The sequence below is a fragment of the Citrobacter sp. Ce119 genome (genome assembly GCF_030334525.1).
GTDB classification, from domain to species: domain Bacteria; phylum Pseudomonadota; class Gammaproteobacteria; order Enterobacterales; family Enterobacteriaceae; genus Citrobacter; species Citrobacter europaeus.
This window is the reverse complement of record NZ_JAOWDR010000060.1, coordinates 750,291-856,400: the sequence shown is the minus strand read 5'-3', so window position 1 is coordinate 856,400 and position 106,110 is coordinate 750,291. Positions and strand designations below refer to the sequence as shown.

Sequence of the window (106,110 nt, the reverse complement as noted above, 5' to 3'; positions counted from 1 at the left end):
TTGGTGATTGCCGCACACCCTTTGTGTCGGCATGGGCGTTTAGCACGTGCTGGCATCGGCATAGTCCTGTTTGTTGGATACAAATTGTGTAATAGGCGGAAAGTAAAAATGAACCAGTAGTTGATTGAAAGTTCTCATAAATAGCGAGAATCTGCGCGGTTCTTGCCCCGTAACATCAAGGATTATCAGAAAGAAATAAAAATGAGAATTATTATCAAAGCATTCAAGTGAGATCGCTGGAATAACAAACTCTTAATCTCTCAACAAAAATAAGGATTTGTTAAGCTTCATGATTTATGGTCGATGTAATACACCGTTTGAGGCAAGAATAATGGTCAAATTCTCAAAACTTCAGATTCGCTTACACTGGCTAACCCTGATATTAATAGCGATAACCTATGCAGCTATGGAGCTTCGTGGCTGGTTTCCCAAGGCAGTAACACCTACCTTCTCATGAAAGAAACACATTACAATGTTGGGGTGTTTGTCTGGTTTTTAATGATAATGCGATTAATTATTAAACAAAAGTATCATGATCCAGCTATCACTCCCCCCCCCCACCAGCCTGGCAGATGATGGCTGCTAAAATAATGCATATCCTGCTGTACATTTCTTTTTTGGCTCTACCATTATTAGGTATTGCAATTATGGCTTACGGTGGAAAGGACTGGAGTTTCTTAGGTTTTAACGTTGCATCGTTCGTTACTCCTGACGGGGAAACAAAATCACTTATCAAAGATACTCACGAAACACTGGCAAACATCGGATATTTTTTAATCGCAGCGCATGCTGGTGCAGCGTTATTCCATCACTACGTCCAGAAAGATAACACTCTTTTGAGGATGATCCCTGATTGTAACGATAAGAAATAAATACAAATTTTAATGTTTAACATTACAGCAGGCACTCAGTGAGTGTCTGCTGTAATGCCTGCTCAGTCAAGTTGAAGCACACCGTGTTCTTTTGAATCAGAGAATGCAACCAACCCAGTGTATTCGGGGATAGTGTTCCGTCATCAGCATCAAATGCTGAAATGGTTGCGTGAAGAATCAAAAATGCTCCAAATCCCGCGCCGCTGCTGCCCCTCGATGGTCAGAATCGTCAAGGAGGACCCGTTAAAAGGTAAGCAGAAAATCTATGGTTAGAAGTGAAGGCTTTGACAACGTTCTAAATTTTATGACAGAAATAAAAAAGCATTACCTTTCAAGATAATGCTTTTTCACTCGAACTGAGTCTTATAACAATTAGATTAATGTGATTTTAATATCATAGCTTTCAAGCCCAGTCATTTTTTCACGAGCATTAAACTGGATATCGGAAACTTCTTTTCCTGTCTTTTTTTTGAGTTCAATAATTTTTTTTGTGATGAATTCAGAAATATCCGCTTCAGTTTTTCTTTTTAAATCTTCGACGTTCATTGTTTACCTCTCTTGATCTCTAACGTATCAACGCCAAGCATGCTACATTCCCCGTAGAGCACTTGTATAAGCGCTGATATGTTTAAAAGATAGAATAGAAAGACTCAATTATCAATAGTTTGCAGTACAATCTTCATATAAAGGAGCTCGCGACCACACAAACCACTGTACTAAAATCCGGGTCGGTCACGAAACAACCAGATCTCATTTCAAAAGCTTCGATGCTGCCTCGAGGATCTCTTCTGAACTGACATCACGATCAGAGGCTACATAAACTATTTTATGGTCTCCTGTCAGAGATGGAAATCCCGCTGACATCACGGGTAGGTGTGCTTTTTCCCCATTGGGAAACTCGCGCATTATCGTAGTAATACCTTTCATTACGGTTACAACAACTGCAGGTTCTGCATTAAAAAAAACGATGACTTTTTTCATAATTTTACCGTGATGTCTCTTACAGAGATTGTCGGTTCAGCATACAAAAAAGGCTCCATAAGGAGCCTGAAATTTATTTTCTGAATTCTAAAGAAGACTGACCAGAACGAATGTACAGTGCAATATTATCAAATGTAATCATTGTTGATTTGCAAAAAATACATTTTGCTCCGAAAGGATTTTTTTCAGTAACATCAAAGTTTGACGTTCGGTACTGAGATCCGTGGCAACACGGACATCTGAAGTGAATATTATTAGTAATAACAGTTACCTTATACAGCCACGACATTAACTGCCGTGGGGCCTTTAGGTCCCTGTTCAACACTAAATTCAACTTCCTGATTCTCATTCAGCGTCTTGAAATCATTACTCTGGATAGCAGAGAAGTGAACAAACACATCTTTACTGCCATCTTTTGGAGTGATAAAACCAAAACCTTTTTCAGGATTAAACCATTTAACTAAACCAGTCATTTTATTAGACATAAACATTACCTTTATTGAGTAAGCCCTTGGGCAGAATGGTCCGAAAAAAATTATCAGAGAGAAAAGCTAACAAGGAAATCTCAACAGGAACAAGGAATAAAATTATTACAGCGACTGCTTCAGATAAATTCGTTACAAACCAGACATTCATTAACGCATGATTAACCAAACATAGCAAGGTTTAGTTTTGTAAGTAAATCTCAGTGGGTTTTGACCATAAAAATTAATTTAAATAGCTTAAATCGAAAATTATGTCATGCTGCGTAAGACCTTTATCTATCACCCTAAGTTGTCAGGGATTTTGACTCAAGGAAGAGTCGTATTTCTTTCATAGTAAAAATTTACAAATTTATCCACGAAAACCGTCAACATCTTAATTTATAGATCTATTATTTTTTCTCTACGATTCATTGTTAGTATTTTTACGGACTCATAAATCCGCTCACATGTCATTCCTGCCCGGTAGTTTTCATCAGCGCGCTCAGCATTGTATCGAGCTTCTTCTGCCAGGCTTCCTGGCATGTCTACGAGCATTGCAGTGTCATGACGGATGGAAAGTTTTGTTGATTCGTTAGTTATCGAGCTGTAGAACGCTATGCTCTAGCTACTCGGAATAGGCAATCAGCCCGGTGTACTCAGGGATAACCTTGCCATCATCCGCTTCGAACTCAGGGATTGTTCCGGTAGTGATGGTGTATTGTGGCTGGCCATCTTCTTTTGCGAAGGCCGCCAGGTCTTCAATCTGCTTAGCTGTAAGAACTACTGTATTGCTCATTCCTCAGTTGTTAAAAAGCCCCGCTACTGCGAGGCTTGATTGATTATCGCTAACGATTACATCGTAACGGTTATAAAAGAAGCTATTAGCCAACATGTGGTGTATGGTTGTTAACCGCCCACCAGGACAATCAACATGTCGATACTCAAAGATATCAAGATGCGTACTTTACGCCATGTGAAAAGTACTTGTCCTCATTGCTCCCGCCAGTCAATGCACAGTCTGTCGAGAATAAAAAACAATATAACGTTAATTTGCCCCTTCTGTGGAAACATCTATCTTCCATCTGAAAGCAAACCAATAAAGTAACTGATTGAATACCAAATAAAACCCATACTCTCAAAATGTGGCAAAGCAGACATAACCTTTTATTGTTGTTCTCATTTAAGAGAGTGTAACACCCAGAGTGGAGAGGGATTTTTTCTTCTCCACAATACGGCGGTCAAGTTCAGTCACTGCATGCGGGCGTATGGCATCAAGAAAGGCGTTATCCTGATAGGTAGACTGGATTGTCACACCAAGTCCGGCACCACTTTCCAGTATGCTTTTCTGACGCTGTAGTTCTTTTATATCGTTATTGAGGTAATACGCTTCACTTAGGTTTTCTGCGTTCATCGTCTAACCCTGTTGTTGTTTGACTGCCTCACTGAGTCGTAAATGCGCTCACACGTCATTCCTGCCCGGTAGCGTTCGTCAGATCGTTCAGCATAATATCGAGCTTCTTCTGCAAGGCGTCCAAGCATGTCGGCGAGCATTGCGGCGTCGGCTCCGGCTGTTTTGCTTCTGACGGCAGTGGCAAGATTTGCGGTATGCTTTGCGGCGTCCAGGAGGGTGGCAAGCTTTGTTGCTTCGGTACGCAGCTGGTTAACAGTGGCAGACAGGCCAGCAGCAGTGGCAGCAGATTTAGCGGCTTGCGCTTGTGCATCTTTTACAGCCTCATCACGGGCAATTATGCGCCCTTGCTCAATCATGCGGGCGGCGGTCTGCGCGTTCGCAACCTGCGAAGACTTAGCACTATCACGTTCCGCCCATTTCTTTTGCCAGCCCCGGTCGCTCCAGACATTTCCGGCAATAAACGCACCAGCCAGCAGTAGAAACACAGCAAATGTTTTACTCACTGGCCTATCCCCCAGCATGTCAGAGCGCTTTCCTGGTCTCTTCGATCAACCTGTCCGTAGCAGCCGCTTTTCTGGCCTTTGGTCAGACGACAGTCGCGGCCACCGTCTTTAATCCACCAGCGGATCGCTTCACAGGCACCTCTACGGTCGCCCGCATTAATTCGCTTATAGAACGTAGATGGGAAACATTTTCCGGGGCCGATGTTATATGGGCAGAAGGACGCGATCCCGGCTTTCTGTGGTTCGGTCAGTGGTACCTTGATATTTCGCTCAACCCACGCCAGCGCCTTGTCGCGTTCTATGGCGTTCACCCGGGCGCATTTCTCAGCAGACACCTTCATACCATGCTCTACTGGCTTACCATCAACCATTGTGGCGCCACGGCAAATAGTCCAGATTCCGCCGCCGTCGCGATATGCTTTCAGGCTGTTACCCTCTTTCTCATCCAGAAACTGATCGAGAATTACGGACGCGGAAGCCCCCGCAAGAATCAAACCAACGACCGCTGCGCTCAGTTTATTCTTCAGCTTTGGTGACATTGCCATTAAGCCGGTCCTCCCTTTCCTTTTTCCTGTAGTACCAGTTCACTGCACAGGTGATAACAGTACATGCGATACCAACAATAATTGCCCAGTCGCTCAGGCTTAACCCTGCAATTCTGTCGGCCAACATCCAGGACACCTCTTTTGCTGTTTTTGCTGTTTCGGCATATGCCTTCGCTGATACACCGCAGCCGGTCAGCGTGGTTCCTGTTCCATATGAAAGTCTGCTGTAAATGGTGCTCATTCTGGTCATAGCCCTACCTCCGATTTTTCGGATGGTGTTGTGTGTGTTTGAAAAGGGTCAGGCTTCACGGGCTGGATTTATTAACAAAGCACGTAGTGGATGCTTCCCGTGAGCCTGAAATAAAAGAGGCCACCATGCGGGAGCCTCAAAGTAAGTCCGATTGTCTAGTTTGGTGGAGTGAGTGGCCCTTCTAGGACCTCTGCCTCACCGTTATGGCAAGTATCATCACCTCTGGTCAGATGCCATACCCCTGTAACGACTTTCCCCGTATCCAGGTCATCTACAGTGTCGTTCGTCTAATAGGCCACCTGTACAACACCTAAATGGTGAATCCAGTAATACCCTTCCTTCATATCGCCCCCAATAACTAAAAATTATACTGTAAAGGAAAGCTCATATGCTGTTTGTGCAAGAAAACACAGCGGCCAAGAGTGAGACGTCCCATTAGTTCACTGTCAGTTTTCTCAGAGAGAGGCATTCTCATACTCACGTTTTTTACGAGACTTTTTCTAGTGCTATTCACCGCTCAACACTATCTTCTCAGTGACTCATCACAATCAATCTATACGCGTTATCTTACTAATGGCTATATCAATTCAGTCACCGATATTTTTATCAGCCCACATATTTTCACAAAATTAAGATTTCCTGGGCAAATTAAGGTAAAGTTGAAGTCCATCCATCAAGGAAAAGCCTATGTCAGAACGTAAAGACTCTAAATCACGCCGTAACTATCTTGTCAAATGCACCTGCCCAAACTGTACCCAGCAATCTGAACACAGTTTTTCAAGAGTACAAAAAGGTTCCCTTTTAATCTGCCCTCATTGCAATAAAGTATTCCAGACAAATCAAAAAGAAGCAGCCTGAATCTGTTTGAGATACCGTTTCTCGCACAGAGTCACTACCATCTGTATTTTAAGATTGATCAAGCTACAGATAATAAAAAACCCGCTGGCTGCGGGTTTAGTATTTTCATATTTAATGAATAGCAATTATGGTGATATCTGGGAAAACCATCCCCTTGCGTACTTTATCGTGTAAAGCAAGCAGTCAGTCTCTACCGTTATACTTTTCGTGCAGTGAACCTACACTCAACGACAATGGTCAGCATACTTTCTCATTCGAGATTGAGATGAAATATGCTTACCGTTACCTTTAATGCCGGATCAGTAACATTTTAACTCTACTGATCCAACAATACTTCCATTACTTCTGTCAGTATGTCTACTCAGGTCTAAACCGTCTTCGTTATCGCATATTAGTTTAAGTTCAGAAAAAATCAGGCTGCAACAACGTTTTCGGCTGAAGGCCCTTTTGCACCAGCAGTAATACTGAACTCAACTTTTTGGCCTTCATTCAGTGTTTTAAAACCACCACTTTGAATGGCAGAGAAGTGAACAAACACATCTTTGCTACCATTATCAGGAGTAATAAAGCCAAAACCTTTAGACTCATTAAACCATTTTACTAAACCAGTCATTTTATTAGACACAGATCATTCCTTAAATTCTATGTAGCCTTACGGCGAAAAGGTTTTCGCACACAATCTAATTAGTAACGATAAGAAGGCTCAAAAGGAAGGATTATCAGTGGATAACGCTTGAGATGAGAACTGCTTTACTAAACCGCTTTAATGGGTCTGTGTACCAAAACAACCACTCATTAATCACACAACCCACAAACAATAGCAAGTTATTTTTTATTAAATTGTTCAGAACATCTTAGAAATGGATGCTGTGACAGCATAATCAGTGATTTTTTTGACCTCGATAACATATGAGTGATTGTCCCCTTTATGAACAGAAACAGAATACATCATTTTTATCAAGCACCTATAAAGAACTTTCAATCACTCTGAAAAAATCCAGTAACGAGGTTTTGTTCTATGTTTTCGTAGTCCAGGGAATTGGTGGTAACAAAGGAAATTATTTAATCCAACCAAAAAAATATTTACAAAACTATGCAACTTTTATTTCATACATGTGTATTATTAGGTAAAGGAAATCAGAACTTTCAAAGGAGAAAAAATGCAACGACAGAAAATGATATCATCAAAAATAAAATTTGTTGGTTACTACCCATTAGAAAAAATCCTCGAGATAGGATTCGTTAACTCTTCAACCTTCCAGTACGTTGGTGTCCCACAAAGCATCTATAATTCTTTTCTAGCAGTACAATCTAAAGGTCGTTTCTTTGATGGCGTTATTAAAGGTAAATTCTTGTGTCGTAAAACCGGATGATTCAAGAAAACTACTCTTACTTAATTCCTGAAAGTCGTTTTTATTGCTTCCGGTTGTTGGTGTCCATTTGCACAGGAGGTTGATATCCCACAGAACACTATTCTCATCAACTTCATACCCGTCATTAAAATGAATCTTTGCAATACGGGAATGCTTACAATTTTCGAGTTCTTAGAAAATAAAACCCCGCCCAGGCAGGGTTTCAATGATTAATTTCGTGCAGGCGCTATACCCCACGATTCAAATCGTACAGGACAGAAGTATGCAAAGTCAACACTATCATGCGAAAACTTGTCGGCATCTGTTCCGATCGTATTAATTACTGGTTACTTTCTCAAATTCTGATGATGCGTGACGCTCTCCCTTGTGCAATACATCAACAAGCATTTCATAGAATGGTTTCCAGTTACGCGACCATGAGGACTGATGGAGATCCGGGAGGCGTTTCAGAATGGTTCGGTGTACCGTCGCAGAGGAGATAGCAGAGAATCCATTACCAGAGCAACGTTCACACGTTTTGAAAACCGGTGCGCCCCGCTCTTTAGTCGCTTTACGGTCGAGTACCTCCCCCTTTCCACCACAGCGGCATCGGGCGCTTATAGCTCCCTTCCCTTCGCAAACGTCACAAACAGCGGGCACAATCTCTGTAACCTCTGTCCACTGCTCCCAGTCTGACGGACGAACGGCTCGCGAACGGCTGGCCCAATACGGCGCTTTACCCCACGGGTAAGATACTTTGCGCGTGGTCTCTGTGCGATATGTTCTCCCGCTACCGCTGCAACTGTGACACATCACGCTGGCTGCAGCCGAACGGGAGTATTCAGCAAAGGCAAATTGCGCCAGCATCAGCATGCACCATTCGAACTCACCACCGGCTGCTTTGCGCACGTTCTTTGGTGCTGTCTTCATCGCATGGCGCGCCAGCGCCTGTACAGCCAGTTGTTCATCCGATTTACTGATACCCGCCTTACCAAAGAACGCCGCCAGACCGAACCGCGCGCGGCTGCTGGTCGTACCGATGGCTACCATAACATCGGTCCCGGTAATCCGATCGGGAGAAGTATCTCTCACACTATCTGAGATGTGCATACTCTGTGGGCTGAAGTGTTTAAGCGAAGATTCCAGTTTCATTATTCGCCCCTCTCAATTGATTAAATTAAAATCTGTCTGGTTTAGCCCCATGCTTTTGATGCCCGAACATCCCATATATGAGCATCATTTTCGTAAATGGCGTCCATCAGGGCTTTTATCATGTTGTCAAAATCAGGTTTTACCTGGTGTGGTTTACCGTTGAACTCAGCCTGTTTCTTTTTGCTCCAGCTCGCTGGCATCGGAAGAATGAAGGTGACATGCGAACCGCTTTCCGGCAGTTCAACCCGCTTCAGACGAACCTCATCACAGAAAGCACGGTAACGCAGAACCTCGGGGCGATTTTTCCATGTGTCAGCGCGCGTCATTCTGGGCTTGTCGACAGGCGTGATTTTATATTCAGGCATGAGTCGATTCCCCCAGTTCATAGAGAACCTGCACCAACAACTCTGTTTCAGTACCGTAACTGTCTTCCCATAACTGGCGGCCAGCATGAATGGCTACGCCGTGTCCGCCCTGGCGGTGATGGATTGGGCAAAGAGGAATAACTTTGAAATAGTCAGCGCGCTGGCCAATTCCCTGACCAGTTCGGATGTGATGTATCTCTGCTGGGGTTTCACCCAGTTTCAGGTTTTTGCAGACAATACAGCCCAGCCCGGCTACGCGGGAAAGGTGGAGTTTTTCAGATTTATTTTTTGATCTACTCATGCTGAACCACCAGCACGAACAAAGACACCGCTCACGGAGAAACGGTGTGATTGGGATATTTCAGCTTTATACGCCATCGCTATTTTCCGGTTGGCGCAGTGTGACTCAGTGGGCTGTTCAGACCCGTTTTTGAGTATAACCCAACATATCAGGCATCTGAAACAGGAAGACCAGCTTTCTTTCTTGCTTCATCCAGTGCCCGCAACGACGTAACAAATTCATCTTTGCGCAGCGCGAATCCCCTTTCTACCCTGCCCTTTACGATATAAATCAGAACCGGGCCAGTATGCTCCGGCAGTCCGGGAATTAAATCATCCGGAATTTGCATGAGATGCCCCTTGCGGTGATATCCACACCGTTAAGCCAACGGAAATTGCTTCTTAGCAGCAGCGCGGCGTGCAACGAGAAATTTAGCAATCAGGCGTAACAAATGGCGGCCAAGGCTGCCTTCGAGGGGTGATCAGTTAAAAAACCATTCATCCGCACTTTCCCACGTTTCCTGCAGGATTTCTTCAATACGTTTTTTATCGCTCTTATCGCCTCCGATGACACTTAATCCATCAGAACCGGTTCGACGTATCGTTAATTTACAGGCTGAATAGTCTTGGCTGATTCGACGCAAAAGTTCCTTTTCAAGCGCTGGCACAGCTCCTTTCGGAAGCTCCTTAGTGCGATCAATTGTAATTTCAACTTTCATGATTCCCTCCGCCTTGAGCCACTGTACATTCATACAGTATACCTATTGAACCTCATATTCAAGTGGTTAATAGCACTTTTCGCCAAAGCCATGCCGTTGTATACACTAAGTTTTTCCGAATATTCAGAACTTATTAATTAAGAAGGTTGAAGCGGAATGAGCAAGAAAAAACCCGCCGAAGCGGGTTGTTAGTATGAGTGCGTTGAGGATAGCCGTTTGTTTTTGGCAGCAAAACGGGATTAGCTAACTTTGCCTCCAGTTCTGCTATGCGCTTCTCTGCGGCTTCCAACTTGGTCTCTGCCCGGTTCGCACGCTCGCCCTCAGATTCTGCTAACTGGTGGTAATGCCACTTTTCCCCTTCGTATGCGCTGGCGTAGCCTTTTTCTTTCTCCAGCTCATCCAGCAAGCCTTTAAGCTCATCAGTCGAAAGGTGCAAAAGCTTTACCCCGGATTTAAGAGCCGTATCGAGATAGTTGCGCATACGCAGTACCTGTTTGTTGAGTGCTGTCATTGGGCCTCCTGGCTAACTTTTTCGACAAGTTCAATCCATTGCGGCTCCAGCCGTTCTTCGGCCCGCTCCCGGCTACCAGCCGGACAATCCAGCTGTACGCGGTGGCAGTTGTAGGGGCATTTCAGTCCGCCGCGGTGCCAGCCGAACTGGTCTTTTTTAAATGCGTATTCCGGCGAGTTTCCACAGGTCGGGCAGCGTGGTAATTCAGACCGTTTCATTGCGCCAACTCCTGCATCAGCGCCCCGTGCTTGCGAATGCTACGAACGGCTTCACGAAGTTTTTCCAAGTTGGCCAGCTTCGCTTTCGTGCGGCGAATCTCACTTGAGATACCGCGTACCGTTGGGATCAGCAGATCGTCAGGACGGCTGACGAAAGCGGGGATTTCCCCAACAATTTCAGTGACAGATTTTTCTGGTACCGGTGGAGTTGATATCTCCGGTTCCCGCTGTGCAGAGCTTTTGTTTTTCACTGGCCCAGCGGCCGGCACCGAATAAACAAACTTACTGCCCACTTTTTCGCGGATGATCCGCCCTTTTGTCATGTGGTGGGTCAGCATTGGCGCCACACGTTTTGACTCAATACCTGCCAGTGTTGCCAGCTCAAGGGATGTCTGTGGTCCATGTTTCGCCAGTAATGCGATGACGTCGCTGACTGATACACTTGCCGGCGCTTTGCTGACAGAACTGATCACTTCAGGCTGTGATTTAACTTCCCCGGTAGCAACTCTCCAGTACCCGTTAGCCTGAACAACCTCGTTACGTTCTTCGTGTTCACGCAGCATCCCGATCACCGCCGCAGGCTCAATTTTCATGCGCGCCGCAATTTCACGGGCAGTCGCTTTTTCCATCGCTTTCAGTACGTCTAAAATGGTTTCCATAAAATTCTCCTGGTTAAATTAAGCCAGCCGCTTTACGGCGTTTGTATTCTTCAAGCAGCTGCTGCGCGGGTGTCGGTCCTGCCGGATGAAGTGGCGCCGCAATCTGTTTTCTTACCGGAGGGATCTGTTTGCCGTCCTCCAGGTGTTTTTCCCACTTCGCCAGTTGGTCCGCTGCCAGTCTCTCCAGCTCGGGTTGCGTCATTTGTCGCTCAACCCCAGTTCGGCGAAGTTCAGTGCAAATCTGGTACAGGACCGGATTACATTCGCGGGCAATGAAATATTCCTCAGTGCTGGCGTAACGGTAAGATTCGTTGCGCCAGTTCCTGTATTCCGCCATAACGTCCGAAACCTTCAGTCCAAGCTTCCCACCGTCACAGTCAGCCACCAGCGTCACGAACTCAGCCAGGTCAGGTGGCCATGAATTACCCGCTGCACAGCGAGCAACCACCGCGTTACAGACGCTCGTCATCCGGTCGCTGGTCAAATTCCCAATCTGAGCAATCCATAGGTCCGACGGAGCCGATCCGTTTTTGGTTTCCCATCGACTGGAGTAAATTTCCAGCATGAGAACCCAGAACTTCCAGGCCTTCTCCTCGAGCGCGGAGTTGTGCAGCGCGTGCTGCGCGTGCTCGCTGTACAGCTGCGTTTGCTGTGGAGTTTGGATCCAGTCCTGCATGTGAGTTACCTCGCGGTTTAGTGGGTTTGGCCTGTTGCAGGTGGCGGGCAAATTTCTGCTCCCACTGCGACTGGTAAAAAACTTTGTTCTCTGGTTGCCAGTAGGCAATGAAGCTGTTCAGCTCGGCTCTGAGGTTCAGTCCATCCGGGATCGTTATGCCCCAGAATCCAACGCGCTGGCGGAAGTCAGCCGACGGTTTCCAGTCAATGGTCATTGGGACCTTCCCAAATGACTCTCCGGCGGGAAAATTCATACCAGGTTGTCCAGGGTATTCAGGAACCGGGTTGTTATTAACTGGTTCGACCTCTTCCCCTCGCGTGTTATGTGTGGGGTTTAATGACGGATCAGGTTTTAATGACGGATCGGGGTCAATTTTTGGGGGGGTTAAATCGCTGTTTTCACCAATTTTTGACCCCTCAATTTTTGACGGGTCAAAATCTGCCCCCTTACTATCCTCTTTTAAGGGGCCATTATTTGACGGGTCAAAAATTGACGCCTTATCTTCCTTCCCTGCTGGCAGGCAACGGGAACCTTTCTTTTGGGCTCTCTCTTCCCGTATTTTTTTACGCCCCTCTGCTGCCGCTTCTTCAAGTTTTGCGATATCAATCTGATAAACATTTGTCAGATTTCTGCCGCCCAGCTTGCGTTCTGTTTTTTTAATCCAGCCGCCCTTAACAAGCTCAGCTAAAGCAGTTTTTATTGTCGTATCGCTTTTAGCGCCGATCTCAATCCTGAGCGTCTCAATCGCTGGCCACGATATGCCGTCAGCATTGCTGTAATCAGCCAGGCGGGCCATAAGCGCAACGCGGGAAATTCCCAATCCAGCAGGAGCGCATCCTTCCCAAACAAGACCGTGTAATTTGCTGCTCACGACTGCACCTTTCTAAATTTCAAATCAAACTCTCTCCGGCCTGTCTCGCAGATGTCCTGATAACCTTCGTATCGGTACATAACCCGAAGATGAGAAACTCTCATTACCGTCACCATGCGTCCGCGTTCGTTGCGGTATTTCGTCCCCGGAATCAGTTCAGCGCTGCGATCGACTGTCTCCGCCGGTACTCTGTGCTTCATCGCTTTTTTCATGCGGTTTACTAATTCCAGGGCAAGCATGGGAGCCTCCTGTTACACCACGTGCGGGCTGATATGTTTAAACTGGATGCTGACGCCGGGAATGAGATCGGCCAGCGCCTGAATTGCCTCTGCCGTTTCTTTGCGGATTATCTGCATTGGCTTACCAGTCAGCACCGCGCTGGTCGCCTCGATGCACTCACGGTTCGCAATGGCCACCAGGTTATGTAAGTCATGCTGACCAGCCAGCTCTGCATCCATCGCAGCTCTGATTGCTGGCGCCAGCGCAGCTGCCTGACCACGATAATTCGGCGTGTCATTTCGAAATGCCCGCTGGATGATCTGCGTGTTGTTATGCAGGCGGCGCGCATACTCTGACGGGTCGACGATATCCGCTAGGCTGTCCAGCAAATCACCGTAGTGATGCGCTGTAATCTGCGGGACTATCTTTTTCCAGCCCCCTTTCCTGCCATCCTTCATCGCCCACTCTTCCAGCTCAATGGCCAGCAATTTGATCTCATTGATTTTCATCGTTCAATTTTCTCCCTTTCTTTGCTTTATCCTGGTTTTCATAAAACAACGGGTCATATTTCAGAACTCCACCTGTTAGACGCTCTAACCTAACTGCTCGCTTTTCAGGAATGGCGCTCCCCCATCGGGTGACCGCGACCTGAGAAATGCCAAGCGCTCGCGCAACGGCAGCTTTGGAGCCAAAAAACTTAATCACTGTCTCTGTGAACATGCGTCCTCCGCATAACTAATGTTAGCAAAATAAATACTAACAAAAGTTATGTCAAGTTAACTTATATTAGGCTTATGAAAATTGAAACTTTGAGTGATCGCATTGCCGCCCGGCGCAAAGAGCTTGGACTAACGCAGCAGCAGCTTGCTGATCTGGTTAAGAAGTCCAGCGTTAGCGTATTCAAATGGGAAAGCGGCCAAACTGAGCCAAAGGGGAAAAGTCTCTTTGCTTTAAGTACTGCGCTGCGCTGTTCTCCGACCTGGTTACTTTTCGGTGATGAAGAACAAATCCCCACTCCAGTGGAGTCACTTCCTACGGCGTTAGATGAACGGCAGCAGCGTCTTTTAGATTTGTTTGATTCTCTTCCTGAGTCAGAAAAAGAGTCCTACCTCAATGAGTTAGAAGCAAGAGTTGATAATTTTAACCGCCTCTTTGAAGAACTTCTAAAAGTTAGAAAATCCCAAACAAATAAAAAATAGCAAGTCAGTCAATGACTTGCGTTTTTTTACACTCCGCAACTTAACTTTTGTTATTTTACCCTTGCCATTTAAATTACCTTTAGTTAACCTCATGTCATCAAGTAACCACACGCAGTGATTACTCAGAATCAAAATGTTCCGCTTACCCTGGCGATACAGGGGAAAACAGATTTGAAGATTTAACGCAGCACAGGTGTCTTCGGGAGGGGGTATGGGCTGGAGTGACTACCAGCATCGACAGCTCTATCCGACGAAACGGAACCGTCTAACCCGCAGTTGTCGGCGAAAAGTACCGTAGGGGTACCAGCTGGTCACTGGTCCCCGCCCGAAGATACCTACCACCGCGCCTGATGTGGTTAAAAGCAGGCCAAAGCAATAAGAAGTAGAACCCTGTTCTGGCGGCCCGGTGTTTTCCCGTATGAGTCCGATAACCGCCAGCTTTTTCAGGGAACAACATGCAAGCGCACTCCTTCATTTACCAGTTATGGGTGACAGGTGTGAAACAAGCGGAGTGCACTTGCAGATGTGATTAGTTGCTGTGTGTGCCGCGTGGTCTTTGCCCATCTCCCACGATGGGCACCTTTTTTACCGGAGGGTTTATGAAAAATTCACAGCCAGTTATACCGGACGGGGATCCCGATGTGGAAAGCTCAGTAAGTAATTTTATTCATCAGTTAACCGTTCCTGCATTTCGCGACCGCCTTACAGCTGAACTTGAGGCACTGTACGAACAACAGAAGGCAGCTCTCGATCACACAGAATCTTTACTCAGGATGGTGCGTGCCAATGGTTAAATTTACCAGCGAAGATATTGCCCAACGTACAGCTGAAGCTGAATATAAAAAGGCTGTGGCTGATATAACTGGAGTTCAGAAATACAAAGATGAAGCGGTGCTGGATATGTGCTTCATCAAAGTAATGACCAAAATAGTTAACGACCAGAGGGTTAATATTAGCGAGTTTCTACGCTGACCTTTTATTTACCCCCTTCGATAACTTCAAGCAATTAAGAGATTTTTCATTTATGCCTTAACTGGCAGGGCTAACTACATCCATCAATGATGGCCCTGTCATAATCAGCCATGCAGGGAGGGTAAGTGACACTTGAGTGCTGTCCGTATTGTAAAAAATGGAGTTCTGTTGACTCCATGTATAAATCAACAAAAAGAATGCATAAGAGAGTTGTGACTGCTTATTTCTGTAACCTTGAGCATGCTATCTCCTACAAAAAAATTCATGAACCGCGGCGCTGTAATTTAAGCAGAAGCAATGCGCGCCATTCACATAAACATTATTGAGGCTAATATGACAACTGGATTAAAAAAGTTTGGTGGGAGATTCGAACCGAAAAAAAGTGCGCTTGAAAAAGATAGTACGCTTCCGGTTTATGTTGCTTTTAAACAAACCAAGAATAAAACAATAGCAAAAACATTACTGCATGCGGATTTTATACAGTTCGCGCCAGATTATGCTGATGATTATTTTGCTCCCAAGGTATGGGAAGCAGCGGAAGGAATGTTCTGCACTGTTGAAGGGCAATTCTATACCGACCTCTTCACCGGTGACATTATCTGGAATGCTGAAAAAGGCGAACCAGAGCTCATTATGATTGAACCAGAGCTTGCTGGCGATAATGAACAACTTAATGCTGGCGCGCCGGAAGAGAAAATGAAGTCGGTGAAAGAACTTGATGTACTGGCCCGTGCATACTGCCTCGCGGTGTTTGGTGCCATTGATGAAATCACCCCTTCTCAGTATGGTCAGTTAATCGACATGCTGAATGATGATGAATATAACTCTTTACGTGAACAGGCGGAGGCTATCGCCAAAGAATCCCGCGTTCTTGCCCTGCTTCCTGAGAAACAGACCGAATGCCTGGCCTGGGTACGTCAGAAGGCCCGCAACAATGCGAAATGGCCAGACTATAAAAACCTGTTTTCCAAATGGCTGGACACACCAGCGGATAAACGTGAGCCAGTAAAACTTAAAGCTGGCGAACCTGAAACCGGAGACGAGACTCACACCGAATCTGGCTGCACGCTCGGCGGCGGTAACGTAACCGATCGTGTCCTTCCACATACGCTGGCAACCCTGCGCCGCGAGGTCTGCATTGGTATTCTGGGTATTGCTATGGATTTCGATATCTACGAGCTGCCACATGCCGTTCATGATCGCGCAAAAAAAATGGAAGAAACCGGTACTGATGAGCGATTTACCGCGTGGTGGAAACAGTTACGCCGCACGCCCGGTATTCTGGATTTTTCCCGCGCAGCTATTATTGCCCTCATTAAATCCTCTCCGGAGGATATCTACCGCGATCCGGTAAAACTGCGCGAATACATCAATAAAAACCTGACTGAGTCAGATCACGCCAATCCGGGTCCACTGATTGTTGATATCGCCTGCGGCCGTACATCCGCCCCCCTGCCACAAAAAAATAATGAGGTGGTCCTCAATGATCAATCCGAACAGACGTTACCGAACGAAACTGAAATACCAGCAGTCTGCCCGTCTCGCGCTGCGGAACTCGACAGGGAACTGGATGCAGCATTTGCTAATAGCGCCTCAAATGAGGGCGAAAAAACGGAAGTGACCGAACAGGAAGATGACCGGCCACTTCTGGATGATCATGAAATTGAGATTGCCCACGCTCTGAATGACCTGCTTTCCGGACGTACTGACATTATGGGCAAAGAAGAAGCAGAAGGCGTTGTGGCATGCACTGGTCATATTATCGCTGACGTTCTTCCTCTGCTAATCATCGATATCGCCACCACTGAATTTTGTCTGTCGCCCAATTTCAGCGACGAAGAAGTTCACGATGTGGCAACGACAATTCTTGATGGCTGGTCTGATGATGCCGCCGTACGTCAGAAAATCGCCCTCGACGCGATCGTGGAATATCGTCGCCCGGAACCGCCAAAACCGGTGGTGATGGATCCTCCCGTGGTTACCGTTAAGCCGAAAAAGGAACCAGAAACAGTATTTGCGCCAAAACCAGCCCCGATGGCCCTCACCTACCGCCAGCAACTGACGCTCGCAGCTCTGCAGGGGATGTGTGCTAACCCGGCATACCGCGGCGATTTTGACGAATTGCCGCACATGGCCGCAGCGTTGGCCGCTGGGGTTATAAGTGCGGAGGCGGAGCAGTGACAGAGAACTTAACCGGCGATGAAGCCCTGACTCGCTCTCTGCACGTCTGTGATGAAGGGCGAGACTGGACAGCAAGACTCGTGTGGATGATGGGGGATCGTAAGCGTATCAGCGAACATGCCCATTCTTTACCGCCAGCACTACCACAAATCGTAAAGCCAACGATAAAGCCGAAAGCCAGGAAAAAGCAGCGCCGGGTTAAACCAGCGGTAAACCTGACTGATTTTTGACAATCAACCTGCGCCTGCTGCGTCACGTATGATCGCAGCTGGCTATCGAGGTGCATATGAAACTTTTATCACTCGAGCGCTGGGCGGAAGAACGCTATGAAGAGCCTCCGCAGATAGGAACCCTCAGAAAATGGGCGCGTAACGGTAATATTTACCCGCCTCCGGAAAAAGAGGGAACAGAGTACAAAGTCAGGCCCGATGCCATTTTTATCAGGCCAAACAAATACTGTAAGACTGTTAACACAAATCAGAGCAGATACCCGTTAAAAGGGCGATTGATAGAGAGGATTATCGATGGCGAGGCCGGACAAGTATGACGCTAATTTGCCTAAGAATCTGACCTACCGTAAAGCCAGGAAGTCATATTCCTGGCGCAATCCCGTCGACGGAAAAGAGATATCTCTGGGTAAAATTTCGCGCAGGGAAGCGATCGCCCAGGCCATCGAAGCAAATCACTACATCGATAAAAATTACACTCCAATCGCCCTACTCGAACAGCTGAAAGGTACTAATGAATACACCATGGCCAACTGGCTCGATCGGTACGAAATTATCCTACAGCGACGCAAGCTGGCGGCCAATACTTACAAAGTTCGCGCCGGGCAGCTGGCTACCATTAGAGAATACTTTGGCGTAATGATACTGGCCAGCATAACCACCCGCGATGTGGCCGAGTTTATTGAGCGCTGGACGGAGTGCGGCAAAACAACAATGGCAGGAACCATGCGATCAGTACTATCTGATGTTTTCCGTGAGGCCGTTGTGGAAGGGCGTGTTGATTCCAATCCTGTTGACCCCACTCGAGCACCGAAAATTAAAGTGCTGCGCGAGCGCCTGGAATATGAAATGTTTATGACCGTTCGTGCTGGTGCAGAGCGAATGCCAGCATGGTTCGGCCTTGCGATGGATCTCGCCCTGGTCACCGGTCAGCGACGTGAGGACGTCGCCCGGATGCGCTTCAGTGACATTAAAGATGACCGACTGTACATCGAACAACAAAAAACCGGGTCTTGCCTGGCTATCCCACTTTCACTGACATTGAAAGCATCCGGCCTTAGACTGTCGACCGTCATCGATCGCTGCCGGCTTGTCAGTCGATGCGATTTCTTGATAAGCCCTGGGATCAGAAAAAACAGTGAAGATGGAAGCATAAACCTGGACAGTCTGACAAAAGGTTTTGTGAAAGCACGAAATTTTTCTGGTTTAAAGTTTTCAGAAAACCCACCTTCATTTCATGAAATTAGGAGTCTTGCGGGAAGGATGTATGAGAAGGAATTTGGGAAAGATTTTGCGCAAAAACTACTGGGGCACAAGTCAGAAAAAATGACTGAGAAGTATCTTGATACGAGAAAAAAAGAGTATGTGCTGATCTAATTTTTCTTCGTAAATGAATTGTGAATGTTAAAAATGGTGTGGTATAACGAATAAAGACCGAATATTGGAATTCGGACAAATTTCGGACATTTTCGGACATGGAGTCCTAAGTAACTGAAATTAAAGCCAGATAAAAAGAGACCGAATACGATTCCTGTATTCGGTCCAGGGAAATGGCTCTTGGGAGAGAGCCGTGCGCTAAAAGTTGGCATTAATGCAGGCTAAGTTACCCTGCCATTTAAGAATAGATGACAGCGCCAGGTTTTCCAGTCCGCGACTAAAGTGGCCTGAAAAAAAGGACGATTGTCACGCACCCAAACGTAAAAACCGCAAGTTCTCCTGAGAGATCCTTGCGGTTTTTTATTGGAAATCAGAGTGCTACATCTGACAATTAGCAGAGCTTTTCTGCACGCTCCACAAACGGCGCCAGGCTCATTTTTTCGCCCGGTTTCGCCGGATCATCAATCTGGATAATCTCGATCGGCTTTGCCGTGGTTTTCCCGCTCTCCACCTGCTGTCTGGCGACATCATTTAACGGGTATTGCACCAGCGTACTGGGATTGATGACATACAGCGCGTTACCCGGACGGCAGGTCAGCATCACCTCTTCCCGATTAAACGCCCACTTATCTTTACCAACCTCAAAACGGCTGACGGTGATGACCTGTGGCGCAGCCAGTGCGGCCCCGGAGCTTGCCAGTAGTACTAACGAGATAATGATTTTTTTCATGCGTTTTGCCAGTCCATCAATCAGAAAGGTTCGAGAGTTGCAAACAGGCTGACAATCGCCAGCACAACGGCCCCAATTCCCCATTCCAGCTTAGTCATCCAAATAAAATAGAGTGTCATACTGCGGTTATCCTGCCGCATGCGTGGTACCAGAACATACCGATTCACCAGCGCAATCGCCACCATTAGCATTACCAGAGCACCTTTTAACAAAAGCAGTTGCCCGTAAGCCATGTGCCAGGGAACAGAAAAACCGACAATAAACAGCGCATTCATAATACCGGTAAGTAAAACACCGATAACGAAAAGATGCCCGTAGCGGGAGAAACGCATCATGGTGCTGATGGCCTGTTCTCGCCAGCGGCCATGCGCCATTCGCATACAGTAAAGTACGGGTAGCAGGCCACCGAACCAGGCGGCAGCGCATATCAGATGCAAGGCATGGTTAACCTGCTGGAATGCCCCAGTAATGCCACTGTGCAGCGTCGCATGCCCGACGCCAGCCAGCAAAATAAACTGCGCAATCGTCAACATTAACAGCCGTCGCGGCATGCTACGCGGTACGATAATAACCACCACCAGCGTGACCAGCGCGAGGATAATCTGCCATAACCAGACGCCGCCAAACTGCGTTTGCAACACCGCGCCCCATACATCTGTAGAGATAACATCCCGCCAGCCTGAGCCCATTAGCCCACCCTGGATCGCCAGCATCAGCGTCGCGCTGATAAAACTCCACGTTGCGGCATGCCGTTGCAGACGTAAAAAACGACGCATCATTAAACGACGAACCGAAACGGGAGCCAGCCATGCGCCGTAAAGCGCACAGCCAAACACCAGCATCAAAGTGGTAAAATGGATGAACCGTAGTGCAACCCAGGTAAATGCCAGCATCGGTTATTTCACGCTAAAGGTATATTGCCCCTTCGTTTTATGACCATCTACGGAGACGACATGCCAGTCGACCGTATATTTTCCAGCTTCCAGCGTCTGAGCAAGCGGAACAATCAGTTGCGTTTTGTCCTGCTCACTGCGCGACGCTTTGCCCGTTTTGATCTGTTCTTTGTTTGGACCGGTCAACGTTGCACCGCTGAATCCTGGCTCTACGCCTTCAGAGAAATTCAGCGTCAACGCCTGAGGAGATGCCGCAACCTCGGCATTAGCCGCCGGGCTTTGTTTCGTCAGGTGAGCATGAGCCAGGGCGGCAGGCGTGACCAGAACGCTGGCCAGTACGATGAGAGCGTTGCGAAGCATAGATGCAGATGAAGCCATTTCAACTATTCCTTTTTGTTATGTCTAATCTATAGAGAATAACCTTCTACAATGATCGAGTCGAGAATCATCATTTCGGTCTTGCCATTAATGCACACTCTTAGTAACTTTGCGCGCCGAAAGACAGAGAAAAGGAGAAGCCCATGAACATCAATCTGGCCAAACTTGAACAAGCTGAAATGGATAAGGTCAATGTTGACCTGGCCGCGGCGGGTGTCGCATTTAAGGAGCGATACAATATGCCGGTTGTTGCCGAAGTAGTTGAACGTGAACAACCCGAACATTTGCGCGACTGGTTTCGGGAAAGACTCATCGCGCACCGTTTGGCATCCGTTTCCCTTTCGCGTTTACCCTACGAGCCTAAAGTTAAATAAAACTTATATAACGTTACGATTCCTTACATGATGCCTGCTACAGTATAAGTATATCCTTAATCTATAATTTAAGGATGGTTGTAGACACTATGAAAAGGAAATCATTATGTCACACTGGAAAATCGCAGCAGCGCAGTACGAACCTCTTCATACCTCAGTTACCGAACATGTCGCGCATCACCTGCAATTCATTCAGGCAGCAGCTCAATGCCAATGTGAATTGCTGGTTTTCCCCTCCCTTTCGCTATTGGGTTGTGTTGATGAGCATGACGCGCTCCCAGCCCCACCCGATTTATCGTTGTTAGAACCTCTCGCGCATGCCGCCGCGACTTATCGCATGACGATTATTGCGGGACTGCCGGTAGAGCATAACAATCGGTTCGTAAAAGGGATCGCACTTTTCTCTCCCTGGATGACCTCGCCCTTAACGTTTCATCAGAGTCACGGGGCCTGTATCGCCAGACAGCGAAATGCCATTAGCGTTGTGGATAGCCAACCGGAAGGTATCGATATCGACCCGGCTTATTCCCTGTTCACCAGCAGTCAGTCCGTTAGCGAACCCGAATTGCTCTCCTCCACATCTCGTCTACAGAGTTTCTCGCATAAGTTTGCCATTGCGGTATTAATGGCTAATGCGCGTGGCAGCAGCGCATTATGGGATGAGCGCGGTCGATTGATTGTTCGTGCAGACAGCGGTTCCTTACTCTTAACGGGTCAACGCACGCCACGGGGTTGGCAAGGTGATATCATTCCATTACGCTAATCGTTTTGGGTCAGGAGCATGGCATGTTGCGCATAATAGATACAGAAACCTGTGGTCTGCAGGGAGGCATTGTTGAGATTGCTTCTGTCGATGTGGTTGACGGAAAAATAGTCAATCCAATGAGCCACCTGGTGCGTCCTGACCGCCCTATAAGCCCTCAGGCGATGGCTATCCATCGTATTACTGAAGCGATGGTAGCCGATAAGCCGTGGATTGAAGATGTCATCCCGCAATACTACGGCAGCGAGTGGTACGTGGCGCACAATGCCAGCTTTGACCGCCGCGTGTTACCCGACATGCCCGGGGAGTGGATTTGCACCATGAAGCTCTCCCGTCGTTTGTGGCCGGGGATCAAATACAGCAATATGGCGCTGTATAAATCACGTAAGCTGAGCGTCCAGACGCCGTCAGGTCTGCATCATCACCGCGCCCTGTATGACTGCTACATCACTGCGGCACTGCTGATCGACATCATGCAGACGTCAGGCTGGTCAGCAGAACAGATGGTCGATATTACCGGTCGCCCTGCGTTACTCACTACGTTCACTTTTGGTAAGTACCGCGGAAAACCGGTATCAGAAGTGGCTGAACGCGATCCGGGCTACTTGCGCTGGTTATTTAATAACCTCGACAGTATGAGCCCGGAGCTGCGCTTAACGCTGAAACACTATCTGGATAACGCCTGAGTTTACGCCTGTCCAGGCAGTGTTCCCTGCGCCAGTCCTACCAAAAATGCGTATTCCAGGGCCACGCCTTCGTAAGATTTAAAACGCCCGGATTTACCGCCGTGCCCGGAATCCATATCCGTGCAGAGCAACAGCAGACGATCGTCCGTTTTCAGCTCACGCAGTTTTGCCACCCATTTTGCCGGTTCCCAGTATTGCACCTGGGAGTCGTGTAATCCCGTCGTAACCAGCAGATGCGGATAATCCTGTGCTGTAACATTGTCATACGGGCTGTAGCTTTTCATGTAGGTGTAATACTCTTCGTCCTGCGGATTACCCCACTCTTCAAACTCACCGGTCGTCAGGGGAATTGACTCATCCAGCATCGTAGTTACCACATCGACAAATGGCACCTGCGCAATGACGCCATGGAAGAGTTCCGGGCGCTCATTAATGGCGACGCCCATTAACATTCCTCCGGCACTCCCCCCCATGCCATAACAGAGTGAAGGCGCACCGTAGCCCATTTTTAGCAGCGCATCGCAGACGTCAAGGTAATCATTGAAGGTATTTTTCTTGAGCAGAAACTTACCGTCTTCATACCACTGCTGTCCTAACTCACCACCGCCACGCACATGGGCAATGGCATAGACAAAGCCGCGATCCAGTAGGCTCAAGCGACTACTGCTGAAATCGGCGTCCATGCTGGCGCCATACGAACCATAGCCGTAAACCAGTAACGGATTTTTTCCTTTCAGGAAATACTTTTGATGATAAACCAGTGAAACCGGAACCTCGGTGCCATCACGCGCGGTGATCCATACGTGTTCGCTGCGGTAATTCGCCGCATCAAATCCGGGGACCTCCGTCTGCTTAAGTACGCGACGTTCCCCGGTGTCCATATCCAGTTCAAACAACGTGTCCGGGGTGGTCATGGAGGAATAGCCATAGCGCAGCCGCGATGTCTCCGGCTCTGGATTATAGGCAAGCCAGGTCACATACGCTGGATCGTCAAAAGCGATGCCGACTACTTCGCGCGTTTTACGATTAATCTGTCGCAGGCTGGTTAAGCCTCGCTGGCGCTCCTCCACCACCAGCCAGTCTGTGAACAGCGTAAAACCCTCCAGCATGACGCTATCGCGCGGCGGGATCAGCGTCTCCCAGGCTTGTTCATCTCGCACACGGGTACGGTACAAACCAAAATTTTTACCCTGACGGTTAGAGCGCAGATAAAACGTATGCTGATAGTGATCGAGGCTGTATTCGTGGTCTTTGCGCCGGGCTAAAAAGACTAACGGCTCGGCATCCGCCAGTTCTGCATCAAGCAGCAAAACCTCACTGGTGGTCGCACTGGCGATATGAATAACCACATAGTGAAGCGAGGTGGTTTTATGCAGGCTGACATAAAACATATCATCGGCTTCTTCATACACCAGCTCATCCAGTGACGATGGCGAGCCGACGATATGCCGCCAAACCTGATACGGAAGCAGCGTGGTTGCATGTTTGCGCACGTAATAGAAGGTCTGCGAGTCATTTGCCCAGACCAGGTCTGCTTCAACGTTGTCCAGCACTTCAGGATACCAGTTGCCGCTTTGCAGATTGCGAAAACGCACGCCATATTGCCGACGAGAGAGATAATCTTCGGCCAGTGCCATGATAGTGTTATCCGGCGATATCGCCAGCCCTCCCAGCGTATAAAACTCACTGTGAGCTGCTCGCTGGTTACCATCCAGCAGGGGGTCCCATCCATCCCACTCTTCACTGAAGGCAGACTGACGCTGGTAAATGGCATACTCGCACCCCGGTTCATAAATATGCCGGTAGCGATAACCATTCTTCACATAAGGGGCGGATGCATCCTGGGGCGGGATTCGGTCGATAATCTCTTTCAGGATGCGATCCTGCAAGGCCTGTTGCGAGGCCATAATCTGGCGGCCATACGCATTTTCTTGTTGCAGATAATCCAGTACTTCCGGCTGCGAGCGGGTGTCATCTCGCAACCAGTAATAATTATCAACACGAGTATCGCCATGCTGCGTCATGGCGTGGGGAATACGAGAAGCTTTTGGTAGCATGTCATTGTTCTTTTGCTTAATCATCCTATAAGGGTGGCAAAAGACAGCAATGATGCAAGCGAAACATGCGCCTTAGCGGTAAGTAATTAACCCGGTAAAGCCTGTTTTTGTTCTTTGAGATCCTGTTCAATGCCTTCACGAACATCCTGCGGGATCTTCAGCGCATCGCCCAGCGCGTTCAGATAGCTACGCTCCATAAAGTGGTCGATATCAATCGCCGCACAGCTCAGGAAGTAAATTTCCAGCGCTTCTTCTTCGTTGCGGATACCTTGTGCCAGGCGTTGAGGATCTAGCGGTTGTTCGATGGCGCGCTCAATCAGAACGCGACCCTGCTCTTCAACGCCCGCTTCGCGGAGTTGCTGCTCAATGGCGGTACGTTCTTTAGCATCAATATGACCATCGCTTTTCGCCGCAAAAACCAGCGCCAGGATCAGACGTTCAGTTCGCTCATCCAGCGGTGAGCTTTGTGCGCCGAACTGCGGTTCATCCTGATGCGCAGCGCGAACCTTATCCTTGTATTTGTTCCATAACACGGTACCGGCAACTGCCCCACCACCAACTAAAAGCGCGCTGGTGCCGTATTTACTCAGTAATTTACGTGAAGATTTATTGGCAACCAGTAATCCTGCCAGACCGCCTAACGCGCCCGGAACCAGAAGTTTACTCAGCCCTTGCTCGCCAGAAGATGACGCGGAGGATCCTTTTTGCCCAAGAAGAGATTGTAGTTGATTTAGCCAGTTAGCCATTTTGCCCCTCAAGTACAGACGAATAATCATCAAAGCGTACCCGAGGGGATGTCAGGAAGTGTTCAGGTCATCAAAAGATGTGCAAATACCTTCGTTATTGCGGCTTATACTCCGCCGTTCCGGCCTTGCAGTCGACTTTTACCTGATAGTGAATATCCGCGCTTTTACCGCGAACCGTCAGGGGAACTGACCATTTCCCGTCTTTGCCCGTAATATCGGGCGTGTTGACCCAGGCGACAGGGTCGGCCTGACCAACGCGTTTTTGATCGTCAGCCCAGCGGGAGATGCGATTTTGCTGATAATCACGTTTCACGCTCGCCGCAATGCCGTTTGCATCCAGTCCTTCACACTTGGGGAACTGAACATTCTTGCTTTCCGTATTTGCCGCAAACACAGATACGCTGGCGGACAACAACAGCAGGCTCAGTAACGCTCTTTTTTTATACATTCTTTTCTCCTTAATCTCCCCTTCGCCATTCATGTTGCCTGTAGCAACGTGAAATGACGTCAGGGATTGCACAATGATTCAGGGAAAAGCATGGTACAAAACGTCAGGAGCGCAAGTCGTTTCAGGCAGCCTGAGTATCATCCTCAGTGTGCGCGTCGTTTTCGACCGCCTGCGGCGATGGCAGTTTGCCATTTTTCAGAATGGCGCTCAGCACATCCTTTTGCTCAGCCAGCCACAGGGAAAGTGCTTCACGCTGCTCGTCTTCGAGCGCTACCGGCGATTGTTCCAGCCATGTGTCGAGCAAATCCGCTGTGTCCAGCATTTTGTCATACGCATCGGCTTCCTTTTTGCTGGTAAACGACATTTTTTCCTCACCTTCCCGAATGACTACGTATTTAACTTCAACCGCCATTTTTGCAGCCTCTCAAATTACCTGTATTTATGTACAGTATATTCTTTTTGCGCCTCGAAATCAACCTGGTAATAAAGACAGACGCAAACGTTTTCGTATATACTGCGCCCAGATAAAACAGGGGATTAATTTATGACGTTATTAGGCACAGCGCTGCGTCCCGCAGCAACGCGAGTGATGTTATTAGGTTCAGGTGAACTGGGTAAAGAGGTGGCTATTGAATGCCAACGCCTGGGCGTGGAAGTCATTGCCGTGGATCGTTACCCCGACGCGCCAGCTATGCATGTTGCCCATCGTTCATACGTAATCAACATGCTGGATGGCGATGCATTACGCCAGCTCGTGGAGCGTGAAAAACCAGATTATATCGTGCCCGAAATAGAGGCGATTGCCACAGATATGCTGGTAACACTGGAACAGGAAGGCCAACGCGTCGTGCCGTGTGCCAGGGCGACGCAACTGACCATGAACCGCGAGGGGATCCGTCGACTGGCCGCCGAAGAATTGTCTTTGCCGACCTCTTCTTACCGCTTTGCTGACAGCGAAGCCCGCTTTCGTGAGGCCGTCGCCGAAATCGGCTACCCCTGCATTGTGAAGCCGGTAATGAGTTCCTCCGGGAAGGGACAGAGCTTTATTCGTTCCGCCGATCGGCTCACCGAGGCCTGGGACTATGCCCAGCAGGGAGGCCGGGCAGGCGCCGGACGCGTTATCGTCGAAGGCGTAGTGAATTTTGATTTTGAAATCACCCTGCTTACCGTCAGCGCCGTTGATGGCGTCCATTTCTGCGCGCCGGTAGGACATCGTCAGGAAGATGGCGATTATCGTGAATCCTGGCAGCCGCAGCAGATGAGTGACCTGGCACTGATGCGCGCGCAGGAGATTGCCCGTAAGGTGGTGCTGGCACTGGGCGGCCATGGACTGTTTGGCGTGGAGCTGTTTGTCTGCGGTGATGAGGTGATTTTCAGCGAAGTTTCCCCTCGCCCTCACGACACGGGTATGGTGACCTTGATTTCGCAGGATCTGTCCGAGTTTGCCCTACACGTACGCGCATTTCTCGGTCTGCCCGTTGGCGCAATCCGCCAGTATGGACCTTCTGCTTCCGCCGTTATCCTGCCGCAACTTACCAGCCAGAATATCACGTTTGATAACGTGCAGGCCGCTGTAGGTGCGGGTATGCAAGTGCGTTTCTTTGGCAAGCCGGAAATCGACGGGAGCCGTCGTCTGGGCGTTGTGCTGGCCACAGCACAGAGCATTGAAGATGCGGTGATACGCGCGACAGACGCAGCCGCACAGGTGAAAGTCGCAGGATAAAAACCAGACCCGTAGGTCGGATAAAGCATTGCTGCCGTATCTGACCTACGGTTTACGCATTAACGGATTACTGCTTCGCGCCTTCTACTGCTTCACGAGCCAGCTTAGTAATGCGATCGTAATCCCCCGCTTCCAGCGCATCTGCAGGAACCAGCCAGGAACCGCCGATGCACAGCACGCTTTTCAGTGCCAGGTAATCGCGGTAGTTAGACGGGGAAATACCACCAGTTGGGCAGAAACGGACCTGAGAGAACGGACCCGCAATCGCCTGCAGTGCTTTAGTACCACCGTTCGCTTCCGCCGGGAAGAATTTGAATTCTTTCAAACCGTAGTCCATACCCAGCATCAGTTCAGAAACGGTGCTGATACCAGGAATTAGCGGAATAGTGCCTTCGGTTGCAGCCTTCAGCAGCGGCTCAGTCAGGCCCGGGCTGATAGCAAACTGCGCACCGGCTTCGGTCACTTCAGCCAGCTGTTGTGGGTTCAGTACGGTACCCGCGCCAACGATAGCGTCTGGAACTTCTTTGGCGATCGCGCGAATGGCATCCATCGCACATGCGGTACGTAAGGTCACTTCCAGAACGCGCACGCCCCCTGCAACCAGCGCTTTTGCCATCGGCACCGCGTGTTCCAGTTTATTAACCACAATAACCGGTACAACCGGGCCAGTGGTCAGGATTGCTTCTGCACTTGTCTTCCAGTTTTTCATCAGAGTTTTCTCTCGCCTGATTACAAAATAAGTCTTAAAAAGTGATACAGGTTGCGCCCTGCTCCGCACCGGACAGCTTTTCACGCAACGCGCTGAACATTTCACGGCCTGTACCCACGCGCGATGCGCTGAGGTCAGGAATGTGAGGCTGACGAGAGGCAAGTTCCTCTTCATCAACCAGCAGCGTCAATTCACCTGTCTGTCCATTCACACGAATGATGTCGCCATCGCGTACTTTTGCCAGCAACCCGCCATCATAGGCTTCCGGGGTTACATGGATTGCTGAAGGCACTTTACCTGAAGCACCTGAAAGTCGTCCATCTGTAACTAACGCAATTTTGAAACAACGGTCCAATAATACACCAAGTGGCGGCATGAGTTTATGTAATTCTGGCATTCCGTTCGCTTTTGGTCCCTGATGGCGCACAACCACCACGCAATCCCGATCAAGCAGACCCGCATCGAAGGCCGGTAACACATCATGCTGACTTTCAAAAACGACTGCCGGTGCTTCAATTACCTGATTTTCTACCGGGACCGCCGACGTCTTCATCACTGCTCGACCAAGGTTTCCGCTCAGCACTTTGGTGCCGCCATGGTGGGAGAACGGTTGGTCAAAGGTGGCAATCACATTGCTGTCCAACGACTTCGCCGCCCCTTCACGCCAGTCCAGTTCACCCTCGTTGAGCCAGGGTTCCATGGTGTAACGTGATAAACCGAACCCGGCAACGGTGTTCACATCTTCATGCAGCAGACCCGCGTTAAGCAGTTCTCGCATTAACACCGGCACACCACCCGCGGCCTGGAAGTGGTTAATATCTGCCGGACCATTCGGGTACAAACGCGCCATCAGCGGCACGATATCGGACAGATCGGAGAAGTCGTCCCAGTTAATCAGTATCCCGGCCGCACGCGCCATCGCTACCAGGTGCATCGTATGGTTAGTTGAGCCCCCGGTCGCCAGCAGCGCGACAATACCGTTCACCACAACTTTTTCATCAATCATTTTACCGATCGGCATCCATTCATTGCCGTTTCCAGTCAGGCGCGTTACCTGACGGGCTGCCGCCGCGGTCAGTGCTTCGCGTAATGGCGCATCCGGGTGCACGAATGAGGAGCCTGGCAGTTGCATCCCCATAAACTCCACCACCATCTGGTTGGTGTTCGCGGTGCCATAGAACGTACAGGTACCCGGTGCGTGATAAGACGCCGCTTCGGATTCAAGAAGCGCCATACGATCGACTTTACCTTCAGCATACAGCTGACGGATACGCACTTTTTCTTTATTCGCCAGACCGCTCGCCATCGGACCGGAAGGAATAAAGATTGAAGGCAGATGACCAAATGACAGCGCCGCCATCACGAGGCCCGGGACAATTTTGTCACACACGCCGAGGAACAGCGCACCGTCGAACATATTGTGGGAAAGGCCTACTGCAGCCGACATCGCAATCACTTCACGACTCAGCAGGGAAAGCTCCATCCCATCCTGGCCCTGGGTCACACCGTCGCACATGGCAGGCACACCGCCCGCAACCTGGCCTACAGCATTGGCTTCATGTAGCGCTTTACGAATGATGGTCGGATAGTGTTCATACGGCTGATGCGCGGAGAGCATGTCGTTATAGGAGGTAATGATCGCGATATTGTTACGCAGCATGCTTTTCAGCGAAGCCTTGTCGTCCGGCTGACACGCAGCAAAACCATGCGCCAGGTTACCGCATGCCAGCTGTGAGCGATGAACGGTAGTTGATTTCGCTTGTTCAATACGGGCGAGGTAGGCGGAACGTGTGTCACGAGAACGTTCGACGATACGTTGTGTTACGCGTAACAAATTCGGATTCATAGAGGCTCCTAAAATTTATCTGTCAGAGCGTTGGATCAACAATGTGTTTCAGTTGGGTTAAAAATGGCTGAATCGCTTGTTAGCCGCAGCTCAGGGGCAAAATCGTTTCAGGCAGTGTAATAAAAAAAGCCCCGCGGGTGAATCCACGCGGAGCTTAAAAGTGCAAAAATTATTCTACAATCTGTGTTAGATCATGTTACCGGTAAAATAACACCTATGGGCTAGATGATATTTTACTCAAACTCGTTCCAGGAACGACCATCACGGGTGATCATGGCCACAGAAGCAACCGGTCCCCAGGTGCCTGCCTGATACGGCTTCGGCGCGTCGTTGTCCATCGCCCATGCTTCGGTAATGGAGTCGACCCACTTCCATGCTTCTTCAACTTCATCACGGCGCACAAACAGCGCCTGAATGCCGCGCATCGTTTCAAGCAGCAGGCGCTCGTAGGCGTCGGCAAGGTGCGTCTGGTTGAAGGTTTCGGAATAGCTCAGATCAAGCTTGGTAATTTGCAGATTATGCTTGTGATCCAGACCCGGTACTTTGTTCAGTACCTGGATATCGACACCTTCATCAGGCTGCAAACGGATGGTCAGCTTGTTCTGCGGTAGATCCTGCCAGGACTCTCTGAACAGGTTCAGCTCAGGCGTTTTGAAGTAAACCACGACTTCAGAGCACTTCGTCGGCAAACGTTTACCGGTACGCAGGTAGAAAGGAACACCCGCCCAGCGCCAGTTATCGATATCCACACGGATCGCCACAAACGTTTCCGTGTTGCTGCTCTTGTTCGCGCCTTCTTCTTCCAGATATCCCGGAACTTTTTTGCCCTGGGCAAAACCGGCGGTGTACTGGCCGCGAACCGTTTTTTCACGTACGTTCGAACGATCGATGCGACGTAGTGATTTCAGTACTTTCACTTTTTCATCACGGATGCTGTCAGCGCTCAGATCGGACGGTGGAGACATCGCGATCATGCACAGAATTTGCAGCAGGTGGTTCTGGATCATATCGCGCATTTGACCGGCCTGGTCAAAATAGCCCCAGCGCCCTTCAATACCTACCTCTTCCGCCACGGTAATTTCTACGTGATCAATAGTGCGGTTATCCCAGTTGTTCACAAACAGGGAGTTGGCAAAACGCAGTGCCAGCAGGTTCAGGACCGTCTCTTTGCCGAGATAGTGGTCGATGCGGTAAACCTGACACTCTTCGAAATACTCGCCAACCTGATCGTTGATTTCACGGGATGTTGCCAGTGACGTACCCAGTGGTTTTTCCATCACGACGCGGGCTGGTTTAGCATTCAGCTTTGCTTCACCCAGACCTTTGCAGATCGCGCCGAAGGTACTCGGCGGCATCGCAAAATAGTTGATGGTGGTCCGCGATTTTTGATCCAGCATTTTGCCCAGACGTTTAAACGCGGCTGTGTCATTGACGTCCAGATTACAAAACTCCAGACGACCGCTGAGGGTCTCCCATAAACCTTCATCGATTTTTTCTTTCATGAAGGTTTCGAGCGCTTCGCGCACAACCTTGGTATAGGCTGCTTTGTCCCAGTCGGCACGCCCAACCCCAATGATGCGGGTTTCAGGGTTAATCTGTCCGGCCTTTTCCAGTTGATACAGGGAAGGCAGCAATTTTCGCCGCGCCAGGTCGCCCTTTGCGCCGAAAATGACCAGATCACATGCCTGGGCTGTTTGCGTTACCGCCATGTCATTCTCCTCAATTAAGTGCCTGGTGCTTTTGCCAGACACTGGTTGTAATTTTATTACACTGCACTGTACTGCTTTTACGTGAATCCGGAAACCGTAAACGCTTATCCAGCCGTGCTGTTACCGTGAACAGCCGCTTTATTACCATTTCCCGTCGCAAAATGGACAAAAAAGTCGTCTTTTTTTGTACCCATGAAGAAGTAAGAAAACCAGACTCTGATCATGTAATGAAAAAAAACAACAACTATTCTGTCCATTTTGCCCCGTTGCTGCATCAGCGGGGGTACTATCTATACACTGAATCAAGCCTCGGTTTCCCCATATCGCTGAAATCGTTTTTGCCCATGACCCATGAGTCTACCTACATCATGAATATGCTGGAAAAAATCCAGTTAAAACTGGAACAGTTGAGCAAGTCAGAGCGTAAAGTCGCTGACATTATTCTTGTCTCTCCCGAGCGAGCAATCCATTCAAGCATCGCCGCACTAGCTGTAGAAGCCAACGTCAGCGAGCCGACGGTGAACCGTTTCTGTCGCAGCATGGATACCCGTGGCTTTCCTGATTTTAAACTGCATTTGGCGCAAAGTCTGGCAAATGGCACCCCTTATGTTAATCGTAATGTGGATGAGGATGACAGCGTTGAATCTTACACAGGGAAAATCTTCGAATCAGCGATGGCAAGCCTCGATCACGTTCGCCAGTCGCTGGATAACGCGGCGGTAAACCGGGCGGTAGATTTATTAACCCAGGCGAAGAAAATTGCTTTCTTTGGCCTGGGTTCTTCGGCCGCGGTAGCGCATGACGCGATGAATAAATTTTTCCGCTTTAACGTACCGGTCATCTATTCCGACGATATTGTTCTGCAACGCATGAGTTGTATGAATTGTAGCGACGACGACGTCATTGTGCTTATTTCCCATACTGGAAGGACCAAAAGCCTGGTTGAACTGGCGCAGTTGGCGCGGGAAAACGACGCCATGGTTATCGCCCTCACCTCTCCCGGCACGCCACTGGCGCGTGAAGCAACGCTGGCAATTACCCTTGATGTACCGGAAGATACTGACATTTATATGCCCATGGTCTCTCGACTTGCTCAACTGACCGTGATAGATGTGCTGGCTACAGGATTTACTTTGCGCCGTGGGGCAAAATTTAGAGATAACTTGAAGCGTGTCAAGGAAGCGCTCAAGGAATCGCGTTTTGATAAAGAATTACTCATCAAGAGTGATGACCGCTAAAAGCAATAACAATGTTCTACCCTTTTATCATCCGGGTCGTTCATTTACCGTTAATGTTTGAGAACGGCCGGATTAATGTTCACGCAACACCAAGTTGTTTCAGTCAACGGAGTATTACATGTCCAGAAGGCTTCGCAGAACCAAAATCGTAACCACGTTAGGCCCGGCAACTGACCGCGATAACAACCTTGAAAAGATTATCGCCGCGGGTGCAAACGTCGTACGTATGAACTTTTCTCACGGCTCTCCAGAAGATCACAAACTGCGGGCGGATAAGGTCCGTGAAATTGCCGCAAAACTGGGACGTCATGTCGCTATTTTGGGTGACCTGCAGGGACCTAAAATCCGCGTATCTACCTTTAAAGAAGGTAAAGTATTTCTTAACGTTGGCGACAAGTTCCTGTTAGACGCCAATCTCGGTAAAGGCGAAGGCGACAAAGAAAAAGTCGGTATTGATTATAAAGGTCTCCCTGCTGACGTCGTGCCAGGCGATATCCTGCTGCTCGATGATGGTCGCGTACAGCTTAAAGTGCTGGAAGTTCAGGGTATGAAGGTCTTCACCGAAGTCACCGTCGGTGGCCCGCTGTCTAACAATAAAGGCATAAACAAACTGGGCGGCGGTCTCTCTGCTGAAGCCCTGACCGAAAAAGACAAAGCTGACATCATCACCGCTGCGCAAATCAGCGTTGACTATCTGGCCGTCTCCTTCCCGCGCTGCGGCGAAGACCTGAACTATGCCCGCCGTCTGGCGCGCGACGCAGGTTGCGATGCGAAAATTGTCGCCAAGGTAGAGCGTGCTGAAGCCGTCTGCGACCAGAATGCGATGGATGACATCATTCTGGCTTCCGACGTGGTGATGGTCGCACGTGGCGACCTGGGCGTTGAAATTGGCGATCCTGAGCTGGTAGGTATTCAGAAAGCGTTGATTCGTCGCGCACGTCAGCTGAACCGTGCGGTTATTACCGCTACGCAGATGATGGAATCGATGATCACCAACCCAATGCCAACCCGTGCGGAAGTGATGGACGTGGCTAACGCCGTTCTCGACGGTACCGATGCCGTCATGCTCTCTGCAGAAACAGCAGCAGGTCAGTACCCGGCGGAAACCGTCTCGGCCATGGCGCGCGTCTGTCTGGGCGCCGAGAAAATCCCGAGCATCAACGTTTCTAAACACCGCCTTGACGTGCAGTTTGATAACGTTGAAGAAGCGATTGCCATGTCAGCGATGTATGCCGCTAACCACCTGAAAGGAGTGACCGCTATCATCGCAATGACAGAGTCCGGTCGTACTGCGCTGATGACGTCTCGTATCAGTTCCGGCCTGCCAATTTTCGCGATGTCTCGTCATGAACGTACGCTGAATCTGACCTCTCTGTATCGCGGCGTCACCCCGGTTCACTTTGACAGCGAAACAGATGGCGTCGTTGCCGCCAATGAAGCAGTGAACCTGCTGCGAGATAAAGGCTATCTGGTTTCCGGCGACCTGGTGATTGTGACCCAGGGCGATGTGATGAGCACCGTTGGCTCAACCAACACCACGCGTATTCTGACCGTCGAGTAACGCCAACGTTTGATGTAAAAAAGCCTCTCGTTTGAGAGGCTTTTTTTTATTTCTTCGGATAGAGATCTTTACGCTTATAGGGCTCAATTTCACCAGGCTTACGCGTCTTAAGCAGTTTCAGAATCCAGGTGTATTGCTCAAGGTGCGGCGTCACAAAGATTTCCACCTCTTCGTTCATTCGTCTGGCAATGGTGTGGTCATCCGCCGTCAGGATGTCATCCATCGGAGGACGGACCTGAATCGTCAGACGGTGCGTTTTCCCATCATAGACCGGGAACAGCGGTACCACGCGGGCGTGACAGACCTTCATCAGACGACCTATCGCCGGTAACGTTGCTTTATAGGTAGCAAAAAAATCGACAAACTCACTGTGCTCAGGACCATGGTCCTGATCCGGCAGGTAGTATCCCCAATATCCCTGACGGACAGACTGAATAAACGGTTTGATGCCGTCATTACGCGCATGTAATCGACCACCGAAACGACGGCGCACCGTGTTCCACACATAATCGAATACCGGGTTCCCCTGATTGTGGAACATCGCTGCCATTTTCTGTCCCTGGGAAGCCATCAACATCGCCGGGATATCTACGCCCCAGCCATGAGGAACGAGAAAAATCACTTTTTCATCGTTGCGACGCATCTCTTCGATGATTTCCAGACCCTGCCAGTCAACCCGGTTCTGAATTTTTTCCGGACCACGTATGGCGAGTTCCGCCATCATCACCATTGCCTGAGGCGCAGTCGCAAACATGTCATCGACAATGGCTTCGCGCTCAGCTTCGCTACGTTCAGGAAAACACAGGGATAAATTGATCAGCGCTCTGCGACGTGAGCTTTTGCCCAATCGTCCGGCCAGGCGTCCGAGCTTTGCCAGAACAGGATCGCGAAATGATGCCGGCGTTAACGCAATCCCTGCTATCGCCGCCACGCCCAGCCAGGCGCCCCAGTAGCGCGGATAGCGAAATGATTTATCAAACTCAGGGATATACTCAATATTCTTTTTTTTCGTTTCCATGCTCTTCCAGTGTCTGGTGCGGCGAAAAGTAGATCTGCTGATAGTGTAGCGGCGCACGATGCGCCGTACAAAATAAAAAAGCCGGCACGCATAGCGTACCGGCTTTATCAGTGTACTAATTAATCAAAACGTAGCTGAGGCATAACTTCTTTCACCTGCGCCAGGTAATCGGTGCGATCCGAGCCGGTCAGACCTTCTGTGCGCGGCAGTTTCGCCGTCAGAGGGTTAACAGCCTGCTGGTTGATCCATACTTCGTAATGTAAATGCGGCCCCGTTGAACGACCGGTATTGCCTGAAAGCGCGATACGATCGCCACGTTTCACTTTTTGTCCTGGTTTGACCAACAGCTTACGCAGGTGCATATAACGCGTGGTGTAGGTGCGACCATGACGTACCGCAACATAGTATCCGGCTGCGCCGCTGCGCTTCGCTACCACTACTTCGCCATCCCCCACCGACAACACCGGCGTGCCTTGCGGCATCGCAAAGTCGACACCTTTGTGCGGCGCAACGCGTCCGGTCACCGGGTTCAGGCGACGCGGATTAAAGTTTGAGGAGATACGGAACTGCTTCGCCGTCGGGAAACGCATAAAGCCTTTCGCCAGCCCGGTACCGTTACGGTCATAGAACTTACCATCTTCAGCACGGATGGCGTAATAGTCTTTGCCCTCAGAGCGCAAACGTACGCCCAGCAGTTGGCTTTGCTCACGCTTGCCGTCCAGCATTTCGCGAGACATCAGCACCGAGAACTCATCGCCCTTCTTCAGTTTGCGGAAATCCATCTGCCACTGCATGGCCTTAATCACCGCGCTGATTTCAGAGCTGGTGAGTCCGGCTTCTTTGGCGCTGGCGACGAAGCTTCCGCCCACGGTGCCTTTGATTCGGCTGTTAACCCAATCGCCCTGCTGCATTTCGCTGCTCATCTTGAAACCCGTCGCGGTGCGATCGTAAGTACGGGTTTCACGGCGAGACACTTCCCAGGTCAGGCGCTGCAGGTCACCTTCCGCGCTTAACGTCCAGGAAAGTTGCTGACCAATTTTCAGGTTACGCAGTTCCTTATCGGAAGCAGCGAGCTGGCTGATATCGCCCATATCGATGCCGTACTGATTGAGAATACTGCTCAGCGTATCGCCCGTGGAGACGACATATTCATGCACGCCAGCCTCACCAGACGTTTTGTCATCCAGTTCATCCTGTGGGATAGCTTCGTCTTCCTGAGCGGCCTGATCGATAGGTTCGCTGGCCTCTGGCAACAGTGAACGAATCTCGCTTTTTTCCAGCTCGATAGTTTTAACGATAGGTGCGGAATCGGGATGGTAAACATAAGGCCGCCAGACGGCGACGGCCAATGTCAGTACGGTAAGCGACCCCAACATAACGCGATGGGGTCGCGGCAGATTATTAAATGCCAGAGCGACAGAGCGGGCTATCTGTTGCACGTATTCACTTCCTCATTAATCTCCTTTCAGGCAGCTCGCATACTGGTTGGCTAATTGGTTTAAAAACGCTGAATAGCTTGTTTTACCCAGTTTGATATTCGTACCGAGCGGATCCAACGTTCCCATTCGAACGGATGTCCCTCTCGCGACGGCTTCAACGACCGCTGGCCTGAACTGTGGCTCAGCAAAAACGCAGGTTGCTTTTTGCTCAACCAACTGTGTTCTTATTTCATGTAAACGCTGCGCACCAGGTTGAATCTCAGGGTTCACGGTAAAGTGACCAAGCGGTGTTAGTCCGTAGTGTTTCTCGTAGTAGCCATAGGCGTCATGAAAAACGAAATAACCTTTTCCCTTGAGCGGTGCGAGCTCGTTACCTACCTGCTTATCGGTTGCGGCTAATTGTGCCTCAAAATCCTTCAGGTTGGCGTCAAGTTTGGCTCGACTTTGCGGCATAAGTTCCACTAATTTTTCATGGATTGCAACCGCTGAGGCCCGCGCTATCTCTGGGGAAAGCCAAAGATGCATGTTGTAATCGCCGTGATGGTGATGCTCGTCACTTTTTTCACTGCCAGCATCATTGTGTCCATGATCGTCGTCGTCGTCATCCGCACCTTTCATGAGTAACGGTTTCACGTCATTGAGCTGCGCAATCGTTACCTGTTTCGCGTTAGGAATATTCTTGACTGATTTTTCCATAAACGCTTCCATCTCAGGTCCGATCCAAACGACTAAGTCCGCGCCCTGTAAGCGTTTTACGTCTGAAGGACGCAATGAGTAATCGTGTTCGGAAGCCCCGTCGGGCAGCAGAACCTGGGTGTCAGTGACCCCGTCAGCAATGGCTGAAGCAATAAACCCCAGCGGCTTAAGAGAAGCAACGACAGCGGCATTTGCTGCCTGTGTTGCACTACCCCAAAGAGCAGCGGATAATGCTGCGAAAAGAAGCGTATTTTTATGTAACATAATGCGACCAATCATCGTAATGAATGTAAGAAATGTGATATTATAACATTCTATAACTTCTGCAAGACTAAAATTGATATGACGACTTTGGTTTCACTGGAAAATGTCTCGGTCTCTTATGGTCAACGCCGCGTCCTCTCTGACGTTTCGCTTGAACTTCGACCCGGTAAAATATTAACGCTACTCGGCCCAAACGGTGCCGGGAAATCTACGCTGGTGCGCGTTGTATTAGGCCTGGTAGCGGCTGATGAGGGAGTTATCAAGCGTAATGGTCAATTGCGGATCGGCTATGTGCCGCAAAAACTGTACCTCGATACTACGCTTCCGCTGACGGTAAGCCGGTTTATGCGTTTACGTCCCGGCACCAAAAAAGAGGATATCCTCCCGGCACTGAAACGCGTTCAGGCCGGACATCTGATGAATGCGCCGATGCAAAAACTCTCCGGCGGAGAAACGCAACGCGTGCTGTTGGCCCGTGCTTTATTGAATAAACCTCAGCTACTGGTACTTGATGAGCCAACCCAGGGTGTGGATGTCAATGGGCAGGTTGCACTGTACGATCTTATCGACCAGTTGCGACGTGAACTGGATTGCGCCGTACTGATGGTTTCCCATGACCTGCATCTGGTGATGGCAAAAACCGATGAAGTACTGTGTCTGAACCATCATATTTGTTGTTCTGGCGCGCCGGAAGTGGTTTCCATGCACCCGGAATTCATCTCAATGTTCGGGCAACGCGGTGCCGAACAACTCGGAATTTACCGTCATAATCATAATCACCGCCACGATTTACAGGGTCGTATCGTCTTACGCCGGGGAAATGGTCACTCATGATTGAATTGTTATTACCCGGTTGGTTAGCCGGGATCATGCTGGCCTGTGCCGCTGGCCCACTCGGCTCGTTTGTGGTCTGGCGTCGAATGTCTTACTTCGGTGATACGCTGGCTCACGCTTCGCTGCTGGGCGTCGCCTTCGGCCTGCTGTTGGATGTAAACCCCTTCTATGCGGTCATCGCCGTCACTTTGTTGCTGGCTGGCGGTCTGGTATGGCTGGAGAAGCGCCCTCACCTCGCGATCGATACCTTACTGGGCATTATGGCCCACAGTGCGCTGTCATTGGGGTTGGTTGTCGTTAGCCTGATGTCTAACATCCGTGTGGATCTGATGGCCTACCTGTTTGGTGATTTGCTCGCCGTGACGCCAGAAGATCTTATCTCTATCGCCATTGGCGTGGTTATCGTTCTGGCGATTTTGTTCTGGCAGTGGCGCAACCTGCTGTCGATGACCATCAGCCCGGATCTGGCATTTGTCGATGGCGTGAAACTGCAACGCGTCAAGCTACTGCTGATGCTGGTTACGGCGTTAACTATTGGCGTGGCGATGAAGTTTGTCGGGGCGCTGATCATCACCTCGCTGCTGATCATCCCCGCGGCGACCGCCCGCCGCTTTGCCCGTACGCCGGAGCAAATGGCAGGGGTTGCCGTTGGTGTGGGAATGATAGCGGTTACAGGCGGACTGACCTTCTCGGCCTTCTATGACACCCCGGCAGGTCCTTCCGTAGTGCTGTGTGCTGCGCTGTTGTTTATCTTCAGCATGATGAAAAAGCAGGCAAGCTAAACGTGGGTTGCCCGGTGGCGCTGCGCTTACCGGGCATACAAAATCGCCCAGGCCTGATGAGCGTAGCGACATCAGGCACTAAGGCATCTCTGGCGGCGTAATGCCAAAATGGTTCCATGCGCGCACCGTTGCCATTCTTCCGCGCGGCGTACGCTGCAAAAAACCTTGCTGAATCAGATACGGCTCCAGCACGTCCTCAATGGTTTCACGCTCTTCCCCAATCGCCGCCGCCAGGTTATCCAGGCCAACCGGTCCGCCGAAGAATTTATCGATAACCGCCAGTAGTAGCTTACGGTCCATATAATCGAATCCTTCCGCATCCACATTGAGCATATCCAGTGCCTGAGCGGCGATGTCTGCTGAAATTGTGCCGTCATGCTTCACTTCGGCGAAATCGCGTACCCGGCGTAACAAACGGTTGGCAATACGCGGCGTACCGCGGGCCCGACGCGCCACTTCCAGCGCGCCTTCATCGCTCATTTCCAGCCCCATATAGCGTGCGCTGCGCCCAACAATATGCTGCAGGTCAGCCACCTGATAGAACTCCAGGCGCTGCACAATACCGAAGCGGTCACGCAGCGGAGAGGTTAACGACCCGGCACGCGTGGTCGCCCCAATGAGCGTAAACGGTGGCAGATCGATCTTGATCGAACGTGCAGCCGGCCCTTCGCCAATCATGATATCCAGCTGATAATCCTCCATCGCCGGATACAGCACCTCTTCCACCACCGGTGACAGGCGATGGATTTCATCGATAAACAGCACATCGTGGGGTTCAAGGTTGGTCAGCATTGCCGCCAGATCGCCCGCTTTTTCCAGTACCGGACCGGAAGTGGTGCGCAGATTAACGCCCATTTCATTGGCCACAATATTGGCAAGCGTGGTTTTACCCAGACCTGGAGGACCGAAAATCAGCAGGTGATCGAGAGCGTCACCGCGCAGCTTCGCCGCCTGGATAAAAATCTCCATCTGCGAACGTACCTGAGGCTGGCCAATATACTCTTCCAGTAATTTAGGACGGATCGCACGATCCACCAAATCTTCAGGGGTAGTGCTGACAGCCGAAATCAGGCGATCTGCTTCAATCATCCTTTACCTCACAATGCCGCGCGAAGCGCTTCACGAATCAGGGTTTCACTGCTGGCATCAGGGCGGGCAATCTTACTCACCATGCGGCTGGCTTCCTGTGGTTTATAGCCCAACGCCACCAGCGCAGCAACCGCTTCCTGCTCGGCGTCGTCCGTTGTCGGACTAGCCGGAGAGGTCAGGACCAGATCCGCTGCCGGGGTAAAGAGGTCGCCATGCAGACCTTTAAAGCGGTCTTTCATTTCAACAATCAAACGTTCTGCGGTTTTCTTACCAATGCCCGGTAATTTCACCAGCGCGCCAAGTTCTTCACGCTCAACGGCATTAACGAACTGCTGTGCAGACATACCAGAGAGGATTGCCAGCGCCAGCTTCGGCCCCACGCCGTTGGTTTTAATTAACTCTTTAAACAGCGTACGTTCTTGCTTGTTGTTAAAGCCATACAACAACTGAGCGTCTTCACGCACCACAAAATGGGTGAAGATAATCGCTTCCTGCCCGGCTTCCGGCAACTCGTAGAAACAGGTCATCGGCATATGCACTTCATAGCCTACCCCGCCCGTCTCCAGAAGAACCAGCGGGGGTTGTTTTTCAAGAATGATGCCTCTGAGTCTGCCTATCACATGACGCTCCTGCGTTAAGGGCTAAAAGGTAATGCGCTATCATAAAAAAAGGCTGGATAGATATCCAGCCTCATTTGTCACTAACGTAACCGACCTCGCGCCAGATTCAGCCTCGACTCGCTCATTTGCATGGCGTTCTGGCTGACGTGACAGTGGGTAATGGCAATCGCCAGCGCATCCGCGGCATCTGCCTGCGGGTTTGCCGGAAGTTTTAGCAGCGTGCGCACCATATGCTGAACCTGGCTTTTTTCCGCGCTACCGATACCCACCACGGTCTGTTTTACCTGGCGGGCCGCGTATTCAAAGACCGGAAGATCCTGATTGGTCGCCGCAACGATTGCCACGCCGCGCGCCTGCCCCAGCTTTAGCGCCGAGTCGGCGTTCTTCGCCATAAAGACCTGCTCAATGGCAAAATAGTCCGGTTGAAACTGGGTGATGATTTCCGTCACGCCCGCATAAATCAACTTCAGACGGGACGGAAGATCGTCGACTTTGGTACGAATACAACCGCTGCCGAGGTAGGTCAGCTGTCTGCCGACCTGACGGATTACGCCATAACCGGTGATGCGCGACCCCGGGTCAATGCCGAGAATAATAGACATCACGCACCTCCAGTCAGGTTACGGCACAGCCACCTCATTCTAAGGTCGCTGCCACCTCGTCAGAGATTTCACCGTTGTGGTAAACTTCCTGCACGTCGTCGCAGTCTTCCAGCATATCGATCAGACGCATCAGCTTCGGCGCTGTTTCTGCGTCCATATCCGCTTTGGTGGATGGAATCATCGACACTTCAGCCGCGTCCGCTTTCAGACCTGCCGCTTCCAGCGCATCACGCACTTTGCCCATCTCTTCCCACGCGGTGTAAACATCAATCGCGCCGTCGTCGAAGGTCACAACGTCTTCAGCGCCTGCTTCCAGCGCAGCTTCCATGATGGCGTCTTCGTCGCCTTGTTCAAAGGAGATCACGCCTTTTTTGCTGAACAGGTAAGCTACGGAACCGTCAGTACCGAGGTTACCGCCCGTTTTCGTGAATGCGTGACGCACTTCCGCAACGGTACGGTTACGGTTGTCAGACAGACATTCAATCATAACGGCTGTACCGCCAGGACCGTAACCTTCATAGATGATGGTTTCCATGTTGGAATCTTCATCACCGCCCACGCCGCGCGCGATTGCACGGTTCAGGGTGTCACGGGTCATGTTGTTAGCCAGCGCTTTATCAACCGCTGCACGCAGACGCGGGTTAGCATCCGGATCGCCGCCGCCGAGTTTAGCCGCCGTCACCAGCTCACGAATGATTTTGGTGAAAATTTTACCGCGTTTAGCATCCTGCGCTGCTTTACGGTGTCTGGTGTTGGCCCATTTACTATGACCTGCCATAAATAATATCTCCAAAAAGCGCGCCTTTTCAGGCGACGTTAATTACAAACTCTTCAATCGCCTGCCGGTTACTCCACGACTTGGTTAACTGAGCGGCTTCAGCCGCATTAACCCAACGATAGGTCAGATGTTCGGTGAACACGATCTCTCGTTCTGAGGGAAGTGCCAGGCAAAACCAGGATTCAGTATTACGCTCAACTCCCGGCGCATAGCGATGACGTAAATGGCTAAAAATCTCGAACTCCACCGTGCGCTGACAGTCAATTAAGGTCAGTTGCTCAGACGCAACATCAATGGCGACCTCTTCCTTTACTTCGCGCATCGCGGCTTGCGACGCGGTTTCACCCTCTTCAAGGCTGCCGGTGACCGACTGCCAGAAATCAGGATCGTCGCGTCGCTGTAACATCAGCACTCTCCCGGTGTCCTTTGCATAAATCACGACTAACACCGAGACAGGCTGTTTGTATGTCATATCAGTTATTCTCGGCCTTCTTAACAACCTGAATACTCAGTTCCGCCAGCGCTGCTTCGTTGGCAAAGCTCGGCGCTTCAGTCATCAGACACGCTGCAGCCGTGGTTTTCGGGAAAGCAATAACGTCACGAATGTTGTCAGTACCGGTCAGCAGCATAGTCAGACGATCCAGACCAAACGCCAGGCCCGCATGCGGCGGTGTACCGTATTTTAGCGCATCCAGCAGGAAGCCGAATTTCTCGCGCTGCTCTTGCTCGTTAATGCCCAGAATACCGAATACGGTCTGCTGCATATCACCGTTGTGAATACGCACGGAACCACCGCCCACTTCATAGCCGTTGATGACCATATCGTACGCGTTGGCAACCGCCTCTTCCGGCGCAGCTTTCAGCTCAGCGGCAGTCATATCTTTCGGCGCGGTGAACGGGTGGTGCATTGCGGTCAGGCCGCCTTCACCATCGTCTTCAAACATCGGGAAGTCGATAACCCAAAGTGGCGCCCATTTGGCTTCGTCAGTAATGCTCAGGTCTTTACCCAGTTTCAGACGCAGCGCACCCATCGCGTCGGCAACGACTTTCTTGTTGTCGGCACCGAAGAAAATCATGTCGCCGTCTTGCGCACCGGTACGCGCCAGAATCGCTTCCACGATTTCTGCGTTCAGGAACTTAGCAACCGGGCTGGTGATACCTTCCAGGCCTTTCGCACGCTCGGTGACTTTGATGTAAGCCAGACCTTTCGCGCCGTAAATCTTGATAAAGTTACCGTAATCGTCAATTTGCTTACGGCTCAGTGCAGCACCGCCCGGTACACGCAGGGCAGCCACGCGGCCTTTCGGATCGTTCGCCGGACCAGAGAACACCGCGAACTCAACGCCTTTAACCAGATCGGCAACGTCAACCAGCTCCATCGGGTTACGCAGGTCTGGTTTATCGGAACCGTAACGACGCTCGGCTTCGGCAAAAGTCATGATCGGGAAATCACCCAGATCCACACCTTTAACTTCCAGCCACAGATTGCGTACCAGCGCTTCCATCACTTCACGCACCTGCGGTGCGGTCATGAAGGAAGTCTCAACGTCGATCTGGGTAAATTCAGGCTGACGGTCAGCACGTAAGTCTTCATCACGGAAGCATTTTACGATCTGATAATAGCGGTCAAAACCCGACATCATCAGCAGCTGTTTAAACAGCTGAGGAGACTGCGGCAGCGCGTAAAACTTACCTTTATGTACGCGAGAAGGTACCAGGTAATCGCGTGCGCCTTCCGGCGTCGCTTTGGTCAGCATCGGCGTTTCGATGTCGAGGAAGCCGTGGTCGTCCATAAAACGACGCACCAGGCTGGTAATTTTGGCACGCGTTTTCAGGCGTTGCGCCATTTCAGGACGACGCAGATCCAAATAGCGATACTTCAGGCGCGCTTCTTCGGTGTTGACGTGGTTTGAGTCAAGCGGCAGCGAGTCTGAACGGTTGATGATGGTCAGATCGGAGGCCAGTACTTCAATTTCGCCCGTCGCCATATCGGCGTTGACGTTTTTCGCGTCACGCGCACGCACGGTGCCCGTAACCTGGATGCAGAACTCATTACGCAGTTCGGAGGCCAGCTTTAACGCGTCCGCACGGTCCGGATCGAAAAATACCTGCACGATACCTTCGCGGTCGCGCATATCGATAAAGATCAGGCTACCAAGATCACGACGACGGTTGACCCAACCACACAGAGTCACCTGCTGCCCCTCGTGGGACAGACGTAGCTGTCCGCAATATTCTGTACGCATGAGATATCCCTTAACTTTGCCGCAGGCGGATTGTCACCTGTCTCGCAGGTGACGAAGTCGCAGCTTTAGCTGAATGTCACAACTGAATGAAAAAAGGCGGCTATTATACTGGAAATTCTGCCGCACGATAAGAGCCTACTGGGATAGACTCTCAGTCCGGTACTGACTGTACGCCTGTTTCCTGGACGGGCATTGCGTAATCTCACAAAAAATAACAAAAATTGTCGCCCCTTTCACACTGATTCGCGATTAAGGTGTAACGGAAATCTATTTTTTACTGGAGTGACCATGCTGGAACTGAACGCAAAAACAACCGCCCTTGTCGTGATTGACTTACAGGAAGGGATCCTGTCTTTCGCTGGCGGGCCTCATACGGCACACGATGTGGTTACCCGCGCCGCGCAGTTGGCGGAAAAATTCCGTGCCCACGGTTCCCCGGTAGTAATGGTGCGCGTCGGCTGGTCTGACGATTACGCCGAAGCGCTGAAACAACCGGTAGATGCTCAGACTCCGGCAAAAGCGTTGCCCGAAAACTGGTGGGATTACCCGACGGCTCTGGGAAAATGCGCCAGCGATCTCGAAGTCACCAAACGCCAGTGGGGCGCGTTTTACGGTACCGATCTGGAACTACAGCTGCGTCGTCGGGGCATTGATACTATCGTCTTGTGCGGCATCTCCACAAACATTGGCGTAGAGTCGACGGCGCGAAATGCGTGGGAGTTGGGTTTTAATCTGATTGTTGCAGAAGACGCCTGTAGCGCCGCCAGCGCCGATCAGCACCGGGGCAGCATGACGCATATTTTCCCGCGTATCGCACGCGTACGCAGCGTGGACGAGATCCTGCAAGCGCTATGATTTATATCGGTTTACCCCAGTGGTCGCATCCTAAATGGGTGCGTCTGGGGATCTCAAACCTTGAAGAGTATGCCCGCCACTTTAATTGTGTGGAGGGCAACACCACGCTGTACGCGCTGCCAAAAGCGGACATTGTTGCCCGCTGGCATGCACAGACCACCGATGCATTTCGATTTTGCTTTAAGTTTCCGGCCACCATTTCGCATCAGGCCGCGCTGCGTAATTGCGATGACCTGGTACAGGAGTTTTTCACGCGCATGTCGCCGCTGGAATCGCGCATTGGACAATACTGGCTGCAATTACCCGCGACTTTTGGTCCGCGTGACCTGCCTGCCCTGTGGCAGTTTCTCGATGCGCTCCCCAAAGCCTTTACCTACGGTGTGGAAGTTCGCCATCCAGACTTCTTTGCCAAGGGCGAAGCCGAGCTGCTATTTAATCGGGGCTTACACGAGCGTGGCGTAAACCGGGTAATTCTGGACAGCCGCCCGGTGCATGCCGCAATCCCGCATACTGAAGCGATACGTGACGCCCAGCGCAAGAAGCCAAAGGTGCCGGTACATGCAGTAGTGACGGCAAACCATCCGATGGTACGCTTTATCGGCAGCGATGATATGGCACAAAATAGCGAGCTTTTTGCCGTCTGGCTGACCAAGCTGTCGCGATGGCAACACACCACGACGCCGTATCTTTTTTTGCATACGCCGGACATCGCACAGGCCCCGGAGCTTGTAGACACGCTATGGGCAGATTTACGTAACGTCCTGCCAGAGATCGGATCAGCACCGTCTATTCCACAGCAATCTTCTCTTTTCTGAAATTGCCACCTATCATAGACAGTGCCATCTGCCATTTTAAAGGGAGTTTGTATGGTAAGCGCGCTTTATGCCGTATTGGGTGCGTTATTGTTAATAAAGTTCTCCTTTGACGTCGTTCGCCTGCGCATGCAATACCGCGTTGCCTATGGCGACGGAGGTTTTAGCGAACTGCAAAGCGCTATCCGCATTCACGGTAATGCGGTGGAGTATATTCCCGTCGCGTTAGTGCTGCTGTTATTTATGGAAATGAACGGCGCAGAGACGTGGATGGTGCATATTTGCGGGCTGATGTTGATTGCCGGACGACTGATGCATTATTACGGATTTCACCACCGACTCTTCCGCTGGCGCCGTTCAGGCATGAGCGCAACCTGGTGTTCGCTGTTGCTAATGGTGCTGGCGAATCTTTGGTATATGCCCTGGGAGTTGGTTTTCTCCCTGCATTAGCGCACAATACGCCACTTTATTTTTCCCGGATTTTTACGTTATGTCTCACCGCGACACGCTTTTTTCTGCGCCTATCGCCAGTCTGGGTGACTGGACCTTTGATGAACGGGTAGCTGAAGTCTTCCCGGATATGATCCAGCGTTCCGTTCCTGGTTATTCCAATATCATTTCTATGATTGGTATGCTGGCCGAACGTTTCGTACAACCCAACACGCAGGTCTACGATCTGGGCTGCTCTCTGGGCGCGGCGACGCTCTCGGTGCGTCGCAATATTCATCACGAGAATTGCAAAATTATTGCTGTCGATAACTCTCCGGCGATGGTTGAGCGCTGCCGTCGTCATATTGACGCCTATAAGGCACCGACCCCGGTTGAGGTTGTCGAAGGCGATATCCGCAACATTACTATCGAAAACGCCTCGATGGTGGTGCTGAATTTTACCCTGCAATTCCTTGAGCCACCTGAGCGCCAGGCGTTGTTGGATAAGATTTATCAGGGGCTGAATCCCGGCGGCGCGCTGGTTCTTTCTGAAAAATTCAGTTTCGAAGACGCTAACGTTGGCGAGCTGCTGTTCAACATGCACCACGACTTCAAACGGGCAAATGGCTATAGCGAACTGGAAATCAGCCAGAAGCGCAGCATGCTGGAGAACGTGATGCTGACCGACTCGGTCGAAACGCACAAAGCGCGACTGCATCAGGCTGGTTTCGAGCACAGCGAATTGTGGTTCCAGTGCTTCAACTTTGGTTCTCTGGTGGCGCTGAAAGCTGGGGTAAGCGCATGATCGACTTTGGTAACTTTTATCAGCTGATTGCCAAAAACCATCTCTCCCATTGGCTGGAAACGCTTCCGGCGCAAATCGCTACCTGGCAGCGCGATCAGCACGGCTTGTTTAAGCAGTGGTCAAACGCCGTCGAGTTTCTGCCCGAGCTAACGCCGCATCGCCTGGACTTACTTCATAGCGTTACAGCAGAAAGCAAAGAGCCGCTCAGCGAAGGTCAACTCAAACGTATTGACACTCTGATGCGTAACCTGATGCCATGGCGTAAAGGACCGTACTCGCTGTACGGCGTCAATATTGACACCGAGTGGCGATCGGACTGGAAGTGGGATCGCGTTCTGCCGCACTTGTCTGACCTCACCGGCCGTACCATTCTTGACGTCGGCTGCGGCAGTGGTTATCACATGTGGCGCATGATTGGCGCGGGGGCGCATCTGGCGGTTGGTATCGATCCTACGCAACTGTTTCTATGCCAGTTTGAGGCGGTGCGTAAACTGCTGGGCAATGACCAGCGCGCTCATCTGCTGCCGCTGGGCATTGAACAGCTTCCAGCGCTCAACGCCTTTGATACCGTATTCTCCATGGGAGTGCTTTATCACCGACGTTCACCGCTGGAACACCTGTGGCAGTTGAAGGATCAACTGGTTAAAGATGGTGAACTGGTGCTGGAAACGCTGGTCGTCGAAGGTGATGAAAATACCGTACTGGTTCCGGGCGACCGCTACGCGCAGATGCGTAATGTCTACTTTATTCCGTCTGCGCTGGCGCTAAAAAACTGGCTGGAAAAATGCGGTTTTGTTGATGTGCGTATCGCCGATGTCTGCGTCACCACTACCGAAGAACAGCGCCGCACCGAATGGATGATAACCGAGTCGCTGGCCGACTTCCTCGACCCGAACGACCACAGCAAAACGGTGGAAGGCTACCCCGCCCCATTACGCGCGGTATTGATTGCGCGTAAGCCGTGATGGATTGCCGGATGACCGTTACGTATAGCACCGTTTCTCCAAAATAGTTCAAGTTGCAGCAAGGCGGCCAACGCTGCTGCGGCTTGAAATATGAAGGATAAAAAAAGGCCCCTGTTGAATTGGCAGGGGCCTGGTACGAGCAAGCATCATATTGGGCGACATGATGCAACGGTAAAAATCAGCTGGCCTGATGGTGTGCAATGATTGCTTTCATTTCCGCAACCGCCGCCCCGTCTACCGCATAGCGTGAATATTCATCCGCCTGCGTATCCGAAGACATCGACAACCCCGAATTGCGATAACGCATTGGTGAAGCCAGCCATACTCCGGCAGAACTGTGGACTTCCTGCACTCCAGCATTAAGGAACAGGGACAAATTCGAGGCGCGAACCCCCGCTCCGGCCATAATGATTGGAGCATCCGCCTGCGCAATAAGTTCCATTATTTTTGTTAAACCTTGCGCCGCATCTGATTTTTGCCCGGAAGTCAGCACTCTGGCGATGCCCAAATCAGCTAATTTTTTTAGCGCATTGAGTGGGTTAGCACACATATCAAAGGCACGATGAAAAGTGACTTGCAGTGAACCGGCGGCGATCATTATTTTCTCCATGCGCGGCATATCGACATCGCCATCCGCATTTAAAATGCCAGTTACCAGCCCTGAGAACCCCAGTTCCCGGACCATCGCGATATCATCCAGCATTGCAGCGAATTCACCGTCGGTATAGCAAAAGTCGCCTCCACGCGGTCGTATAATGGGATTGACGGGAATCGAAACATGCTGGCGAACAGAACGCAGGACGCCCAGAGACGGCGTTAAGCCGCCTTCTTTAGGTGCTGCGCAAAGCTCAATGCGATCCGCGCCGTTTTGCTGCGCCGTACGCGCGCACTCCATGCTGTAACAGCAGATTTCCAGTAAAGCCATGCTCACTCCTGACGTTCGCTTGCCACTATGGTTTCAATCGACCACGGATGAAATTTTATCGTCACGCTGCCATCGCTGACCGCCAGCGTCGGATTCGGTAAACGTTCGCGCTCGCCTTTTGGCGAACTGGTTTTTACAAATATACCCGGCTGGCTCAAACCGTGATCAGAAAGCAGCGCCAGCGCTCTGGCGTTCAGCGTTTGTGCCTCACCCGGCAGAACAATTTCAATATGTTCCCAGCCTTCATGCGGATAGCGTTTTTCGCCCGGCCACGGCAGTTCAACGATTGAAAATTGCCAATGTTGCACACAAACCGGCTCATACAGTTTAAAAAGACAAATAGGTCTGCCGTTAATCATGTTTTCTGACAGCAATTCACCGCACTGTTCAAAGCCACGACGCCAGCGCTCTGCGGTGGTATTTTGGTGGCAACGCAAGGAAATGTGGTCGGCTTCCAGCCCTGAAATATCCAGCCCAAGACGGGTGGAAAGTTCCGTTAATGCCTGCGTGAAATGCGGTAAATCTGCAGAAATATCCTGTAGTTCTGCAACGGTCTGCCAGTTCGCCATATTAAAAGCTCATATCTATGTTCAAAGCTGCTAATTTACTCTGTTGCGCTGCGCCATCCAACCGCTGTTTTCTTCGAACGTAACATGAAGACTAAAACGTCATTGCATTGACTGAATTTTAGACTGCGCACGCGACTCGCAGTGCTGACGGCAACGGGCATTTGCAGTATACTCCCGCCCTTAATTCTTAAACTGGTGCGGTGAATTTTTCCCCGCTTCATAAATGTAAGGTATTCCGGTGAATATTCAGGCTCTTCTCTCAGAAAAAGTCAGTCAGGCCATGATTGCTGCAGGCGCGCCTGCAGATTGCGAACCACAGGTTCGTCAGTCAGCAAAAGTACAGTTCGGCGACTATCAGGCTAATGGCATGATGGCTGTCGCTAAAAAACTGGGTATGGCGCCGCGACAACTGGCTGAGCAGGTGCTGACTCATCTGGATCTCAACGGGATCGCCAGCAAAGTTGAAATTGCCGGCCCGGGCTTTATCAATATTTTCCTCGATCCGGCATTTCTGGCGCAGCACGTTCAGCAGGCGCTGGCCTCCGATCGTCTGGGCGTCACTCAACCGGCGAAACAAACCGTTGTTGTTGATTATTCCGCACCTAACGTAGCGAAAGAGATGCACGTTGGTCACCTGCGTTCCACCATCATCGGTGATGCTGCGGTGCGTACGCTGGAGTTCCTCGGCCACAAGGTTATCCGCGCCAACCACGTCGGCGACTGGGGTACTCAGTTCGGTATGCTTATCGCGTGGCTGGAAAAACAGCAGCAGGAGAATGCCGGAGAGATGGCGCTGGCTGACCTGGAAGGTTTCTATCGTGATGCGAAAAAACACTACGATGAAGATGAAGCCTTCGCAGAACGCGCTCGTAGTTATGTCGTGAAGCTGCAAGGCGGCGATGAATACTTCCGTGAGATGTGGCGCAAACTGGTCGACATTACCATGTCGCAAAACCAGTTAACCTACGATCGCCTCAACGTTACCCTGACCCGTGACGATGTAATGGGCGAAAGCCTGTACAACCCAATGCTGCCTGGCATCGTGGCCGATCTCAAAGCTAAAGGCCTGGCTGTTGAAAGCGAAGGCGCTACCGTCGTATTCCTTGATGAGTATAAGAACAAGGAAGGCGAACCGATGGGCGTAATCATTCAGAAGAAAGATGGCGGCTATCTCTACACCACAACCGACATCGCCTGCGCCAAGTATCGTTATGAAACGCTGCATGCCGATCGCGTACTTTATTACATCGACTCCCGTCAGCATCAGCACTTAATGCAGGCCTGGACCATCGTGCGTAAGGCCGGTTATGTGCCGGACTCCGTACCGCTGGAACACCACATGTTCGGTATGATGCTGGGCAAAGACGGCAAGCCGTTCAAAACCCGCGCGGGCGGCACGGTGAAACTGGCCGATCTGCTGGATGAAGCGCTGGAGCGCGCACGTCGTCTGGTCGCTGAGAAGAATCCGGACATGCCTGCCGACGAGCTGGAAAAACTGGCAAATGCGGTCGGTATCGGCGCGGTGAAATATGCGGACCTGTCCAAAAACCGTACTACCGACTACATCTTCGACTGGGACAACATGCTGGCGTTCGAAGGTAACACCGCACCCTATATGCAGTACGCCTATACCCGCGTACTGTCCGTGTTCCGTAAAGCAGATATCGACGAAAGCGCGCTGGCAAATGCGCAGGTGATTATCAGCGAAGATCGCGAAGCCCAACTGGCTGCGCGTCTGCTGCAGTTTGAAGAAACGCTGACCGTCGTTGCACGTGAAGGTACGCCGCACGTGATGTGTGCTTACCTGTACGACGTTGCCGGTCTGTTCTCCGGCTTCTACGAGCACTGCCCTATCCTCAGTGCCGAAAACGAAGAGATTCGTAACAGCCGACTGAAACTGGCACAGCTGACGGCGAAAACCCTGAAGCTGGGTCTGGATACGCTGGGTATCGAAACCGTAGAACGTATGTAATCATCTCCAGTACGGTGAAAGCCCGCGCTATGTCGCGGGCTTTTTTATTTCCCGTGACCGCTATCCAGCCTACGATAAACGGCTACGTGCACTGTAATTTGTTACAACCCACAAGGAATGACACATTTCCGTAGAGATATGGAACATTTTTTGCCTGTCATCCCGTTTAAGCCTCCGTATCATTAGGCGGCAAATTAATCGGGTACGGGTCAATGACATTCAGAGATTTTGAGGCGGAAGAAAAACTCTTCCAACGGCGTGTATTGGTGGCCTTCGGCCTTGTAGTCATCTGTTTTGGCATCCTGATTTACAATCTCTACAACTTACAAATTTGTCAGCACCAGTATTACACCACCCGGTCGAATGCAAACGACATCAAAATGCTGCCCGTCGCCCCAACGCGTGGCATGATTTACGATCGCAACGGCATTCCGCTGGTGCGCAACGTGACCTGGTACGATATTTCCGTTACGCCGTACAAAATCAGCGATATGAACGCGCTGATCAGGCAGCTCACGCCCATCGTTGACCTCACTCCTGATGACATTGACCAGTTTCGCCATGAGCTGAAAGCCAGCAGTCGCTATCGCCCTGTCGTGCTGAAAAATGCGCTGACCGATGTGGAAATCGCCCGTTTCTCGGTTAACCAGTTTCATTTCAGCGGCGTCACTATCAACAGCTATGAAGACCGCCAGTACCCTTATGGCGCCGCGCTGGCGCATGTCCTTGGCTATGTTTCAAAAATCAACGATAGCGACCTTAAAGCGCTGGATAAGAAAGGCCTGGCAGAGAATTATGCCGCCGATCACAACATCGGTAAGCAGGGGATCGAGCATTATTACGAAAATGAGCTGCATGGGAAAACCGGTTATCAGGAGGTGGAAGTGGATAACCACGGACGCATCGTGCGCCTGATCAAGGATGTGCCACCCGTTGCCGGAAAAGATATCCATCTGACGCTGGACCTACATTTGCAGCAATACATTGAGAGCCTGTTAGCGGGCCAGCGGGCTGCTGTTTTGGTTGAGGATCCGCACGACGGCTCCGTGCTGGCAATGGTCTCTAATCCCAGCTATGACCCGAACCCGTTTGTCAAAGGCATCAGCTATCAGGACTATAACAAACTGCTGCAGGATAAAGACCTGCCATTGATCAACCGCGTCACCCAGGGGCTGTATCCTCCCGCCTCCACGGTCAAACCGTACATGGCGATGTCAGCTTTACTGGACGGCGTGATCACGCCGCAGACCAGTTTCTTCGGCGCTCCCACCTGGACGCTTCCCGGCACAGAACGACATTACCGCGACTGGAAAAAAACGGGCCACGGTATGCTGGATGTCACCAAAGCGATTGAAGAGTCTGCGGACACGTTCTTTTATCAGGTGGCGTTTATGATGGGGATCGACCGGATTAACAGCATGCTCAGCCAGTTTGGCTATGGCAAACCGACTGGTATCGATCTTGATGAGGAGTATAACGGCCTGCTCCCAAGTCGCGAATGGAAGCAGAAAGTGCATAAAAAATCCTGGTATCAGGGAGATACCATTTCGGTTGGCATCGGTCAGGGCTACTGGATTGCCACGCCTATTCAGATGGTAAAAGCCATGGTCGCGCTGATTAACAATGGCAAAGTTATCGCTCCTCACCTGCTACTTGATGAAGAGAGCGGAAAAACTATTACGCCGTATCAGGCTTCCGAAGCACCGTCGCAAATCGCGTCTGCCTCGTCACCTTATTGGGGACTGGTGCGTCAGGCGATGTTCGGCATGGCGAATGAACCAAACGGCACGGGCTATAAGTTCTTTCACACCGCACCTTACGGCATTGCGGCGAAAAGTGGCACATCCCAGGTCTTTAGCCTGAAAGAAAATCAAACCTACGATGCGAAAATGATCCCCGTGCGCCTGCGCGACCATGTGTTCTATACCGCATTTGCGCCGTATAAAAATCCGAAAGTCGCCGTAGCGTTAATTCTCGAAAACGGCGGCAGCGATGGCGTCACCGCCGCGCCGGTTATGCGTCAAATCATGGATCATCTGTTTGCGCCGCAGGACAACGCCGCGCAAACAGAGATACCGGAACAATCAGGTCCGATAGCAGCTGCGCCATCGGACGCCGATATCAAAAATACTTACGCAAGTATTCGGTAAGGCACAGCATCGCCATCGCTTGTCCGTAAGGCATGGAGGTCCGTGGGATGTTGCGGTAAAAATCGAGATTGTGACCCATTCCGGTTCCAAACGAGGTGTGCAGCAGTTCACCTTCGGCTGAAATATGTTGCACAATACCTCTGATGGCTTTTTCGGCTACCGACGCATAGTTTTGCCCAACATAGCGTTTACGAACCGCTTTGAGGATCCCATAGGCGAAGCCGGCGGTTGCCGACGCTTCCAGATACGACTGTGGGTCGTCCAGCAAGGTATGCCACAATCCGCTTTCATCCTGGCACTTCGCCAGCGCGGCGATTTGCGCATTCAGAACCTGTACCAGATAGCGATGCACTGCATTATTCTGTGGCAAATCAAGCAATTCGAGGAAATCCGGAATGACGATAGTTAACCAGCTGTTGCCGCGCGCCCAGCGAGCGTTGGCGAAGTTATGTTGTCCTTCATAGCTCCAGCCGTGGAACCACAGCCCCGTTTCTTTATCCATCAGGTTTTGCACGTGCAGCAGGAACTGATAGGTTGCTTCTTCAATATAGTCGGGACGATTAAGCAACTTGCCAATTTTCGCCAGCGGTAAAACCGTCATCATCAATGTGTCATCCCACATCTGCTGATGATTCTCTTCCGCCAGCGTAATGTGCTGCATACCGCCATAGTCTGTACGCGGCATCTCATGCATTGCCCACTCTGCCCAACTGTCGAGCCACGGAAGGTACGCTGGATTACGCGTCTCTTCATAGCGATACGCCAGCGTTAAAAACGGCGCCATGGTGTTAACGTTTTTGGTGGTTGCGCCTTCGGCAAAACGATCGGCAAACCAACTGTCGATGATATCGCGCATCGTTTCATCGCCGGTTTGCTGATAATACTGATACATACCATACAATCCGACGCCGTGCGTCCACTCCCATCCTGCCCAGCCTTTGGTATCAATCACGCGTCCGTCGTCCAGACGCAGTAAGAACTCACCGGTTTCGTCATGAATATTGACCAGGTTATGCGTCACCTTTTTGATCAACGCTTTTAATTCATCCCTGGCAATAAAATGTTCTGGTTGGCGCAACAATGGGCTGTGTTTAACCGGGTAAACAATCATTTACTTAACCTCTGTCAATGTCGAATTCAATGCGGCGCCTTTTTCCAGTTTGGGTGCCGCTGGTTTATTACGATTCAGGTAACCAATATTGTTGTTACCCCAAAGTGATTCATATGGCATGCCGGACAGCATCTCTACGGTGGCGCGTCCCTCAGCGGAAAGTCCTTCCAGCACAGGCCGCCCGGACTCACGCATTTTTGCGGTCTCTTCACGCAGGGTGCTGTGCGTGTGCAGGTTCAGTTTGAAGCGCAGGGAAACCAGGAAACCCAGCGCCAGAACAATTAACGTTCCGCAGCTCAGAATTAACAGGATGGTATGGCTAACCGCCGCGGGCTGTGCGCTCTGGCCGGAGACAAAACCGGACAACTGCATGACAATCCCCACCAGCATCACCGCGCCCGCCTGCGACGCTTTGCGCGTTAACGTCATAATCCCGGCGAAGATCCCTTCCCGACGCTGACCGGTAATCACTTCGTCAACGTCCGCGATATAGGTGTAGGTATTCCAGGGAACGTAATTGATCCCCCCACGCCCCAGACCCGCCACGGCAGATACCAGCAGTAGCAGAGAATAAACATCGCTGAGTCCGGCGTAATACAGCCCCGCATAGGAGAGTGAACTGAGGCCAAACAGGACGACCACCATGCGATAAGACGGCGCAGGTCCGAAACGAATGCACAATGGGATCATGGCGATAACAGCAATGAACTGGAAGATAGCCATCGTACCCAGCAGGTTAGATGCCATTGATGCTTCCTGCATCAGCACAAACACCACATAGTAAGTAAAGACGGCGTTAAAGACGTCCTGAGCAATATAGCCGCCAAGATACATTCCTAAATGCTGGCGAAATATACGGATGCGTAGAGTTGAACTCAGTTCAACAAACAAGCGGTTCATACTCTGGCCAAAGGTCAGGCTTTTCTTCTCTTCTTCGGCTCGCAGGGCGGCTTCAGTCCACTCTTCTCGCGGTCGCTCCCAGGTAAAAAACCAGACGAACGTCAGCATCAGCGCGCACAGCACAGAGAACACCAGACTGGCATAGAAGAAAGACACCGGGTTATCTTTGCCAAATAGCGTCAGCAGAACGCCGGGTAAGAATGAGGCCAGAATGGCTGACATTTGCGCCATCGAAATACGCGCGCCGGAGAATTTGGTTTTCTGTTTAAAGTCATCGGTCATTTCGGGTACCAGCGTTTCGTAAGGCACCAGAATCATGGTGTAGACCACGTCAAAAATCAGATAGGTGAGCAGGTAATACCAGAATCCCATGTCGCCGACCCACATCAGCGAGTAGCTAAAGACACAGGGGATCCCCAACAGAATAAAAAACTTACGCCGCCCAAAGCGTTTGCCAAGCCAGATTGAGCCAAAGTTATCGGTCAAAAAACCCATTAATGGGCTAACGACGGCATCCAGCACCCTGGCTGTGGCAAAAATAAAGGTCGCTTCGATAGGCGTCAGACCACAGAACGTGGTGTAGAAGTAGAGTAACCACGCCGCAGTTAACGCCGTGGTGCCTGCGCCTAAAAAATCTCCCGAACCGTAGGCAAAATAGTTAACCAGTCCGATTTTACGTGTCTTCATTGCCGTTACCCCTGCACATTATTAGGAGGCCCCGCAATCCTCGCTTTGACATTGGGCATCCTTACCGGGTCACAGTAAAAGCTAACAGGAAGTGAAACCTTTCTATTTCTGCCAGGGGGGTTCGCAAACTGGCAACAGCACAAAGAGTCCGGCAACGTATGTCACCTATTTTATAAAACAGCGTTTCTATTTAATCAAAGAGGCAGGCTAAAAGTGCGAAGCAGCCAGCAGTTTCTACTGCTGGCATGACTGAAGGAAGGTGTTAACGATAGTTCACGATCACCTGATTGCTCTGAACCTGTAAGGCAGGGATCAGACGACCACCACCGGGGACTTCCCAGACAAAATGCATCGGTTCGATGGCGGGAACATTATTGAATCCGTTGGTGGTTCCACTCTGCCCATCCAGCTCGACACAGCGAGACTGAGAACATAAACGCACCCGTAAACCCGCGGGCGTTGGGCCATTAAGTTCATAGCGCCAGGCCACCAGCGTCATCAACCCCGAGACCGGCTGGCTGGGTACCAGAGGTGCGGACGAGGCTGACTGACCGCGGTGGTTTAAGGTGATCCCCATCCCGCTTGCCTGCCACGCCCCTTCCCCGGCAGCCTGTGCCGCCAGAGGAAACAACAACAGCAACAGTAACTTACGCATTATTTACCTCCAATAGTCGCCGTCATGCGGATATGGCGGTTATCGGAAAGCTCCATGTTCGATAACACCACCAACTGCGGTATGCTGCGACGTAAAAAGCGTGCCAGTAACGGACGCAACGCGTGGTTAACCAGCAAGACTGGCGGCGCGCCCAACATTTCCTGCCGGGACAGCGCTTCCTGAGTCTGGGCCAGCAATCGGTCTGCCAGCCCTGGCTCCAGGCCGCCGCCGCCCTGCAGCGCTTGCAGCAGCAAACGCTCGAGCGGGGTATCAAGGCCGATAACCTGAACCTCTTCATTACCCGGGAACCACTGCTGAGTGATAGCGCGTCCTAAGGCAACACGGACGACCGCGGTAAGCTCATGCGGATCATTTTGCAGCGGCGCATGTTCTGCCAGCGTTTCAAGAATGGTGCGCATATCGCGAATCGGTACTTTCTCATCCAGTAAGTTCTGCAACACTTTATGCAGTGTGGTGAGCGTCACAACGCCCGGTACCAAATCTTCCGTCAGCTTTGGCATCTCCTGCGAGACACGGTCCAGTAACTGCTGTGCCTCCTGACGGCCAAATAGCTCAGCGGCGAACTGCCCAATCAGGTGGTTAAGATGCGTCGCGACAACGGTACTCGCTTCAACTACCGTAAAGCCCTGAATCTGCGCCTGTTCCTTCAATGCACTTTCAATCCAGATAGCGTCCAGTCCGAAAGCCGGATCGACCGTTTTCTCACCCGGCAGCGACCCGGCGGCGGTACCCGGGTTAATGGCCAGCCAGCGTCCCGGATAGGCGTCACCACTGCCAATTTCCACCCCTTTCATCAAAATTCGATAGCGGGCCGGCTGCAGATCCATATTGTCACGGATATGCACCACCGGCGGCAGGAAGCCCATATCCTGGGCAAATTTCTTACGAATACTGCGAATTCGCCCCAGCAACTCGCCATCCTGCTGAAAGTCCACCATCGGGATCAGGCGATAACCGACCTCCATTCCCAGGGAGTCTTCCAGCTGTACGTCATTCCACGTCGCTTCCACCACGGAGTTGTTTTCCGGCATTTTCACCGGCTGCGGTTCATCTGGCGCTTTTTGCTCACGACCGCGCATCCACCAGGCCAGACCCAGTAACGCAGCGGTAAACATCAGAAACACCAGGTTCGGCATGCCCGGAACCAGACCCAAAAGCCCAAGCACCGCCGCGCTGAGCAGCATAACGCTGGGATTACTGAACAGTTGGGTCACCATCTGTTCGCCTACGTCCTGGTCGGTACTCACGCGGGTCACGATAACCCCCGCCGCGGTGGAGATAACCAGAGCAGGAATTTGTGCCACCAGCCCGTCACCGATGGTCAGCAGGGTATAACTTTCCGCAGCGCTGCCCATGCTCATACCATGCTGCAACACCCCAACTAACAGGCCGCCGACCACGTTGATAACCATGATCAGAATACCGGCGATGGCATCTCCACGTACGAATTTACTCGCACCGTCCATAGAGCCGTAGAAATCCGCTTCCTGGGTCACTTCCGAGCGCCGTTTTTTGGCTTCATCCTCGCCAATCAGACCGGCATTCAAATCCGCATCAATCGCCATCTGCTTGCCGGGCATACCATCCAGCACAAAACGCGCGCCAACCTCAGCGATTCGCCCTGCACCTTTGGTGATTACCATAAAGTTAATGATGACGAGAATAACGAAGACCACGATGCCGATCGCAAAGTTACCCCCCACCAGGAAGTGACCAAAGGCTTCAACCACCTTCCCCGCCGCCGCCGCGCCGGTATGACCTTCCATTAAAATGATACGCGTCGACGCGACGTTCAGGGCGAGGCGTAATAATGTGGTAAACAGCAAAATCGTAGGGAATGCGGCAAACTCCAGCGTACGCTGGGTGAACATCGCCACCAGCAGCACCATGATCGACAGCGCGATGTTAAATGTGAACAGCAAATCGAGGACGAAAGCCGGCAGCGGCAGCACCATCATCGACAAGATCAGCAGGATGAGGATCGGTCCGGCAAGGATTTGCCATTGCGTGGATTTCAGGTTGCTGGGCAGACGCAGCATCGCGACCAGATTAGCCATCAGTAGTCTTCTCGTTCAAAAAATCCAGTGCTTCAGGCACCGGAAGGTTTTCAGGTTGTGGTGGACGCTTGCCGCCGGCGAGACGCCAGCGTTTTAGCTGCCATACCCATGCCAGTACTTCGGCAACGGCGGCATATAATTGACCCGGTATTTGCTGACCAATCTCAGCATGGCGATATAACGCACGCGCCAACGGCGGCGCTTCTAACGTAGGGACACGATGCTCGGCACCAATCTCACGAATGCGCAGCGCCACCAGCCCCGCGCCTTTGGCGACAACTTTCGGCGCGCTCATTTTGTTCTCGTCATACTTCAACGCCACCGAATAGTGCGTGGGGTTAGTAACAATAACGTCCGCTTTCGGCACATCCGCCATCATGCGACGCTGTGCGGCCGCACGCTGCATTTGACGTATTTTTCCCTTAACGTGCGGGTCACCTTCGCTTTGCTTAAATTCGTCCCGGATATCCTGACGCGACATACGCAGTTTTTTCAGGTGGCTGTAAATCTGGAAAAAGACGTCGAACCCCACCATCGGAATGACGCCCAGCACCACCAACAGCGCGCACATACCCACTAAATCCAGGGCGTTGCCCATCGCCGTAATCGGAGATTCCGCCATCAGTCGCATCATCGCTGGCCAGTTATGCCAGAGATAAAACCCAGCCACGCTGCCTACCAGCGTGGACTTCAGTATCGCTTTAAGCAGTTCTGCCCCGGTTTGCGCGGAGAACATGCGTTTAATGCCCGGCAGCGGATTCAGCTTAGAGAACTTGGGCTGCAGAGATTTACCGCTGAAGATCAAGCCGCCGAGCATCACCGGGGAGATTAATGCCACCAGAACAACGCCGGTAATCAACGGTAACAGCGCAATCATCGCGTCTTTAATCAGCAGGATGATTTGGCTGAGGATCAGATTAGGGTCGTTGACCATACTGTGGTCAAAACGTAATCCGGCAGACAGCATGCCGGCCAGCCTGCGGGCGAGCGACTCCCCGCCAATCCAGATAATGCACACACCCACCAGCAAAATAAGCAGCGAGGTCAGCTCTTTGGATCGGGGGATCTGCCCTTCTTCCCGTGCTTTTTCAAGTCGGTGGGGTGTGGGGGCTTCTGTTTTGTCGTCGTCGCTTTCTTCTGCCACGCATCAGACCCTGGATAGAGATATAGGCGAGAATGATGCCAGAACGTCCATCCAGCAATGGGAAGAGTAAGCGGTAAAAAAGACGGGATTTATGGCTTTAAGCAGAATTGCGCGTAAGCCGGATGAGAGGTCACGCCCCACATCCGGCAAATACTCATCAGAAACCGAGGCTGTCCAGCAGGTCGTCAACCTGATCCTGACTTGCCACCACGCCGGCTTTTGAGGTATCAACCTGCGGGCCGTTAAGCAAGCTTTCGTTTTCACGTTTTGGACGAGCACCCTGCTCCGGGATGTTTTCCAACAGAACCATCAGCAACTGACGTTCAATCTCCTGGATAACATCCATCATGCGTTTGATGACCTGACCGGTGAGGTCCTGGAAATCCTGCGCCATCATGATGTCCAGCAGTTGAGCGTTAGTAAAACTGGTATGTCCTGGCACATCACCAAGGAACTGTCGGGTATCGGTGACCAGTTCACGGGCGTCGGACAGCTCGATCGGATTTTCGAACCATTCATCCCAGCGTTTGGTCAGGTCTTTGGCCCCTTTTTCCATCGCGTCCTGATGCGGCTGCGAAGCCTCCACGCTGTTCAGCGCGCGCTCTGCCGCCTGTGCGGTCATCTGCACAACGTAATCGAGACGATCGCGGGCATCGGGAATCGCTTCCGCCGCTTCGGCAATAGCCTGATCCAGCCCCAGTTCACGCAGGCTGTCGCGCAGCATTCGGGTCAAACTGCCGATGCGCGCGATGATGTCCCCTGCAGAGTGTTCGTCAGCAGGTTTAATTTGTGGTTGCATCATCATTGTCACACCCTCACATGCCCAGTTTCTCAAAGATCTTATTGAGTTTCTCTTCCAGCGTTGCCGCCGTGAACGGTTTCACGACATAGCCACTGGCGCCTGCCTGTGCTGCCGCAATGATGTTCTCTTTCTTCGCTTCCGCCGTCACCATCAGCACCGGTAAGGCGGACATTGCGCCATCTGCACGAATGGTTTTCAGCAGCTCGAGGCCATCCATGTTCGGCATGTTCCAGTCGGAAATGACAAAACCAAATCCCCCAGCCTGCAGCTTATTCAGCGCGTCCACACCGTCTTCAGCTTCTTCAACATTGTTGAAACCCAGCTCTTTGAGCAGGTTACGTACAATGCGACGCATGGTGGAAAAGTCATCCACAACCAAAAACTTAAGCTCTTTATCCGCCATAAAAAATAAACTCCTGATTCAAATACGTATTGCCTGTCCGGCACTGATTTTCGCCAGCATTTGCTGGCTTACCTGGCTAAGATCGACCACTTCGCTTACGCCACCCATATTGATGGCCTCGCGCGGCATGCCGAACACCACACAACTTGCTTCGTTTTGCGCAATGGTCCAGGCACCCGCCTGGTTCATCGCTAACATTCCGGCGGCACCATCGTTGCCCATACCTGTCAGGATCACTCCCACGGCATTACGCCCCGCGTGTTTTGCCACCGAATGGAACAGCACATCCACTGATGGCCGATGCCGGTTAACCGGCGGACCATCATGAATTTTGATCTGGTAGTTCGCCCCGCTGCGCGCCAGTTCCATATGCTTGTCACCTGGGGCGATATACGCATGCCCCGGAAGCACACGCTCCCCGTCTTCTGCCTCTTTCACGGTTATCTGACACAGTTTGTTCAGACGTTCAGCGAATGAACGGGTAAACCCTGGCGGCATATGCTGGGTAATAAGAATACCGGGACTTGAAAGCGGCAATGGCTGGAGTACATGGCGAATTGCCTCTGTTCCTCCGGTTGACGCGCCAATCACCAGCAGTTTTTCCGAACTGAGTAACGGCCCCGCTTTCAAGGTCGCCGGTGCCGCCATGGGCTTATGGGCCGCCAGTTTTGCCCGCGACGCGGTGCGGATCTTCTCAGCGATCATTTCGCTGTAGGCCAACATCCCTTCACGGATCCCCAACTGTGGTTTGGTGACAAAATCAATCGCCCCCAGCTCCAGCGCCCGCAGCGTGACCTCTGAACCTTTACCAGTGAGTGAAGAGACCATAACCACCGGCATCGGACGCAGACGCATCAACTTTTCAAGAAAGTCGAGGCCATCCATGCGCGGCATTTCCACATCCAGCGTCAGGACGTCGGGATTGTATTTTTTGATTAAATCCCGCGCGACCAACGGATCAGGCGCCGTTGCTACCATTTCCATATCACTGTGGCTGTTAATAATTTCGGTCATGATTTGACGCATCAATGCAGAATCATCAACCGACAACACCCTGATTTTACTCATGCTTTATCCTTACCTGGCGCATGCGCATACACGGTCTGTCCACGCAGGCTAAACTCGCGCACGAGGTTGCTAAAGTTTTCTGAATGACCTGCAAACAGCAGCCCATCTGGTTTTAGAAGTGGAACAAAACGGTGCAAAATATCCTGCTGCGTCGTTTTATCGAAATAGATCATCACGTTACGACAAAATATGGCATCGAAGGGTCCTGGCACGTTGTACTGCTTATCCAGTAAATTCACACTGGAAAATTCAACATGCCCCGCCAGTTCCTGACGAACGCGGACCAGACCTTCATGCGGCCCGGTGCCACGCATGAAATAACGCTGCAACTGCTGGGGTGACAGCGTCTTCAGCTCATCAAGACGGTAAATGCCGCTTCTGGCCTTTTCCAGCACTTCGGTATCAATGTCGCTGGCAAAAACACGCCAGCGGCCCGGTGCCATACCCAGGGTATCGGCGAGCGTAATCGCAATGCTATACGGCTCTTCACCGGTTGACGCCGCTGCGCTCCAGACCCGGTATTCACCGTTGCGCCGACGAGCATGATCTGACAGCACCGGAAAATGATGCCCTTCGCGAAAAAACGCGGTCAGGTTGGTGGTCAGGGAGTTAATAAAAGCCTGCCACTCAGCACTGTTCTGGTTAGCTTCCAGCATGCTGAGATAGCGACCAAAGTCATCCAGTCCCAGGGTACGTAAACGACGGACCAGGCGGTTATAAACCATGTCCCGCTTATGGTCGGCCAGTACGATCCCCGCACGCTGGTAGATTAATTGACATATCCGACGAAAATGCGCGTCAGACAGCGCGAGGCGCTGTGTCATCTGTAACAATAATGACGTTTGCCCGGTGGGCAGAGATGATGTCATAGCGCCTTCTCAATCACATTCAGGATACAACGGGCACAACCTGCGGCTGCGCCAACTCTTGTTTTGTTACGGTTTGCTCTTCAAGCTTGAAAAATGCGACGCAGGCGGAAAGATTATCGGCCTGTGTGGCGAGTTGTCCGGTGGCGGATGCGGCTTCTTCCACCAGCCCGGCGTTTTGCTGCGTCACTGAATCCATCTGGCTGACGGCCTGCGCCACCTGCTCAATGCCTCTGCGCTGTTCATCAGAAGCAGAGGCGATCTCGCCCATGATGTCGTTAACCCGGGTAACCGAGCTGACAATTTCCGTCATGGTGCGTGCAGCCATATCAACCAGTTGCGAACCCTGATGCACTCGGGTGACAGACTCTTCAATGAGTCCTTTAATTTCTTTCGCCGCCTGCGCGCTACGACTTGCCAGATTGCGCACTTCACCCGCGACAACGGCAAAACCGCGCCCCTGTTCACCTGCGCGGGCAGCCTCTACCGCGGCATTCAGCGCCAGGATATTGGTCTGGAAGGCAATGCTGTCAATCACGCCGATGATGTCGCCAATTTTCTGCGAGCTGGCGGAAATCTCATGCATGGTGCTGGCCACCCGGGTCGTCTGTTCACCGCCTTTATGCGCGGTGTCGGCCGCACTTTTGGCAATTCCTGACGCCTGGCGCGCGTTATCCGCATTCTGCCCGACGGTGGCGGTCAGTTGTTCCATGCTGGCTGCCGTTTGCGCCAACGCGGCCGCCTGCTGTTCAGTTCGCGAAGATAAATCGTTATTGCCCATCGCGATTTCTGAAATGCCACTATGCATGGCTGAGCTGCCCTGGCGTACCTCACTGACCGTTTCACGTAACGCCTGCTGCATCTTCTTCAGGCTGGCAAAAATAGCCGAGATCTCATTGCGCCCATAAACCGCTACTGGCCTGGCCAGATTACCTGCAGCAATGCTGTCGAAATGACTGCCAACAATCGCCAGCGGCTGAACAATCATCTTGCGCGACCAGTACAACGCACCGCTGGTGAGCAGTGCCGCCAGTACCACCATGGTGGCAAAAATCACCCCCGACATATGGTAATTTCGCTGGCTCTGTTCGCCTGCCGTTTGCAACACGCTGTCGATGTTGCTCTGCCAGGCATTCACATTCGCATCAAAAGCATCTTGAGCCGCCTGCACCGGCGCGGTCAGAAAATCTGACAACTGATTGTTTTCAAGCCAGGTGGCCTGATGCGCGAGCGCGCTGTGCCACTGACTGAAACTATTCTCCGTTGCGCCAAACAGCGCCTTGCCTTGTTTCGACGGATCCGACGTCGCCATAAAGCGTTTAAACATCAATTCAGACTGCGCCAGGCTATCGCGCGCGAGGGTCATCAGCGTTTTGATGTCCTCTGGCGGATAGCTCAGGGCGGTCAGCGTCCCTGCCTTATTAAGGGCCGTACTGGCCTGTAATAACACAGCGCGGGTTTGGGCCAGCGCAGCGCGTTGCTGATTACTCCGTTCGACCTGATTCAGGTTCTGAAAACCGTCCCGAAATGCCCAGAAGGACAAGCCATTACTGCCAATCTGCAAAACACCGCAGAGGATTAAAATCAAAAACAGCGTGGTCGAAATTCGAATACGATTAAACATCAACGCTCCCATCGGGCGGCACTGGCCGCGGTTTAACTACCAGTCAAAATGTTTCCCAATTCGTATCTTGTTCAATGCTCTGGCGCGGATAGGACGCGCTCGACGCTGCAGGTAATCGAGTATCGCGTGGTTTTGTCGACGCCGGACGTGACGCCAGACGGAAGGTCGACACCGACTGCGTCAGACGGCTGGCCTGTTCTTCCAGTGCAGCGGCAGCGGCAGCCGATTCCTGGACCAACGAGGCGTTCTGCTGCGTAACGCGATCCATTTCGGAGACCGCGAGCGCAACCTGATCAATCCCCCGACTTTGCTCATCGGAGGCCGAGGCAATCTCGCCCATAATGTCGGTCACCCGCGTCACGGCATTGACGATGTCGTTCATTGTTTCGCCTGCGCTTTCTACCAGAACTGAACCGGTATCCACTCGGGAAACAGAATCTTCAATCAACGCTTTAATCTCTTTCGCCGCCTGCGCACTGCGGCTTGCCAGATTACGCACTTCGCCCGCAACCACAGCAAAGCCGCGGCCTTGCTCACCGGCGCGTGCGGCTTCAACCGCTGCGTTCAGTGCGAGAATATTGGTCTGAAAGGCAATGCCATCGATGACGCTGATGATATCGGCGATTTTCTTCGAGCTATCGGCGATTTCGTGCATGGTATTCACCACGCTATCAACCACTTTGCCGCCATGTTGTGCAGTGTCGGAGGCGCTTTTTGCCAGTTGCGAGGCCTGACGCGCGTTGTCCGCATTTTGCTTAACGGTTGCGGTCAACTGTTCCATGCTGGCTGCGGTTTCTTCCAGCGCAGACGCCTGCTGTTCCGTGCGAGATGAAAGGTCAGTGTTCCCGCTGGCAATTTCACTGGTACCGGAATAAATCGCATCAGAGCCTTCACGCACCAGGGTGACGGTTTCTGTCAGCGAACGCTGCATATGATCAACGGTACTGGCCAACTCGCCGATTTCGTTACGGCCACTAACGGCCAGGGTGGCGGTCAGGTTACCGCTGGCGATTTCGCGAATATGGGCAATGACCCGAGACAGAGGATTAAGCAGGGTATGGCGGATGCCGTACCACACCACTACCAGAATCAGCACCAGCACGACAGCCAGCACGCCAAGCTGCCATTGGGCGAAATGGTAATCCCGCGCGCTTTGATCAAATGCCTGAACGTAAAGCTTTTCGCTAACGCTGGCGTATTTGCCCAACGCCTCGCCGAGCGCGTTTTGCATTCCCTGGGTAGGTTGCGCAAAATAGGCGTCCATATTGCCATTTTCCAGAAACTGAACCAGCTCTGCTAAGGCCGCATGGTATTGCTGATATTTCTCCTCAACGTTGCCGCTGGCCTCTACCATCTCCGGCAACGGTGTCATGTTTTTAAATTTTGCGTAATGCGTTTCAGCCTGCGCCAGCGATGCTTTGGCATTCTTCAGCAGATCGTTTTTCGCGCTGCTTTGCTGGTTTGACGCATCCATCATCATGCGTGCAGAAGAACGGCTTAAATTGATTCGTGTTTGCAGCATCAGATCCCATGTTGAGGTGAGTTCACTTTGCTGCTGTCGTAGATCGTTAGAGATAACAAAACTTTGCTGATTCTGCTGCAATGAGGAAAACAACAGACCACCGGAAACAAGCTGTAGCAGTGCGAAAACCCCCAGCACCATCATCAGCATTGTGACAACGCGGATACGGTTAAACATAAGGCACCTTCCTGAAAACGAGTTATCAACGTTATCGGCAGTCGCTGAGATAACTTTACGTTTGCGAAAAGGAAATCCTCAAGGGGCGTGCAGCCTGGCGGGAGGGCGGCAAAACGGGTGTACGGCAACCACAAGTCATTCACATAAAAACACCATAATTATCATGTGAATAACATTTATTTTCATCGGTCAGCATGCTCAGAATGGCCGAAACACTTAATTATGTGTGATTGAGATCACACATACTCATCGTAAATACCACAACAAAATGGATAAAAAATTAAAAAAAGTTGTATCAGCTGGCGCTTTAATTCAATTTATATGATGAATATTTCGTTACCACTTAATAAGTATAAAAAATGAGTAACCGATCAATAAATGTTAAATCTTTACTGAGGGCTTTTTAGTGGCAAATGCAAACAAACTCACGTTGTTTATCGTGATCTTCATGCTGGCGGGGATCCTGTCGGGTGCGGTGATCCACTCTTATGCCTCCCCCGGCGTTGTGACCGCCTGGGCCGATAATATTACGCTTCTCACCGACATCTTTTTGCGCCTGATTAAAATGGTCATCGCGCCTTTAGTATTCAGTACCCTGACCGTCGGAATTATGCGCCTGGGAGAAACATCCACCATCGGGCGCGTAGGCGGGAAAGCAATGATTTGGTTTATCAGCTCTTCCATACTGTCTATCCTGGTCGGTCTGTTTGTGGTTTCTCTTGAGCAACCCGGCAGCGGACTGAACCTGGCGATCCCGCTGGAGGCCGCAGATACCGGCCTGGCCGTGGGCGGCATGAGCCTGAAAGGTTTTCTGACGCATACCATTCCAACCAGCATCGCCGAGGCGATGGCCAATAATGAGATCCTGCAAATTGTGGTGTTCTCGATGTTCTTCGGTATTGGCGGAGCATCGCTTGGTGAAAAATTCAACGCCCCGCTGGTTGCCGCGCTGGATGTGGTCTCCCACATTATGCTGAAGGTGACTGGCTATGTGATGTACGTCGCACCGCTGGCTATTTTTGCCGCCATTTCCTCCGTTATCTCTACCCAGGGTCTGGGGATCCTGCTCAACTATGCATCGTTCATCGGCGGCTACTATGTGGCTATTTTGCTGACCTGCATGGCGTTGCTGGCGGTGGGTTATGTGATGCTGAAAAAAGAGGTATTTCGCCTGTTGAGCATGCTGAAGGATCCGGTCCTGGTCGCATTCACCACCAGCAGCTCTGAAGCCGCTTATCCGAAAACGCTGGAGCAATTAACCAAATTTGGTTGCTCACCCAACATCGTGTCTTTCGTGCTGCCTATCGGTTATTCGTTTAACCTGGTCGGCTCGATGGTCTACTGTTCATTTGCCTCTATGTTTATCGCGCAGGCCTATAATATTCACCTCTCCTTTGCCCAAATCACCGTCCTGATGCTGACGCTGATGCTGGCGTCCAAAGGGATTGCCGGCGTGCCGCGTTCAGCGCTGGTGGTGCTGGCGGCAACCATTCCGAGTTTTAATATTCCGGTCGCCGGGATCCTGTTACTAATGGGGATTGACCACTTCCTGGATATGGGACGTTCTGCGATCAACGTATTAGGAAACGGGATTGCAACGGCGATGCTGGCACAGGATGAAGGTTTACTGGAAGAAGAGCCGGACCTGGTTGAGCGGGAAGCATAAGAGGGAAATCTGCCGGATGCGTTACGCTTATCCGGCCTACAACAGCAAGCATTGTAGGCCGGATAACATGTTTAAAGATTATGCGACGTGGGAAGCGGCAATATCCAGCAGCGCCATTTCTTCGCTGTTTAGCAGCTTCTCAATGTTGACCAGAATCAGCATCCGGTCACCCAGCGCCCCCAGTCCCGTCAGGTATTCCGTCGACAGCGTTACCGCAAACTCCGGCGCCGGACGGATTTGATCCGTCGTCAGCGACAGCACATCCGAGACGCCATCTACTACAATCCCGACTACGCGCTGACCCAGGTTCAGCACAATCACCACGGTGTTTTCGTTGTAATCCACATCGCTCTGGCTAAACTTCACGCGCAGGTCAACAATCGGCACAATCACACCGCGCAGGTTCGTAACGCCTTTGATAAACGCAGGCGTGTTAGCAATGCGCGTCACCTGATCATAGCCGCGGATTTCCTGCACTTTCAGGATATCGATACCGTACTCTTCATCCCCCAGCGTAAACACGAGGAATTCCTGACCTGACGGTTCGCCGGCCAGTTTAGTTACATTACTCATACCGGTCATATTATTCCCTTCTCACTCAATCAGGCGGCTGTGATCGCCACACGTTGTTCGCGGTTCAATCCCTGCAATGCAGAGACATCGACAATCAGCGCGACGCTGCCGTCGCCGAGGATCGTTGCTGCAGAAATGCCTGGCACTTTGCGGTAGTTACTTTCCAGGTTTTTGACCACCACCTGGTGTTGGCCAATTAACTGATCGACCAGCAGCGCGTAGCGACGCCCTGCACTCTGTAAAATCACCACAATCCCTTGAGTCGCTTCAGTTTTTGCGCCTTCAACTTCGAAGACTTTCCACAACTCAACCAGCGGTAAATACTCGCCGCGCACTTCCAGAACGCGCTCTCCTCCGGCCAGCGGATGCAAATCTTCTTCACGCGGTTGCAGTGATTCCATAACGGCATTCAGCGGCAGAATAAAGACTTCATCCGCTACGCGCACCGACATCCCGTCGAGGATCGCCAGCGTCAGCGGCAGCAGAATTCGAATCGTTGTCCCTTGTCCCTGTCTGGACTGGATCTCAACATGGCCGCCCATCTCCTGGATATTTCGCTTCACTACATCCATACCCACGCCGCGTCCGGAGACATCCGTCACCTGTTCGGCGGTCGAAAAGCCTGGCGCGAAGATCAGCATACCCACTTCGTCATCGCTCATGTTTTCGTGGATCGGCATCCCCTGAGAGATCGCTTTGGCGAGGATGCGTTCGCGGTTCAGACCAGCGCCATCATCGGTCACTTCAATACAGATATTCCCGCCCTGGTGCTCTGCGGAAAGCGTCAGGTTACCGACCGGGCTTTTCCCCGCTTCCATGCGTTTTTCCGGCAGTTCAATGCCGTGGTCCAGGCTGTTACGCACCAGATGCGTCAACGGATCGATGATGCGTTCAATCAGGCTTTTATCGAGTTCTGTTGAACTCCCCACCTGCGTCAGCTCAACCTGTTTACCCAATTTACCGGCCAGGTCGCGGACCAGGCGTGGGAAACGGCTGAACACGTACTCCATCGGCATCATACGAATCGACATCACCGACTCTTGCAAATCGCGGGCGTTACGTTGTAACTGACCCATACTGGTGATCAGATCGCCGTGATTAACGGGATCCAGTTCGTTTGAGCGTTGTGCCAACATTGACTGGGTGATCACCAACTCACCAACCAGGTTAATGAGCTGATCGACCTTCTCAACCGCTACGCGGATGCTGGTCGACTCGCTGGCGCGGGCGGGTTTGTCACGTTCCGCGCGTCCGTGTGGCGCTTCACTGGCGGCGGCTTTCACCACTGGCGCAACGGCGGCCGGCTGCGGCTTCGCGACAACGGCTACCGCTTCGGCTTCGGCCTCGGCTTCAGTTTCAACGGTTACGGGCGCTGCGCTGACGGTTTCAAATTCAATCTGGTCAGCTTCAATCACAAAACAAAGCACTGCAATGATGTCATCTTCTGCGAGATTGCCATCAAGCGTTGCCGACAGCGTGTCGCTTCCTTTCACCACATCGGTTAAGGTCGCCAGATTCCCCAGTTCCTCTTCCAGTAAATCGACTTCACTGGCTTTCAGGCGCGAGAGAATAATGCGTTTCTTGCTCCCCTCACTGGCGGATTCAGAAATGGCAACCGCCTCTTCCTGCATTGCAGCGCTGTCAACAACGCTCAATTTTGCGGTGTTGACGACTGCCGGTGCGGTTTCACCTTTCGCTTCGAGCGCTAACTGTCGTAACGCATTACAAATGTACTCAAAGCTAGCGGCATCCGGCTCCTCTGAGTTTTTATAGGCGTCGAGCTGTTCCTGCATAATATCTTTCGTTTCCAAAAACAGGTTGATAATGTCGGCATTAAGCTGCATTTCGCCACGCCGCGCTTCATCCAACAGGTTTTCCATCAGATGGGTCGTTTCCTGCAAAATGGTAAAGCCGAAGGTGCCCGCCCCGCCTTTTATCGAGTGCGCGGCACGAAAAATCGCATTCAGCTGTTCGGAATCCGGGGCTTCAGGAACCAAATCAAGCAGGTGTTGCTCCATATCAGCCAACAGTTCGTCAGCTTCATCAAAAAATGTTTGATAAAAATCGCTTATATCCATGCTCACGCTATCACCTCGGATTGGCTGGTGGCGATGTGGGAACGCTTGCCGGCGGAAGTTCCGCTGGCTGTTGTAAGACACTTACCGGCTCATTCTGGCTTTCAGCGTTTTCATGCAAAATGGCCTCTTCCGCCTGCTTATTAAGAACCAGCAGGCTAATACGGCGGTTGATTGCGTCTTCGGGACCGCGATCGCTCAGACGCATCGTGGCGGCCATACCGACCACTCGTAATACTTTTCCATCATCCAGACCGCCGCTAACCAGTTCGCGACGCGACGCGTTAGCGCGATCGGCGGACAACTCCCAGTTGCTATACCCTTTTTCACCATTGGCGTAAGGGTAATCATCCGTATGGCCGGAAAGGCTGATTCGGTTAGGAATGCCGTTAAGCACTGGCGCGATGGCTCGCAGGATGTCGCGCATATACGGCTCAACCTCAGCGCTACCGGTTTTAAACATCGGGCGGTTCTGACTGTCGATAATCTGTATCCGTAGTCCTTCCTGCACTAAATCAATTTTCAAGTGCGGGCGCAGCGCACGCAGTTTAGGGTCAGATTCAATCAACTGATCGAGATCGCCGCGAAGTTTGCTCAACCGGCTTTGTTCCATGCGTTTTCTCAGATCGTCGATATTCGGCTGCTTGTTCACTTCTCCCTGCTGCTGGGTGTAGTCGTCCCCACCGCCTGGAATTGGACTTTGGCTATTCGAAATTCGATTTCCCCCAGTCACCGCGGTAGCCAGCGGCGTACGGAAATATTCGGCAATCTGGATCAATTCTTTAGGGCTGGAGATGGAAATGAGCCACATCACCAGAAAGAAGGCCATCATCGCGGTCATAAAATCGGCGTAGGCGATTTTCCACGAACCATGCGCCCCACCACCGTGACCTTTATGTTTGCGTCGCTTTACAACGATAATGGGATGGGCCTGATTTTTCATGCGTCCTCGGTCGTCTGCTGCGCAGTTGGATTTCTTACCGCACGCACATGCTCTTCCAGCTCGATAAACGATGGACGTTCGCTGGAATACAGAGTCTTACGACCAAATTCGACGGCAATTGGCGGCGCGTAACCATTCAGATTGGAGAGCAGTGTTATCTTCACACACTGCATCATTTTGGTGGTTTCAGCGCTTTTCTGCCGCAGAACGCTGGCAAGCGGAGAAATAAATCCATAGGCCAGTAAAATACCGAGGAATGTCCCTACCATCGCATGAGCAATCAGCGAACCCAGTTCAGCCGCCGGACGATCGGCAGAAGCCAGCGCATGAACAACCCCCATGACCGCCGCCACGATCCCGAACGCCGGTAATGAATCACCCACCATCGCCAGACTGTTAGCCGGGACTTCGGCCTCACTTTCGTGAGTCTCAATTTCTTCGTCCATCAGCGCTTCAATTTCAAACGTGTTCATGTTGCCGCTGATGATCAAACGCAGATAATCGACAATGAAATCAAGCATTACGGCATCCGCAAGAATGCGCGGATAGCTGGCGAAGATTTCACTCTCTTTAGGGTTTTCAATGTCGCGTTCAAGCGAGAACATGCCCTGCTGACGTGACTTGGCCATCAGGCGATACAGCAGCGCCAGCAGATCCATATACATCGCTTTGGTATATTTTGAACGACGAAAAAGCATCGGGATCGCTTTCATCGTCCCCTTAATGGCTTTTCCGTTATTGCCGACGATGAATGCCCCAATACCCGCGCCACCGATAATCACCAGCTCAGCCGGTTGATAGAGTGCCCCAAGGTGTCCGCCGGTCATCATATACCCGCCGAAAACTGTACCAATAACAACCAGGTAACCTAATAAGATAAGCACGACATCATCCTTTCGCAATTGACTATGACAGGATGCGCAGTCGGGCAGTTAACTTAAGGTCAGGACAAAAAAAAGCAGCGGTAATCGCTTACCGCTGCTGGAGTGTTTGTCCACACCGTATCAGTTAAACAGCCTGTTCGATCTGTTCATCCAGCAGTTGTGGAATAATATCGGCAGCATTCTGGGAAAGTTTACGTCTTTTTACGGCCCGTGATGGCGGTTGGCATAAACTGCAGGCAAAGCTACCTGCGGGTTGGTGTGCGTGGGTGATAAAATTCCCACCGCAGCAATTGCATTGGGATAACTCCAGCAATCCGCTGTCGACAAAACGTACCAGCGTCCATGCGCGAGTTAGCGCCAGCAGCGGCCCCTCTTCCGGCTGCGGACACTGCTCAAGGTATAAACGATACGCTTTGATTACGGCATCCACGCCGCTGCACAAACCGGTTTTGAGCAGGAATTGCCAGGCGTTGCAAAACATCGAAGCATGAATGTTTTGTTCCCACGTCATAAACCAGTCGGTGGAAAAAGGCAGCATCCCTTTTGGCGGAGGACTACCGCGTAATTCTTTGTACAACTTGATAAGTCGGCCACGGCTTAATTGCGTTTCGCTTTCCAGCATTTGCAAACGGGCGCCCAATGTGATTAATTCCATCGCTAGCTGGATATCACGCGCTTCCTGAACAATGCTTTTTTCGCTCATCATCAAGCCCTTTTCTTGCGCGCTGCATCATCGATGTCGCTTAACAGCCGCGTTGAAAGCATGATACCGGTATGAATTTGCTGAAGATCGTCAACGCGGGAGTCTTGCGTCAGGCGAGTAACCGTCTGGTGATCGTCGAAGCGGAAATGACATACCAGTTGGTTTGTTTCAGCCAGTTTGACCATTTGAGGAAGTGTTAATGTTGCCAACGTGTCCGCCATCTCTTCGCTGATACCAAGGCGAAACATCGCAGATGCTTTGTCCTGAACGATCAAACGTTGTGCAAGCAATAAATATGACAGATTGATGTCATAAATGTGTTTCAGCAACTCGGATGTATGCATTATTTGCATCCATAATAACCAACATTGTTTTCATGCGGTGAAACCGCACCCCGTGATGTCGCCGGGAAGGCCCGGTAAAAAAAAAAGCAAAAGGTCAAATACATAGCAGCGTGACGGCACTTACGCGTTGTCTAAACATTCCCTTTTCAGAAGGCCGCGTTCCTTACAAGCTCACATCAATTCTTACAATTGTCTAAGATTTTTCCTAATTCGACGCAACTCTACCCGCCACAAGTTACACATACAACGTAGCTATGCTGCGAATTTGAAGAATATGTGACGCAGATCACATAAACCAGCTAAACACTTAACATAAATCCATCAGCACAGCTTTTACTTTGCATATTTTTTAACCCCATATTCTCCATTTCAATTCCTGGCGTACGAATATTCTTGCATTAAAAGCGAATAGTATTTTGTTCACGAACGTTAATATCACGTCGTGAAATAGCGAGCTTGATCACATATTTAATGTAAAACATCATTTTGATTAAACGCTTTATAAACAAAGAGTTAAATATTAAGGGTGATTAATTAATACCAGGCTGTGATAACCGCTCAAATGTTAAAATATGTTTATTTTTTATTAACACATTGTTTTCATTAGCAGTGAGTTTTACTTAAGGAAGCTGAACGTATTTAGAAGTTATATGAAGCAATTATTCTATTTATAAGAATAATTAATGAATAACCATGATGACATTCACACTATCCGGAATGGAAACGTTGCAGTATGGAGTAAGCTAAGTAATGCTGAAAAATCCTCTCATAATTCTTGAAAAAAAGGAGCGAGTTATGAGCTATACACACATTCTTGTGGCTGTTGCCGCGACCCCAGAAAGCCAGCAGTTGTTAGCCAGGGCGGTATCAATCGCTCGTCCTGTTAATGCCCGTATTAGCCTGATAACCCTGGTCTCAGACCCAGAACTGTATAATCAGTTTGCAGCGCCTATGCTTGAAGACCTGCGAGAAGTGATGCAAGAAGAGACTCAGGATTTTATCGACAAGCTCAGCAAAGACGCACAGTACCCCATTGAGCATACCTTTATTACCTATGGGGCCCTGAATGAACATATTCTGGACGTATGCCGGAAGCACGCGGTCGATCTGGTCATTTATGGCAACCATAACCACAGTTTCTTTTCACGCGCGTCCTGCTCAGCGAAAAGCGTGATCGGTGCCAGCCAGGTGGATGTTCTGTTGGTTCCACTGGCTGGAGATTGATCTTCACTTTCTGAGCGTTACGCCAGCTTAGAGCAGGATGAAACGTTGTCTGGCAATGGCTGTTTACTCTGGCGCGGAATGACTTTTTCCAGATCGCAAATGAACATCGCCTGCCAGTTGTCGATATCGTTTTTAATGATAGTCTCGAGCATCTCAGCGTGGCGAGAGATACGCTCGGCAAGCGGCATCGTCAGCGCCTGGTTTAATGCGCCAGCGACTTCATCGCGATCGTAAGGATTAACAATAAGGGCGGCAGTTAGCTCGTTTGCGGCCCCGGCAAATTGTGATAACACCAGCACGCCAGGGTTGGCAGGATCCTGCGCGGCCACGAACTCTTTCGCCACCAGGTTCATACCATCGCGCAGCGGGGTCACCAGTCCTACATCAGAGTAGCGGAAGATCTTCATCAGCAATTTACGATCAAAGTACTGATTCAGATAATAGAGCGGCGTCCAGCCCAGTTGGCCATATTTACCGTTAATCCTCCCCGCTTCAGTCTCCAGTTGGTGACGAATATCCTGGTAGGCCTGTACCTCTTCACGCGACGTTGGCGCTATCTGCGTGTAGCGAATTTTACCGTGGTGCTGCGGATAGTGTTCCAGCAGAGCCTCATAGGCCTGAAATCGCTCTGGCAACCCTTTAGAGTAATCCAGACGCTCAACTGAAAATATATTCTGCACATTTTTGAGTTCCGCTTTCAGTTGCGCCAGCTTCGGCGGCAAAGGTCCGGAGGCCTGCCGGGCGATCTCATCTGGCTCAATACCAATAGGATACACCTGGGTGCAAAACGCTTTTCCCCATGCCCGGTGGTGATTATCGCTCTGCGTGGATACCTGCGTCTGGGCTGCCAGGCAATCCAGAAAAGCCTGACGGTCGTTTTCGGTCTGGAAACCGAGCAAATCAAAATCGCACATCTGCTCAAGTAGCGCCTGATGTGGAGGTAGCGCATTAAAAATTTCCGGCGTCGGAAATGGAATATGCAGGAAAAAGCCGATACGGTTATTCACACCGCGTTTACGCAGTTCGCTGGCAAACGGCAGCAGATGGTAATCATGAATCCAGATGATGTCGTCATCGCTAAGCAGCGGCAGCAGTTTATCTACCAGTAAGGCATTCACCCGCTGATAGCCTTCCCATGCAGGACGCTGAAACTGTACCAGGTCCAGACGATAATGAAACGCAGGCCATAGAACAGCATTTGAAAACTGGCAGTAATACTCTTCGTAGTCCTGCTCACTCAAATTAAACGAAGCCCAGGTAATATTGCCACGCGTGACTTTTTTTAATGGTTTGTCCTCATTACCCGTATCGCCACTCCAGCCAAACCACAGGCCACCAGCAGCCTTCAACGCGCCCAGCACGCCGACAGCAAGCCCACCTGCGCTCCCTTTGTCATCTGGTGAGGCGATACGATTAGATACTACGACTAAACGACTCATAGCCACCTCTTCTGTTATTCGTTGCTTTCGATTCTTGCTGCGAAGAGTTATTTTGTTCCAGCCAGTGCCAGACATCACTCACGCCATCCAGACGCCATGTCGCCTGCGTCGCTCCGTTGCCCACCTTCACGGAAATCCCGCCAGCGCGATTAACCACGCCAAACCCGGTTTCGTCCGTCAGATCGTCTCCGAAAAAAACGGGGATCCGACCGGCAAAAGGGGCTTCCTGCATAAATGCGGCAATTGCATCGCCTTTATTGGTCCCCTTTGGTTTTATCTCCACAACGCATTTTCCATGCTGTAAAGCCAGTTGCGGCCATCTGTGCGTGATACGCTCAGCCAGATTAATTAGCGCCGCTTCATGTTCCGGGGCCTGGCGGTAATGCAGCGCGAAAGCCATTCCTTTTGCTTCAAGCGTTGTACCCGGCATCGTCGCCAGCGCTGTTTGTAATAACTCTCCTGCTTCGCGCTCTATTGCCTCAGCCAGGCGCACTATATGAGTTTGGCCATTGATATCACGGCGCTCTGCCCCATGCACTCCGGCGAGCGGAAAACGTAAGGGAGTGGTAAGCGCATCAAGCTCAGCCATCGAGCGCCCTGAAATCAATGCCAGCGCCCCCGCATTACGTGTAGCCAGCTGATGTAATAACTGCAGGATTGTCTTAGGGACGACGACCTGGTCTGGAAAAGGTTTGATCTCAGCCAATGTCCCATCGAGATCAAAAAAATAAGCACAGTTTGCAGATTGTTCAGGGGGTATGATCAGTGATGCTGTCACCCGGTTATCCTCCTCATCATGGTCTGTACGCCGCGCGGATCGCGCCGTATATATGATGTACGACGGATATAAGTATAGACAGTGTGACCATGCTCGCCATTTGCAAAAACAATCGCCAGCCGGGTAGCGGCTGGCGATGAGCTAAAGCTAGACTAAAAAGTTGGGGTTTAAATCATCAAACGGTACGCTTCGCTTTTTGCTTGTAACGGTCGAAGATCACCGCCGCCAGCAGGATTAGACCACGTACGACATACTGGGCGAACGGAGAGATGTTCAGCAGGTTCATCGCATTCTCAACCGTTCCCAGAATTAACACCCCGGCCACTACATATGAGATTTTTCCGATGCCGCCTTTGAGCGAAACGCCCCCTAACACGCAGGCGGAAATCACGATCAGCTCATAGCCGATTGAGGTCATTGGTTGGCCGCTGGTCATACGTGATGCGAGGATGATCCCGGCAATGGCGGATACCAGCCCAGACAAAATAAAGATAATAATCTTGGTACGAACGACCGGAACCCCAGCCAGACGTGCCGCCTCTTCATTGCCCCCAATAGCCAGCGTGTTGCGACCAAACGTAGTTTTATTCAGCAGTAAACCGAAGACGATAAAACAGACAACCGTGATCCAGATAGGTGCCGGCAGACCAAACCAGTTCGCGTAGCCGAGGGTAAAGAAGCGCTCATCTTCAATCCCCACCGCCTTACCGTCGGAAATAATATAGGCCAGACCACGTACAATCTGCATCGTCGCAAGGGTGGTGATCAGGGCGTTAATTTTTAAACGCGCAATCACAAACCCATTAACCAGACCACAGAGAATACCGAGCAGCAGCCCGGCAGCCACGCCAATCCACAGGCTTTCAGTCATGTTAATGACCACGGCAGTCGTGACCCCGGCGCAGGCAATCACGGACGCGACGGACAGGTCGAAGTCACCGGATGCCAGGCAAAACAGCATCCCACACGCGACCATACCCGACATCGATACCGCCAGCCCCAGCCCTTTCATATTGATGAAAGTGGCAAAGTTTGGCACAAAGAGGGAACAAACCAGGAACAGCACGGCGAACACCACCAGCATCCCGTACTGATCCCAAATGCGACCAAGATTTAGCGCCGATTTTGCTGCGCCAGAACCCGATGTAGAAACGGAAGACATCATTCTCTCCTTATTCAGGCTACAGCCTGGCTGACTTTAGGCATAGCAAGGCTCAAGGCCTGGCGCTCATCCGCCTGTTCATGAAGCAACTCACCGGCAATTTCGCCCTCTCTCATCACCACGATACGATCGGCGACACCGAGCACTTCTGGCAGGTCACTGGAAGCAAACAGCACGGCCACGCCGCGCGCTGCGAGGGCATAAATCACGTTATAAATTTCATGCTTGGCACCTACATCAATGCCGCGTGTAGGTTCGTCCAGCAAAATCACCTTCATCTCTTCCGATAACCAACGGCCAAGGATAGCCTTCTGCTGATTACCGCCGGAGAGGTTCATAATCAGCTGCTCCGCGCCCGGCGTTTTAATATTGAGTGAGCGAATATGGTGATCGGCATTGGTCTCTTCCCAGCCGTTGTTGATCACGCATCCGCCCAGAACATGTTTACGACGGGCGCTAATGTTGATGTTGTTACGCACCGAATGGACCGGAATGATCCCTTCCGCTTTGCGGTCCTCCGGGCACAGCATCATTCCCGCTTCAATGGCATGGCTCGGTTTACGAATATCAATAGGCTGCTCATCAATAAACACCTGGCCTGCCGTGATGCGTGTGCCGCCAAACAGTCCTTTCATCAATTCGCTACGCCCGGCGCCTACCAGGCCAAACAATCCGACAATTTCACCGCTGCGTACCGATAAACTGATCGGCGTACGCACACCGGGAGCTTTGACCTCATGCAAACGCAGCCGCTCTGCGCCATACGGTCTGGATTTCCATCCATAAATATCACCGAGGTCGCGTCCAACCATCGCCTGCACCAACGCATCGTGATCGACCTGCTGCATATCCGTGAACGTTGTGACGTAATGCCCATCTTTAAACACGGTGATGGCATCGCTGAGAGCAAAAATTTCCTCCATACGGTGCGATACGTACAGGATGATGCGTCCTTCGTTGCGCAGCTCACGGATGACGCGAAACAGATTCTCAATTTCGCGTGCAGACAGGGAGCTGGTCGGTTCATCAAACGCGATAATTTTGGCATTACGCGCCAGCGCTTTTGCTATCTCCACCATCTGCCATTGACCGATGGAGAGATATTTCAATGGCGTGTCGGGATCGATATCCATGCCCAGATGCTTAAGCTGTAGCCCCGCTTCATAGTTCAGCAGCGAGCGATTTACAATCCCGCCTTTGTGCGGCAACTGGCCTAAATAAATATTCTCGGCAACGGTCATTTCCGGGACGAGATGCAGCTCCTGGTAAATAATGGCGACACCGGCGTTGAGCGCGGCCGTGGTGTCTGCAAACGAAACTTCCTGTCCGCGGATCGTCAAAGATCCCGTCGTTGGCGCATAGTTACCGCTGAGAATTTTTAAGAGTGTTGATTTTCCGGCGCCATTTTCGCCCATCAGCGCATGCACCTGACCGGCGTAACAGTCGAAACTGATATCCGTAAGCGCTTTAACGCCCGGGAATGTTTTGCCAATGCCGCGGAATGAGAGATACGGGGTAGACTGTTGCATAACGTCTCCGTGAGTCAGATCTTTAAGCCGGATGGCGGCTTTGCCTCATCCGGCCTTCTGAGGACGCGATTCGTAGGCCGGATAAGACGCTTTGACGTCGCATCCGGCATTTATGTTACTTACCGCCTAAGCCTTTCTTCGCCAGCTCTTCTTTGAAGTTATCGCGGGTAATCAGCACCACATCCGTCACTTCAGTAAACGCCGGTGGCTCTGCACCTTTCGTTACCCAGTTGTAAAGCATTTCACTTGATTTGTAGCCGTGAACGTCCGGGCTTGGCAGCAGTGAGCCGTAGAACCCGGTCGCTTCGCCTTTGGACAGTTCACTCACGGCATCAACGCCATTAATACCGATACCAATTACGTTTGGCGCTTTGAAGCCCTGCCCTTCAGTCGCACGTACGCCGCCCAGCACGGTGTTGTCGTTCATGCCGACAATCAGCCAGTGTTTGACTTCAGGATGTTGAACCAGCATGGAGTTAGCGGCATCGAATGCACCGGGGATATCATTTGATTTTGTTGGAACCTGGTAGATCTGTTTTTCCGGGAAGCCTGCGGCTTTAAGCGCTTCCATTGAACCTGACGTACGGCGACGCGCGGTATCAAGTTCGTTGGCGGTAATGGCCATGACGGCGCTGGATTTCACATCCCAACCGCGCTTTTGCATCTCCTTATACAGCTCCTGGCCCTGGCGCTCACCAATTTTGGTTGCAGCCATCATCACCAGCGGCACGGTATCCATCGGCTTACCTTTGGCGTTGGCAAACTGGTCATCGACGGCAATGACTTTCATATCGTAGCCTCGCGCCTTAGCCATAATGGCAGGCCCGAGTTTGGGGTCCGGCGTACAAATCACAAACCCTTTTGCTCCACTTGCAGCCAGGCTGTCGATGGCATTGAGGGTTTTCTCACCATCCGGGACGGCAATTTTAATCACCTCAAAACCAAGGTCTTTACCGGCTTTATCGGCAAATTTCCATTCAGTCTGGAACCACGGTTCTTCCGGCTGTTTGACCAGGAAACCGAGCTTCATGGATTCAGCGATAGCGGATTGTGACATAATGGCAGCCAGACCGATGGCAGCCAACGCTTTAGTGAATTTGTGCATGGTTAACTCCAGCTTTAACGTTCTTTTATGTAGGGTAAAATCAGACGATTTTTTGTAATTCGGACGTAAAACAAGGCATTACCTTTTATTGATAAGATCAATGCCAGTGCTGAGAGTATTTTTAGCGGGAAATTGATTCTCCATAAGAGAGCGGCATCACACCACAGAATTACAGTAATTGCGTACATAAATTCAGCGGGAAATGACATAAAAAAACGCGATTTTGTCGACGGGAAAAAAGAGAAATAGCAGATTAGTCCATAACGTCAGCCAACGAATCCTTGTTCCCGAATACCGAAGCATTCGGGAAAATGATTACCATCGATAATAAATATGGTCAGCGTGATCGCGGACCGGAATGTCATCTCCCAGCAGACGTGCCGAAAGTGTTAATGCAAAATCAAAAATATGCCCCAGCCCTTTGCCGCTAATCAGATTGCCATCTTCAACTACCGGCGCATCAATATATTCCCCATCCGTGACGTTTTGCCACAGATCTCCCGAGCACACGTAGCGACGTCCTTTCAGCAGGCCGTTGCCGCCCAGCACGCGCGCAGCCGCAGAACACACCGGACAAATGAGTTTCCCCGCCTGATCATGTCGGGCGACAAACTGGATGACCGTCTCACTGGCAGCAAGATTAACGCTGCCCTGCGGCCCGCCGGGCAGCACGATGGCGTCGTAGAGATATGCCTGGCGCGCGGCCAGCGTACTGTCTGTCACCATCGGTACGTCATGATAACTCACCACTGCACGTGACTCTGCACAGGCCAGCGTTTCGACTTCGATATTCAGACGACGCAGAATATCAATGGTAACAATCGCCTCCGCCTCTTCAAAACCAGGTGCCAGCAGCACCGCAACCTTCTTCATATGTAACTCCTCGCGTTATCCAAATTCACAACACAATTAATGACGAATAGTTCAGGCCGTTAATTTTCTTAATTTGATTAAAACTGATCTGGCGCAAAAAATTAGTCATCAGATAATTAGTACAGATTCAGCCCAATCGTGAAATTGCTTCACAACATGAGCAGATAATCATCAGGTGCCAGACAATACCTTATTGTGGAAATTAATTTTGTGATTTAAAACACCATTTCATTATTGAAGAGTGTGTTTAATGGCATAAATATCAATTCGTTATATTCATATCACCTATATGCCAAAACGGCAGAAGCACAAGTACTGTTATGACAATATGTAAAAAAACATAAATACACGGATTTAAGGATTTTCTTATGTCATAGCAAGCGTTATGCTGAATCTCGATCGGGAGCGAATATAATTCGTGATCACTAAAGGACCGGCGGAACGGATTTATTCTGCTAACAGTTTTAATTGTACGTAGAGGTGAAGTGCAGCGGCAGCCCGCTGTACTGGCGTTAGTAACGTACATTCCCCTTTCTGGAAATAAGGATATTGATATGGCTGCAGTTGGAATTGTTCATAAACTCAACACGCAAATGAACCTCGAGTTCTACGCATCGAATCTTTACCTGCATCTGAGCGAATGGTGCTACGAGCATAGCCTGACGGGTACCGCCACGTTTCTTCGCACTCAGGCACAAGGTAACGTGACTCAAATGATGCGGATGTTCAATTTTATGAAAAGTGCCGGGGCTAACCCCATCGTCAAGGCCATTGATGTTCCGGGTGATGAACTGACTTCCCTTGAAGAATTGTTTCAGAAAACGCTGGATGAATATCAACAGCGCTCGAGTAGGCTCTCACGTTTAACCAATGAAGCAGAAGCGTTAAACGATGCGCCAACCATCGATTTTCTTCACGACCTGGAAAAAGAGCAGCAGCAGGATGGCGTGCTGTTACAGACGATACTTGACGAAGTCCGCAGCGCCAAACGCGCGGGGCTGTGCATGGCGCAAACCGATAAGCACTTGCTCAACGTCGTGAATTACCAGCATCACTAATCTTCAGTTTTCAAAGCGTTAATGCCGGATAGTAATGTGATGCGCCTTATCCGGCCAACCTCTGATTTTCCCTATGCACGCGCCTCCATTCTGCGAGGCGCAAAAAAACCTTTCTAAAACCTGAAACAACGGTTTATTTTAGTGGGATTCATTCTGCGGCGTGAATTTCAGCTCGATCAAGGCAACCGCTTTTTGTATTGCGCGCATAGTGACCGGATCGGCACCTGCAGGATGGCTGGAAAAATCGATGCTTTTCAGCTGGCTGGACATTTTTTCCCGAACTTCTACTGGGGCAATAACATCAAGAACATCCAGAATTTGCTTGATAACCAGCTGACAGGCAACAACGTCCGAGAGCAGTTCCTGATCGGCATTCAGTGTTTGGGACATGGTGAGCTCCTTATTGAAAGGTCGTCATAGTACCCATTCAGCGCTCGAAACGATAGCCGCCCACGCATAACGAATGCGTTGGAAATAAAAATAGTTCCAGTCAGTTTCTTTTGAGATGGCAAGCACAACATGAGTGAACAGTTAGCGGTCGAGAACAAACGCGGTCTTTCACCGGCGGCATTACTTGTTGCCGGGGCTTTCTTTATGGAATTTATTGACGGCACGGTGATTGCCACCGCCCTGCCTGATATGGCTAAAAGTTTTGGTGTGCAGGCGGTAGACCTGAACATTGGCATCAGCGCCTACCTGATAACCCTTGCGGTGCTTATCCCCGCCAGCGGCTGGATTGCGGATCGCTTCGGTGCAAGAAAGGTGTTTACCCTGGCGCTGGCGATTTTCACCCTCGCGTCGGTTTTATGCGGTTTGTCCGAAAGCCTTGAGGGTTTTGTCGCCATGCGAATCTTGCAGGGCGTCGGTGGCGCATTAATGGTTCCTGTTGGCCGTCTTGCGGTACTGCGCACCACGCCTAAACATCAGTTGATCACCGCTATTGCCACCCTGACCTGGCCCGCATTGGTCGCACCTATCATTGGACCTCCCCTTGGGGGATTCATTACCAGCTATGCCAACTGGCGTTGGATCTTCTTTATTAACGTACCGCTGGGAATACTGGCGATCGCGCTGGCGCTAAGGTTTATCCCGGATATTCATGACGACGAGCGTCGTCCGTTTGATATAGCGGGTTTTATCGCGACCTCTGTTGCGATGGTAAGTCTGGTGTATGCCATGGAGTTACTGGGAACCCGGCAGCCGCAGGGCTGGCTAACCGCCGGGCTTCTGGCGCTAGGGACAGTGACCTTCCTGTTTGCCCTGCATCATTTTCGTCGTGCTACCTGGCCGATGATTCGTCTTGATGCCATGAGCGTCCCAACTTTTCGCGTCACCATGTACGGCGGGTCGCTGTTTCGCGCTTCTATCAGCGCGGTGCCATTTCTGCTGCCGTTAATGTTCCAGGTCGGTTTTGGCATGAATGCTTTTCATGCAGGCTCGCTGGTACTGGCGGTGTTTGTAGGCAATCTGACGATAAAACCTGCCACTACGCCGTTAATACGCTGGCTCGGCTTTAAGAGACTGCTGTTAATCAATGGTGCGCTTAACGTCCTGGCGCTGCTGGCCTGCGCATTAATTACGCCACAGACTCCCGTGTGGGTTATTTTGCTGGTGTTGTATCTGGGCGGCGTATTCCGCTCAATTCAGTTTACCGGCGTCAGCACGCTTGCTTTTGCGGATGTCCCCGCGTCACAAATGAGCTACGCCAATACGTTGTTCAGTACGGCAACACAATTAGCGGTAGGCTTAGGCATTTCATTGGCCGCTATCGGGATCCGTATCGGCGATGAGGTGAGTAAGTGGCTGACATTGGGGAATATTCCAGGAATCAGTTTCCGGCTGGCCTTTGTCGCTATTGCCATTATTTGCCTGGTCGGCATGGTGGATACGCTGCGACTTGCCCGTGATGCTGGAAGCGCGGTGTCTGATAAGAACAGATAGCCCGACAGGTGAACACCGCCGGGCCAACAGGTTTAGCCAATTATCTCGCGAACAAACGCTTCGATCGCTTTGTCCTGGCAGTTGTCAAAGAAACACTGCTGGAAGCGCGGACCCGATACGGCGGTTTTCACCAGCTCAGGATCGATAGCGCGTAGCGTATCCAGATAGTTTTCTTTTACCACCGCCGCTTTCACCTGGTTCAGAATACCGGCGTTACGCACCTGTGGCTCTTTACGCTCAGGCGGATAACCTTCGCCGTTACGACCAGTGAACGCTTTTTCAAACATATAGCGCACATTTAACTCAGCGCCCCAACCAAAACCTTTGGCGAATGCCAGAGAAAGCGCGTTACCGTTGTTGATCTGAGAGAATAAGAACGCGTCAGCCGGATCAAGACAGTAACCACACACCACGCCCGGATGAATATTCAGCGACATCATTGCCCCCTGACCCGTACCGCAACCCGTGACAACAAAATCCACGGCTTTGGAATTGAGCAGGATGCTGGCCATAATCCCTAAATGGATGTAGGTCAGATGATGGTCATTTTCGTCGCTCATCCCGACGTTGTACACTGGAAAACCTTTCTCATCCGCGACGGCTTTAAGCTCGTTATGAATGATGGCGTTTTTGCTTGCCTGGCTGTTTTCCATCATCAATGCAATTTTCATTCTGTAATCTCCTGAATGCGCTGCGGGGACCCGCAGAAAGTCATAACATTCAGGCCACATTACTATTTTGCAAACTCACTTTCAAATTTAATGAAATTTTGTTTTATAAAATAATGAAGTGCTCACATTTTTCCTTCGAAAGCTGAGAATGGCCTCAAGAAATTGACGTCGTTGCGATTAATCGCAGGTGATTTTCAGGTTATTCAAGCCATTGATACGTCAACACGTATGCCATGATAGCCTATCTCCGAACTTTCAGAGCGATCACATGAAGACCTTTATCCTTGCCCTTTTGCCGCTCGTGCTGACAGGATGCACTATAACTAAACAGGCGCAGGTCAGCGAAGCCAGCGCCATCACCGGCGTGGTTCGCCTGACCTACAACCAGGCCATGTTACAGTCGGCGCGTACCGATGACTACGTTACCCAGGGGACAGCCACCAAAGAGTGTCAGCGCCTGGGTTATGCCAGCGCAATGGCGTTTGGTCAGCCGGTGTCAACCTGTAGCCTGTACGCCGGTTCTTTGTGTTTAAATACCAAAATAACCCTCGCCTGGCAGTGTCACGGCGCAGCGGTATCACCATCCACTTCCTTTAATTATTAATATTTTCGACCAGCACATTATTGCTGGTCTTCTGCCTTCTCGTTATTTATTCTCCGACCAGTAGCGTTAATGCGTTTTATTCCCATTCGCATTTTTAATAAATAAATTTATTATTTTACCTTTTGCAAATAATTAAATAACAAATTATAGTGGCGCCACGTCAATATATAATAACGTTTGTGGAGCAGAACCATGCTGAAAACAGAAATGATCGACCAACTGAATGAGCAGATGAACCTTGAATTATATTCTTCTCTGCTCTACCAACAGATGAGCGCGTGGTGCAGCTATCACAGCTTCGAAGGTGCCGCTGCGTTTTTGCGCCGTCACGCCCAGGAAGAGATGACGCATATGCAGCGTCTGTTTGACTACCTGACCGATACCGGCAGCTTGCCGTGTATTAATACCGTCTCTTCCCCTTTTGCTGAATATGCGTCTCTGGACGAATTGTTCCGTGTCACTTACGAACACGAGCAACTGATCACCCAGAAAATTAATGAGCTGGCACACGCGGCAATGACTCACCAGGATTACCCGACGTTTAATTTCCTGCAATGGTATGTTGCCGAGCAGCATGAAGAAGAGAAATTATTTAAATCTGTTATTGATAAGTTATCACTGGCAGGGAAAAGTGGCGAAGGTCTTTATTTCATCGATAAAGAACTGGCTACGCTTGATACACAGAATTAATGTCTCTGGGTAATGAAGGCAACCCGCCATCATTACCCGTGACAATTAGTGACGGCAGATCTTGCTTTCGTGCGTAGAGAAGCCGTCTTCTTGTGCAATAAACTTTCCCTTCGCCGCTAAAAACGCCACCAGCTCGGCTGCCGTCATATCCGCAGCAGAACAGGTGTGAAAACGCGCCTGCTCGCCAAACCGTGCCGTAATCGCCGCCTCAAGGCTGGCATTCGAATACTGCTCGCCAGATTCAATCATCATGTTGAGCACTTCGTGACCGTGAATAGATTCCATACTACCTCCTCAATAAAGTCCGTAGCCTAATGTGAACCGCACGGCGCTGCTTTGCGCTAACGCAGGTTTAGTCGCAGATAAATGTCATTTGTCATACATCTTAAGGCGAGAAATATCGTAAAGATTAATGTACATACATTGTAACGGTGATTTGACGAAAATAGCGTTTTGCCTTAACCTGCGCCGCAGATATAACCGTTGATTATCTCTGGGACAGAGGAAAGCGTGAAAAACAGAACCCTGGGTAGTATTTTTATCGTGGCGGGAACCACGATTGGTGCCGGTATGTTGGCAATGCCGCTGGCTGCGGCAGGCGTGGGGTTTAGCGTCACGCTGGTGTTGTTAGTGAGTCTTTGGGCGTTGATGTGCTACACCGCGCTGTTGCTGCTTGAAGTGTATCAACACGTACCGGCTGATACCGGGCTGGGTACGCTGGCAAAACGTTATCTTGGTCGTTACGGACAATGGGTAACGGGTTTTAGCATGATGTTTTTAATGTACGCGCTGACGGCGGCGTATATCAGTGGCGCGGGTGAATTGCTGGCTTCCAGCATCAGCGACTGGACCGGAACAACTCTATCACCGACAACAGGCGTGCTGCTGTTCACCTTTGTTGCCGGTGGTGTGGTTTGCGTAGGAACCTCGCTGGTCGATCTGTTCAACCGTTTGTTATTCAGCGCCAAGATAATCTTCCTGGTGGCGATGCTGGCTCTGTTGATGCCGCATATCCATAAAGTAAACCTGCTTACGCTACCGCTTCAGCAGGGACTGGCATTGTCCGCAATCCCGGTTATCTTCACTTCGTTCGGTTTTCACGGTAGCGTCCCCAGTATCGTCAGCTATATGAATGGCAACATCCGTAAATTGCGTTGGGTGTTTATCACCGGTAGCGCCATTCCGCTGGTCGCTTATATCTTCTGGCAACTGGCCACGCTTGGCAGTATTAACTCGTCCACGTTCATGGGGCTGTTAGCCAACCACGCTGGCTTAAACGGTTTATTGCAGGCATTGCGTGAAGTCGTGGCTTCGCCGCACGTCGAGCTGGCGGTGCATCTGTTTGCCGACCTCGCTTTGGCGACCTCTTTCCTCGGCGTGGCGCTGGGATTATTTGACTACCTGGCCGACCTCTTCCAACGCCGTAATACCGCTGCGGGAAGAGTACAAACTGGCGTGGTGACCTTCCTGCCACCGCTGGCATTTGCACTGTTCTATCCGCGTGGTTTCGTCATGGCGCTGGGGTATGCAGGCGTTGCCCTGGCGGTGCTGGCGCTGCTCATTCCCTCGATGCTGGTCTGGCAAAGCAGAAAACAAAATCCGCAGGCTACCTACCGTGTGGCGGGCGGAGCTCCGGCGCTGGCGCTGGTATTTTTGTGCGGCATTGTGGTGATAGCAGTACAGTTTTCTATTGCTGCAGGACTACTACCGGAAGTGGGTTAAAACAAAAGGGGCTTTCGCCCCTTTCTGTTAATGCAAACAGCACTGCTTATATTTCTTGCCGCTACCACACGGACAAGGGTCATTACGCCCTACTTTGGCATCCACTTTTACCGGTACCTTGACCGGCGTTTCCTGGGGATGCGCCATCCAGTAAGCATGCAGATCCAGCGCCACCAGGCGAATGGCATCCACGCTCTCTTCAAACGCTTCTGGCGTCAGCTTCTCAACCACCGCAAAGTTCTCTTCCGTACCGTGCAGCGCAATAGCCTCAAGCGCAGGTTTTAACGTGTCTGGTAACGCGGACCAGTCTGACAAAGCAACGCCTCGCATATAGCCGAAGCACCACTCTTCAACGATAGTCAGTTCATGTTCGTCAATTTCACGTAAACCAAACAGCGGCTCAAACTGCTCAGGATATTCATCCAGACGGTCGACCGTATCCGCCATATGTTGAAACGCCAGGTTCATGAAACGCGTCATTTCTTTTTCGGAGGACCAGCGAGGAACATACTGCGCGCCGCCCCAAATAGCGACCAGCCACTGCTCCGGTTCAATTTCATACGGAGAACTCAGCACCGCCGTCAGTAAACCATCCAGTTCTGATACATCCAGAATAGCCTTGTCCGTATTGTACTTAGTCAATACATCATCCAGCCATTCCAGTTCGCTCTCGTTTAATGGTCCCGTTTTCATAACGCTTTTCCTTAGTCAAAAAATCTTGCCTGTGATCATCCTACATGGCTGGAGGGATAACAGATACAAATGGGCATATGCGGCATCAGTTGCCGCCTGTTCAGGTTAACAGGAAACGAGGGGAATTCCGGTAGTTAACGCACAAAAGAGAACACTAAGCCGCCGGGCATCATACCGGGAAAACACAATAAAACCACCCGCAGGTGGTTTACTGTTGCTCAATGCGGTTGAGCGTTGCGGTATAGCCCGTTTTCGCTACAGCATTTAGTAAAGTATCGGTTGGGAAACCTTCTGGCACGATCGCTTCCGCCTGCCGGGTTTTTAGGGAGGATTTTGCTTTTATCACGCCGTCGGTTTCACGCAGCGCCTGATTGACTGAAATAACGCATAGCGAGCAGGTCATATTTTGTATATCCAGCACCACTTTTTGATTGGTCGCCTGAGCCCACACCGGCAGCAGCAAACATACAACTAACGTGAAGATCTTCATTCAAATACCTCATAAAACCAGGCGACGAGCGTTGGGTAAAATAACACTGGCAAAATCAACGCCAGTGCACACCAGTAGAGAATGCGCGCCTGCTTAAGCGTTAGCCATCCGGAGCACCACAACCGTTTGGAAAAATAGAGCCGCCAGAAGACCCGCAGCAATAAGCCCAGGGACAGCAGCATCAAAGGCATTCGCAAAAACTCAAACCGGGTGAAAACAGCAAAGCTTGCCGCAGAAATACCAAACAGCAGGTAGAGCAGCGGTCCAATACAGCACAAGCCCGCGGTGACGGCAGCCGCAGCGGCCGTCAACAGGGTGAGTCCCGCCCCTTTAGCGTTGTTCTGTGGCGACATAGCTGTAGGAGAACGCTTTAGGATCATAGAAATTGATCGGGTCGCCATCGACTTCAGCGTAAGGATAGCCAAAGTTGTTCATGGCTCCCTGCTCCGTTGCCGGATACAACTCGAAATCACGCCCGTAGTTGAATCCAACCCAGTTCATTTCCCAGTTACCAAACAGGTAAGTGTTTACCGCCTGGACATCGGCGTCCTGATGCGATTTTTTCTCTGCCAGACGCATTTTGGTCACGTCAGCGGGATCGCACGGTAACCAACCGTAACCAGCAAGATAGAATTCGGCTCGGCAATGTTGTCCACCGCTCACATCGGCGACGCCTGCACCGTCTGCTTTGCCAAAAGCGCTTTTCGAGTAACGTTCGAGTTTATTGGCTTTGCCCAGACGGATGCCAAACAGTTCGCGCGCCGGAATACCGCTGGCCCGCGCCAGAGCCACAAAAACGGAGCTCATGTCGGTGCATTTTCCTTTGAGCTTACCGCTTTTTAAGATCTCCGCCACATCCCCCGTGCCGCAGCCAATGACGTCGTTATCGCGCTCCATATGGCTGCTGACCCATTCGTAAATCAGGCGCGCTTTTTTCAGCGGATCCTGCTCATTACCGGTGATTTTACGCGCAGTTTCCAGAACAAGCCCATCAACTGGGGTATGTGCTGTTGGCAACAGATACGGTTTTACATCCAGCGGGTAAATAATCTGCTCGGGTGCCTGCCAGGTTTTCAGCGCATCCTGCTTCAGAGGTTCCCAGTCGGCGGTTTCAATGTCGATATCAACGTTAATCAACAATTCGCCCTGCGAGTCAGGCCAGGTAGCAAACAGCGTTTTCGCACCATAGGTATTATTGGTAGTGACGTATGCTTGCTTAAAGTTTCCGCTAAAGGCAAGCGCCGTCATTTGTTGAAATGCGGTATCTACCGGCAGCGGGATCCACAGTTTCACCACGCCGCTCGATCCCTTAGGAGGATTGAGTTTATACGTTTGAGATAAGACAAAACGTCGACGAGCGACTGGCGCAACGGATGGCTCAGCGGCACGGACCGTCTGACTAATGACGGCAGGACCGACTAAACCGGCGGCGGAAAGGAGAACGCTATTTTTGAGAAACTGTCGACGTTGCATTGCTGTCTGTCCATGTTGTAAGAGTTGAGCTACGGCTAAATGGGAAGCCGCATGCGATCATCACAGCAGACAGAGGCTGGCATAATAAGGCGAGCCGATGGAGGCTATTCATCAATAACAGACCTGTTAACTGTGAATGAAATGAGAGACTACAAGGTCGCTATTAAGCCATTTACAGGCAAAAAAGTACAGCAGTGGGAACGAGTTCAGTATATATACACATGCGTAGCCAGTTTGCGGGCTAACCCTCTTGCCCCCTCGCGCATGACCGTATTGTGATTCCAGCGAAATACAGGCGCTGCCAGCGGGGCAAGATAATTCATCCAGCGGATCGTGGTACGCACATTCCAGTCATACCTGACAATAGTTTCTGCACCACTTGCAGAAAAAGACCACACGCCTCGCCCTTCCACCGCGCCACTGGCTTGTCCTTCAAGCAGAGAGCAAGGCAGAATGTTCAATACGTTGATGTCAAAGGTTAAGCGATAAGGAAGCGCCCCTTTCCAGGTATAACGATGCAGCGCCCCAATCCCCTGTAGATCGCCTTTCTTTAGCTCAACGATGCGTTCCAGACTTCCCCACCATTCCGGCCACTGGTCCGGATGGGAAAAAATATCCCATACCTCCTGGATTGAGGCCTCAACCCGCCAGACGGTGGAAAACTGATACTCAGCCACAATACAGGCTCCCTCAAGGCGTAAAGAAATGAGTGGGAAAATGGATGTTGATAACCATCGCTTCCAGAAGAACGGTTTCTAATCGCTGCCCATCTGGGGCATAGCTGATCACTTTGGCAGGGAGTCCGTGGTAATTATCCAGCCAGACGTCGTAACGGTGAACGCCATCAACGGCCAGTCTTCCCTGTCCAACCACGGACACGAGCGTCGCCTCCCGCCCCGCAAGGCGCTCCTTAGCGACAACCGTCGTTGTTCCCCCACGTTGCAGATAGCGAATATTGCCCAACAACACGCCGATATCAGAGCGATCCACCCGATGACCGCGCTCATCCTGGATCAATGAATTGGTTGGCGACAGGTGCAAAATGGGCAACGTACCCACACCCAATGGCCATAACGTCACTTTACCGCTGACAGTATTAAAGATAAGCACCGCGCCTGAATGCGGCTGGGTAAAATCCATTCGTACATAGCCGGGTTTCTGATAGCTGTAGCGAATGATTTTATTCTCACCCTGTGCAGATGAGGATCGCATCATCACCTGATAAGAGGCCATGTTATTAAATGACTGCTGTGCAAACGCAATAGGATCCGCGGTCCCAACATCCGGCAAAAATGCCCCTCTCTTTTCCGCCGGGCATACTGTGCAGCTAAAAACGAGCAAAGCGGTGAACGCAACTAGCGGAAAAAATGAGACGCGCATGACCGCCCCCTGTATCTGTACTGTCTGTAAACAGAAGCCATCACCTGTCGACTGTTTTTATTATAGTTCTTAACTGCGCGGCACTACTCTCCCGGCCCCTCTGAATCAGTATGGGCAGCAGGTTTAAAGTTGGTTTGGTTTTCTTTTCAGTTGAGATGACACCATAAAGCTATACTTTAATAGCCATACATTTAACAGGTATTAATCATGAAACTGCCATCGGTATTTTCATGCACCGTGCTCATATTACTGCTGCTGGCGTCATCGTCTGCCACAGCCAGCGCGTTACAAAACCAGGCCGTCAGAGAGCAAGAGTTAAGCGCGGCACTCCGAGCCGGTAATGGCGTCATCATCATTGGCGGAACGGATGATTTCGCTTTCACGCTCAGGGCACGAAACCGAATCCACAGACATTTGGCGATACAGGATAGCTTTGGCGATCCCATCCTGATGAATAGTTTCCAGGACCACAACTATAATCCCGCCCGCGATGGGTTTATTAACAACCCTGCCCGAGGGAGCTTTATGTTTAACGCACCGATTCGTCGATAGAATGACTGGCAATAGTGAGTGTGTAGAGGACAATTTACGTATCTGGCGGGTGACTTGACGCAAGGTAACGGTGGTTCGTAAAAAACAGGCACAAAAAAACCACCCGTAGGTGGTTTCACGACACTGCTTATTGCTTTGATTATTCTGTTCTTTCCCATGGTACCCGGAGTGGGACTTGAACCCACACAGCGCGAACGCCGAGGGATTTTAAATTCTACGCAGGATCAATGAGTTACATAGCAGTGTATTGCGAAACTTTGCTGTAGTTGTCCTTCTACTTTACTGTAATTGGCAGTAAATAGATAGACTTGGATAACGCTGAGCACAGAATCAGCACATAGCTGAAACTCACCGTGTGTCACGTTGTATCTGACCACACGGTGGTTTCAGGTTACTGCATGTATTCACATACAGCAACCTCACTTAATGCTATGACAATTGCTCGCGGGCTAGATCACTTAGCCGAGTGCAAAGGTTGGATATTATTGCTAATGCGCGATCAGGCTCTTCACAGTAGTACACATAATTATCATCACTACATTGCCAGTCTTCAGGATTGTAATCCTTCGAATCAGCTAGAACAATAAATCCACAAGATTCCATAGCACTCTGCAGTTCATCTGAGAATGGTACTGTCTCATCATTTCGGTAGCACAATATGTTATATTGGTTGTCTCTGAAGAATATTTCCAACTCAACCCGTTGCCCATGAAGAGAAAAACCACTTAAATGTAGAAATGATATATCTTCCCCACTACGTACGCTATTGTAGAACTTGTGCTTGAAAGGAGCTGTATTCAGTTTTCTCTCTTTTAATTCCAACTCTAAGTACTTGGAATAAAGTTCACTTTGATAGTGATTTCGCTGAGACTCATGTAACAATACGCTCTCGTGAGTATTCAATACAATAAACCCCTGATTAGAAAGGCTAAATAACTCTGACTTCTCAATCAAGATAGTACGCCAGTTAAATGGCTGCTCACTTAATGCCTTAGCACAAATCCTCTCTAATCCACCCCTTAAATCACCCATATCAAAATCCGGATCATCCAACACGGCTTTAACATGTTGTTGCCGTGCATTCCAAAGAATATTTGAGTCTTGCCGTAATAGACGACGCCAGGAATGATCGCGGTCGACGTTATTCTTATTTGTACGTGAACTAAGAAGGTTGAATCTATCCGCTGTTGTCGAGGTAAGATAGTCACCTTTTGAAAGCACAGCACGCTCCCATGCAAAATCTAATACTTCCGAGCTTTCGCCTATTGCACTAAATACTGCCGAACTAGTATCTGCATAGTGTTTGAATCGTGTAAAATAGTTTTCCTTCACATCATCCCAATCAACGTTTCCGCGACTGTTAAAGTAGTCAGAAATACCGCTGAACTTCAATGCGAAACCTATTTGCCCCCTGAAATATTCGTGGTTTTCAAGTGCAAGAATAGCCTCCTTCCACTCATAAGATTTTATCAAAAGATGAGCTTTCAGTTTTTCTTCAGATACTTGAACGGCGAGAAAACCTTTTATCATTACATCCTGGATGAGTAAATTCAGCACAGTGTCATCACGTTGGGACAATTCATTGATAGACAGCAATGCTTTATGATAATCATCTATAGTATTGAAAATAGTGTTTTCCGTGAGGTTGAATACAACTCGCATCCAGGATGCTAACTCCTCCCCTATCTTGCCATTCGCTACACCAGCGTAAAAAGCATGAAACCTCACCTTTTCCGAAAAACTTGAGTTATTGGTAATGATTTTTTTGAAAATAGATTCTTCATCATAATATCTGTTATTGTTCAGATATATGGACAAACCCGGGCATGAACTAGCATGACCTCGTAACAGATCCAGTTGCATAATCAATTCAGCTATTAGCGTCTGTGACAAATATCCATACTGTTCATACTCCATAAAGGATAATGAGTTAACTTTACCACCCGAACCAAACAATTGCTTTTGTAAGCTATAACTATCCTCTGCTTCTTGCAGTAACAGAAAGTTGGCTGTACATATGGCAATATAGTTCATTAACTCATCATCAAAAGAATTATCTTTGGTTACAACATTTCGATAGCACCAGAACAGATCAGCCCAATCCGTATCAATTTTATGAATGAAATATTCATAGCCAGACACAGGCGTATCTTTGAAACTTAGTCTATATTCCGGCCAATCTCCGGTGAATGATTTAATGGTTTTTTCCAGCCTTGCCTTAAAATTTTCAAATTCTGTCAGCGGCTTGCCTCGGGCATTCATTTTGATATACAAATCATCCGTGAGGTTGAATTCAGCAAGGTTAAGAAATCTAAATGTAATTATCGGTTTATCTTTGTCGGTAAGCTTATCAAAGTAATCTACATTTCCAGAAAATTGGAGGTGAATCGCATCCAGCATCGTCAGCATTGAACTAATAGTAGGGTCACTCTCCCACGATAAATAGAACCATGACCTGTCTTTAATCGTCTTACTCAGACACTCAGTACCAGACTCCAGCAACAAAGCACAGAAATCTATATCATTGCCAACCAATGCATTGCAAAACTCTCTCGAACTGCTGCGAGTTTCATAGGTAAAATGGGAATTCCCGTCCGTACTTAATACCCGTCGAAAGGATTCTTGCTGATCTGCAATTTGAGCAAGATACCAGTGTAGTAAGAACAAGGTGGTCAATCGTTGCTGACCATCCAAGGGGATGAAACGATGCCGTCCAGTATCATTGCTAATCACGCTACCATAAACGAAGTCCAAATCCTGAAAAGGTAGACCTTTTTCCAAATAGCCATGTAATGCTTGTAAAAAGGTATCTCTAACCTCTGCAACGTCTATCCGGCCTTGGGCATAATCCCGTTGGATTATAGGGATTTCTACCTGCATATATCTTTGTTCAAACAACTGGAAAAAACTGAGTCGTTCACCCGAACGCGAATCGATTTTTATATTACTCACTCTTCTCTCCTTGGTCAGGCAAATAGTCTTTCAACGTTTGACCTATTGCTTCCTGATAATATTTAGCATCAGATTCTGACCAATGAACAAGTTCAGTTACAGACTGGCTATAATATTTTAAAAAGACGTTCTTGGTACAAATGGGGACAAAAACTCCGCGCTTATCATTATCTATGATGCGGGCGCGTTTAATTGGAAACAAGGCATTTTTGTAACTGCGGTTGGTTGAAGAGTCCAGCAGTGCCAAGTTGCCTAGCTCATCTCCCCAGGACACTTCATCTTGGCCAAAGTAACTAACTACCTCATTATAAAGCCTGTCAAATTCATTATCGATATGTTCCAAGGTCAAGAGTTCAGTGGCTATGGCAGCAAATTCTTGTTCTCTTTCTAAAGAATCCCCTTTAAACCGACTACCACTGAAGTAAACCTCAATGTCCTTTAACCACACCCTGCGAGCAACCCCAACAGGGGCAGAATCTGTCTGGGACCGAATGTGCTCAATATCCCATTTTTCTTGCTTATAGCGGTCAAAAGGAAAACGTATATCTGCTTCCCTCGTTGACAATAAAGTTTGAATATTGAACAGCAGAAGCAATTTTTTAATGACAGGCTCATCATAGTAAAGCTCATCTAACTGGCACCTGACCTGGAGACGAATACGATCTTTCAAATATTTTTTGAACTCTGTTTTCGTTGAATTCTCTCGCTCCGACTCAGATTTTAACTCCGCAACTTTCTCACCGCAATCAACCAAAAAGCCTATCAAATGGTATAGCTCTCTGTCCTGGAACCATTCATCAAAGCTCAGGAAATAACGCTTTACCCCTTGCCACAGATGCTCAATATTAGCCGTGCCAGACTTGAAATCTTCATGGAACTTATGGAAAGTGAAAAATGTCTCGTCATTAGACTTTTTCCCTTTCATTAAATCGAAGATGTATTCAATTCGTGTTTGGTAGTGTTTACTTGAATTACTTATGAAATACCAGAATGCTGGTTCCTGCAACCGCTTTTCAATAATATCCCATTCCGTCGCAATCTGTAACTGCTTCAATCTTGCTTGATCATTGTGAAAATGACTTCGCTGTAAAAACAAAGCCTTAACCAACTCAGCATTGGTCAGAGGTATTTTACCAATATTGATACGGGAAAAAACATCAATGGCATAATCGTTGTTAAGGCATTCGTCACTTAAATCATACCAAATAAGCTTTACAGAGCGTTCTTCAGTAGACTTAGCTAGTAACGTCGCCAAGAGTTTATTATTATCATTATAATCTTTGTCGGAGAACCAATTTCTAATAGCATTATACGCTTGGACCATATGAAAGAAGTCAATATTGTCAGTGTTGGATTCTTTATGAATCCCCTGCAAAAATGCTTCACATCCCGGCCGGGTCTCATACTTCAACATATACACGCTTTTTTTGTATGCCTCCTCTAAGGGTCTCTTCAGGTGCTCTTGCTCCAAAAAGTGCAGGATAAGACGTAACGTGGTTAGCCTTTGCTGCCCATCCACGACCTGCCAACAATCTTCCCCTCGAACCACAACAACAGGCTGTAGACAGTAAAATGAAGAATCATTACCGCCATGCGGTTGACTGAACTCCCAGATATCATCCAGTAGTTCTTTTACTTGGATCGCCCCCCAGCGATATCCCCGCTGATAAGCAGGTATGTAAAAATTTTCTCCCAAAAGTTCATAGATATTTCTAAGATAAAGCTTTTCTGTTGAATGAGTTGTATTCATCGTTGTTCAACTTCCCGTGTTGTCACTATCGAAGGATTTGATGCTATCAATTTTGTATTTTAGGCTTGAACTTGGAAAATCTAATTAACTCGTTCCTGACTCCCCTAGACAAATGAGCCCATTGGAATAAGTTAGAAACTACATATCTGCCAACAACATCCCCGCCATCCCATCCAGTCGTTTCTTGACCTTTTCCCAGCCCGGCATAACCTGCCCCATCAGACGGTAAAACTCCTCGCTGTGGTTGTGCTCAGCCACATGGCATAACTCATGCAACAAGACATAATCGATGCATTCTGAGGATGCCTTAACCAGCCATGGATTCAGGGTCAAACAGCCTTTTGCTGAACAGTTACCCCATTGCGTTTGCATCGCCCGCAGACGTATCGGCGGACGCTCACTAATCCAAAGGGTCTGCGGTATCAATAAATCAAGCCTGCGCTGAATGACATCTCTGGCGCGTTCCCGATACCATTCGGCCAACAACGCTTTAACCTTTTCTGCCGATTTGTGTCTGACAGTCACTTCCAGACGCCCACGCAACATTTTCACTCGTTGCGGAATAGTAGCGTCTTCTGTTACTTTCAACTGATACTGCTTACCAAGATAGTAATGGCTCTCTCCGCTGACATACCGACGCGGGACAATGTGTGTCTGTTGCTCCCTGAAATCACGCAGTTGCTGGTATATCCAGCGCCCTCGTTTTTTCAGCGCAGACAGCACCTCGTGCTCCGGTGTTTCTGGCGGGATAGAGGCCACAACCCGACAGTCAGGATGCACCTTGATGAGCACCCTGCCCTTTACGACCTGACGCGGAACACACTGTACGACGATGACTTCATCACCATAAACAATGCGTAACGCTTTCATTGCTGGCGATTCTTTTTCACTCATGATTTCATCAAACCAACGCGCAGGATCTGGATGATGGTTTCCACAATGCGGTTTACCTGAATCATTCCGGCACCAATATCCCGGCAGGCCGTAAACAGCAGTGGTAACAGACTTGTCTTAACGGCCTTCTCAATGTCCTGAGGGTTGAGGGAATTTTCTGCCACTGCTTTGACGATAATGCTGTCCACCTCAAAGGCTAGCTTAGTCCACTTCTCCTGCACCTGAACATCGTTTACCGCAAAAACCTCCGGTAGCTCTTTTTTAAATACACCGTAATACGCCTGAGCATGCTTGTTTACCGCCAGGGCATCCGGGATATCGCTGAGCTTACGGGCTTCAACTTTTTCTTCAAACTCACGGAATAGGAGATACTGTTTTAGGGGATGGTCGAACAGTTTTTCTGCTTCTTCAATAGCCATACGCAGGAGTTTTGAAAAAGCCTCCTGAGCGTACGGGTCATCACGTAGGTCCTGCTCAATCATCTTCGTCACACGGGTTTTAATGATGTCGGTTTCATTGCGGGTTTTATTGTTGTCCCACTCTTCGGGCTTTTCGCTCTTGCCCATTTTACCGACTTCATACACGCCATCCGGTTCACGAACCTCAACGCCGGTGACATGCTTATCCAGCAATTTTTTCACCTGCTCCGCGTAGTCGTCATAATTGACCTGCTCGCCGCTGACCTGCATTGCCCACTGGCGCAGGCTGGACATCTGTTTTACGGTTTCTTTATAGAGATTTCGGTCTTGTTCCGTAAAGCTCTTGTCGGTGAAGAAGGTAGCGGACTGCAGTGCCACTTTCAGGCATCCGGCAAAAGCCGTTAACGACTCGAAGAAATCATCACGGATTTTCTGATGGATATCGACCATCTCTCCGTCACGTTCTTCCATTTTTGGCACCAGAACCGCGCGTAACTGTTCAGTATCATTCTTGTTTTTGACACCGGCAAATATGGCCCACAGCTGGTTATACAGATGCGGCAGCCGCTTGTATTCAGAACTCATAGCGCTGTACAGCCCGTCAATATCCTTGATGTCGTATCCTCCCTGCGTTCGGGAGGCGAGATCCTGATATTTACCGATAGTGGTGTCCAGTTCAGCCAGAATGCCGCGATAATCAATCAGCAGGCCAAACTTTTTCAGTGGATGCAGTCGGTTCACCCGGGCAATCGCCTGGATTAGGTTGTGGGACTTAAGCGGCTTGTCGATATACAGTACGGTATTTTTCGGTTCATCAAACCCGGTGAGCAGTTTATCGACGACGATCAGTAATTTGAGCTTTTCATCGGTATCGAAACGACTGATGATATTGCGGGTATACGCGGACTCATCCTGCGTGCCGACGTTATCCTTCCACCATTTCGTCACTTCTGGCAGTTTGCTTTCATCCACCTCGGTATTCCCTTCCCGGGTATCCGGAGGGCTGATCACCACCGCTGATTCAAACAACCCGGCTTCATCAATATACTTTTTATATTTGATGGCGGAGATTTTGCTGTCGCAGGCAAGTTGCCCCTTCAGCCCGTCATTAATATTTTTCGAGAAGTGCGTGGCGATATCGAGTGCAATCAGTCGGATGCGGTCATCTGCGCTATAGACCTCGCCCTTACGGGCGTATTTACGCTTAAGGTCGGCTCTTTGCGCCTCGCTCAACCCATCAGTAATGCGGTCAAACCAGGCATCAATCGCCCGATCATTCACTTCCAGATCCGGAATACGTTCTTCATACAGCAGAGGCGTAACGGCTTTATCTTCGACAGCCCTCTGCATAGTGTAGGCGTGGACAATCGGGCCGAATTTATTGGTAGTCTTATCTTCTTTCAGCAACGGCGTACCGGTAAATGCCACAAAGGCGGCATTCGGCAGGGCCAGTTTCATTCGCACATGGTTCTCACCCCCCTGGCTACGGTGCCCTTCATCAATCAGTACAATAATATCGGGGCTGTTATTGACGCATTCAGGAAGTTTTGTCGCTGAGTTAAATTTCTGGATAAGGGTAAAGATTATACGTTCTTTACCAGAGCCAATCTGCTGTGCCAGCTTCTGACCTGAGGTCGCCATCGCTTTGGCCTTATCATCCTTCCCGGCCAGTTCTCCACCAGAAGCGAAAGTACCGCTGAGCTGCCCTTCAAGATCGACACGATCCGTCACCACCACAATGCGACACTGCTTCAGGCTGTCATGAAGGATCAGCGCCTTGCTGAGGAAAACCATGGTGTACGATTTACCTGACCCCGTGGTATGCCAGATCACCCCACCTTCCCTGCCACCATCCGGTCTGAGAGTACTGATGCGTTCCAGCAGTCTTTTTATGCCGAACACCTGCTGATAGCGAGCGACTATCTTCCCTGTCTTTTTATCAAACAGGGTGAAGAAGCGGGTCATCTCCAGTAGACGTTCCGGCGAAAGCAGGCTGATAAGCAGCTTATCCTGTCCACTGACAGCCAGTTCACCAGCGGCTATTAACTGTTGGTACCAGTCGAGATCGGCTGAAGGACGATGATCAAACAACGCATCAATTTGTTCAGTCGATAACGGATGGTTGCGCAACGCATACATCTGCGCATCCGTAATATCTTCTTCACGCCATGCTGCCCAGAATTTCATTGGCGTATGGCAGGTACCGTAGCGCCCGTCATGCCCGTTAATCGACAGTAATAACTGGCTGTAGGCAAACAACAGCGGGATTTCGTCGTTGAACTGATTGCGGATGCTCTGTGATATCCCCTCGTCAATGGTTGGCCCTTTCTTACCGTGACCTGCCGGGCTTTTCGCTTCAATGACAGCCAGCGGAATACCATTAACAAAACAGACAATATCCGGTCTGCGGGTTTCAACACCGCCTGACCGCAATACCGTAAATTCTTCAGTAAAGTGGAACTGGTTATTTTCCGTATGTTCCCAGTCAATCAGCGCAATGGTGGGACTGACCTTCTTGCCATCGACAAACTCCGTAACGGCGATTCCGTAAAGCAGATGGTTGTACATCCGCTCATTGGCTTTCAGCAGCCCTTCATTCAGTGCCGGAGAGCAGACCTGAGATATCAGGTTATCCAGTGCTTTTTCCGATAACTGGCAAGTTTTACCGCTCGCCATAAAGGAACGCTTCGACAACGCCTCACGCAGAACCGGACGCAGCACCACCTCATCATGTTTATAGCCCCGATAATCCATAATCTGTTTCGGAGATAAAAACGACCAGCCGAGGCTGGTCAGTAACGTCAATGCCGGAATTTTGGCACTGTATTCTTCCTGGAATTTTGGCGTGTACGTCTGGTTCATGAGCGTTCCTTGTTCTTCGCTTTAAGCGCTAACGGCTTCTTGTTCTTCCACGTTTACTGGCACGGAGACACGACGTTTGCCAGTCAGTAACTGCTGCATCAGGGCTTTTTTCTCATCTTTCAGGCAGGCGAGTTTTTTCTCCAGGATGGAGATTTCAGCATCGGCAGCGGACAGGACGGCAGCGATTTTTTGTTGTTCTTTTATACTGGGTAGGTTTAGTTCAAACTCTTTAACCATTCCGGCGTTTAGGTTGGACTGTGTACCTTGCTGGCCTTGCAGTTTTATTTTTTCTTTTAATGATGCAAGATAGAAATATAAAAACTCATAATTTAAACAATCTTTTGGTCTAATACCTAGGATTGCCTGTGAAGATGTTAAATTTACAGCAGCAATGCTGCATTCACCTATAGAAGCATACATAGCATAAAGAACCGAATTTTTTGGATATATTCTTGCAGATGAACTGGTCAATCCTAATTCAGTCAGATATTTTTCAGTTGTAGCAATCCACTTTCCATTAGATGTCATATCAGAAATTGATACCCATGGGATATCCCCGCCATAATACTCTTCAACCGTTGATTTCGGAGTACCTCCACTGTTCATATCGGCTATCGCACCCAATTTTACTCTCTTCCACTTTCCACTAAACCTCATCTCATTCTCATCCAGTAAGCGCTTCTTTCCAGTAAGCAATTGTTGCATCAGGGCTTTTTTCTGCTGTTGACTGTTGGCGAGAAGGTTTTCCATCACCGAAATCGCCTTATCCCAGGTTGACAGGATTTGGGCGATTTTCTTTTGCTCCAAAAATGAAGGGACTAAACCAATAACAGAACACAATCTGTCAGGTGAAGTATGCTTTACTTTTGTCCCCGTAGATTGTTCAGTAATTTGCTTACGACTATCTTCATGATTAAAAAAAAGATAAAGAAAATCAGAGCAAATCTTATCTGGACAATTAATCTCAACTAGTCCTAGACGTTGATTATGTAAATATTTATTATCTTCAGGAACAAACAAAGGACTACCCAACAAACCTTCAGCCTGCTCAGTCATTGCTAAAAGCAAGTCACCCTTGCTTAAAAGGTAACCATTAGGTATAGGCCCATTATAGAACTTTGTTTTAGGGCCTTGGTTCCGGAATCCACCTGACTCATTAAAACTTCCAGGGGTTAAAAGTACATATTTCCCATCATTTGAGAAATATTCACTTTTGAATGCAAATCCATGTTTAATCGTAATTAACCCGTGTAGATCACGCTTCTCCCACCCCTTAGGCACCATAACCCAACTCCTTCAGATATCCTGCCATCTCCGCTTCCAGCTTCGCCAGTTCCGCTTTCAATTCCTCCCGCTCTTTACGTACGGCAAGCAAGTCAACCTCATCCTCTTCTTCAAAGGTATCGACATAGCGCGGAATATTGAGGTTATAGTCGTTGTCCTGAATCTCCTTCAGGCTGGCAAGATAGGCATATTTTTCGACGTTATCGCCATCACGGTAGGTCTTAACGATTTTTTCGATGTTTTCTTCACTGAGCTGGTTCTGGTTTTTACCTGCCTTGAATTCACGGCTGGCATCGATAAACAGCACCTTGTCATCCACTTTCTGCTTTTTGAAAATCAGAATCGCAGCCGGAATCCCCGTACCATAGAACAGTTTTTCCGGCAGTCCAATTACCGCATCCAGCAGATTTTCATCAATCAGTTTCTGGCGAATTTTACCTTCGCTGGAGCCACGGAACAGCACACCGTGTGGCACAACTACGCCCATACGCCCCGTTCCTGGTTTCAGGGTTTCGATCATATGCGAGATAAAGGCGTAATCGCCTTTAGTCTTCGGCGGTACACCGCGACGGAAACGACCAAACTTATCATTCTCGGCCTCGTCATGCCCCCACTTATCCAGGCTGAACGGTGGGTTTGCGGTCACGATATCAAACAGCATCAGATCGCCATTTTTATCGAGCAGCTTCGGGTTACGAATGGTATCACCCCACTCTATTTTGTGGTTGTCTTCGCCGTGCAGGAACATGTTCATTTTCGCCAGCGACCATGTAGAACCAATCGCTTCCTGACCAAACAACGCATAGTTACGGCTGTCATGTCCGGAGACGATTTTACGCCCGCACTTCATTAACAACGAACCGGAACCACAGGCCGGGTCGCAGATGGTATCACCGGGTTGTGGGTCGAGCAGTTCAGCAATCAGATCCGAAACTTCTGGTGGGGTATAGAACTCCCCGGCTTTCTGCCCACCGCTGGCAGCGAAGTTTTTGATTAGATATTCATAGGCATTACCGATGACGTCCAGCGTACCTACACGGCTTGGCTTCAGGTTAAGATCTTCACCGGCAAAGTCTTCCAGCAGCTGTCGCAGGATGGTGTTCTTCTGTTTTTCTTCACCCAGACGGTCGGTGTTAAACGAAATATCCTGGAACACGCTTTTCCCGGCATCTTTCAGCTTAGTGCCGTTGGCTTCTTCAATGGCATGTAGGGCTTGGTCGATACGCTCGCCATTGCCTGGCTCATGACGGCGTTCATACAGTGCATAGAAACTGGCGCTTTTCGGCAACACGAAGCGTTCATTCGCCATCATCGCTTCAATCAGCTCCGGCGCATCGCCATACTGTTCTTTATATTCATCATAGTGATCCTGCCAGACATCCGAAATGTACTTGAGGAACAGCATGGTAAGGATAAAGTCTTTATAGGTGTCAGCACTGATGGTGCCACGGAAAGTGTCACACGCGGCCCACAGGGCTTTGTTGATAGTATCCTGACTGATTTTATTATTCATGAATCATCCAATTACGAGAGTGATTGCACCAGCATGCAGCATTGGCAATTAATGGACTAATAATACCGGAAAACATATTGTGGGGCATGTCATACTCTGACCGAAATCAAAATGAAATAAGAAAATAAAGAGGAAAAAAAGCAATGGGGCAGGATGATGAACGTAATAGACAAAAACAAAAAAACCACCCGTAGGTGGTTTCACGACACTGCTTATTGCTTTGATTATTCTGTTCTTTCCCATGGTACCCGGAGT

General features: G+C 50.3%; 116 protein-coding genes and 2 pseudogenes. 34 read left to right on the top strand and 84 right to left on the bottom strand.

Annotation, left to right across the window (positions count from 1 at the left end):
• The first annotated feature begins 331 nt into the window (after positions 1-331).
• A pseudogene (locus tag OGV80_RS24375) lies at positions 332-872 on the top strand (cytochrome b).
• Between the two features lie 372 nt (positions 873-1,244).
• On the opposite strand, the gene OGV80_RS24370 reads toward OGV80_RS24375, so the two are convergent.
• The 6 genes from OGV80_RS24370 to OGV80_RS24345 form a co-directional block, all read right to left on the bottom strand.
• Positions 1,245-1,418: a GnsA/GnsB family addiction module toxin gene (locus OGV80_RS24370; RefSeq protein WP_001100119.1), complete on the bottom strand. Its 174-nt coding sequence runs from the start codon at positions 1,416-1,418 to the stop codon at positions 1,245-1,247.
• Between the two features lie 204 nt (positions 1,419-1,622).
• The gene (locus tag OGV80_RS24365) at positions 1,623-1,853 is read right to left on the bottom strand and encodes a hypothetical protein (RefSeq protein WP_000756041.1); all 231 of its coding nucleotides are present in this window, start codon (positions 1,851-1,853) and stop codon (positions 1,623-1,625) included.
• A 73-nt stretch (positions 1,854-1,926) separates the two neighbouring features.
• On the bottom strand, positions 1,927-2,115 hold the full coding sequence (ymcF, locus tag OGV80_RS24360) for a cold shock small protein YmcF (protein ID WP_057069020.1): 189 nt from the start codon (positions 2,113-2,115) through the stop codon (positions 1,927-1,929).
• 10 nt (positions 2,116-2,125) lie between these two features.
• Positions 2,126-2,338: a cold shock protein CspG gene (gene cspG / locus OGV80_RS24355; RefSeq protein WP_000066494.1), complete on the bottom strand. Its 213-nt coding sequence runs from the start codon at positions 2,336-2,338 to the stop codon at positions 2,126-2,128.
• Between the two features lie 378 nt (positions 2,339-2,716).
• Entirely contained in the window at positions 2,717-2,872 is a 156-nt protein-coding gene (locus tag OGV80_RS24350; RefSeq protein WP_080625038.1) for a DUF2514 family protein, read from the bottom strand.
• A 70-nt stretch (positions 2,873-2,942) separates the two neighbouring features.
• Positions 2,943-3,113, bottom strand: coding sequence for a hypothetical protein (locus tag OGV80_RS24345; RefSeq protein ID WP_167394263.1), 171 nt, complete (start codon positions 3,111-3,113; stop codon positions 2,943-2,945).
• A 135-nt stretch (positions 3,114-3,248) separates the two neighbouring features.
• Between OGV80_RS24345 and OGV80_RS24340 the strand changes: the two genes are divergently transcribed.
• Positions 3,249-3,422, top strand: a complete 174-nt coding sequence (locus OGV80_RS24340) for a YnfU family zinc-binding protein (protein ID WP_218116983.1) — start codon at positions 3,249-3,251, stop codon at positions 3,420-3,422.
• A 75-nt stretch (positions 3,423-3,497) separates the two neighbouring features.
• Here the strand turns inward: OGV80_RS24340 and OGV80_RS24335 are convergent, their stop codons facing one another.
• From OGV80_RS24335 to OGV80_RS24315, 5 genes and pseudogenes are all read right to left on the bottom strand, one after another.
• On the bottom strand, positions 3,498-3,728 hold the full coding sequence (locus OGV80_RS24335; RefSeq protein WP_080625037.1) for a hypothetical protein: 231 nt from the start codon (positions 3,726-3,728) through the stop codon (positions 3,498-3,500).
• A complete protein-coding gene (locus OGV80_RS24330) occupies positions 3,725-4,249 on the bottom strand; it encodes a DUF2514 domain-containing protein (RefSeq protein WP_181231323.1) in 525 nt (174 codons plus the stop codon). The genes OGV80_RS24335 and OGV80_RS24330 overlap by 4 nt, the downstream gene beginning before the upstream one ends.
• Positions 4,228-4,776: a lysozyme gene (locus OGV80_RS24325; protein WP_080625035.1), complete on the bottom strand. Its 549-nt coding sequence runs from the start codon at positions 4,774-4,776 to the stop codon at positions 4,228-4,230. Before OGV80_RS24325 ends, OGV80_RS24330 begins: the two co-directional genes overlap by 22 nt.
• Complete coding sequence (locus OGV80_RS24320; RefSeq protein ID WP_003832349.1) at positions 4,748-5,026, bottom strand: phage holin; 279 nt, start codon at positions 5,024-5,026, stop codon at positions 4,748-4,750. The genes OGV80_RS24325 and OGV80_RS24320 overlap by 29 nt, the downstream gene beginning before the upstream one ends.
• Before the next feature lie 155 nt (positions 5,027-5,181).
• Positions 5,182-5,370: pseudogene (locus OGV80_RS24315) on the bottom strand (hypothetical protein).
• A 343-nt stretch (positions 5,371-5,713) separates the two neighbouring features.
• Between OGV80_RS24315 and OGV80_RS24310 the strand changes: the two are divergent.
• Positions 5,714-5,884 (top strand): YnfU family zinc-binding protein, encoded by a 171-nt coding sequence (locus tag OGV80_RS24310; RefSeq protein ID WP_162835200.1) that lies wholly within the window; start codon positions 5,714-5,716, stop codon positions 5,882-5,884.
• A gap of 412 nt (positions 5,885-6,296) precedes the next feature.
• Here the strand turns inward: OGV80_RS24310 and cspE are convergent, their stop codons facing one another.
• Positions 6,297-6,509, bottom strand: a complete 213-nt coding sequence (gene cspE / locus OGV80_RS24305; RefSeq protein ID WP_005127641.1) for a transcription antiterminator/RNA stability regulator CspE — start codon at positions 6,507-6,509, stop codon at positions 6,297-6,299.
• A 535-nt stretch (positions 6,510-7,044) separates the two neighbouring features.
• Between cspE and OGV80_RS24300 the strand changes: the two genes are divergently transcribed.
• Entirely contained in the window at positions 7,045-7,257 is a 213-nt protein-coding gene (locus tag OGV80_RS24300) for a KTSC domain-containing protein (RefSeq protein WP_286502929.1), read from the top strand.
• 315 nt (positions 7,258-7,572) lie between these two features.
• Here OGV80_RS24300 and OGV80_RS24295 read toward each other — a convergent pair whose 3' ends face one another.
• The 13 genes from OGV80_RS24295 to OGV80_RS24235 all read right to left on the bottom strand — a co-directional run bounded on the left by OGV80_RS24295 (position 7,573) and on the right by OGV80_RS24235 (position 13,625).
• A complete protein-coding gene (locus OGV80_RS24295) occupies positions 7,573-8,388 on the bottom strand; it encodes an antitermination protein (protein WP_286502928.1) in 816 nt (271 codons plus the stop codon).
• 41 nt (positions 8,389-8,429) lie between these two features.
• Entirely contained in the window at positions 8,430-8,753 is a 324-nt protein-coding gene (locus OGV80_RS24290) for a RusA family crossover junction endodeoxyribonuclease (RefSeq protein ID WP_286515843.1), read from the bottom strand.
• Positions 8,746-9,054 carry a Ref family recombination enhancement nuclease gene (locus OGV80_RS24285; RefSeq protein ID WP_286502926.1) on the bottom strand — a complete coding sequence of 103 codons (309 nt, stop codon included), beginning with the start codon at positions 9,052-9,054 and terminating at the stop codon, positions 8,746-8,748. Before OGV80_RS24285 ends, OGV80_RS24290 begins: the two co-directional genes overlap by 8 nt.
• Positions 9,055-9,202: 148 nt before the next feature.
• Entirely contained in the window at positions 9,203-9,382 is a 180-nt protein-coding gene (locus OGV80_RS24280) for a hypothetical protein (protein WP_080625029.1), read from the bottom strand.
• Positions 9,383-9,514: 132 nt separating this feature from the next.
• Positions 9,515-9,751, bottom strand: coding sequence for a DinI-like family protein (locus tag OGV80_RS24275; protein ID WP_080625028.1), 237 nt, complete (start codon positions 9,749-9,751; stop codon positions 9,515-9,517).
• 133 nt (positions 9,752-9,884) lie between these two features.
• Positions 9,885-10,262, bottom strand: a complete 378-nt coding sequence (locus OGV80_RS24270) for a GNAT family protein (RefSeq protein WP_286515842.1) — start codon at positions 10,260-10,262, stop codon at positions 9,885-9,887.
• The gene (locus OGV80_RS24265; protein ID WP_286515841.1) at positions 10,259-10,480 is read right to left on the bottom strand and encodes a hypothetical protein; all 222 of its coding nucleotides are present in this window, start codon (positions 10,478-10,480) and stop codon (positions 10,259-10,261) included. The genes OGV80_RS24270 and OGV80_RS24265 overlap by 4 nt, the downstream gene beginning before the upstream one ends.
• Positions 10,477-11,139 carry a DUF1627 domain-containing protein gene (locus OGV80_RS24260; protein ID WP_095715887.1) on the bottom strand — a complete coding sequence of 221 codons (663 nt, stop codon included), beginning with the start codon at positions 11,137-11,139 and terminating at the stop codon, positions 10,477-10,479. Before OGV80_RS24260 ends, OGV80_RS24265 begins: the two co-directional genes overlap by 4 nt.
• Positions 11,140-11,152: 13 nt before the next feature.
• A complete protein-coding gene (locus OGV80_RS24255) occupies positions 11,153-11,608 on the bottom strand; it encodes a replication protein P (protein ID WP_286515839.1) in 456 nt (151 codons plus the stop codon).
• Positions 11,592-12,686 (bottom strand): DnaT-like ssDNA-binding domain-containing protein, encoded by a 1,095-nt coding sequence (locus OGV80_RS24250; protein ID WP_095715889.1) that lies wholly within the window; start codon positions 12,684-12,686, stop codon positions 11,592-11,594. Before OGV80_RS24250 ends, OGV80_RS24255 begins: the two co-directional genes overlap by 17 nt.
• Positions 12,683-12,925 carry a DUF4222 domain-containing protein gene (locus tag OGV80_RS24245; protein ID WP_286515838.1) on the bottom strand — a complete coding sequence of 81 codons (243 nt, stop codon included), beginning with the start codon at positions 12,923-12,925 and terminating at the stop codon, positions 12,683-12,685. Before OGV80_RS24245 ends, OGV80_RS24250 begins: the two co-directional genes overlap by 4 nt.
• Before the next feature lie 12 nt (positions 12,926-12,937).
• A complete protein-coding gene (locus tag OGV80_RS24240) occupies positions 12,938-13,414 on the bottom strand; it encodes a toxin YdaT family protein (RefSeq protein WP_286515836.1) in 477 nt (158 codons plus the stop codon).
• Positions 13,401-13,625, bottom strand: coding sequence for a Cro/CI family transcriptional regulator (locus OGV80_RS24235; RefSeq protein ID WP_087052715.1), 225 nt, complete (start codon positions 13,623-13,625; stop codon positions 13,401-13,403). Before OGV80_RS24235 ends, OGV80_RS24240 begins: the two co-directional genes overlap by 14 nt.
• Before the next feature lie 74 nt (positions 13,626-13,699).
• Here OGV80_RS24235 and OGV80_RS24230 point away from each other — a divergent pair, with 74 nt between their 5' ends.
• The 7 genes from OGV80_RS24230 to OGV80_RS24200 all read left to right on the top strand — a co-directional run bounded on the left by OGV80_RS24230 (position 13,700) and on the right by OGV80_RS24200 (position 18,861).
• Positions 13,700-14,104 carry a helix-turn-helix domain-containing protein gene (locus tag OGV80_RS24230; protein WP_286515835.1) on the top strand — a complete coding sequence of 135 codons (405 nt, stop codon included), beginning with the start codon at positions 13,700-13,702 and terminating at the stop codon, positions 14,102-14,104.
• A 599-nt stretch (positions 14,105-14,703) separates the two neighbouring features.
• Entirely contained in the window at positions 14,704-14,898 is a 195-nt protein-coding gene (locus OGV80_RS24225) for a hypothetical protein (protein WP_151225604.1), read from the top strand.
• Positions 14,891-15,076 carry a hypothetical protein gene (locus tag OGV80_RS24220; protein WP_044711810.1) on the top strand — a complete coding sequence of 62 codons (186 nt, stop codon included), beginning with the start codon at positions 14,891-14,893 and terminating at the stop codon, positions 15,074-15,076. Before OGV80_RS24225 ends, OGV80_RS24220 begins: the two co-directional genes overlap by 8 nt.
• 297 nt (positions 15,077-15,373) lie before the next feature.
• Complete coding sequence (locus OGV80_RS24215; protein WP_502874000.1) at positions 15,374-17,257, top strand: RecE-related exodeoxyribonuclease; 1,884 nt, start codon at positions 15,374-15,376, stop codon at positions 17,255-17,257.
• Positions 17,254-17,487, top strand: coding sequence for a hypothetical protein (locus OGV80_RS24210; protein ID WP_286515833.1), 234 nt, complete (start codon positions 17,254-17,256; stop codon positions 17,485-17,487). Before OGV80_RS24215 ends, OGV80_RS24210 begins: the two co-directional genes overlap by 4 nt.
• 56 nt (positions 17,488-17,543) lie before the next feature.
• On the top strand, positions 17,544-17,804 hold the full coding sequence (locus OGV80_RS24205) for an excisionase (RefSeq protein ID WP_049016044.1): 261 nt from the start codon (positions 17,544-17,546) through the stop codon (positions 17,802-17,804).
• Complete coding sequence (locus OGV80_RS24200) at positions 17,782-18,861, top strand: tyrosine-type recombinase/integrase (RefSeq protein ID WP_105179588.1); 1,080 nt, start codon at positions 17,782-17,784, stop codon at positions 18,859-18,861. Before OGV80_RS24205 ends, OGV80_RS24200 begins: the two co-directional genes overlap by 23 nt.
• A 391-nt stretch (positions 18,862-19,252) precedes the next feature.
• Here OGV80_RS24200 and OGV80_RS24195 read toward each other — a convergent pair whose 3' ends face one another.
• The 3 genes from OGV80_RS24195 to yobA are packed head-to-tail and all read right to left on the bottom strand — an operon-like array spanning position 19,253 to position 20,862.
• Complete coding sequence (locus OGV80_RS24195) at positions 19,253-19,591, bottom strand: YebY family protein (RefSeq protein WP_043016684.1); 339 nt, start codon at positions 19,589-19,591, stop codon at positions 19,253-19,255.
• A gap of 20 nt (positions 19,592-19,611) precedes the next feature.
• Entirely contained in the window at positions 19,612-20,484 is an 873-nt protein-coding gene (gene copD, locus OGV80_RS24190) for a copper homeostasis membrane protein CopD (protein WP_043016685.1), read from the bottom strand.
• A 3-nt stretch (positions 20,485-20,487) separates the two neighbouring features.
• Complete coding sequence (yobA, locus tag OGV80_RS24185; RefSeq protein WP_047410546.1) at positions 20,488-20,862, bottom strand: CopC domain-containing protein YobA; 375 nt, start codon at positions 20,860-20,862, stop codon at positions 20,488-20,490.
• A gap of 143 nt (positions 20,863-21,005) precedes the next feature.
• Between yobA and OGV80_RS24180 the strand changes: the two genes are divergently transcribed.
• From OGV80_RS24180 to exoX, 3 genes are all read left to right on the top strand, one after another.
• Positions 21,006-21,236 carry a DNA polymerase III subunit theta gene (locus OGV80_RS24180; RefSeq protein ID WP_003034925.1) on the top strand — a complete coding sequence of 77 codons (231 nt, stop codon included), beginning with the start codon at positions 21,006-21,008 and terminating at the stop codon, positions 21,234-21,236.
• A 106-nt stretch (positions 21,237-21,342) separates the two neighbouring features.
• Positions 21,343-21,999 (top strand): carbon-nitrogen hydrolase family protein, encoded by a 657-nt coding sequence (locus OGV80_RS24175; RefSeq protein ID WP_043016686.1) that lies wholly within the window; start codon positions 21,343-21,345, stop codon positions 21,997-21,999.
• A gap of 23 nt (positions 22,000-22,022) precedes the next feature.
• Entirely contained in the window at positions 22,023-22,685 is a 663-nt protein-coding gene (exoX, locus tag OGV80_RS24170; RefSeq protein ID WP_043016687.1) for an exodeoxyribonuclease X, read from the top strand.
• A 2-nt stretch (positions 22,686-22,687) separates the two neighbouring features.
• On the opposite strand, the gene ptrB is transcribed toward exoX, so the two are convergent.
• From ptrB to yebG, 4 genes are all read right to left on the bottom strand, one after another.
• Positions 22,688-24,742, bottom strand: a complete 2,055-nt coding sequence (ptrB, locus tag OGV80_RS24165; protein WP_286515832.1) for an oligopeptidase B — start codon at positions 24,740-24,742, stop codon at positions 22,688-22,690.
• Positions 24,743-24,828: 86 nt separating this feature from the next.
• Positions 24,829-25,488, bottom strand: a complete 660-nt coding sequence (locus tag OGV80_RS24160) for a tellurite resistance TerB family protein (protein WP_043016689.1) — start codon at positions 25,486-25,488, stop codon at positions 24,829-24,831.
• 94 nt (positions 25,489-25,582) lie between these two features.
• Positions 25,583-25,936 (bottom strand): protein YebF, encoded by a 354-nt coding sequence (yebF, locus tag OGV80_RS24155; RefSeq protein ID WP_043016690.1) that lies wholly within the window; start codon positions 25,934-25,936, stop codon positions 25,583-25,585.
• 121 nt (positions 25,937-26,057) lie between these two features.
• The gene (gene yebG, locus OGV80_RS24150; protein WP_032943780.1) at positions 26,058-26,348 is read right to left on the bottom strand and encodes a DNA damage-inducible protein YebG; all 291 of its coding nucleotides are present in this window, start codon (positions 26,346-26,348) and stop codon (positions 26,058-26,060) included.
• 132 nt (positions 26,349-26,480) lie between these two features.
• Between yebG and purT the strand changes: the two genes are divergently transcribed.
• Complete coding sequence (purT, locus tag OGV80_RS24145) at positions 26,481-27,659, top strand: formate-dependent phosphoribosylglycinamide formyltransferase (RefSeq protein WP_043016692.1); 1,179 nt, start codon at positions 26,481-26,483, stop codon at positions 27,657-27,659.
• A 67-nt stretch (positions 27,660-27,726) separates the two neighbouring features.
• Here purT and kdgA read toward each other — a convergent pair whose 3' ends face one another.
• The 3 genes from kdgA to zwf form a co-directional block, all read right to left on the bottom strand.
• On the bottom strand, positions 27,727-28,368 hold the full coding sequence (kdgA, locus tag OGV80_RS24140) for a bifunctional 4-hydroxy-2-oxoglutarate aldolase/2-dehydro-3-deoxy-phosphogluconate aldolase (protein ID WP_043016693.1): 642 nt from the start codon (positions 28,366-28,368) through the stop codon (positions 27,727-27,729).
• Positions 28,369-28,402: 34 nt separating this feature from the next.
• The gene (edd, locus tag OGV80_RS24135; RefSeq protein WP_043016694.1) at positions 28,403-30,214 is read right to left on the bottom strand and encodes a phosphogluconate dehydratase; all 1,812 of its coding nucleotides are present in this window, start codon (positions 30,212-30,214) and stop codon (positions 28,403-28,405) included.
• A 233-nt stretch (positions 30,215-30,447) separates the two neighbouring features.
• Positions 30,448-31,923 carry a glucose-6-phosphate dehydrogenase gene (zwf, locus tag OGV80_RS24130; protein WP_043016695.1) on the bottom strand — a complete coding sequence of 492 codons (1,476 nt, stop codon included), beginning with the start codon at positions 31,921-31,923 and terminating at the stop codon, positions 30,448-30,450.
• A gap of 368 nt (positions 31,924-32,291) precedes the next feature.
• Here zwf and OGV80_RS24125 point away from each other — a divergent pair, with 368 nt between their 5' ends.
• Positions 32,292-33,161, top strand: coding sequence for a MurR/RpiR family transcriptional regulator (locus tag OGV80_RS24125; protein WP_043017934.1), 870 nt, complete (start codon positions 32,292-32,294; stop codon positions 33,159-33,161).
• Positions 33,162-33,279: 118 nt separating this feature from the next.
• Positions 33,280-34,722 carry a pyruvate kinase gene (pyk, locus tag OGV80_RS24120; protein WP_087051719.1) on the top strand — a complete coding sequence of 481 codons (1,443 nt, stop codon included), beginning with the start codon at positions 33,280-33,282 and terminating at the stop codon, positions 34,720-34,722.
• A 46-nt stretch (positions 34,723-34,768) separates the two neighbouring features.
• On the opposite strand, the gene lpxM is transcribed toward pyk, so the two are convergent.
• From lpxM to znuA, 3 genes are all read right to left on the bottom strand, one after another.
• Positions 34,769-35,740, bottom strand: a complete 972-nt coding sequence (gene lpxM, locus OGV80_RS24115) for a lauroyl-Kdo(2)-lipid IV(A) myristoyltransferase (RefSeq protein ID WP_043016697.1) — start codon at positions 35,738-35,740, stop codon at positions 34,769-34,771.
• 119 nt (positions 35,741-35,859) lie between these two features.
• Complete coding sequence (gene mepM, locus OGV80_RS24110) at positions 35,860-37,179, bottom strand: murein DD-endopeptidase MepM (protein ID WP_003833825.1); 1,320 nt, start codon at positions 37,177-37,179, stop codon at positions 35,860-35,862.
• 15 nt (positions 37,180-37,194) lie between these two features.
• Positions 37,195-38,139, bottom strand: a complete 945-nt coding sequence (gene znuA / locus OGV80_RS24105; RefSeq protein ID WP_043017940.1) for a zinc ABC transporter substrate-binding protein ZnuA — start codon at positions 38,137-38,139, stop codon at positions 37,195-37,197.
• Positions 38,140-38,217: 78 nt separating this feature from the next.
• Between znuA and znuC the strand changes: the two genes are divergently transcribed.
• Both znuC and znuB read left to right on the top strand, forming a co-directional pair.
• On the top strand, positions 38,218-38,973 hold the full coding sequence (gene znuC / locus OGV80_RS24100) for a zinc ABC transporter ATP-binding protein ZnuC (RefSeq protein WP_003034877.1): 756 nt from the start codon (positions 38,218-38,220) through the stop codon (positions 38,971-38,973).
• Positions 38,970-39,755 carry a zinc ABC transporter permease subunit ZnuB gene (znuB, locus tag OGV80_RS24095; protein WP_003034874.1) on the top strand — a complete coding sequence of 262 codons (786 nt, stop codon included), beginning with the start codon at positions 38,970-38,972 and terminating at the stop codon, positions 39,753-39,755. The genes znuC and znuB overlap by 4 nt, the downstream gene beginning before the upstream one ends.
• A 78-nt stretch (positions 39,756-39,833) precedes the next feature.
• Here the strand turns inward: znuB and ruvB are convergent, their stop codons facing one another.
• The 6 genes from ruvB to aspS all read right to left on the bottom strand — a co-directional run bounded on the left by ruvB (position 39,834) and on the right by aspS (position 45,090).
• Positions 39,834-40,844 carry a Holliday junction branch migration DNA helicase RuvB gene (ruvB, locus tag OGV80_RS24090; RefSeq protein WP_043016726.1) on the bottom strand — a complete coding sequence of 337 codons (1,011 nt, stop codon included), beginning with the start codon at positions 40,842-40,844 and terminating at the stop codon, positions 39,834-39,836.
• 8 nt (positions 40,845-40,852) lie between these two features.
• Positions 40,853-41,464: a Holliday junction branch migration protein RuvA gene (gene ruvA / locus OGV80_RS24085; RefSeq protein ID WP_043016727.1), complete on the bottom strand. Its 612-nt coding sequence runs from the start codon at positions 41,462-41,464 to the stop codon at positions 40,853-40,855.
• An 80-nt stretch (positions 41,465-41,544) separates the two neighbouring features.
• The gene (gene ruvC / locus OGV80_RS24080) at positions 41,545-42,066 is read right to left on the bottom strand and encodes a crossover junction endodeoxyribonuclease RuvC (RefSeq protein ID WP_003034867.1); all 522 of its coding nucleotides are present in this window, start codon (positions 42,064-42,066) and stop codon (positions 41,545-41,547) included.
• 34 nt (positions 42,067-42,100) lie between these two features.
• Positions 42,101-42,844, bottom strand: a complete 744-nt coding sequence (locus OGV80_RS24075; protein ID WP_003833836.1) for a YebC/PmpR family DNA-binding transcriptional regulator — start codon at positions 42,842-42,844, stop codon at positions 42,101-42,103.
• A 28-nt stretch (positions 42,845-42,872) separates the two neighbouring features.
• Positions 42,873-43,316, bottom strand: a complete 444-nt coding sequence (gene nudB / locus OGV80_RS24070) for a dihydroneopterin triphosphate diphosphatase (protein WP_043016728.1) — start codon at positions 43,314-43,316, stop codon at positions 42,873-42,875.
• A 1-nt stretch (position 43,317) separates the two neighbouring features.
• Positions 43,318-45,090 carry an aspartate--tRNA ligase gene (aspS, locus tag OGV80_RS24065; protein WP_043016729.1) on the bottom strand — a complete coding sequence of 591 codons (1,773 nt, stop codon included), beginning with the start codon at positions 45,088-45,090 and terminating at the stop codon, positions 43,318-43,320.
• Positions 45,091-45,378: 288 nt separating this feature from the next.
• Here aspS and OGV80_RS24060 point away from each other — a divergent pair, with 288 nt between their 5' ends.
• From OGV80_RS24060 to cmoB, 5 genes are read left to right on the top strand one after another with little or no spacing between them, the layout of a single operon-like run.
• Positions 45,379-45,945 (top strand): hydrolase, encoded by a 567-nt coding sequence (locus OGV80_RS24060; protein ID WP_043016730.1) that lies wholly within the window; start codon positions 45,379-45,381, stop codon positions 45,943-45,945.
• The gene (locus OGV80_RS24055) at positions 45,942-46,760 is read left to right on the top strand and encodes a DUF72 domain-containing protein (RefSeq protein ID WP_075146014.1); all 819 of its coding nucleotides are present in this window, start codon (positions 45,942-45,944) and stop codon (positions 46,758-46,760) included. Before OGV80_RS24060 ends, OGV80_RS24055 begins: the two co-directional genes overlap by 4 nt.
• Before the next feature lie 51 nt (positions 46,761-46,811).
• Entirely contained in the window at positions 46,812-47,207 is a 396-nt protein-coding gene (locus OGV80_RS24050) for an MAPEG family protein (RefSeq protein WP_003833847.1), read from the top strand.
• Positions 47,208-47,247: 40 nt separating this feature from the next.
• Positions 47,248-47,991 (top strand): carboxy-S-adenosyl-L-methionine synthase CmoA, encoded by a 744-nt coding sequence (gene cmoA, locus OGV80_RS24045; RefSeq protein ID WP_043016732.1) that lies wholly within the window; start codon positions 47,248-47,250, stop codon positions 47,989-47,991.
• Entirely contained in the window at positions 47,988-48,956 is a 969-nt protein-coding gene (cmoB, locus tag OGV80_RS24040) for a tRNA 5-methoxyuridine(34)/uridine 5-oxyacetic acid(34) synthase CmoB (protein ID WP_043016733.1), read from the top strand. Before cmoA ends, cmoB begins: the two co-directional genes overlap by 4 nt.
• Before the next feature lie 178 nt (positions 48,957-49,134).
• Here the strand turns inward: cmoB and cutC are convergent, their stop codons facing one another.
• Positions 49,135-49,881 carry a copper homeostasis protein CutC gene (gene cutC / locus OGV80_RS24035; protein ID WP_043016734.1) on the bottom strand — a complete coding sequence of 249 codons (747 nt, stop codon included), beginning with the start codon at positions 49,879-49,881 and terminating at the stop codon, positions 49,135-49,137.
• Positions 49,882-49,883: 2 nt separating this feature from the next.
• Positions 49,884-50,450, bottom strand: coding sequence for a VOC family protein (locus OGV80_RS24030; RefSeq protein WP_043016735.1), 567 nt, complete (start codon positions 50,448-50,450; stop codon positions 49,884-49,886).
• A 238-nt stretch (positions 50,451-50,688) separates the two neighbouring features.
• Here OGV80_RS24030 and argS point away from each other — a divergent pair, with 238 nt between their 5' ends.
• Both argS and mrdA2 read left to right on the top strand, forming a co-directional pair.
• The gene (gene argS, locus OGV80_RS24025) at positions 50,689-52,422 is read left to right on the top strand and encodes an arginine--tRNA ligase (RefSeq protein WP_043016736.1); all 1,734 of its coding nucleotides are present in this window, start codon (positions 50,689-50,691) and stop codon (positions 52,420-52,422) included.
• 212 nt (positions 52,423-52,634) lie between these two features.
• Entirely contained in the window at positions 52,635-54,572 is a 1,938-nt protein-coding gene (mrdA2, locus tag OGV80_RS24020) for a peptidoglycan DD-transpeptidase MrdA2 (RefSeq protein ID WP_087052606.1), read from the top strand.
• Here mrdA2 and bglB read toward each other — a convergent pair.
• The 11 genes from bglB to tar form a co-directional block, all read right to left on the bottom strand.
• Complete coding sequence (gene bglB / locus OGV80_RS24015) at positions 54,544-55,683, bottom strand: beta-galactosidase BglB (protein WP_080625007.1); 1,140 nt, start codon at positions 55,681-55,683, stop codon at positions 54,544-54,546. The two genes, mrdA2 and bglB, sit on opposite strands and share 29 nt — an antisense overlap.
• The gene (locus OGV80_RS24010; RefSeq protein ID WP_286515831.1) at positions 55,684-57,270 is read right to left on the bottom strand and encodes an MFS transporter; all 1,587 of its coding nucleotides are present in this window, start codon (positions 57,268-57,270) and stop codon (positions 55,684-55,686) included.
• A 262-nt stretch (positions 57,271-57,532) separates the two neighbouring features.
• Positions 57,533-57,925 (bottom strand): flagellar protein FlhE, encoded by a 393-nt coding sequence (gene flhE / locus OGV80_RS24005; RefSeq protein WP_047410505.1) that lies wholly within the window; start codon positions 57,923-57,925, stop codon positions 57,533-57,535.
• Positions 57,925-60,003, bottom strand: a complete 2,079-nt coding sequence (flhA, locus tag OGV80_RS24000) for a flagellar biosynthesis protein FlhA (protein ID WP_003034666.1) — start codon at positions 60,001-60,003, stop codon at positions 57,925-57,927. The genes flhE and flhA overlap by 1 nt, the downstream gene beginning before the upstream one ends.
• The gene (flhB, locus tag OGV80_RS23995; RefSeq protein WP_043016741.1) at positions 59,996-61,147 is read right to left on the bottom strand and encodes a flagellar biosynthesis protein FlhB; all 1,152 of its coding nucleotides are present in this window, start codon (positions 61,145-61,147) and stop codon (positions 59,996-59,998) included. The genes flhA and flhB overlap by 8 nt, the downstream gene beginning before the upstream one ends.
• A gap of 157 nt (positions 61,148-61,304) precedes the next feature.
• Positions 61,305-61,949 (bottom strand): protein phosphatase CheZ, encoded by a 645-nt coding sequence (cheZ, locus tag OGV80_RS23990; RefSeq protein WP_029139578.1) that lies wholly within the window; start codon positions 61,947-61,949, stop codon positions 61,305-61,307.
• A gap of 13 nt (positions 61,950-61,962) precedes the next feature.
• Positions 61,963-62,352: a chemotaxis response regulator CheY gene (gene cheY / locus OGV80_RS23985; protein ID WP_043016742.1), complete on the bottom strand. Its 390-nt coding sequence runs from the start codon at positions 62,350-62,352 to the stop codon at positions 61,963-61,965.
• Positions 62,353-62,370: 18 nt separating this feature from the next.
• Positions 62,371-63,420 carry a protein-glutamate methylesterase/protein-glutamine glutaminase gene (locus OGV80_RS23980; protein WP_043016743.1) on the bottom strand — a complete coding sequence of 350 codons (1,050 nt, stop codon included), beginning with the start codon at positions 63,418-63,420 and terminating at the stop codon, positions 62,371-62,373.
• On the bottom strand, positions 63,417-64,289 hold the full coding sequence (gene cheR, locus OGV80_RS23975; RefSeq protein WP_043016744.1) for a protein-glutamate O-methyltransferase CheR: 873 nt from the start codon (positions 64,287-64,289) through the stop codon (positions 63,417-63,419). Before cheR ends, OGV80_RS23980 begins: the two co-directional genes overlap by 4 nt.
• 19 nt (positions 64,290-64,308) lie before the next feature.
• Complete coding sequence (tap, locus tag OGV80_RS23970) at positions 64,309-65,910, bottom strand: methyl-accepting chemotaxis protein IV (RefSeq protein WP_075146010.1); 1,602 nt, start codon at positions 65,908-65,910, stop codon at positions 64,309-64,311.
• Between the two features lie 43 nt (positions 65,911-65,953).
• Positions 65,954-67,609, bottom strand: a complete 1,656-nt coding sequence (tar, locus tag OGV80_RS23965; RefSeq protein WP_043016746.1) for a methyl-accepting chemotaxis protein II — start codon at positions 67,607-67,609, stop codon at positions 65,954-65,956.
• A gap of 406 nt (positions 67,610-68,015) precedes the next feature.
• Between tar and OGV80_RS23960 the strand changes: the two genes are divergently transcribed.
• Positions 68,016-69,275, top strand: a complete 1,260-nt coding sequence (locus tag OGV80_RS23960; protein WP_043016747.1) for a dicarboxylate/amino acid:cation symporter — start codon at positions 68,016-68,018, stop codon at positions 69,273-69,275.
• 78 nt (positions 69,276-69,353) lie between these two features.
• On the opposite strand, the gene cheW is transcribed toward OGV80_RS23960, so the two are convergent.
• The 6 genes from cheW to flhD all read right to left on the bottom strand — a co-directional run bounded on the left by cheW (position 69,354) and on the right by flhD (position 74,797).
• The gene (gene cheW, locus OGV80_RS23955) at positions 69,354-69,857 is read right to left on the bottom strand and encodes a chemotaxis protein CheW (protein WP_003034638.1); all 504 of its coding nucleotides are present in this window, start codon (positions 69,855-69,857) and stop codon (positions 69,354-69,356) included.
• 20 nt (positions 69,858-69,877) lie between these two features.
• On the bottom strand, positions 69,878-71,932 hold the full coding sequence (gene cheA, locus OGV80_RS23950) for a chemotaxis protein CheA (protein ID WP_087052602.1): 2,055 nt from the start codon (positions 71,930-71,932) through the stop codon (positions 69,878-69,880).
• Between the two features lie 4 nt (positions 71,933-71,936).
• Positions 71,937-72,866, bottom strand: coding sequence for a flagellar motor protein MotB (gene motB / locus OGV80_RS23945; RefSeq protein WP_016153441.1), 930 nt, complete (start codon positions 72,864-72,866; stop codon positions 71,937-71,939).
• Positions 72,863-73,750, bottom strand: a complete 888-nt coding sequence (gene motA / locus OGV80_RS23940; RefSeq protein WP_016153442.1) for a flagellar motor stator protein MotA — start codon at positions 73,748-73,750, stop codon at positions 72,863-72,865. The genes motB and motA overlap by 4 nt, the downstream gene beginning before the upstream one ends.
• A 124-nt stretch (positions 73,751-73,874) precedes the next feature.
• On the bottom strand, positions 73,875-74,459 hold the full coding sequence (flhC, locus tag OGV80_RS23935; protein WP_008785071.1) for a flagellar transcriptional regulator FlhC: 585 nt from the start codon (positions 74,457-74,459) through the stop codon (positions 73,875-73,877).
• Positions 74,456-74,797 (bottom strand): flagellar transcriptional regulator FlhD, encoded by a 342-nt coding sequence (gene flhD, locus OGV80_RS23930; RefSeq protein WP_003034622.1) that lies wholly within the window; start codon positions 74,795-74,797, stop codon positions 74,456-74,458. Before flhD ends, flhC begins: the two co-directional genes overlap by 4 nt.
• 795 nt (positions 74,798-75,592) lie before the next feature.
• Between flhD and uspC the strand changes: the two genes are divergently transcribed.
• A complete protein-coding gene (uspC, locus tag OGV80_RS23925; protein WP_043016749.1) occupies positions 75,593-76,021 on the top strand; it encodes a universal stress protein UspC in 429 nt (142 codons plus the stop codon).
• Positions 76,022-76,038: 17 nt separating this feature from the next.
• Here the strand turns inward: uspC and otsA are convergent, their stop codons facing one another.
• The 6 genes from otsA to OGV80_RS23895 all read right to left on the bottom strand — a co-directional run bounded on the left by otsA (position 76,039) and on the right by OGV80_RS23895 (position 82,907).
• Positions 76,039-77,460, bottom strand: a complete 1,422-nt coding sequence (gene otsA, locus OGV80_RS23920) for an alpha,alpha-trehalose-phosphate synthase (protein WP_043016750.1) — start codon at positions 77,458-77,460, stop codon at positions 76,039-76,041.
• A complete protein-coding gene (otsB, locus tag OGV80_RS23915; RefSeq protein ID WP_043016751.1) occupies positions 77,435-78,238 on the bottom strand; it encodes a trehalose-phosphatase in 804 nt (267 codons plus the stop codon). Before otsB ends, otsA begins: the two co-directional genes overlap by 26 nt.
• 175 nt (positions 78,239-78,413) lie before the next feature.
• Positions 78,414-79,400 (bottom strand): L-arabinose ABC transporter permease AraH, encoded by a 987-nt coding sequence (gene araH, locus OGV80_RS23910; protein ID WP_003034609.1) that lies wholly within the window; start codon positions 79,398-79,400, stop codon positions 78,414-78,416.
• A 14-nt stretch (positions 79,401-79,414) separates the two neighbouring features.
• Positions 79,415-80,929: an arabinose ABC transporter ATP-binding protein AraG gene (gene araG, locus OGV80_RS23905; protein WP_087051726.1), complete on the bottom strand. Its 1,515-nt coding sequence runs from the start codon at positions 80,927-80,929 to the stop codon at positions 79,415-79,417.
• Between the two features lie 115 nt (positions 80,930-81,044).
• Positions 81,045-82,034, bottom strand: coding sequence for an arabinose ABC transporter substrate-binding protein (locus OGV80_RS23900; RefSeq protein ID WP_043016753.1), 990 nt, complete (start codon positions 82,032-82,034; stop codon positions 81,045-81,047).
• A 315-nt stretch (positions 82,035-82,349) separates the two neighbouring features.
• Positions 82,350-82,907: a DJ-1/PfpI family protein gene (locus OGV80_RS23895; RefSeq protein ID WP_087052601.1), complete on the bottom strand. Its 558-nt coding sequence runs from the start codon at positions 82,905-82,907 to the stop codon at positions 82,350-82,352.
• Positions 82,908-83,461: 554 nt separating this feature from the next.
• On the opposite strand from OGV80_RS23895, the gene OGV80_RS23890 reads away from it, so the two are divergent.
• Positions 83,462-83,965, top strand: a complete 504-nt coding sequence (locus OGV80_RS23890) for a non-heme ferritin-like protein (RefSeq protein WP_043016755.1) — start codon at positions 83,462-83,464, stop codon at positions 83,963-83,965.
• Between the two features lie 138 nt (positions 83,966-84,103).
• Here the strand turns inward: OGV80_RS23890 and OGV80_RS23885 are convergent, their stop codons facing one another.
• The gene (locus OGV80_RS23885; RefSeq protein WP_003034595.1) at positions 84,104-84,355 is read right to left on the bottom strand and encodes a DUF2766 family protein; all 252 of its coding nucleotides are present in this window, start codon (positions 84,353-84,355) and stop codon (positions 84,104-84,106) included.
• Positions 84,356-84,484: 129 nt separating this feature from the next.
• On the opposite strand from OGV80_RS23885, the gene OGV80_RS23880 reads away from it, so the two are divergent.
• On the top strand, positions 84,485-85,906 hold the full coding sequence (locus tag OGV80_RS23880) for an MFS transporter (RefSeq protein WP_043016756.1): 1,422 nt from the start codon (positions 84,485-84,487) through the stop codon (positions 85,904-85,906).
• Between the two features lie 32 nt (positions 85,907-85,938).
• On the opposite strand, the gene OGV80_RS23875 is transcribed toward OGV80_RS23880, so the two are convergent.
• Positions 85,939-86,577, bottom strand: coding sequence for an RpiB/LacA/LacB family sugar-phosphate isomerase (locus OGV80_RS23875; RefSeq protein ID WP_043016757.1), 639 nt, complete (start codon positions 86,575-86,577; stop codon positions 85,939-85,941).
• Positions 86,578-86,845: 268 nt separating this feature from the next.
• Between OGV80_RS23875 and yecR the strand changes: the two genes are divergently transcribed.
• Entirely contained in the window at positions 86,846-87,181 is a 336-nt protein-coding gene (gene yecR / locus OGV80_RS23870; RefSeq protein ID WP_047410479.1) for a YecR family lipoprotein, read from the top strand.
• A gap of 192 nt (positions 87,182-87,373) precedes the next feature.
• Entirely contained in the window at positions 87,374-87,871 is a 498-nt protein-coding gene (gene ftnA, locus OGV80_RS23865) for a non-heme ferritin (protein WP_043016759.1), read from the top strand.
• A 45-nt stretch (positions 87,872-87,916) separates the two neighbouring features.
• Here the strand turns inward: ftnA and OGV80_RS23860 are convergent, their stop codons facing one another.
• The gene (locus OGV80_RS23860; protein ID WP_043016760.1) at positions 87,917-88,156 is read right to left on the bottom strand and encodes a YecH family metal-binding protein; all 240 of its coding nucleotides are present in this window, start codon (positions 88,154-88,156) and stop codon (positions 87,917-87,919) included.
• A gap of 225 nt (positions 88,157-88,381) precedes the next feature.
• Between OGV80_RS23860 and tyrP the strand changes: the two genes are divergently transcribed.
• Positions 88,382-89,593 carry a tyrosine transporter TyrP gene (gene tyrP, locus OGV80_RS23855; RefSeq protein WP_043016761.1) on the top strand — a complete coding sequence of 404 codons (1,212 nt, stop codon included), beginning with the start codon at positions 88,382-88,384 and terminating at the stop codon, positions 89,591-89,593.
• Positions 89,594-89,620: 27 nt separating this feature from the next.
• Here tyrP and OGV80_RS23850 read toward each other — a convergent pair whose 3' ends face one another.
• The 6 genes from OGV80_RS23850 to OGV80_RS23825 form a co-directional block, all read right to left on the bottom strand.
• Positions 89,621-90,286, bottom strand: coding sequence for a YecA/YgfB family protein (locus OGV80_RS23850; RefSeq protein WP_286515829.1), 666 nt, complete (start codon positions 90,284-90,286; stop codon positions 89,621-89,623).
• A 208-nt stretch (positions 90,287-90,494) separates the two neighbouring features.
• Complete coding sequence (locus OGV80_RS23845; RefSeq protein WP_043016762.1) at positions 90,495-90,776, bottom strand: heavy-metal-associated domain-containing protein; 282 nt, start codon at positions 90,774-90,776, stop codon at positions 90,495-90,497.
• Complete coding sequence (locus OGV80_RS23840; RefSeq protein ID WP_043016763.1) at positions 90,773-91,129, bottom strand: mercuric transporter MerT family protein; 357 nt, start codon at positions 91,127-91,129, stop codon at positions 90,773-90,775. The genes OGV80_RS23845 and OGV80_RS23840 overlap by 4 nt, the downstream gene beginning before the upstream one ends.
• Positions 91,107-92,249: a transglutaminase-like domain-containing protein gene (locus OGV80_RS23835; protein WP_043016764.1), complete on the bottom strand. Its 1,143-nt coding sequence runs from the start codon at positions 92,247-92,249 to the stop codon at positions 91,107-91,109. The genes OGV80_RS23840 and OGV80_RS23835 overlap by 23 nt, the downstream gene beginning before the upstream one ends.
• A 206-nt stretch (positions 92,250-92,455) precedes the next feature.
• Complete coding sequence (locus OGV80_RS23830) at positions 92,456-92,926, bottom strand: SRPBCC family protein (protein WP_043016765.1); 471 nt, start codon at positions 92,924-92,926, stop codon at positions 92,456-92,458.
• A 13-nt stretch (positions 92,927-92,939) separates the two neighbouring features.
• Positions 92,940-93,629, bottom strand: a complete 690-nt coding sequence (locus OGV80_RS23825; protein WP_353654552.1) for a LolA family protein — start codon at positions 93,627-93,629, stop codon at positions 92,940-92,942.
• Positions 93,630-93,836: 207 nt separating this feature from the next.
• On the opposite strand from OGV80_RS23825, the gene OGV80_RS23820 reads away from it, so the two are divergent.
• Positions 93,837-94,181, top strand: coding sequence for a hypothetical protein (locus OGV80_RS23820; protein ID WP_072033925.1), 345 nt, complete (start codon positions 93,837-93,839; stop codon positions 94,179-94,181).
• Between the two features lie 429 nt (positions 94,182-94,610).
• Here the strand turns inward: OGV80_RS23820 and OGV80_RS23815 are convergent, their stop codons facing one another.
• From OGV80_RS23815 to OGV80_RS23790, 6 genes are all read right to left on the bottom strand, one after another.
• Positions 94,611-97,133 (bottom strand): DUF262 domain-containing protein, encoded by a 2,523-nt coding sequence (locus OGV80_RS23815; protein ID WP_087052599.1) that lies wholly within the window; start codon positions 97,131-97,133, stop codon positions 94,611-94,613.
• Positions 97,126-98,883 carry a DUF262 domain-containing protein gene (locus OGV80_RS23810; RefSeq protein WP_087052598.1) on the bottom strand — a complete coding sequence of 586 codons (1,758 nt, stop codon included), beginning with the start codon at positions 98,881-98,883 and terminating at the stop codon, positions 97,126-97,128. The genes OGV80_RS23815 and OGV80_RS23810 overlap by 8 nt, the downstream gene beginning before the upstream one ends.
• 138 nt (positions 98,884-99,021) lie before the next feature.
• The gene (locus OGV80_RS23805; RefSeq protein ID WP_087052597.1) at positions 99,022-99,777 is read right to left on the bottom strand and encodes a M48 family metallopeptidase; all 756 of its coding nucleotides are present in this window, start codon (positions 99,775-99,777) and stop codon (positions 99,022-99,024) included.
• On the bottom strand, positions 99,774-103,058 hold the full coding sequence (locus OGV80_RS23800) for a type I restriction endonuclease subunit R (RefSeq protein ID WP_087052596.1): 3,285 nt from the start codon (positions 103,056-103,058) through the stop codon (positions 99,774-99,776). Before OGV80_RS23800 ends, OGV80_RS23805 begins: the two co-directional genes overlap by 4 nt.
• 21 nt (positions 103,059-103,079) lie before the next feature.
• Positions 103,080-104,342, bottom strand: a complete 1,263-nt coding sequence (locus OGV80_RS23795) for a restriction endonuclease subunit S (RefSeq protein WP_286515826.1) — start codon at positions 104,340-104,342, stop codon at positions 103,080-103,082.
• Entirely contained in the window at positions 104,332-105,855 is a 1,524-nt protein-coding gene (locus OGV80_RS23790) for a type I restriction-modification system subunit M (protein ID WP_286515825.1), read from the bottom strand. The genes OGV80_RS23795 and OGV80_RS23790 overlap by 11 nt, the downstream gene beginning before the upstream one ends.
• Between the last annotated feature and the right edge of the window lie 255 nt (positions 105,856-106,110).

Bases quoted from the DNA above. Each gene is read 5' to 3' on its own strand.
- OGV80_RS23790 (WP_286515825.1), bottom strand. From the start codon at position 105,855: ATGAATAATAAAATCAGTCAGGATACTATCAACAAAGCCCTGTGGGCC.
- yobA (WP_047410546.1), bottom strand. From the start codon at position 20,862: ATGGCTTCATCTGCATCTATGCTTCGCAACGCTCTCATCGTACTGGCC.
- yebG (WP_032943780.1), bottom strand. From the start codon at position 26,348: ATGGCGGTTGAAGTTAAATACGTAGTCATTCGGGAAGGTGAGGAAAAA.
- OGV80_RS24330 (WP_181231323.1), bottom strand. From the start codon at position 4,249: ATGCTGGGGGATAGGCCAGTGAGTAAAACATTTGCTGTGTTTCTACTG.
- OGV80_RS23805 (WP_087052597.1), bottom strand. From the start codon at position 99,777: ATGAGTGAAAAAGAATCGCCAGCAATGAAAGCGTTACGCATTGTTTAT.
- OGV80_RS24225 (WP_151225604.1), top strand. From the start codon at position 14,704: ATGAAAAATTCACAGCCAGTTATACCGGACGGGGATCCCGATGTGGAA.
- OGV80_RS24055 (WP_075146014.1), top strand. From the start codon at position 45,942: ATGATTTATATCGGTTTACCCCAGTGGTCGCATCCTAAATGGGTGCGT.
- OGV80_RS24180 (WP_003034925.1), top strand. From the start codon at position 21,006: ATGAACATCAATCTGGCCAAACTTGAACAAGCTGAAATGGATAAGGTC.
- OGV80_RS24295 (WP_286502928.1), bottom strand. From the start codon at position 8,388: ATGAAACTGGAATCTTCGCTTAAACACTTCAGCCCACAGAGTATGCAC.
- OGV80_RS24365 (WP_000756041.1), bottom strand. From the start codon at position 1,853: ATGAAAAAAGTCATCGTTTTTTTTAATGCAGAACCTGCAGTTGTTGTA.
- OGV80_RS24245 (WP_286515838.1), bottom strand. From the start codon at position 12,925: ATGCTTGCCCTGGAATTAGTAAACCGCATGAAAAAAGCGATGAAGCAC.
- OGV80_RS23835 (WP_043016764.1), bottom strand. From the start codon at position 92,249: ATGCAACGTCGACAGTTTCTCAAAAATAGCGTTCTCCTTTCCGCCGCC.
- OGV80_RS23825 (WP_353654552.1), bottom strand. From the start codon at position 93,629: ATGCGCGTCTCATTTTTTCCGCTAGTTGCGTTCACCGCTTTGCTCGTT.
- OGV80_RS24160 (WP_043016689.1), bottom strand. From the start codon at position 25,488: ATGGCTAACTGGCTAAATCAACTACAATCTCTTCTTGGGCAAAAAGGA.
- OGV80_RS24265 (WP_286515841.1), bottom strand. From the start codon at position 10,480: ATGAAACGGTCTGAATTACCACGCTGCCCGACCTGTGGAAACTCGCCG.
- aspS (WP_043016729.1), bottom strand. From the start codon at position 45,090: ATGCGTACAGAATATTGCGGACAGCTACGTCTGTCCCACGAGGGGCAG.
- znuB (WP_003034874.1), top strand. From the start codon at position 38,970: ATGATTGAATTGTTATTACCCGGTTGGTTAGCCGGGATCATGCTGGCC.
- OGV80_RS24235 (WP_087052715.1), bottom strand. From the start codon at position 13,625: ATGTTCACAGAGACAGTGATTAAGTTTTTTGGCTCCAAAGCTGCCGTT.
- OGV80_RS24255 (WP_286515839.1), bottom strand. From the start codon at position 11,608: ATGACGAGCGTCTGTAACGCGGTGGTTGCTCGCTGTGCAGCGGGTAAT.
- ruvB (WP_043016726.1), bottom strand. From the start codon at position 40,844: ATGATTGAAGCAGATCGCCTGATTTCGGCTGTCAGCACTACCCCTGAA.
- nudB (WP_043016728.1), bottom strand. From the start codon at position 43,316: ATGACATACAAACAGCCTGTCTCGGTGTTAGTCGTGATTTATGCAAAG.
- OGV80_RS24290 (WP_286515843.1), bottom strand. From the start codon at position 8,753: ATGCCTGAATATAAAATCACGCCTGTCGACAAGCCCAGAATGACGCGC.
- OGV80_RS24260 (WP_095715887.1), bottom strand. From the start codon at position 11,139: ATGGAAACCATTTTAGACGTACTGAAAGCGATGGAAAAAGCGACTGCC.
- kdgA (WP_043016693.1), bottom strand. From the start codon at position 28,368: ATGAAAAACTGGAAGACAAGTGCAGAAGCAATCCTGACCACTGGCCCG.
- OGV80_RS23980 (WP_043016743.1), bottom strand. From the start codon at position 63,420: ATGAGTAAAATCAGGGTGTTGTCGGTTGATGATTCTGCATTGATGCGT.
- OGV80_RS23845 (WP_043016762.1), bottom strand. From the start codon at position 90,776: ATGAAGATCTTCACGTTAGTTGTATGTTTGCTGCTGCCGGTGTGGGCT.
- exoX (WP_043016687.1), top strand. From the start codon at position 22,023: ATGTTGCGCATAATAGATACAGAAACCTGTGGTCTGCAGGGAGGCATT.
- OGV80_RS24340 (WP_218116983.1), top strand. From the start codon at position 3,249: ATGTCGATACTCAAAGATATCAAGATGCGTACTTTACGCCATGTGAAA.
- OGV80_RS23885 (WP_003034595.1), bottom strand. From the start codon at position 84,355: ATGTCCCAAACACTGAATGCCGATCAGGAACTGCTCTCGGACGTTGTT.
- OGV80_RS24240 (WP_286515836.1), bottom strand. From the start codon at position 13,414: ATGAAAATCAATGAGATCAAATTGCTGGCCATTGAGCTGGAAGAGTGG.
- OGV80_RS24175 (WP_043016686.1), top strand. From the start codon at position 21,343: ATGTCACACTGGAAAATCGCAGCAGCGCAGTACGAACCTCTTCATACC.
- OGV80_RS24325 (WP_080625035.1), bottom strand. From the start codon at position 4,776: ATGGCAATGTCACCAAAGCTGAAGAATAAACTGAGCGCAGCGGTCGTT.
- yecR (WP_047410479.1), top strand. From the start codon at position 86,846: ATGAAGACCTTTATCCTTGCCCTTTTGCCGCTCGTGCTGACAGGATGC.
- ptrB (WP_286515832.1), bottom strand. From the start codon at position 24,742: ATGCTACCAAAAGCTTCTCGTATTCCCCACGCCATGACGCAGCATGGC.
- flhD (WP_003034622.1), bottom strand. From the start codon at position 74,797: ATGCATACATCCGAGTTGCTGAAACACATTTATGACATCAATCTGTCA.
- cutC (WP_043016734.1), bottom strand. From the start codon at position 49,881: ATGGCTTTACTGGAAATCTGCTGTTACAGCATGGAGTGCGCGCGTACG.
- OGV80_RS24060 (WP_043016730.1), top strand. From the start codon at position 45,379: ATGCTGGAACTGAACGCAAAAACAACCGCCCTTGTCGTGATTGACTTA.
- cheY (WP_043016742.1), bottom strand. From the start codon at position 62,352: ATGGCGGATAAAGAGCTTAAGTTTTTGGTTGTGGATGACTTTTCCACC.
- OGV80_RS24030 (WP_043016735.1), bottom strand. From the start codon at position 50,450: ATGGCGAACTGGCAGACCGTTGCAGAACTACAGGATATTTCTGCAGAT.
- motB (WP_016153441.1), bottom strand. From the start codon at position 72,866: ATGAAAAATCAGGCCCATCCCATTATCGTTGTAAAGCGACGCAAACAT.
- ruvC (WP_003034867.1), bottom strand. From the start codon at position 42,066: ATGTCTATTATTCTCGGCATTGACCCGGGGTCGCGCATCACCGGTTAT.
- OGV80_RS24300 (WP_286502929.1), top strand. From the start codon at position 7,045: ATGCAACGACAGAAAATGATATCATCAAAAATAAAATTTGTTGGTTAC.
- OGV80_RS24215 (WP_502874000.1), top strand. From the start codon at position 15,374: ATGCGCGCCATTCACATAAACATTATTGAGGCTAATATGACAACTGGA.
- lpxM (WP_043016697.1), bottom strand. From the start codon at position 35,740: ATGGAAACGAAAAAAAAGAATATTGAGTATATCCCTGAGTTTGATAAA.
- OGV80_RS24075 (WP_003833836.1), bottom strand. From the start codon at position 42,844: ATGGCAGGTCATAGTAAATGGGCCAACACCAGACACCGTAAAGCAGCG.
- OGV80_RS24220 (WP_044711810.1), top strand. From the start codon at position 14,891: ATGGTTAAATTTACCAGCGAAGATATTGCCCAACGTACAGCTGAAGCT.
- OGV80_RS24050 (WP_003833847.1), top strand. From the start codon at position 46,812: ATGGTAAGCGCGCTTTATGCCGTATTGGGTGCGTTATTGTTAATAAAG.
- OGV80_RS24310 (WP_162835200.1), top strand. From the start codon at position 5,714: ATGTCAGAACGTAAAGACTCTAAATCACGCCGTAACTATCTTGTCAAA.
- copD (WP_043016685.1), bottom strand. From the start codon at position 20,484: ATGCTGGCATTTACCTGGGTTGCACTACGGTTCATCCATTTTACCACT.
- OGV80_RS23820 (WP_072033925.1), top strand. From the start codon at position 93,837: ATGAAACTGCCATCGGTATTTTCATGCACCGTGCTCATATTACTGCTG.
- OGV80_RS23890 (WP_043016755.1), top strand. From the start codon at position 83,462: ATGGCTGCAGTTGGAATTGTTCATAAACTCAACACGCAAATGAACCTC.
- OGV80_RS23850 (WP_286515829.1), bottom strand. From the start codon at position 90,286: ATGAAAACGGGACCATTAAACGAGAGCGAACTGGAATGGCTGGATGAT.
- cheW (WP_003034638.1), bottom strand. From the start codon at position 69,857: ATGACCGGTATGAGTAATGTAACTAAACTGGCCGGCGAACCGTCAGGT.
- edd (WP_043016694.1), bottom strand. From the start codon at position 30,214: ATGAATCCGAATTTGTTACGCGTAACACAACGTATCGTCGAACGTTCT.
- flhE (WP_047410505.1), bottom strand. From the start codon at position 57,925: ATGCGTAAGTTACTGTTGCTGTTGTTGTTTCCTCTGGCGGCACAGGCT.
- znuC (WP_003034877.1), top strand. From the start codon at position 38,218: ATGACGACTTTGGTTTCACTGGAAAATGTCTCGGTCTCTTATGGTCAA.
- uspC (WP_043016749.1), top strand. From the start codon at position 75,593: ATGAGCTATACACACATTCTTGTGGCTGTTGCCGCGACCCCAGAAAGC.
- mrdA2 (WP_087052606.1), top strand. From the start codon at position 52,635: ATGACATTCAGAGATTTTGAGGCGGAAGAAAAACTCTTCCAACGGCGT.
- ftnA (WP_043016759.1), top strand. From the start codon at position 87,374: ATGCTGAAAACAGAAATGATCGACCAACTGAATGAGCAGATGAACCTT.
- bglB (WP_080625007.1), bottom strand. From the start codon at position 55,683: ATGATTGTTTACCCGGTTAAACACAGCCCATTGTTGCGCCAACCAGAA.
- OGV80_RS24285 (WP_286502926.1), bottom strand. From the start codon at position 9,054: ATGAGTAGATCAAAAAATAAATCTGAAAAACTCCACCTTTCCCGCGTA.
- OGV80_RS23900 (WP_043016753.1), bottom strand. From the start codon at position 82,034: ATGCACAAATTCACTAAAGCGTTGGCTGCCATCGGTCTGGCTGCCATT.
- OGV80_RS23895 (WP_087052601.1), bottom strand. From the start codon at position 82,907: ATGAAGAAGGTTGCGGTGCTGCTGGCACCTGGTTTTGAAGAGGCGGAG.
- zwf (WP_043016695.1), bottom strand. From the start codon at position 31,923: ATGGCGGTAACGCAAACAGCCCAGGCATGTGATCTGGTCATTTTCGGC.
- purT (WP_043016692.1), top strand. From the start codon at position 26,481: ATGACGTTATTAGGCACAGCGCTGCGTCCCGCAGCAACGCGAGTGATG.
- OGV80_RS23800 (WP_087052596.1), bottom strand. From the start codon at position 103,058: ATGAACCAGACGTACACGCCAAAATTCCAGGAAGAATACAGTGCCAAA.
- tar (WP_043016746.1), bottom strand. From the start codon at position 67,609: ATGTTTAACCGTATCCGCGTTGTCACAATGCTGATGATGGTGCTGGGG.
- OGV80_RS24200 (WP_105179588.1), top strand. From the start codon at position 17,782: ATGGCGAGGCCGGACAAGTATGACGCTAATTTGCCTAAGAATCTGACC.
- otsA (WP_043016750.1), bottom strand. From the start codon at position 77,460: ATGAGTCGTTTAGTCGTAGTATCTAATCGTATCGCCTCACCAGATGAC.
- tap (WP_075146010.1), bottom strand. From the start codon at position 65,910: ATGTTTAATCGTATTCGAATTTCGACCACGCTGTTTTTGATTTTAATC.
- cmoA (WP_043016732.1), top strand. From the start codon at position 47,248: ATGTCTCACCGCGACACGCTTTTTTCTGCGCCTATCGCCAGTCTGGGT.
- OGV80_RS24270 (WP_286515842.1), bottom strand. From the start codon at position 10,262: ATGACAGCACTCAACAAACAGGTACTGCGTATGCGCAACTATCTCGAT.
- OGV80_RS24280 (WP_080625029.1), bottom strand. From the start codon at position 9,382: ATGCAAATTCCGGATGATTTAATTCCCGGACTGCCGGAGCATACTGGC.
- OGV80_RS23860 (WP_043016760.1), bottom strand. From the start codon at position 88,156: ATGGAATCTATTCACGGTCACGAAGTGCTCAACATGATGATTGAATCT.
- cheZ (WP_029139578.1), bottom strand. From the start codon at position 61,949: ATGATGCAACCACAAATTAAACCTGCTGACGAACACTCTGCAGGGGAC.
- OGV80_RS23810 (WP_087052598.1), bottom strand. From the start codon at position 98,883: ATGAATACAACTCATTCAACAGAAAAGCTTTATCTTAGAAATATCTAT.
- araG (WP_087051726.1), bottom strand. From the start codon at position 80,929: ATGCAACAGTCTACCCCGTATCTCTCATTCCGCGGCATTGGCAAAACA.
- flhA (WP_003034666.1), bottom strand. From the start codon at position 60,003: ATGGCTAATCTGGTCGCGATGCTGCGTCTGCCCAGCAACCTGAAATCC.
- cheR (WP_043016744.1), bottom strand. From the start codon at position 64,289: ATGACATCATCTCTGCCCACCGGGCAAACGTCATTATTGTTACAGATG.
- pyk (WP_087051719.1), top strand. From the start codon at position 33,280: ATGTCCAGAAGGCTTCGCAGAACCAAAATCGTAACCACGTTAGGCCCG.
- OGV80_RS23880 (WP_043016756.1), top strand. From the start codon at position 84,485: ATGAGTGAACAGTTAGCGGTCGAGAACAAACGCGGTCTTTCACCGGCG.
- yebF (WP_043016690.1), bottom strand. From the start codon at position 25,936: ATGTATAAAAAAAGAGCGTTACTGAGCCTGCTGTTGTTGTCCGCCAGC.
- OGV80_RS24350 (WP_080625038.1), bottom strand. From the start codon at position 2,872: ATGCTCGTAGACATGCCAGGAAGCCTGGCAGAAGAAGCTCGATACAAT.
- OGV80_RS23875 (WP_043016757.1), bottom strand. From the start codon at position 86,577: ATGAAAATTGCATTGATGATGGAAAACAGCCAGGCAAGCAAAAACGCC.
- OGV80_RS24010 (WP_286515831.1), bottom strand. From the start codon at position 57,270: ATGAAGACACGTAAAATCGGACTGGTTAACTATTTTGCCTACGGTTCG.
- OGV80_RS24195 (WP_043016684.1), bottom strand. From the start codon at position 19,591: ATGAAAAAAATCATTATCTCGTTAGTACTACTGGCAAGCTCCGGGGCC.
- OGV80_RS24370 (WP_001100119.1), bottom strand. From the start codon at position 1,418: ATGAACGTCGAAGATTTAAAAAGAAAAACTGAAGCGGATATTTCTGAA.
- OGV80_RS24275 (WP_080625028.1), bottom strand. From the start codon at position 9,751: ATGAAAGTTGAAATTACAATTGATCGCACTAAGGAGCTTCCGAAAGGA.
- znuA (WP_043017940.1), bottom strand. From the start codon at position 38,139: ATGTTACATAAAAATACGCTTCTTTTCGCAGCATTATCCGCTGCTCTT.
- cspG (WP_000066494.1), bottom strand. From the start codon at position 2,338: ATGTCTAATAAAATGACTGGTTTAGTTAAATGGTTTAATCCTGAAAAA.
- OGV80_RS23795 (WP_286515826.1), bottom strand. From the start codon at position 104,342: ATGGTGCCTAAGGGGTGGGAGAAGCGTGATCTACACGGGTTAATTACG.
- OGV80_RS24230 (WP_286515835.1), top strand. From the start codon at position 13,700: ATGAAAATTGAAACTTTGAGTGATCGCATTGCCGCCCGGCGCAAAGAG.
- OGV80_RS24345 (WP_167394263.1), bottom strand. From the start codon at position 3,113: ATGAGCAATACAGTAGTTCTTACAGCTAAGCAGATTGAAGACCTGGCG.
- OGV80_RS24320 (WP_003832349.1), bottom strand. From the start codon at position 5,026: ATGACCAGAATGAGCACCATTTACAGCAGACTTTCATATGGAACAGGA.
- OGV80_RS24125 (WP_043017934.1), top strand. From the start codon at position 32,292: ATGAATATGCTGGAAAAAATCCAGTTAAAACTGGAACAGTTGAGCAAG.
- OGV80_RS23840 (WP_043016763.1), bottom strand. From the start codon at position 91,129: ATGTCGCCACAGAACAACGCTAAAGGGGCGGGACTCACCCTGTTGACG.
- OGV80_RS24205 (WP_049016044.1), top strand. From the start codon at position 17,544: ATGAAACTTTTATCACTCGAGCGCTGGGCGGAAGAACGCTATGAAGAG.
- cmoB (WP_043016733.1), top strand. From the start codon at position 47,988: ATGATCGACTTTGGTAACTTTTATCAGCTGATTGCCAAAAACCATCTC.
- araH (WP_003034609.1), bottom strand. From the start codon at position 79,400: ATGTCTTCCGTTTCTACATCGGGTTCTGGCGCAGCAAAATCGGCGCTA.
- OGV80_RS24335 (WP_080625037.1), bottom strand. From the start codon at position 3,728: ATGAACGCAGAAAACCTAAGTGAAGCGTATTACCTCAATAACGATATA.